At 41.3% G+C, this 115,343-nt stretch carries 126 protein-coding genes and 3 pseudogenes (1 of these 129 cut by a window edge); 101 read left to right on the top strand and 28 right to left on the bottom strand.

Features of this window, described 5'->3' with window-relative positions:
• The first annotated feature begins 14 nt into the window (after positions 1-14).
• On the top strand, positions 15-389 hold the full coding sequence (locus AM506_RS08905) for a nucleotide excision repair endonuclease (RefSeq protein ID WP_060672129.1): 375 nt from the start codon (positions 15-17) through the stop codon (positions 387-389).
• 102 nt (positions 390-491) lie between these two features.
• On the opposite strand, the gene AM506_RS08900 is transcribed toward AM506_RS08905, so the two are convergent.
• Positions 492-926, bottom strand: coding sequence for a hypothetical protein (locus tag AM506_RS08900; RefSeq protein WP_060672128.1), 435 nt, complete (start codon positions 924-926; stop codon positions 492-494).
• Between the two features lie 247 nt (positions 927-1,173).
• Entirely contained in the window at positions 1,174-1,734 is a 561-nt protein-coding gene (locus AM506_RS08895; RefSeq protein WP_060672127.1) for an MEDS domain-containing protein, read from the bottom strand.
• 192 nt (positions 1,735-1,926) lie between these two features.
• Between AM506_RS08895 and AM506_RS08890 the strand changes: the two genes are divergently transcribed.
• Both AM506_RS08890 and AM506_RS08885 read left to right on the top strand, forming a co-directional pair.
• Positions 1,927-2,451, top strand: a complete 525-nt coding sequence (locus tag AM506_RS08890) for a GNAT family N-acetyltransferase (protein ID WP_060672126.1) — start codon at positions 1,927-1,929, stop codon at positions 2,449-2,451.
• Positions 2,452-2,762: 311 nt separating this feature from the next.
• Positions 2,763-3,473, top strand: a complete 711-nt coding sequence (locus tag AM506_RS08885; RefSeq protein WP_060672125.1) for a class I SAM-dependent methyltransferase — start codon at positions 2,763-2,765, stop codon at positions 3,471-3,473.
• Between the two features lie 43 nt (positions 3,474-3,516).
• Here AM506_RS08885 and AM506_RS08880 read toward each other — a convergent pair whose 3' ends face one another.
• Positions 3,517-4,395: a LysR family transcriptional regulator gene (locus tag AM506_RS08880; protein ID WP_060672124.1), complete on the bottom strand. Its 879-nt coding sequence runs from the start codon at positions 4,393-4,395 to the stop codon at positions 3,517-3,519.
• Between the two features lie 115 nt (positions 4,396-4,510).
• On the opposite strand from AM506_RS08880, the gene AM506_RS08875 reads away from it, so the two are divergent.
• Positions 4,511-5,596 (top strand): citrate synthase/methylcitrate synthase, encoded by a 1,086-nt coding sequence (locus tag AM506_RS08875; RefSeq protein ID WP_060672123.1) that lies wholly within the window; start codon positions 4,511-4,513, stop codon positions 5,594-5,596.
• A 248-nt stretch (positions 5,597-5,844) separates the two neighbouring features.
• Positions 5,845-6,357 carry an NUDIX hydrolase gene (locus tag AM506_RS08870; protein ID WP_440480348.1) on the top strand — a complete coding sequence of 171 codons (513 nt, stop codon included), beginning with the start codon at positions 5,845-5,847 and terminating at the stop codon, positions 6,355-6,357.
• Between the two features lie 126 nt (positions 6,358-6,483).
• Here the strand turns inward: AM506_RS08870 and AM506_RS08865 are convergent, their stop codons facing one another.
• Positions 6,484-6,990: a GNAT family N-acetyltransferase gene (locus AM506_RS08865; protein WP_060672122.1), complete on the bottom strand. Its 507-nt coding sequence runs from the start codon at positions 6,988-6,990 to the stop codon at positions 6,484-6,486.
• Positions 6,991-7,238: 248 nt separating this feature from the next.
• Here AM506_RS08865 and AM506_RS08860 point away from each other — a divergent pair, with 248 nt between their 5' ends.
• The 4 genes from AM506_RS08860 (at position 7,239) to AM506_RS08845 (ending at position 10,425) form a co-directional block, all read left to right on the top strand.
• A complete protein-coding gene (locus AM506_RS08860) occupies positions 7,239-7,886 on the top strand; it encodes a pentapeptide repeat-containing protein (protein ID WP_060672121.1) in 648 nt (215 codons plus the stop codon).
• Positions 7,887-8,170: 284 nt separating this feature from the next.
• Complete coding sequence (locus AM506_RS08855) at positions 8,171-9,082, top strand: ABC transporter ATP-binding protein (RefSeq protein WP_060672120.1); 912 nt, start codon at positions 8,171-8,173, stop codon at positions 9,080-9,082.
• Between the two features lie 15 nt (positions 9,083-9,097).
• Positions 9,098-9,841: an ABC transporter permease gene (locus AM506_RS08850; protein ID WP_060672119.1), complete on the top strand. Its 744-nt coding sequence runs from the start codon at positions 9,098-9,100 to the stop codon at positions 9,839-9,841.
• Between the two features lie 125 nt (positions 9,842-9,966).
• A complete protein-coding gene (locus AM506_RS08845; RefSeq protein WP_060672118.1) occupies positions 9,967-10,425 on the top strand; it encodes a GNAT family N-acetyltransferase in 459 nt (152 codons plus the stop codon).
• Positions 10,426-10,519: 94 nt separating this feature from the next.
• On the opposite strand, the gene AM506_RS08840 is transcribed toward AM506_RS08845, so the two are convergent.
• Complete coding sequence (locus AM506_RS08840) at positions 10,520-11,008, bottom strand: sigma-70 family RNA polymerase sigma factor (protein ID WP_060672117.1); 489 nt, start codon at positions 11,006-11,008, stop codon at positions 10,520-10,522.
• A gap of 262 nt (positions 11,009-11,270) precedes the next feature.
• Between AM506_RS08840 and AM506_RS08835 the strand changes: the two genes are divergently transcribed.
• The 10 genes from AM506_RS08835 (at position 11,271) to AM506_RS08785 (ending at position 19,078) form a co-directional block, all read left to right on the top strand.
• Positions 11,271-11,561, top strand: a complete 291-nt coding sequence (locus AM506_RS08835) for a hypothetical protein (protein WP_060672116.1) — start codon at positions 11,271-11,273, stop codon at positions 11,559-11,561.
• 364 nt (positions 11,562-11,925) lie between these two features.
• A complete protein-coding gene (locus AM506_RS08830) occupies positions 11,926-12,378 on the top strand; it encodes an NUDIX domain-containing protein (protein ID WP_060672115.1) in 453 nt (150 codons plus the stop codon).
• 290 nt (positions 12,379-12,668) lie between these two features.
• Positions 12,669-13,163, top strand: a complete 495-nt coding sequence (locus AM506_RS08820) for an NUDIX hydrolase (RefSeq protein WP_060672113.1) — start codon at positions 12,669-12,671, stop codon at positions 13,161-13,163.
• 64 nt (positions 13,164-13,227) lie between these two features.
• A complete protein-coding gene (locus tag AM506_RS08815) occupies positions 13,228-13,890 on the top strand; it encodes an HAD family hydrolase (RefSeq protein WP_060672112.1) in 663 nt (220 codons plus the stop codon).
• Between the two features lie 161 nt (positions 13,891-14,051).
• Positions 14,052-14,279 (top strand): hypothetical protein, encoded by a 228-nt coding sequence (locus AM506_RS22730; RefSeq protein ID WP_034759521.1) that lies wholly within the window; start codon positions 14,052-14,054, stop codon positions 14,277-14,279.
• Between the two features lie 239 nt (positions 14,280-14,518).
• Positions 14,519-14,794, top strand: a complete 276-nt coding sequence (locus AM506_RS08805) for a helix-turn-helix transcriptional regulator (RefSeq protein WP_060672111.1) — start codon at positions 14,519-14,521, stop codon at positions 14,792-14,794.
• Between the two features lie 39 nt (positions 14,795-14,833).
• The gene (locus AM506_RS08800; protein WP_060672110.1) at positions 14,834-16,105 is read left to right on the top strand and encodes an MDR family MFS transporter; all 1,272 of its coding nucleotides are present in this window, start codon (positions 14,834-14,836) and stop codon (positions 16,103-16,105) included.
• A gap of 186 nt (positions 16,106-16,291) precedes the next feature.
• Positions 16,292-16,966, top strand: coding sequence for a serine/threonine protein kinase (locus AM506_RS08795; protein WP_060672179.1), 675 nt, complete (start codon positions 16,292-16,294; stop codon positions 16,964-16,966).
• Positions 16,967-17,116: 150 nt separating this feature from the next.
• Entirely contained in the window at positions 17,117-18,190 is a 1,074-nt protein-coding gene (locus AM506_RS08790) for an NAD(P)H-dependent flavin oxidoreductase (protein ID WP_060672109.1), read from the top strand.
• A gap of 198 nt (positions 18,191-18,388) precedes the next feature.
• A complete protein-coding gene (locus AM506_RS08785) occupies positions 18,389-19,078 on the top strand; it encodes a hypothetical protein (RefSeq protein ID WP_060672108.1) in 690 nt (229 codons plus the stop codon).
• A 35-nt stretch (positions 19,079-19,113) separates the two neighbouring features.
• Here AM506_RS08785 and AM506_RS08780 read toward each other — a convergent pair whose 3' ends face one another.
• Positions 19,114-19,593: a hypothetical protein gene (locus tag AM506_RS08780; RefSeq protein ID WP_060672107.1), complete on the bottom strand. Its 480-nt coding sequence runs from the start codon at positions 19,591-19,593 to the stop codon at positions 19,114-19,116.
• 94 nt (positions 19,594-19,687) lie between these two features.
• Between AM506_RS08780 and AM506_RS08775 the strand changes: the two genes are divergently transcribed.
• The 14 genes from AM506_RS08775 to AM506_RS08700 all read left to right on the top strand — a co-directional run bounded on the left by AM506_RS08775 (position 19,688) and on the right by AM506_RS08700 (position 34,027).
• On the top strand, positions 19,688-20,275 hold the full coding sequence (locus AM506_RS08775; RefSeq protein ID WP_152968556.1) for a vWA domain-containing protein: 588 nt from the start codon (positions 19,688-19,690) through the stop codon (positions 20,273-20,275).
• A gap of 252 nt (positions 20,276-20,527) precedes the next feature.
• Positions 20,528-21,703: a TraB/GumN family protein gene (locus AM506_RS08770; protein WP_060672106.1), complete on the top strand. Its 1,176-nt coding sequence runs from the start codon at positions 20,528-20,530 to the stop codon at positions 21,701-21,703.
• Between the two features lie 97 nt (positions 21,704-21,800).
• A complete protein-coding gene (locus AM506_RS08765) occupies positions 21,801-21,998 on the top strand; it encodes a hypothetical protein (protein WP_060672105.1) in 198 nt (65 codons plus the stop codon).
• Positions 21,999-22,091: 93 nt separating this feature from the next.
• A complete protein-coding gene (locus tag AM506_RS08760) occupies positions 22,092-22,619 on the top strand; it encodes a histidine phosphatase family protein (RefSeq protein ID WP_060672104.1) in 528 nt (175 codons plus the stop codon).
• A gap of 1,140 nt (positions 22,620-23,759) precedes the next feature.
• The gene (locus AM506_RS08745; protein ID WP_060672102.1) at positions 23,760-24,581 is read left to right on the top strand and encodes a M55 family metallopeptidase; all 822 of its coding nucleotides are present in this window, start codon (positions 23,760-23,762) and stop codon (positions 24,579-24,581) included.
• Between the two features lie 15 nt (positions 24,582-24,596).
• A complete protein-coding gene (locus AM506_RS08740; protein WP_060672101.1) occupies positions 24,597-25,529 on the top strand; it encodes an ABC transporter permease in 933 nt (310 codons plus the stop codon).
• A complete protein-coding gene (locus AM506_RS08735; RefSeq protein ID WP_060672100.1) occupies positions 25,529-26,482 on the top strand; it encodes an ABC transporter permease in 954 nt (317 codons plus the stop codon). Before AM506_RS08740 ends, AM506_RS08735 begins: the two co-directional genes overlap by 1 nt.
• A gap of 5 nt (positions 26,483-26,487) precedes the next feature.
• Positions 26,488-27,501: an ABC transporter ATP-binding protein gene (locus AM506_RS08730; protein WP_060672099.1), complete on the top strand. Its 1,014-nt coding sequence runs from the start codon at positions 26,488-26,490 to the stop codon at positions 27,499-27,501.
• A 42-nt stretch (positions 27,502-27,543) separates the two neighbouring features.
• A complete protein-coding gene (locus AM506_RS08725) occupies positions 27,544-29,169 on the top strand; it encodes a peptide ABC transporter substrate-binding protein (protein ID WP_060672098.1) in 1,626 nt (541 codons plus the stop codon).
• Between the two features lie 95 nt (positions 29,170-29,264).
• The gene (locus tag AM506_RS08720) at positions 29,265-30,191 is read left to right on the top strand and encodes a S66 peptidase family protein (RefSeq protein WP_082386289.1); all 927 of its coding nucleotides are present in this window, start codon (positions 29,265-29,267) and stop codon (positions 30,189-30,191) included.
• A 6-nt stretch (positions 30,192-30,197) separates the two neighbouring features.
• The gene (locus tag AM506_RS08715) at positions 30,198-31,277 is read left to right on the top strand and encodes a mandelate racemase/muconate lactonizing enzyme family protein (RefSeq protein ID WP_060672097.1); all 1,080 of its coding nucleotides are present in this window, start codon (positions 30,198-30,200) and stop codon (positions 31,275-31,277) included.
• A 17-nt stretch (positions 31,278-31,294) separates the two neighbouring features.
• The gene (locus tag AM506_RS08710; protein WP_060672176.1) at positions 31,295-32,218 is read left to right on the top strand and encodes a C40 family peptidase; all 924 of its coding nucleotides are present in this window, start codon (positions 31,295-31,297) and stop codon (positions 32,216-32,218) included.
• Positions 32,215-33,219, top strand: a complete 1,005-nt coding sequence (locus tag AM506_RS08705) for an ABC transporter ATP-binding protein (protein ID WP_060672096.1) — start codon at positions 32,215-32,217, stop codon at positions 33,217-33,219. Before AM506_RS08710 ends, AM506_RS08705 begins: the two co-directional genes overlap by 4 nt.
• A gap of 19 nt (positions 33,220-33,238) precedes the next feature.
• Positions 33,239-34,027 (top strand): serine hydrolase, encoded by a 789-nt coding sequence (locus AM506_RS08700; RefSeq protein ID WP_060672095.1) that lies wholly within the window; start codon positions 33,239-33,241, stop codon positions 34,025-34,027.
• Between the two features lie 68 nt (positions 34,028-34,095).
• On the opposite strand, the gene AM506_RS08695 is transcribed toward AM506_RS08700, so the two are convergent.
• Both AM506_RS08695 and AM506_RS08690 read right to left on the bottom strand, forming a co-directional pair.
• Positions 34,096-35,097, bottom strand: a complete 1,002-nt coding sequence (locus AM506_RS08695) for a DUF3231 family protein (protein ID WP_060672094.1) — start codon at positions 35,095-35,097, stop codon at positions 34,096-34,098.
• Between the two features lie 153 nt (positions 35,098-35,250).
• Positions 35,251-36,072: an STAS domain-containing protein gene (locus tag AM506_RS08690; RefSeq protein ID WP_060672093.1), complete on the bottom strand. Its 822-nt coding sequence runs from the start codon at positions 36,070-36,072 to the stop codon at positions 35,251-35,253.
• Positions 36,073-36,374: 302 nt separating this feature from the next.
• Between AM506_RS08690 and AM506_RS08685 the strand changes: the two genes are divergently transcribed.
• Positions 36,375-36,920, top strand: a complete 546-nt coding sequence (locus tag AM506_RS08685; protein ID WP_082386288.1) for a helix-turn-helix domain-containing protein — start codon at positions 36,375-36,377, stop codon at positions 36,918-36,920.
• 81 nt (positions 36,921-37,001) lie between these two features.
• Here the strand turns inward: AM506_RS08685 and AM506_RS08680 are convergent, their stop codons facing one another.
• Positions 37,002-37,301 carry a DUF3889 domain-containing protein gene (locus AM506_RS08680; protein ID WP_060672174.1) on the bottom strand — a complete coding sequence of 100 codons (300 nt, stop codon included), beginning with the start codon at positions 37,299-37,301 and terminating at the stop codon, positions 37,002-37,004.
• A gap of 313 nt (positions 37,302-37,614) precedes the next feature.
• On the opposite strand from AM506_RS08680, the gene AM506_RS08675 reads away from it, so the two are divergent.
• A complete protein-coding gene (locus AM506_RS08675; protein WP_060672092.1) occupies positions 37,615-40,698 on the top strand; it encodes a GNAT family N-acetyltransferase in 3,084 nt (1,027 codons plus the stop codon).
• 177 nt (positions 40,699-40,875) lie between these two features.
• Positions 40,876-41,676, top strand: coding sequence for a class I SAM-dependent methyltransferase (locus tag AM506_RS08670; RefSeq protein ID WP_060672173.1), 801 nt, complete (start codon positions 40,876-40,878; stop codon positions 41,674-41,676).
• Between the two features lie 65 nt (positions 41,677-41,741).
• Here the strand turns inward: AM506_RS08670 and guaC are convergent, their stop codons facing one another.
• Entirely contained in the window at positions 41,742-42,725 is a 984-nt protein-coding gene (gene guaC, locus AM506_RS08665) for a GMP reductase (RefSeq protein WP_060672091.1), read from the bottom strand.
• A gap of 240 nt (positions 42,726-42,965) precedes the next feature.
• Between guaC and AM506_RS08660 the strand changes: the two genes are divergently transcribed.
• Positions 42,966-43,514 carry a 2'-5' RNA ligase family protein gene (locus tag AM506_RS08660; protein WP_060672090.1) on the top strand — a complete coding sequence of 183 codons (549 nt, stop codon included), beginning with the start codon at positions 42,966-42,968 and terminating at the stop codon, positions 43,512-43,514.
• Positions 43,515-43,588: 74 nt separating this feature from the next.
• Here the strand turns inward: AM506_RS08660 and AM506_RS08655 are convergent, their stop codons facing one another.
• Positions 43,589-44,836 carry a cytochrome P450 gene (locus AM506_RS08655; protein ID WP_060672089.1) on the bottom strand — a complete coding sequence of 416 codons (1,248 nt, stop codon included), beginning with the start codon at positions 44,834-44,836 and terminating at the stop codon, positions 43,589-43,591.
• Between the two features lie 169 nt (positions 44,837-45,005).
• On the opposite strand from AM506_RS08655, the gene AM506_RS08650 reads away from it, so the two are divergent.
• The 8 genes from AM506_RS08650 to AM506_RS22725 all read left to right on the top strand — a co-directional run bounded on the left by AM506_RS08650 (position 45,006) and on the right by AM506_RS22725 (position 52,090).
• Positions 45,006-45,392: a MerR family transcriptional regulator gene (locus tag AM506_RS08650; protein ID WP_060672088.1), complete on the top strand. Its 387-nt coding sequence runs from the start codon at positions 45,006-45,008 to the stop codon at positions 45,390-45,392.
• Positions 45,389-46,909 (top strand): class I adenylate-forming enzyme family protein, encoded by a 1,521-nt coding sequence (locus AM506_RS08645; RefSeq protein WP_060672087.1) that lies wholly within the window; start codon positions 45,389-45,391, stop codon positions 46,907-46,909. Before AM506_RS08650 ends, AM506_RS08645 begins: the two co-directional genes overlap by 4 nt.
• Entirely contained in the window at positions 46,906-48,588 is a 1,683-nt protein-coding gene (locus tag AM506_RS08640) for an acyl-CoA dehydrogenase family protein (protein WP_060672086.1), read from the top strand. Before AM506_RS08645 ends, AM506_RS08640 begins: the two co-directional genes overlap by 4 nt.
• 369 nt (positions 48,589-48,957) lie before the next feature.
• Positions 48,958-49,827, top strand: a complete 870-nt coding sequence (locus AM506_RS08635) for a cation diffusion facilitator family transporter (protein WP_060672085.1) — start codon at positions 48,958-48,960, stop codon at positions 49,825-49,827.
• Positions 49,828-49,996: 169 nt separating this feature from the next.
• On the top strand, positions 49,997-50,824 hold the full coding sequence (locus AM506_RS08630; RefSeq protein ID WP_060672172.1) for an alpha/beta fold hydrolase: 828 nt from the start codon (positions 49,997-49,999) through the stop codon (positions 50,822-50,824).
• 19 nt (positions 50,825-50,843) lie between these two features.
• Entirely contained in the window at positions 50,844-51,308 is a 465-nt protein-coding gene (locus AM506_RS08625; protein ID WP_060672084.1) for a GNAT family N-acetyltransferase, read from the top strand.
• A gap of 193 nt (positions 51,309-51,501) precedes the next feature.
• A complete protein-coding gene (locus AM506_RS08620; RefSeq protein ID WP_060672083.1) occupies positions 51,502-51,930 on the top strand; it encodes a GNAT family N-acetyltransferase in 429 nt (142 codons plus the stop codon).
• A gap of 19 nt (positions 51,931-51,949) precedes the next feature.
• Positions 51,950-52,090: a hypothetical protein gene (locus AM506_RS22725; RefSeq protein WP_160316863.1), complete on the top strand. Its 141-nt coding sequence runs from the start codon at positions 51,950-51,952 to the stop codon at positions 52,088-52,090.
• 35 nt (positions 52,091-52,125) lie between these two features.
• On the opposite strand, the gene AM506_RS08615 is transcribed toward AM506_RS22725, so the two are convergent.
• A complete protein-coding gene (locus AM506_RS08615) occupies positions 52,126-52,512 on the bottom strand; it encodes a sporulation protein (RefSeq protein WP_060672082.1) in 387 nt (128 codons plus the stop codon).
• Positions 52,512-52,649, bottom strand: coding sequence for an FbpB family small basic protein (locus tag AM506_RS22480; protein ID WP_152968555.1), 138 nt, complete (start codon positions 52,647-52,649; stop codon positions 52,512-52,514). The genes AM506_RS08615 and AM506_RS22480 overlap by 1 nt, the downstream gene beginning before the upstream one ends.
• Before the next feature lie 348 nt (positions 52,650-52,997).
• Between AM506_RS22480 and AM506_RS08610 the strand changes: the two genes are divergently transcribed.
• The 3 genes from AM506_RS08610 (at position 52,998) to AM506_RS08600 (ending at position 54,554) form a co-directional block, all read left to right on the top strand.
• Positions 52,998-53,423: a DUF1801 domain-containing protein gene (locus AM506_RS08610; RefSeq protein ID WP_060672081.1), complete on the top strand. Its 426-nt coding sequence runs from the start codon at positions 52,998-53,000 to the stop codon at positions 53,421-53,423.
• Positions 53,424-53,621: 198 nt separating this feature from the next.
• On the top strand, positions 53,622-54,257 hold the full coding sequence (locus tag AM506_RS08605) for an FMN-dependent NADH-azoreductase (protein ID WP_060672080.1): 636 nt from the start codon (positions 53,622-53,624) through the stop codon (positions 54,255-54,257).
• Positions 54,258-54,368: 111 nt separating this feature from the next.
• Positions 54,369-54,554, top strand: coding sequence for a hypothetical protein (locus AM506_RS08600; RefSeq protein WP_060672079.1), 186 nt, complete (start codon positions 54,369-54,371; stop codon positions 54,552-54,554).
• Positions 54,555-54,757: 203 nt separating this feature from the next.
• Here AM506_RS08600 and safA read toward each other — a convergent pair whose 3' ends face one another.
• Positions 54,758-55,387 (bottom strand): SafA/ExsA family spore coat assembly protein, encoded by a 630-nt coding sequence (safA, locus tag AM506_RS08595; RefSeq protein ID WP_082386287.1) that lies wholly within the window; start codon positions 55,385-55,387, stop codon positions 54,758-54,760.
• 233 nt (positions 55,388-55,620) lie between these two features.
• Here safA and AM506_RS08590 point away from each other — a divergent pair, with 233 nt between their 5' ends.
• From AM506_RS08590 to AM506_RS08580, 4 genes are read left to right on the top strand one after another with little or no spacing between them, the layout of a single operon-like run.
• Positions 55,621-55,824: a hypothetical protein gene (locus AM506_RS08590; RefSeq protein WP_060672078.1), complete on the top strand. Its 204-nt coding sequence runs from the start codon at positions 55,621-55,623 to the stop codon at positions 55,822-55,824.
• A gap of 15 nt (positions 55,825-55,839) precedes the next feature.
• Positions 55,840-56,010, top strand: a complete 171-nt coding sequence (locus AM506_RS22475) for a tRNA U-34 5-methylaminomethyl-2-thiouridine biosynthesis protein (RefSeq protein WP_106298451.1) — start codon at positions 55,840-55,842, stop codon at positions 56,008-56,010.
• Between the two features lie 53 nt (positions 56,011-56,063).
• Positions 56,064-56,297: an HAD family hydrolase gene (locus tag AM506_RS08585; protein ID WP_060672077.1), complete on the top strand. Its 234-nt coding sequence runs from the start codon at positions 56,064-56,066 to the stop codon at positions 56,295-56,297.
• Complete coding sequence (locus tag AM506_RS08580; protein WP_060672076.1) at positions 56,275-56,985, top strand: nucleotidyltransferase domain-containing protein; 711 nt, start codon at positions 56,275-56,277, stop codon at positions 56,983-56,985. The genes AM506_RS08585 and AM506_RS08580 overlap by 23 nt, the downstream gene beginning before the upstream one ends.
• Positions 56,986-57,033: 48 nt before the next feature.
• Here the strand turns inward: AM506_RS08580 and AM506_RS08575 are convergent, their stop codons facing one another.
• Positions 57,034-57,414 (bottom strand): sporulation protein, encoded by a 381-nt coding sequence (locus tag AM506_RS08575; RefSeq protein WP_060672075.1) that lies wholly within the window; start codon positions 57,412-57,414, stop codon positions 57,034-57,036.
• Positions 57,415-57,795: 381 nt separating this feature from the next.
• On the opposite strand from AM506_RS08575, the gene AM506_RS08570 reads away from it, so the two are divergent.
• The 6 genes from AM506_RS08570 (at position 57,796) to AM506_RS08550 (ending at position 63,435) form a co-directional block, all read left to right on the top strand.
• A complete protein-coding gene (locus AM506_RS08570) occupies positions 57,796-59,928 on the top strand; it encodes a peptidoglycan D,D-transpeptidase FtsI family protein (protein WP_060672170.1) in 2,133 nt (710 codons plus the stop codon).
• Positions 59,929-60,009: 81 nt separating this feature from the next.
• Positions 60,010-60,174: a hypothetical protein gene (locus AM506_RS22720; protein WP_160316862.1), complete on the top strand. Its 165-nt coding sequence runs from the start codon at positions 60,010-60,012 to the stop codon at positions 60,172-60,174.
• A 198-nt stretch (positions 60,175-60,372) separates the two neighbouring features.
• Positions 60,373-60,942 carry a nucleotidyltransferase family protein gene (locus AM506_RS08565; protein ID WP_060672074.1) on the top strand — a complete coding sequence of 190 codons (570 nt, stop codon included), beginning with the start codon at positions 60,373-60,375 and terminating at the stop codon, positions 60,940-60,942.
• A gap of 120 nt (positions 60,943-61,062) precedes the next feature.
• Positions 61,063-61,539: a YjdJ family protein gene (locus AM506_RS08560; protein ID WP_060672073.1), complete on the top strand. Its 477-nt coding sequence runs from the start codon at positions 61,063-61,065 to the stop codon at positions 61,537-61,539.
• 174 nt (positions 61,540-61,713) lie between these two features.
• Positions 61,714-62,124 (top strand): MerR family transcriptional regulator, encoded by a 411-nt coding sequence (locus AM506_RS08555; protein WP_060672072.1) that lies wholly within the window; start codon positions 61,714-61,716, stop codon positions 62,122-62,124.
• Positions 62,125-62,166: 42 nt separating this feature from the next.
• Entirely contained in the window at positions 62,167-63,435 is a 1,269-nt protein-coding gene (locus AM506_RS08550) for a hemolysin family protein (protein WP_060672071.1), read from the top strand.
• 219 nt (positions 63,436-63,654) lie between these two features.
• Here the strand turns inward: AM506_RS08550 and AM506_RS08545 are convergent, their stop codons facing one another.
• The gene (locus AM506_RS08545) at positions 63,655-64,047 is read right to left on the bottom strand and encodes an SET domain-containing protein (protein WP_060672070.1); all 393 of its coding nucleotides are present in this window, start codon (positions 64,045-64,047) and stop codon (positions 63,655-63,657) included.
• 103 nt (positions 64,048-64,150) lie between these two features.
• A complete protein-coding gene (locus AM506_RS08540) occupies positions 64,151-65,464 on the bottom strand; it encodes a D-alanyl-D-alanine carboxypeptidase family protein (RefSeq protein ID WP_060672069.1) in 1,314 nt (437 codons plus the stop codon).
• 260 nt (positions 65,465-65,724) lie between these two features.
• Between AM506_RS08540 and AM506_RS08535 the strand changes: the two genes are divergently transcribed.
• From AM506_RS08535 to AM506_RS08520, 4 genes are all read left to right on the top strand, one after another.
• Positions 65,725-66,738 carry a S66 family peptidase gene (locus AM506_RS08535; RefSeq protein WP_060672068.1) on the top strand — a complete coding sequence of 338 codons (1,014 nt, stop codon included), beginning with the start codon at positions 65,725-65,727 and terminating at the stop codon, positions 66,736-66,738.
• A 164-nt stretch (positions 66,739-66,902) separates the two neighbouring features.
• Entirely contained in the window at positions 66,903-67,448 is a 546-nt protein-coding gene (locus AM506_RS08530) for a GNAT family N-acetyltransferase (RefSeq protein ID WP_060672067.1), read from the top strand.
• Positions 67,433-68,473, top strand: a complete 1,041-nt coding sequence (locus AM506_RS08525; protein WP_060672066.1) for a serine hydrolase domain-containing protein — start codon at positions 67,433-67,435, stop codon at positions 68,471-68,473. The genes AM506_RS08530 and AM506_RS08525 overlap by 16 nt, the downstream gene beginning before the upstream one ends.
• Before the next feature lie 89 nt (positions 68,474-68,562).
• Positions 68,563-69,063, top strand: coding sequence for a CBO0543 family protein (locus AM506_RS08520; RefSeq protein WP_060672065.1), 501 nt, complete (start codon positions 68,563-68,565; stop codon positions 69,061-69,063).
• An 85-nt stretch (positions 69,064-69,148) separates the two neighbouring features.
• On the opposite strand, the gene AM506_RS08515 is transcribed toward AM506_RS08520, so the two are convergent.
• Positions 69,149-69,652 (bottom strand): GNAT family N-acetyltransferase, encoded by a 504-nt coding sequence (locus AM506_RS08515; protein ID WP_060672064.1) that lies wholly within the window; start codon positions 69,650-69,652, stop codon positions 69,149-69,151.
• A gap of 128 nt (positions 69,653-69,780) precedes the next feature.
• Between AM506_RS08515 and AM506_RS08510 the strand changes: the two genes are divergently transcribed.
• The 8 genes from AM506_RS08510 to AM506_RS08475 all read left to right on the top strand — a co-directional run bounded on the left by AM506_RS08510 (position 69,781) and on the right by AM506_RS08475 (position 78,072).
• Positions 69,781-70,212, top strand: coding sequence for an HIT family protein (locus tag AM506_RS08510; RefSeq protein ID WP_060672063.1), 432 nt, complete (start codon positions 69,781-69,783; stop codon positions 70,210-70,212).
• Positions 70,213-70,223: 11 nt separating this feature from the next.
• On the top strand, positions 70,224-71,465 hold the full coding sequence (locus AM506_RS08505) for an aminopeptidase (RefSeq protein ID WP_060672062.1): 1,242 nt from the start codon (positions 70,224-70,226) through the stop codon (positions 71,463-71,465).
• A gap of 154 nt (positions 71,466-71,619) precedes the next feature.
• Complete coding sequence (locus tag AM506_RS08500; RefSeq protein ID WP_060672061.1) at positions 71,620-72,177, top strand: glycerol-3-phosphate responsive antiterminator; 558 nt, start codon at positions 71,620-71,622, stop codon at positions 72,175-72,177.
• A gap of 333 nt (positions 72,178-72,510) precedes the next feature.
• Positions 72,511-73,341, top strand: a complete 831-nt coding sequence (locus AM506_RS08495; protein ID WP_060672060.1) for an MIP/aquaporin family protein — start codon at positions 72,511-72,513, stop codon at positions 73,339-73,341.
• A gap of 18 nt (positions 73,342-73,359) precedes the next feature.
• Entirely contained in the window at positions 73,360-74,850 is a 1,491-nt protein-coding gene (gene glpK, locus AM506_RS08490; RefSeq protein ID WP_060672059.1) for a glycerol kinase GlpK, read from the top strand.
• Positions 74,851-75,023: 173 nt separating this feature from the next.
• Positions 75,024-76,688 (top strand): glycerol-3-phosphate dehydrogenase/oxidase, encoded by a 1,665-nt coding sequence (locus AM506_RS08485; RefSeq protein ID WP_060672058.1) that lies wholly within the window; start codon positions 75,024-75,026, stop codon positions 76,686-76,688.
• A gap of 498 nt (positions 76,689-77,186) precedes the next feature.
• A complete protein-coding gene (locus tag AM506_RS08480; RefSeq protein ID WP_060672057.1) occupies positions 77,187-77,600 on the top strand; it encodes an NUDIX hydrolase in 414 nt (137 codons plus the stop codon).
• A gap of 28 nt (positions 77,601-77,628) precedes the next feature.
• Positions 77,629-78,072 (top strand): DUF4064 domain-containing protein, encoded by a 444-nt coding sequence (locus tag AM506_RS08475; RefSeq protein WP_082386284.1) that lies wholly within the window; start codon positions 77,629-77,631, stop codon positions 78,070-78,072.
• 228 nt (positions 78,073-78,300) lie between these two features.
• On the opposite strand, the gene AM506_RS23130 is transcribed toward AM506_RS08475, so the two are convergent.
• The gene (locus tag AM506_RS23130; protein WP_224940763.1) at positions 78,301-78,396 is read right to left on the bottom strand and encodes a putative holin-like toxin; all 96 of its coding nucleotides are present in this window, start codon (positions 78,394-78,396) and stop codon (positions 78,301-78,303) included.
• A 244-nt stretch (positions 78,397-78,640) separates the two neighbouring features.
• Between AM506_RS23130 and AM506_RS08470 the strand changes: the two genes are divergently transcribed.
• From AM506_RS08470 to AM506_RS08440, 7 genes are all read left to right on the top strand, one after another.
• Positions 78,641-79,738, top strand: coding sequence for a M24 family metallopeptidase (locus tag AM506_RS08470; RefSeq protein ID WP_060672056.1), 1,098 nt, complete (start codon positions 78,641-78,643; stop codon positions 79,736-79,738).
• Between the two features lie 216 nt (positions 79,739-79,954).
• The gene (locus AM506_RS08465) at positions 79,955-82,117 is read left to right on the top strand and encodes a DNA topoisomerase III (RefSeq protein ID WP_060672055.1); all 2,163 of its coding nucleotides are present in this window, start codon (positions 79,955-79,957) and stop codon (positions 82,115-82,117) included.
• A gap of 155 nt (positions 82,118-82,272) precedes the next feature.
• Positions 82,273-82,926 (top strand): type 1 glutamine amidotransferase domain-containing protein, encoded by a 654-nt coding sequence (locus AM506_RS08460; protein WP_235576079.1) that lies wholly within the window; start codon positions 82,273-82,275, stop codon positions 82,924-82,926.
• Between the two features lie 112 nt (positions 82,927-83,038).
• Complete coding sequence (locus AM506_RS08455) at positions 83,039-83,419, top strand: CidA/LrgA family protein (protein WP_060672054.1); 381 nt, start codon at positions 83,039-83,041, stop codon at positions 83,417-83,419.
• Positions 83,403-84,101: an LrgB family protein gene (locus tag AM506_RS08450; RefSeq protein ID WP_060672053.1), complete on the top strand. Its 699-nt coding sequence runs from the start codon at positions 83,403-83,405 to the stop codon at positions 84,099-84,101. Before AM506_RS08455 ends, AM506_RS08450 begins: the two co-directional genes overlap by 17 nt.
• Before the next feature lie 137 nt (positions 84,102-84,238).
• The gene (gene map, locus AM506_RS08445; protein ID WP_060672052.1) at positions 84,239-84,982 is read left to right on the top strand and encodes a type I methionyl aminopeptidase; all 744 of its coding nucleotides are present in this window, start codon (positions 84,239-84,241) and stop codon (positions 84,980-84,982) included.
• Positions 84,983-85,301: 319 nt separating this feature from the next.
• Positions 85,302-86,588 (top strand): globin-coupled sensor protein, encoded by a 1,287-nt coding sequence (locus tag AM506_RS08440; RefSeq protein ID WP_060672051.1) that lies wholly within the window; start codon positions 85,302-85,304, stop codon positions 86,586-86,588.
• Positions 86,589-86,634: 46 nt separating this feature from the next.
• Here AM506_RS08440 and AM506_RS22970 read toward each other — a convergent pair whose 3' ends face one another.
• On the bottom strand, positions 86,635-86,790 hold the full coding sequence (locus tag AM506_RS22970; protein WP_200908428.1) for a hypothetical protein: 156 nt from the start codon (positions 86,788-86,790) through the stop codon (positions 86,635-86,637).
• A 404-nt stretch (positions 86,791-87,194) separates the two neighbouring features.
• Here AM506_RS22970 and AM506_RS08435 point away from each other — a divergent pair, with 404 nt between their 5' ends.
• Both AM506_RS08435 and AM506_RS23395 read left to right on the top strand, forming a co-directional pair.
• The gene (locus AM506_RS08435; protein ID WP_060672050.1) at positions 87,195-88,007 is read left to right on the top strand and encodes a 3D domain-containing protein; all 813 of its coding nucleotides are present in this window, start codon (positions 87,195-87,197) and stop codon (positions 88,005-88,007) included.
• Positions 88,008-88,302: 295 nt separating this feature from the next.
• Complete coding sequence (locus AM506_RS23395; RefSeq protein WP_060672049.1) at positions 88,303-88,875, top strand: 3D domain-containing protein; 573 nt, start codon at positions 88,303-88,305, stop codon at positions 88,873-88,875.
• 55 nt (positions 88,876-88,930) lie between these two features.
• Here the strand turns inward: AM506_RS23395 and AM506_RS23310 are convergent, their stop codons facing one another.
• Entirely contained in the window at positions 88,931-89,053 is a 123-nt protein-coding gene (locus AM506_RS23310) for a hypothetical protein (RefSeq protein ID WP_268788384.1), read from the bottom strand.
• Positions 89,054-89,628: 575 nt separating this feature from the next.
• On the opposite strand from AM506_RS23310, the gene AM506_RS08425 reads away from it, so the two are divergent.
• The 5 genes and pseudogenes from AM506_RS08425 to AM506_RS08405 all read left to right on the top strand — a co-directional run bounded on the left by AM506_RS08425 (position 89,629) and on the right by AM506_RS08405 (position 96,138).
• Positions 89,629-91,158, top strand: a complete 1,530-nt coding sequence (locus tag AM506_RS08425; RefSeq protein WP_060672048.1) for a glycine betaine uptake BCCT transporter — start codon at positions 89,629-89,631, stop codon at positions 91,156-91,158.
• 291 nt (positions 91,159-91,449) lie between these two features.
• Positions 91,450-91,530 (top strand): annotated as a pseudogene (locus AM506_RS23120) (YjcZ family sporulation protein); the annotation flags it as partial.
• A 158-nt stretch (positions 91,531-91,688) separates the two neighbouring features.
• The gene (locus AM506_RS08415) at positions 91,689-92,324 is read left to right on the top strand and encodes a lytic transglycosylase domain-containing protein (RefSeq protein WP_082386283.1); all 636 of its coding nucleotides are present in this window, start codon (positions 91,689-91,691) and stop codon (positions 92,322-92,324) included.
• 130 nt (positions 92,325-92,454) lie between these two features.
• Entirely contained in the window at positions 92,455-93,750 is a 1,296-nt protein-coding gene (locus AM506_RS08410; protein WP_060672046.1) for a globin-coupled sensor protein, read from the top strand.
• Positions 93,751-93,897: 147 nt separating this feature from the next.
• Entirely contained in the window at positions 93,898-96,138 is a 2,241-nt protein-coding gene (locus tag AM506_RS08405) for an AAA domain-containing protein (protein WP_060672045.1), read from the top strand.
• 32 nt (positions 96,139-96,170) lie between these two features.
• Here AM506_RS08405 and selD read toward each other — a convergent pair whose 3' ends face one another.
• On the bottom strand, positions 96,171-97,223 hold the full coding sequence (gene selD, locus AM506_RS08400; RefSeq protein WP_082386281.1) for a selenide, water dikinase SelD: 1,053 nt from the start codon (positions 97,221-97,223) through the stop codon (positions 96,171-96,173).
• A gap of 231 nt (positions 97,224-97,454) precedes the next feature.
• Here selD and AM506_RS23420 point away from each other — a divergent pair.
• Positions 97,455-97,640 (top strand): annotated as a pseudogene (locus AM506_RS23420) (Rdx family protein); the annotation flags it as partial.
• 62 nt (positions 97,641-97,702) lie between these two features.
• On the opposite strand, the gene AM506_RS08395 reads toward AM506_RS23420, so the two are convergent.
• Complete coding sequence (locus AM506_RS08395; RefSeq protein ID WP_060672043.1) at positions 97,703-98,095, bottom strand: Hsp20/alpha crystallin family protein; 393 nt, start codon at positions 98,093-98,095, stop codon at positions 97,703-97,705.
• 70 nt (positions 98,096-98,165) lie between these two features.
• Between AM506_RS08395 and selA the strand changes: the two genes are divergently transcribed.
• Positions 98,166-99,608 (top strand): L-seryl-tRNA(Sec) selenium transferase, encoded by a 1,443-nt coding sequence (selA, locus tag AM506_RS08390; RefSeq protein ID WP_327205527.1) that lies wholly within the window; start codon positions 98,166-98,168, stop codon positions 99,606-99,608.
• 42 nt (positions 99,609-99,650) lie between these two features.
• Here the strand turns inward: selA and AM506_RS08385 are convergent, their stop codons facing one another.
• Positions 99,651-99,788 carry a small acid-soluble spore protein P gene (locus tag AM506_RS08385; RefSeq protein WP_060672042.1) on the bottom strand — a complete coding sequence of 46 codons (138 nt, stop codon included), beginning with the start codon at positions 99,786-99,788 and terminating at the stop codon, positions 99,651-99,653.
• Positions 99,789-99,906: 118 nt separating this feature from the next.
• On the opposite strand from AM506_RS08385, the gene AM506_RS08380 reads away from it, so the two are divergent.
• The gene (locus AM506_RS08380; protein ID WP_060672041.1) at positions 99,907-100,164 is read left to right on the top strand and encodes a hypothetical protein; all 258 of its coding nucleotides are present in this window, start codon (positions 99,907-99,909) and stop codon (positions 100,162-100,164) included.
• Between the two features lie 173 nt (positions 100,165-100,337).
• Here AM506_RS08380 and sspO read toward each other — a convergent pair.
• A pseudogene (sspO, locus tag AM506_RS22050) lies at positions 100,338-100,487 on the bottom strand (small acid-soluble spore protein O).
• 320 nt (positions 100,488-100,807) lie between these two features.
• On the opposite strand from sspO, the gene acnA reads away from it, so the two are divergent.
• From acnA to AM506_RS08350, 7 genes are all read left to right on the top strand, one after another.
• A complete protein-coding gene (gene acnA / locus AM506_RS08375) occupies positions 100,808-103,519 on the top strand; it encodes an aconitate hydratase AcnA (protein ID WP_060672040.1) in 2,712 nt (903 codons plus the stop codon).
• Between the two features lie 144 nt (positions 103,520-103,663).
• On the top strand, positions 103,664-104,251 hold the full coding sequence (locus AM506_RS08370) for a peroxiredoxin family protein (RefSeq protein ID WP_060672039.1): 588 nt from the start codon (positions 103,664-103,666) through the stop codon (positions 104,249-104,251).
• A 144-nt stretch (positions 104,252-104,395) separates the two neighbouring features.
• Complete coding sequence (locus AM506_RS22045) at positions 104,396-104,542, top strand: FbpB family small basic protein (protein WP_082386280.1); 147 nt, start codon at positions 104,396-104,398, stop codon at positions 104,540-104,542.
• 104 nt (positions 104,543-104,646) lie between these two features.
• Positions 104,647-104,790: an acid-soluble spore protein N gene (locus AM506_RS08365; protein ID WP_034759295.1), complete on the top strand. Its 144-nt coding sequence runs from the start codon at positions 104,647-104,649 to the stop codon at positions 104,788-104,790.
• A 76-nt stretch (positions 104,791-104,866) separates the two neighbouring features.
• Positions 104,867-105,094, top strand: a complete 228-nt coding sequence (gene tlp / locus AM506_RS08360) for a small acid-soluble spore protein Tlp (RefSeq protein WP_060672038.1) — start codon at positions 104,867-104,869, stop codon at positions 105,092-105,094.
• A 200-nt stretch (positions 105,095-105,294) separates the two neighbouring features.
• Positions 105,295-105,711 (top strand): acyl-CoA thioesterase, encoded by a 417-nt coding sequence (locus tag AM506_RS08355; RefSeq protein WP_060672037.1) that lies wholly within the window; start codon positions 105,295-105,297, stop codon positions 105,709-105,711.
• 62 nt (positions 105,712-105,773) lie between these two features.
• Positions 105,774-106,079 (top strand): hypothetical protein, encoded by a 306-nt coding sequence (locus tag AM506_RS08350; protein ID WP_060672036.1) that lies wholly within the window; start codon positions 105,774-105,776, stop codon positions 106,077-106,079.
• 47 nt (positions 106,080-106,126) lie between these two features.
• Here the strand turns inward: AM506_RS08350 and AM506_RS08345 are convergent, their stop codons facing one another.
• Positions 106,127-106,417 (bottom strand): HesB/YadR/YfhF family protein, encoded by a 291-nt coding sequence (locus tag AM506_RS08345; RefSeq protein ID WP_060672035.1) that lies wholly within the window; start codon positions 106,415-106,417, stop codon positions 106,127-106,129.
• A 122-nt stretch (positions 106,418-106,539) separates the two neighbouring features.
• Between AM506_RS08345 and AM506_RS08340 the strand changes: the two genes are divergently transcribed.
• Positions 106,540-106,800: a hypothetical protein gene (locus tag AM506_RS08340; RefSeq protein ID WP_060672034.1), complete on the top strand. Its 261-nt coding sequence runs from the start codon at positions 106,540-106,542 to the stop codon at positions 106,798-106,800.
• Between the two features lie 65 nt (positions 106,801-106,865).
• Here the strand turns inward: AM506_RS08340 and AM506_RS08335 are convergent, their stop codons facing one another.
• Positions 106,866-108,023 carry a CapA family protein gene (locus AM506_RS08335; RefSeq protein ID WP_060672033.1) on the bottom strand — a complete coding sequence of 386 codons (1,158 nt, stop codon included), beginning with the start codon at positions 108,021-108,023 and terminating at the stop codon, positions 106,866-106,868.
• A gap of 227 nt (positions 108,024-108,250) precedes the next feature.
• Positions 108,251-108,832, bottom strand: coding sequence for a glycerol-3-phosphate 1-O-acyltransferase PlsY (gene plsY, locus AM506_RS08330; protein WP_060672032.1), 582 nt, complete (start codon positions 108,830-108,832; stop codon positions 108,251-108,253).
• 202 nt (positions 108,833-109,034) lie between these two features.
• Between plsY and AM506_RS08325 the strand changes: the two genes are divergently transcribed.
• The 6 genes from AM506_RS08325 to parE form a co-directional block, all read left to right on the top strand.
• A complete protein-coding gene (locus tag AM506_RS08325) occupies positions 109,035-110,315 on the top strand; it encodes a purine/pyrimidine permease (protein WP_060672031.1) in 1,281 nt (426 codons plus the stop codon).
• Between the two features lie 173 nt (positions 110,316-110,488).
• Positions 110,489-111,472 (top strand): ABC transporter ATP-binding protein, encoded by a 984-nt coding sequence (locus tag AM506_RS08320; protein WP_060672030.1) that lies wholly within the window; start codon positions 110,489-110,491, stop codon positions 111,470-111,472.
• On the top strand, positions 111,469-112,125 hold the full coding sequence (locus tag AM506_RS08315) for an ABC transporter permease (protein WP_235576078.1): 657 nt from the start codon (positions 111,469-111,471) through the stop codon (positions 112,123-112,125). The genes AM506_RS08320 and AM506_RS08315 overlap by 4 nt, the downstream gene beginning before the upstream one ends.
• Before the next feature lie 25 nt (positions 112,126-112,150).
• Positions 112,151-113,050, top strand: coding sequence for an ABC transporter substrate-binding protein (locus AM506_RS08310; protein ID WP_060672029.1), 900 nt, complete (start codon positions 112,151-112,153; stop codon positions 113,048-113,050).
• Between the two features lie 198 nt (positions 113,051-113,248).
• The gene (locus tag AM506_RS08305; RefSeq protein ID WP_060672028.1) at positions 113,249-113,656 is read left to right on the top strand and encodes a CoA-binding protein; all 408 of its coding nucleotides are present in this window, start codon (positions 113,249-113,251) and stop codon (positions 113,654-113,656) included.
• A 290-nt stretch (positions 113,657-113,946) separates the two neighbouring features.
• Positions 113,947-115,343: the 5' portion of a DNA topoisomerase IV subunit B gene (gene parE / locus AM506_RS08300; protein ID WP_327205526.1), read on the top strand. 574 nt of this gene lie beyond the right edge of the window; the window shows 1,397 of its 1,971 coding nt (coding positions 1-1,397); the start codon lies at positions 113,947-113,949; its stop codon lies beyond the right edge, outside the window.

Raw genomic sequence — 115,343 nt, 5'->3', positions numbered from 1 at the left:
GGACGTGACCATTCATGATAAACATTCAAATCCCTCAGGCGGATATTTCCATAACGGAACGAAAGCAGCCAAAAGACTCTGAAGAACCAAAGATCAAAAGCATCCAAGGCTTTATCGATCTTCATGAAATTCCAAGAGACAAGGGCGGCATCATCTTATTTTATAATATCAATGATGAACTTCTTTTCGTTGGGAAAGCTAGAAAGCTGCGACAAAGAGTCAAAAAGCATCTTGAAGATACCGTATCACCACTGCGTAATCACAGAGGCGAAGTCTACCGAATCGACGTAGCTATCGTAGAAGACGCAATGGATCGTGACATTTATGAGACATACATCATCAATAAACTGCAAGCGAAATATAATGTAGACAAAGTGTTCTATAAGTAAGAATTAAAAAGGTACCAGGGTCCCGATAGAGGAGCCTGGTACCTTTTGGTATAAGTGGACTTGTGTGAGGCTTCTTTATATATTCCGTAGCGTTTTCGAGATCTATCGGGCATATGCTGGATTCCATTTAACCAACAACTCTTCCCGCACACCAAAATAAGTTGTATCCGTCCGATCAGTCACTCCGTAAGAAATCTCCGTGCCCTCATCATTCCACTGAATGTTGATCGATACGACGACAGAAGGTCTCTTCACTCCGGCTATCTCAATATCGACCGGTTGATTCAGTTCAAATAACGTTTGATAGCTGATTTCCCGCCTTTGAACCGAAGGCGGGGAGGGAGAATCTTCAATGTTTACATATTTCTTTTTGCCATCAAGGATATCATACGTAATGAAAGATTTACCGGGTTTGATCCAGTACACGATTTGTACAATACGCCCTGGCTTTAAAGAAGTTCCGGTAAATGTTTCAGGAAGAAGATCCTCATATTCAATGATTTCGTTCAGTTTGATGGGATTAATGGTTCCTTTCACAAGAGCCCCTCCTAACTATAAATGTAGAAAGCATTATAGTTATAGTTATTGGGGGGAAGTGGTTCATAGAACCATTCCTTTTTTAAGAGAATCATATAAATAAGGAAACAGATGTGTAAATATATTGAGAATAAAATCGATGATGTAAACATTATTTGATGGACATATGCCCCATACGTAAAGCCCTCCTGAAAAAGGACAAACAAGTTCATAAATAAAAGACCCATTGTAAAGGGGTCTTTAAAGTTTACTTCCTTTTATATAGCATGGATAATCGAAAACCTTCATCAGTCAACACATATTGATGAAGCATTTCCAATGTTTCTGTCATTGTACTTGATAAGCTGTTGCCCTGATATGCGCAAACAGAAAGCATGCCTTCCTGATGAACATAATCATCAGCAATCGATTCAAACTCTTTGATTAAATTTGAGTTTGGTTCTTCCGCGACCCATTCGACATGGCCCCAGGTTCTTATGGAAGAATTCAAGTTCTTAATGACGGAGAGATCTTTCTGGAAAGCTCTGAGAATATGCTGAGTGTTAAAATCTCCATGAAAAAAATAGTAGTCAAAGTTATCAACTAATGAAATGGATGAGAGCTGTTCTTCGGTATACAATCTGTTCATTCTATTCTTGACCTTGGTGATATTTCTCATGCTTTCAACTATCAGCATGTGTTGCTTATTTTCCAAACCACCCCGAATAAATAACATCAAATTTCGTATGTAGGCTTCCTCCTGTTGAAATGGATAAAAAACATGACCTTTTTGTATCGTTCCTAGCTTTACATCATGTAAGACTTCCATATATCCTCACCTCTCGTCCAAAGAAATTCTTCCCTTTACACCAGGTTTCTTTAAGCATAACATAAACGTGTGAGAAGCTATACACATTTATGATTGAATATTCTAACAATTATGCGTTAGAAATAATGATCACCTGTTACATTCTGTGGTCTTTTCACTTTATCTTCTAGAATGAGAAAGAGAGGAAAAGAGATGAATCTTCACATTAAAAAATTAACCCACCCAAACACTACTATCCTTAAAGCTTTAAATCAATGGGATAACGATCCCGATTTAATACCATTCATTCACCCAAATCAAAACAGGGAAGAGCTTGAACAACAGAGCGATATGAATCTTGATGAATTGAAGGATCGATTGGATTCTCACCATACGTTTCTTCTATATCTGGAGAACAAACTTGTGGGAGAAATGAATTACATGATCGATCCCGGTCATCTATATAAAAAAGTGAGGGGAACTGCCTGGGTAGGGATTACGATTGGAGATCCCGGGGCACGTGGAAGGGGAATAGGGTATAAAGCCATTCGTCATTTGGAAATGGAAATTAAAAAACACGGGCTAAATAGAATCGAACTTGGTGTTTTTGAGTTTAACACCCAGGCTTATAAGTTATACAGGCAAATGGGCTATCAGGAAATAGCCAGGATCCCTGACTTTACTTATTGGAATGATAAAATGTGGTCAGATATCCGCATGGAAAAAGTATTGGCTTGAGTCTTTATATCTATCGCTTATTTATTACAATAATGTAACAAATGTAACAAAAACATATGGTTAGCTGATCGTCACTACACTCTTCAGTGTGTTCAGATTCTTCTCGGTCAAACTTTAACTAGTTTACATACACATTACCTTTAAAGACATTTAAATCCTTTAAAATGGGTTTTCTGGGGTCGTTAAATCGCATATATGGCTCTTTCTTACCCTTTAATCAAACCATTAAATAATATATTTGTAAAATCGTGGTAACCTTTCATTCACTGTAATAAAGTAAGATGAAATCAGTTGATTAAGGAGGGAACCATATGGAAGAAAAAATTCATACTTACGATGATATACTTACGATGCTAGATTCATACTTACGGGAGCCTGAACCATTTTGGGATGAGTTTTTTTCTGATCGAGAGAAATCAATACCTATCTTTGTTAATGCACCTGACGAGAATTTAGTGTCTTATGTTGAACGCGGTACTGTCAGCCCAGGAAAAGTACTTGAATTTGGCTGCGGCCCGGGCAGGAATGCCATTTACCTTGCAGAAAGGGGATTTGAGGTTGATGCAGTCGATGTATCCAAAACGTCCCTCGAGTGGGCCAAGGAAAGAGCTGACGGAAGAAATCTAACCATAAACTTTCTTCATCAAAATATATTTGATTGTGACCTAAACATCGGGAAGTACGACTTCATATACGATTCAGGATGTTTTCACCATATTGCTCCTCATAGAAGGATAAGTTACATAAATCTTATTGAAAGAACGTTAAAGCATGAAGGACACTTTGGCATAACGTGCTTTTATAAAGGCGGGGAATTAGGAGGTTCTGATATATCCGATTGGGAAGTATATAAAAAAGGCTCACTGATGGGAGGATTGGGGTATACAGAAGAACGATTAAGGAGGGTTTTCCATTCATTAAAGCCCATTGAAATCAGAAAAATGATCGATAAAAAAGATACAGAGAACCAATTCGGCGTCTCTGACCTACTGACTGGACTTTTTCAAAAAGATCATATGTAAAGCGGATGCCCTGTTCACTGTAACATGAACAGGGCATCTTTCTTCATACTCTGAAGCGAGAAAGGAATCGTAAAAATTCCTTCTGTGTTTTATGCAGATATTTTGTTATCGCGTAGGTATTAGCTTGTGGCATGGGAAAAGCACTTGTATGGACCTCCAAAAGCCTCCCTTCCAAAAGTTCTCTCCTGACTGACGAGGAGGGTAGATAGGATACGCCGAGTCCTTCTGCGATGAATCGCTTCGTAATATGTGTCTGCGAAACTCTCATCATCCTTGTTTTCGGATAAAATTGTTTGATGGTATAACAAAGTTCATCCCAATAGGAAGGATGATTATGGGTCAATAAGTAATTCGATGCCAGTAACTCCTCTTCTTCCAGGGGCGGTGCAGATTCAAAATCCCTTCCATCATGAGGAGCCACCAAAATGACTTTATCAGTAAATAAAAGAGTCTGTTCAAGTTCAGGACTAAAAGAGGGGAGACAGGAAAGTCCGATATCCACCCTTTCTTCCAAAACTGCCTTTTCTATTTCCGTAGATTCAATGATTTCAACCGATATTTCAACTTGGGGATGTTTCTCCAGATATTGTTTTAAAACAAAAGGTAATACATTATCAGCAATCAAAGGGGAAATGGCCATTTTGAGTGTGGTCGTGTATCCCTGACTAAAGGATTGAATGTCGGTTATGCCTTCCTCATAAACCTCGATCAATCTCTTAGCATTTTGTAAATAAGATCTCCCCGCTTCTGTCAGTTTGATTTTCTTGCCTTCTCTTTCGAAAAGGGCTACTCCGAGTTCCTTTTCAAGTTGTTTAATATGTACCGTCACGGTCGGCTGTGAGATATATAATCGCTCGGCAGCTTTTCTGAAATGATTGATCTCAGCCGCGATAATAAACGTTTTAATGATATTCAAATCCACTGGATCCACCTCATCTTTATTATAAATTGTAATCAATTCAATTAAATATATTTAATTTTCTTAATTATAAATCCATTATACAATAATTGTAATAAAGGAAAAGGGGTTGTTTTGCATGTTTAGTGAAGGATTAAAAGGGATAGTAGCCGCTCAAACGTCGATCAGTCACATTTATGGAAAGGAAGGTATCCTTATCTATAGGGGATATGAAATCGGGGAAATCAGTCATCTGTCATTTGAAGAAGCGGCTTTCTTGTTGTGGTATGGTTATCTTCCAACAGAGGAGGATGCAGAGGAAATCAAGAATAGATTGAACACTAATCGAAAACTGACACCTGGAATGAAGGATATCCTTCATTCTCTACCAGAAGAAATGGACATCATGAGTGCATTAAGGACGGTTATTTCCTCTCTAGGAGTACCAGAATACAATTGGAAGCCGACTATAGAGCAATCCTTGCGATTGACAGCCGTCATTCCTACCATCATAGCATACCGATTCAATCTGGTGATGGATCGACCTCTATTCGAACCAGTTACCGAGCTAAGCCATGTGGAGAATTATCTATACATGTTAACAGGAAAAAGTCCGTCTAAAGCGGTTGCGGATGCACTTGAAACGTATATGGTCCTTACCCTGGAACACGGGATGAATGCTTCTGCCTTCTCTGCAAGAGTCACGGCCTCAACGGAGTCTGATCTCGTTTCGGCCATCACTTCAGCAATCGGGACAATGAAAGGTCCCCTTCACGGTGGGGCACCGTCCGGGGTCATTGACCTATTGAACGAAATCGGTGTGGCAGAAAAAGCGGAAAGTGTCATCAGAGGGAAAGTACTGAAAGGTGAGAAGCTGATGGGGTTTGGTCATCGCGTCTATAAGACTCATGATCCAAGAGCCATCGCTTTAAGAAAGAAGCTGTTAGAAAATCAGGGCGATGATCCCTCTTTGGATTTGGCACTATTTGTTGAGAAGAAAGCCATCGAACTTTTAGCTGAAATGAAACCAGGGAGGTCCCTATACACCAATGTGGAATTTTATGCTGCCGCCATCATGAAATCGATTAATCTGCCATCAGATTTATTCACACCTACATTTACAGCCTCTCGCATCGTGGGTTGGACAGCGCATGTATTGGAGCAGGCTGAAAACAATATTATATTCAGACCGCAATCCGAATATATTGGAATAAGGAAAGCCTAAAATGAATAACCTGCGTGTTCTTCTTATGGGGGTAAATGGTGAAACGCTTAGTTCTTAAGCGTTTTTCTTTTTTAGTGAATGTTCATTCACCTGAAGGAGATTAGGGAATTTTGTCGAATTCTATTTAATGGTACGTATTTGTATAAGTCATTTCGGCTCCATTATTAAATTGGAAGAAGTGATTGTCTTTTCAAATCAAGTCGTTGAACTATCTATTATTCTATACTATTCGAGGGAAAGGAGAGACAGTGTTGTTTGAAACCGTATTGGGAAAACCAAAAAGTGAGATCATGGAATACAATATGAAATATAGAACCGCAGTGAAAGCAGTGATCATACAAGATGGTAAAATCCTTCTCATGCATTCCAATAGGGGAGATTATAAATTTCCGGGAGGCGGGGTCGAAGAAGGTGAAAGTCTGTCTGCTGCCCTCATAAGGGAAGTGGCTGAAGAAACCGGCTACATACATTGCATGGTAAAAGAGCCTGTTGGTATCGTGACACAAAGATATATGGACATGTATGAAGCGGGTACATTATTCGAAATGACTTCCCACTACTTTCATTGCGAACTTTCAGACGGGGATAGAATACCACAACAATTAGAAGAATATGAGTCGGAGCTTGAGATGACTCCCCGATGGGTTACAATGGATGAGGCCATTGAAGGGAATGAAATGCTGATGGACAAGTACGAGAACAATCGGTGGATTAAAAGGGAAAACTATGTTTTGGAAGAATTAAAGAAATTATATGAATAGGATATAAACGCTTACCTGAAATAGGTTAGGCGTTTTCTTATTAATAGAGGTTAAGGAAAAGAGCTGTCCGTATATGCCCCAGCTCTTTTCGATATGAGAAACCTTGTGTTTAAATTCCCCTTTTAGTTAGATTGTCAATCCGTATTTTTTCAGTTCTTCTGTATCATCAGGCAGTGTCACATATCCTTCAAACTTCATATCCAATTTTTCAAGAAGTCTAGAGGAAGATTCATTATCTTTTGTCGTAATCGCCACCAGACGTTTAATCCCCTGCTCTTTAGCAAACTCCACCGTAGCGCATGCTGCTTCATATGCATATCCTTGAGATTGATAGTCAGATAAAAAGGCAAAGCCAATATCAACATCCTCGAGACCGTCTCGCTTAATCAGGCCACATAAACCGATCGGTGCACGATCATCCTTACGTTCTGCCAAGAACAATCCAAACCCTTCACGTTCATACATGGCTCGGGGACCATTCTCAATATAATTCTTCGCATCATCTATAGTGCGAATCCCTTTATCTCCAATGTAGTTCAGCCATCCAGGTTCATTTAACAATGTTTTAATAAATTCTGCATCAGTTATCTCCACCCATCGCAGGGTAAGGCGTGATGTTTCTGTTACATTCATGTGGAACACCTCACTTAATCATTTCCATCTTATTTTAACCCGAAATATCAAATAGTGAAATCATTCCTTGCCATAATCAAATCGGGTAAAGGGTGTAAGTTAGTTATAAACAATTGCAGCTAAAAGGGGTAGGGGTCCACCACTCTCATCATGCGAGACACACACCTGAAAAAAATCCAAGACTACTATTCAATTTTCTTCATGTTATAGTTTCTTTATACAAAAATGAACATAATCGAGGTGTACTCATGGTGAATAAATTTAAAATAGAGGGTCCAAAAATCCCTGCTCGTATAGAGACAGCTAATTTCCAAGATGTCTATTATGAGGAAGATCCATTCCTATCGAATTGTATGATTGATAATGCGAGACTGGACCAGGAAGAGATCAATCAGCTCGTGATCTCAAAAGTAATATTCAGAAATGTTTCGTTTACCGGCGCATCTTTCCCTCGAATCGACATGACAGATGTCGTATTTGAGAACTGTGACCTGTCGAATGCAAAATTCAATGATGGAATCATACATCGGGTCATCTTTAAAGAATGTAAATTATTGGGAGTGAATTTTTCCAGTGCCCATTTAGGAAATGTCCGCTTTGAAGAGTGCCTGGCGAATATGAGTGACTTTGTTGAAGCAAGATTAAAACAAGTGATATTTAATCAGACCTTTTTACAAAATGCCAATTATTCTGACTGTGAACTTCTTAAGGTCAACTTTCACCAATGCAATCTTAATGATATCGACTTCACTCAGACTGACCTCAAGGGTATTGACATCAGTACCTGCAAGTTTACACGCATCAACGTGGCTCTTGAAAATCTTTCTGGTTGTGAAGTTTCACCTGATCAGGCGATCGGTTTCGCAAGCTTATTAGGATTGAAAGTGAAGGAGTAGACTTGAGACTTAATAGACTGTCAGCTTGTTTATATACCATCCAATCATAAACCCTTAATTCAAAAAAATGCATGAATCCATTCAAACCGGCATATCCATGTATCAGGGTCCACCTGCTTTCAATTCGAAGAGGTAACGTTAAATTTTCATTAAACGATATGGAACATACAAAAGGAGTGGAAGACAATCCCACTCCTTTTTCTTTCGTTTTTGTGCAAATGAAACTTTTACCAATCATGATTCGTACATTTTATTATGAGTGACTGTTTAAAGGAGGTTCATTTATGATCACGGTTGATCACGTAAGCAAGCGGTATGATTCACTTCAAGCGCTTAATGAGGTTCATTTAACGATTCAAGAAGGGTCTTGCTTTGGACTTGTAGGTCCCAATGGGGCAGGAAAATCCACACTAATGAAGATACTCTCTGGAGTTTTACAAAATTTTGACGGGGATATCATTGTACAAGGGATATCTATCAAGAAAGAAAGGGTAAAAGTTAAAAAGCTCATCGGCTATATACCACAAGATATTTGTTTGGAAGAAACACTGACTGCAAAAGATAATTTACTGTACTTCGGAAGCCTTTATGGGCTGAAAGGCAAGGACCTTCAAGATCGCACCGGGAAAGTGTTACAGCAAATCGGTTTAGAAGAACGGGGGAAAGACAAAGTCATCACTTTTTCCGGGGGTATGAAGCGCCGGTTGAATATCGGATGTGCCATTCTCCATGATCCCTCCATTATCATCATGGACGAACCGACAGTGGGAATTGATCCACAATCAAGAAACTCGATTTTTTCCATCATACAGGAGCTAAAGGAAAAGGGGAGTACGATCATATATTCAAGTCACTATATGGAGGAAGTAGAGCAGTTATGCGACAGCATCGGACTGATCGACAAGGGTGCCCTAGTCGAATGTGGGACTATGGCTGAGCTGCAGCAAAAATATAATAAACCGTCATTGTTTATCTCAGGAGAAGGTTTGGATGAAGTGGATCTAACCACACATGGAGAGGTAGAAGCGAAAGGAAATGGATTTCTTCTGCAAAGTGATGATCCATTGATGACGCTGGAAAAATTGATTGCCGAGTTTCGCATCCAAAACATTTTGCCAAGAAGGCTCGAGTTATATCAACCGAAACTGGAGGATATCTTTTTCAAATTAACGGGAACTCAACTTCGGGATTCATAGAAAGGGGAGAATGCTATGTGGGCGATTGCCAAAATGGAGTTAAAGAAAAATATACAGGATAAAGGCTTGTGGTTTTGGACGTTTATCTTACCGATTGTCTTCATTATTGCCTTTGTATCCATTTTTTCAGGTGATGAAAATACAAGTTACAAGGAAGTCGTCACTCAAATCATTCCAGGTTATACAATCATGTTTGCTTTTTATATTATGATTTCCATGGTCATCGGGCTGGTGAAGGATAGGGACAAAGGAATGGTTGCAAGGATCGCGAGTACCCCACTTCCGATCAAGAACTATTTTATAGGGAAATGGATCCCTTTCATGGTGATCGTTTTGATTCAGATTGCTGTACTATTTGGTTTTGGCGTCGTTGTGTATGACCTTCCTTTAGGGGATCCCCTTGGACTGATACTTTTATCACTTTCGTTGGCATTTATAGTAACCGGCTGGGGCATGGCACTTGCCGTACTCGTGAAAACGGAGAATATGGGTATTGCACTTACCCAGATCATAGCCCTTGGTGGCGCAATGCTTGGAGGATTGTGGCTACCTGTTGATCTTATGCCGGATTTTATGCAAACGATCAGTAAGTTATTGCCTCAATATTGGGCAATTGAAGGGTATAAGGAGATTATTCTAAAGGGAGCCACCACTTTAGATGTTTTATTCAATATATTGATTATGGTCATTGCCGGAATAGCTGGTGGGTTGATTGCCATTGCTGCGTATCCTCGGTTTCTCAGGTCATCCAAAAGTTAAAAAAATAAAATGAATGTTTTCTTTGTTTTTGAAAAATTAAAATAGATTCTCCGCCATCTAGTAATATATGCTATGATTCAATGGTCTTAGATATAAGAACATCCCAGATTGAAAGGGGAACAAGTGTGAGTAATAGTAATGTGAAAATCGCAGAAGTTAACGCCGAAAACTGGTACGAATGTTGTCAGCTCGAACTATCCCGTGAGCAACAGGAATTTATTGAGCCCAACGCCATATCAATCGCTCAATCGAAATTCGAACCGACGTTAAGACCATTTGCCATTTATTATGAAGATAAAGTAGTTGGATTATTAATGTTCAATTCTGAACGTGAAGAATTGGATGCTAATTGGGTTTACCGGATTATGGTGGATAAAAACTTTCAAGGCAAAGGAATCGGAAAAGCCGCAACAGATCTGATGATAAATGAAATGATGGAAACCTATGATATTAATAGAATCGTTGTAGGATATCATCCCGAAAATCAGGGTGCTCACCGTTTATATGAGAGTTTGGGATTTGTCGATCATGGTGACCGATTTGGCAGGGAAATGGCTGTAGTGAAAGAAGTGACGTGTAACTAGCTATTTCAAAAGGGCCAAAAATGCTTGGCCCTTTTGAATTGAAGTTGCATTTGAAGCTGAAAGTACCTATTATCTTTAACGGAAGCATTATCATTTACCCGTTTATGTCCAATATCCCCCGAACCCTTTCCTTTGCTCCCTTCCGCCATTTTTTTACAGCGGATAAGGAAACATTCTCAACCTCTGCAATTTCACTGACTGTCAACATATGCAGACAAGTATACACGACCCATTTTCTCTGGTTCGCAGTTAAGTCCCCGCAGTAACTGTACAGCAATTCTTCAGCCAGCCCTTCATTTACATGCTCATCCTCGATCATGTCAAAAAACTCCGTCTCTTTGAAAACACTTTTTTCTTCATTGCGATTTTCATTTGTCAATTGAGAAAGTATTCTGCCACGTACATATGAGTAGGCATAAGCAGGAAATGCCCCTTTATCCGGATCGAACTTTTGATGAGCCTCCCAAAGAGCGATGAGACCGGTCTGATAATATTCTGGTTTGTTTTTGTAAATGTGTAAAGAATGAATGATCTTATGAATCATCCTGTCATATTCCATATGAAGCTCTTCAAATTTCTCCAAATTAGTATCCTTTTGACCGGCGCGCCGTTCTTTGTATTCCCAGGTAGCTTAACCTTACAAAGGAACAGGGCTTGAGACAAAAAGGGGTAGTACAAGTTTTCAAAGGAGAAACTGGGCCTTCTCAAAGGTCATCATCATGCTTTAGTGCTCAGGAATTCATCGTTTTGCTAAAATTCTATGGGAGTGTTGTAAACGGTAAGTGTTTAACAACATTCACCATTAGCAATACTAAAAGGACCATCCACAAAAAGGAGGTCATAATATGCCTAAGAAAAACGAAGAACACTCCGATGTCCTTCTTAGGAAAAATGAAGAGATTGAAAAGCTCGAACATATGTTAGCCGCCGTCCTTCACTACTTATCAGATGATGAAATTGAAGAAATCGATATCGAATACCTGCTTTCGAATACGGATAATCTACGGGACTGGTGGGGTGGCTATCGGGAGAAAAACAAAAAGAAGGTAGAAGATGAGATCAAAAAATCCCTAAACAGGTTATCTCTTGAGGAATTAGAAAATATCCGGGAACAAATAAAGAATAAAGATGGATAACATCTAGCCTATTTCAAATAGCTAAAAGTAAAAATATACCGTAATAATATTATGTGAATTAAGTTATGTCTCAAAGAGAAGTTCAGGAAGAGACACCCTTGTGGAGAAGGGTGTTTCTCCCTGAACACATACTATTAAAAACCTCTAACACCTGATGCATATATGTTGGATTAATAAAGATATGCGCCATGTGGAGTCACTTTATAACATTAGCAGGATTTATGATGTTAAATATTGAAAAGAGTATATTTAGAAGACTTTTTATTGCACTATAAAAGAATGTTAAAAATCTATTAAATAATTTCAGTGTCATAGAATGGTTTATTCAAAGAGAAATGAAGAGAAATTGAAGGAGAATTGCCATATGCGAATTCGTAACTCAGCAAAAGCCATCATTATCAAAGACAATAGGATTCTTCTGACGAAAAACATAGACGAAGAAAGTATTTTTTACCTCTTCCCCGGGGGTGGACAGGAACATGGTGAAACACTTCATGAAGCTTTAAAAAGAGAATGTTTCGAGGAAATTGGATGCGAAGTGTCGGTAGGAGAATTAATCCATGTAAGAGAATATATTGGTAAGAATCATGAACATGCATCATTTGATTCCGACGTGCATCAAATGGAGCTTTATTTTACGTGTACCCTTGTCCACGAATGGAACACTGATCAAACTCCATCTAACCCCGATAGCCATCAAGTCGGTGTAGAGTGGATTGATTTAAATAAACTGAAAGACTATAGATTCTATCCTAAAGAAATAGAATCATATATAGTCAATAGAACGTCCAGGGTATATCTCGGCGACATTAACTAGAACTACCCAGTACACTTTAAAAAGGGAGGGAAAATTGTTGCGAATAAGTACGTTTTTGACGGGCATAATGGCAGGCATTTATTCTAGCGTGTTAGATGGTTTTGAGCAGGACTACAGTTTGAATTCTTTCTTCAGTGCTTTCATCTTAGCGCTGTTAACAATAGGGACGGGGCTTCTATTGCACAGGCTCCCCTTAAAAGAAAAATCGAGTGAATTCTGATCATGCTCTTTTATGGCTCAGATGCTGAACTGAATATACATAATAGTCTATCGTTAACGGAGTGATAATGATGAATTCTACATATGTACGTTGGGGGAATGCCAAAGTGAAATTGACATGGCGTCAAGACTCTATCCTTCCTGACACAACCCGAGTCACCAGTGTGCATGGCTTCTGTTTTAAAAATGGAAAGCTGTTGCTCGTGCATCTCCATAAGAGAGGTTGGGATTTTCCAGGTGGGCACCTGGAAAAGGGGGAGTCCCCTATAGAATGCTTAAAAAGGGAAGTGAAGGAGGAAGCTTATGTATCAGGCACTTCCCACTTATTAGGGTACCTGATAGTGGATCATCATGATAATCCACACTGGAATGAACAAAGCGCTTATCCCAAAGTAGGTTTTCAAGTTTTTTATGCCATGAACGTGGAAGTAATAGATGCATTCAGAGCAGAATTTGAATCAGCTGAAAGACGTTGGATCGATCCAGATCATGTGGCTGATTATTACTCTGAATGGAACGGTGTGTACGGAGAGATTCTTTCTCACGCGCGTACAGTAATTTTGTGAGATTTTATTTTAAAAGGCAATTCAACATTGATTATATAATGCAGAGAGGAGGAGAGGGGCATTTATGATTAAAGCTGTCCTATTCGACCTCGACGGAACACTTCTAAACAGGGATGCGTCTGTCCAAGTATTCATCACACATCAATATGATCGACTCTTCCATTGGCTCCATCATATTCCGAAAGATTTATATACATCCAGATTCATTGAATTGGATCAGAGGGGTTATGTGTGGAAAGACAGGGTTTATAAGCAGCTGATCGAGGAGTTTTCAATAAAAGAATTAACGTGGGAAGAACTGCTTGACGATTATATCAGTCAATTTAAACATAGCTGTGTACCGTTTCCTCATTTACTTACTATGCTAGATGAATTACAAGCGGGTGGTATAAAATTGGGGATGATCACGAATGGCTTAGGCGAATTTCAAATGGACAATATCCTGGCTCTTGGAATTGAACCTTACTATCTGGAGATTCTTGTCTCTGAATGGGAAGGGTTGAGGAAGCCAGATCCTGAAATCTTTAAGAGGGCGATAAAAAAATTACATGTAGAACCGGAAGAATGCGTCTTTGTCGGAGACCATCCCGAGTATGATGTATACGGTGCCCAAAGAGTAGGCATGAAGGGGATTTGGAAAAGAGACTTTCATTGGCCAGGTGCACAGCATGCTGATGCTGAGATTGATAACTTATCCGATCTTCCACGCTGCATAAGGAACTTTTAATGTAATATTTGGCCTTTTGAAGACGGGAATCCCCCATTTAACATATTATACTAGACAAAGCTACCACTATTAAATTGTTGGAATTTCTAGTATAATAGTCTTCTTGATACTACATATTCAGTGTTGCTCACTGGAATTGAATCAAATCAGGAGGGTCTAAATTGTTAGAATTCAGTAAATTATTAACAGAACCAGTAAAAACAGTTGCCATCAATATAGCTATTGTTTCAATAGTCACCATATCGCTTACCACACTTATATATACGGTACTTAAATTCATTAAATTACCAGAAAAGTTCATCGAAAATATCATCGGCCTGATTGTAGTGTTCGTAGGAATCGGCACCGTTTATTATTCACTTAGATGGGATTTATTCCTCGCATTATAAATTCCTATAAAACCAGCAAAAAGCATCTTACGTGGTGCTTTTTTCTTTTGTAAAAAAATTCCTTTCCATTTCCTCACTTCATCCTAAAGTCTTATATCCTTTCATCTAAAAAGACCATGTTATGTTCCCGTCAATTCCATATAGTATAAATAGAAAGGACTTATCCCCCCTTGATAATATGGAGAACTTTCTTTATATTTAGTGAATACCGTTTTACCAAATGTTGGAGGTAACTATCTATGAATGACATGAAGAAATTTTGTAACTCCATTAACACCTGTTTCACCAAAGAAAATTCGACTTTTGACAAGCTTAATATGGGGGATATTATATCCTTACTGCGTTTAAAGTCTCAAATGACTCAAGAAGAGCTGGCTAAAAAAGCAAATGTCTCTACCCAAACCATTAAAAGACTTGAAGGAGGTAAGAAAAATGTAAGTGATATCACTTGTCGAGTAATTTTAGAAGCATTGGGGGTAAATATTTCAAAACTGACAAAGCTTCTAGACGACTGAAACGAAGGACCGTCCAATCGAAAGAGAGAAGGAATACATATGAGATTTAGAGATTTTCATAAAAATATTAAAATACGTATCATTGAAACATTTATGAGCCGCTTTATTGGTAGCATGATCTTTCCATTTATGTCGATCTACCTGGCCGTTCATTTTGGAGCAAGGGTAGCCGGGTTATTACTTTTGATCAATGTATTTGTAGGAATAGGAATCAATTTTCTTGGAGGGTATTTTGCCGATCAATTTGGCCGGAAGAAAATTATGTTATTCGCAGAATCGCTCAGGTTTCTGGCTTTCCTCACCATGATGGTTTGTAACTCACCCTGGTTTGAATCCGCCACTGTCACATTCGCCATGATGACGGTCAACAGCATTTGCTGGGGCCTTGCAGGACCTGCCAATCAGGCTATGATGATCGACGTCAGTACACCTCCACAGCGAAAGCTCATGTACTCGATCACCTATTGGGCAAACAATCTGTCCATCGCAATCGGAGGAATCATAGGGGCTTTCTTATTCAAGGCTTACCTTTTCGAGCTCTTTCTGGCACTGAGTGTTGCATCCGCCATTACCGCAACCTTGGTGGCGTTCTTCATTGATGAGAGCTATACGCCGTCGGAAACCGAGTTGACAGTCCCTCAGCACGTTAAACATCTTATATCAAACTACGGAAAGGTCATGCATGACAAGCTGTTTGTTCTGTTTACCATTGCGGGGGTGCTTATTCTTTCCATGGAGTTCCAGCTCACAAATTACATAGGCATTCGACTAAGTGAAGAAATGCCTTCGCAACCGTTTCTTTTCTGGGACATAAACGGCGTCCAAACAATGGGGATCCTTCGAAGTGAAAATACGATTCTGGTCGTCTTCCTCATGCTTTTTGTCACAAGGATTCCACATTCATTCAAAGACAGGAACGTACTTGTGTGGAGTTGTTTCTTCTTTTCGATAGGGTATGCGGCACTTGCTTATTCAAATAACCTGTACATTTTGTTCTTGATGATGGCGTTACTCACGATAGGAGAAGTGTTCCGCGTGCCCGTAGAGCAGTCGTATATGGCAGCCATTCCCCCTGATGATGCCCGCAGTTCCTATATGGCATTTAACGGGCTGAAGTTTAACCTATCCATGTTGATCGCATCCGTCACCGTCACACTCGGAGCGATTCTACCATCAAACATCATGGCCGGGATCATCCTCACCATTGGACTTTCTGGTACGATTATTTTAAAAATGATTTCTCCAGAATTGGATAGGCGAAAAGAAGGAGCGGAATTGAAGCAGAATCATGACGTTGTTAAAGCAGTTTAGAATATTCGTTGGAAATAGATAAGGCATACTTATAGAAGTGGTTCATTCAGGGATTGTTTAAAATTACTAAGAAGATGAGAAGGCTTTGAGTTGAAATTTGAAATGGGCGGATGCTATATTATCCTGAATAAGGTACGAATCCCTTTCATACCTTTAATAGTGTGCAATCGGACGAAGGGAGAGCCTATGGATAATAAATGGGAAGTCGCACTACCTTCTTTATCTCAAATGACTGTGTCTTCAAATGCAAATAACGAGCCTGTCACAATCCATGGCAGTGATGAAACTTTACGATGCATTGGCGTGGGGACCGACGCGGCTGTCTTTCAATCCATTTATGCACCAGACTTCGCATTCAAATTGTATGCTGAAGATAAAAGATCTAAAATAAAAAGTGAAGAAAAAGTCTATCAAACCATCGGGGAATCCTCATATTTCTCCACCTGCTATGCAGCCTATGATACATTGCTGGTGCTAAGTTTTGAAAAAGGATCTACCCTTTTTGATTGTTTGCTGCAGGGGATCAAAATTCCTGAACAAGTGGTTGAAGACGTTGAAAATGCAAGACAATATGTGCGTGATCGAGGAATGAATCCACGTGATATTCATCTTAAAAACATTTTATTGCAAAATGGAAGAGCAAAAATTATTGATGTATCCGAATATATTCAGCCTGGAAATGATTTCAGATGGGAACATTTAAAGAAAGCTTACGAAGATCATTACCATCTTATAGAAGGCCGGGCAGTACCATTTTGGTTATTGGAGACCATACGAAAATGGTATAACTCATGGAATAAGCATTATAGTTCATATGAGGAGTTCATGAAAAGAGTATCAAATTTTACTTCCTTTAAATAACTCTTTAAAGCGTTCAAGGCATCTCTTGCTTTGAACGCTTTTTTGACGAAGTAGAGTCATAAATGAACTCAAATGAGTTGTAGAACACGCTTTCATTTGACATAATTTAATATAGAAAACCTTATATATGAATGAAACAGGAGGGAGAATATGTGGTATCAAAACGATGTTTCAAAGAATCTGGGAACAAAATATCCTATCATCCAAGCAGGAATGGCTGGAGGGGTCACAACCCCTAAACTGGTTGCTTCTGTATCAAATTCCGGGGGTCTCGGGACGATTGGAGCGGGGTATATGTCTGTTTCGGACCTTACTGAATCGATCAAACAAGTAAAAAAGCAAACGAATCTTCCTTTTGGGGTGAATCTTTTCATTCCCGAGTCACCGGAATATAGTGAAGAACAGTTAAACCAAATGCAAAGATTGCTGAAACCTTTTATGAAAGAGTTGAATCTATTCAATGATGAACCATTCAGTTTAAAACAAATTGATCTTGAAAGACAGATCGAAACGATCATAAAGGAACGAGTGCCTGTCTGCAGCTTTACATTTGGGATTCCCTCAAAGGAGATTATGAAAGAACTGAAAAAAGAAGGCATTACAGTGATTGGAACTGCGACGACGGTGGAAGAAGCGTTGATCAATCAAGAATGTGGAGTCGATTTGATCGTTGCACAGGGAAGCGAAGCTGGTGGACACAGGGGTACATTTCTTGGTACATACGAAGAATCGATGATTGGGACGTTCTCACTTATTCCACAAGTAGTGGATGCTGTAGAAGTACCGGTTATTGCTGCTGGGGGAGTAATGGATGGAAGAGGCGTGATAGCCGCACTTGCTCTGGGTGCAAAAGGTGTTCAGATGGGCACAGCTTTTCTTACAAATAAAGAAAGCGGAGCAAAAGACATACACAAAAAAGCTATTTTACAAGGGGAAGAGACAAGTACAACCATCACATCTGCATTCAGCGGAAAACCGGCAAGGGGCATGACAAACTCATTCACAAACATAATGAAAGAGTATGATAATCGAATCCTTCCTTACCCTGTGCAAAACGCGTTGACAAAAGAAATGAGAAGGGAAGCAGGCAACCAACATAACTCTGGACTCATGTCACTATGGTCCGGTCAAAGCCCGCGGCTCAGTAGAGACATTTATGTGCATGAACTGATTGATTCCCTGGTAACAGAAGTGGAAAAAGAATTACATAGATTGACTAGATAATGACGGTAATAGTCGGTTTCTACACCGCTTACTCATCTTTAGTCCCATTATCCCAAATCCTGTTTTCCCATTATTTAACCTTGTAATACTTTCTAGCAAAGGTATAATTTTGATATAAGGAAAGCGCGTTTTTATTTAATATAAATTTTCATAATAATTAAAATTCATTTTTCGAAGTGCATTTTCTAGGAGGTTCACATGAGAGAAATTTTACCGGGATCCATATTGTCTCACGTTCAATACGGATATCAAAAAGTTCCTAAGAAAGTTAAAAGTCAGTGTCCAAACTGCTCTAAGACCAGTGAATTTGTGCTGAAAGCCAATTTCTATCAAGTGAATAAGACAGGATTATTCGCAGAGGCAAACTGCTCGGAGTGTAGGAAACCCGCTGTTTTCGTCATCATGTTGAATGATGATTCGATTCATCTCAGGGAGGAAGCGGCTCTATATATTTATGATCCACTTGCTACAAACGGGCCTTTAGACCAGATCCAGGGGAATAAACGGATTCCCCAGGACCTTGTCCGTTCGTACCGTTCTGCATTGAATGTAAGCCAATCCAAGGATAACTCCGCAACCGCCGTGATGTCAAAACGTGTCTTAGAGAGTGTTCTGAAGAATTTCAATGGTGATAAATCAGCAGGGCAATCCTTGTCTGAGCAATTCGATCAGCTCCCTAAAAATGTTGATCTGTCAAAACCGATCCAGGCGCTCAGCCATCTTGTTCATCCAAATTCAGCATTTTACGAAATGTTGGAATTGGAACGGGAAATCGACGATGAAACTGCCGGTTTGCTCATAGAGTTATTGGAAGGCTTGATCGAATATCTTTATGTACTTCCAGAAAAAATTGAAACGTTACAAGAGAGAATTGAAAAGAAATATTAGGGGAGTAGAGTGCCGTTTCTAGCACTCTACTTTTTTTATAAAGGTTTTAACCCGATAGAATACAATGCTTGATTCACGTCATCGATGTCATAAATTTTCTTTTCTAAACAAAATTGAATCACGAGATCGAATCGGTCACTGTCTGAAAGGGAGAAACCGGCTGCATTCAATAGTTCCCCTGTGTCTTCCTCAGACAATTGCAGAGATAGACACAGTGCCACCACCGTCCGTTTGCCCGGTTTATAATCAGGAAGCGACCTTATTTTGGAAAAATGCTTTCGGTCTACTCCTGCTTTTTTGTATACGGAAGCATCTGTCATACCCAATCCATCGATATGCTGAAATAACCTTTCCGAAAAAGACGCTGAATGGTGCATCTCAATAAATTCTTCCAGCTCACTGGAGTAAATTTCATCCCCTAAGAGGGGTTCTGATTTATGTATATCATATATTCGGAATTCCCTGTTTGCCTCCACAAATTCAAGAAGTTCCTGCAAAATATGTTCATTAAGCACGCTCTCACCTCCAATTGTCGCTTTCTAAGCGACCCATCCCATACCCTTAGTGTTTATGATTATATCAGAAACAATAAAGAGAGGATGAGTAAAATTGAAAAGTAATTACACAGAAATCATTTTCTTATTAGACAGAAGCGGATCGATGAGTGGACTTGAACATGAAACGATTGGGGGTTATAACTCTTTTATTGATAAGCAGAGTAAATTAACTGGTCAAACTCTTGTTACTACCGTTCTTTTTGATGATAAGGTCGAGCAGTTATGGAGTGGGGTGGAGGCATGTAAAGTAAGGCTTACGAAGGAGGATTATTTTGTAAGGGGGAGTACTTCTTTAATGGATGCGGTCGGAAAAACAATCCTTGATGTAGGTCATCGCTTATCGAGGAGGGAGGAAAGGGAACGACCTGATAAAGTCATCTTTGTTATCACAACCGATGGGATGGAGAACTCGAGTGTGGAGTTCTCAGCAAGCCAGGTGAAGGATCTTATCAGTCATCAGCAGGAACGGTATATGTGGGAATTCATCTTTCTCGGAGCGAATATCAATGCTGCAGATGAAGCAATGAATATCGGTATCGATATCGGGAATGCGTATCAATTTGAGGCTTCTTCTAAAGGGGTTGAAGAGATGTATGATGTGGTCAGTGAAGCTGTGCTTGAAAAGAGAATTAAATGGTAATCATGATGTTGGGGTCCCGTCTATTGGATGGGGCTTTTTCGTTATGAAAATTCAGCCGATAAATCAGACAGATAGCATTCAACACATCCAAAACCCTGCCTATCATCACCCCAATCCACATTAGCCTAGCATCAGAATCAAGATCTTTCACGTTTCTGATCAGAATTTATTTAAATTTTGCCAAAACTAGTTTATCATAGTGAGGTAGATTCAATTTATTCGGAAGTCAACGGAATTAAAGGAAGGTACACGATGATAACAGAAAACGAAAAGAATATTACGAGAATACATATGGATGGGAAGGAATTCATTCTCATCGGAACCGCTCATGTGTCACGTCAGAGTGCTGAGCAGGTAAAAGAAGTAATAGAAGCTGAACGCCCGGACACGGTTTGTGTAGAGCTGGACGAACCGAGGTATCAATCCATTGTCGAAGGAGATAAGTGGAGGGACACCGACATATTTCAGGTGATTAAGGATAAGAAAGCCACATTACTGCTCATGAACCTTGCCATTGGATCCTTCCAGCGAAGAATGGCCAAACAGTTCGGCATCAAACCCGGACAGGAAATGATTCAGGGCATCGAATCTGCGAAAGATTTAGCCGCAGAACTTGTCCTTGCTGACCGTAACATCCAGGTGACATTTTCCCGGATATGGAACAGCGTAGGTTTCAGCGGGAAAGCCAAGCTATTGACCCAGATCATATACAGTATTTTCAGCACTGATACGATTACCGAGGAAGAACTTGAAAAAATCAAATCACAGGATATGCTTGATTCGATGTTAAATGAATTCACCCAAGTATTTCCTAAACTGAAAACACCTCTGATTGATGAACGTGACCAATACCTGGCACAAAAAATCAAGGAAGCACCTGGTAAGAAAATCGTAGCTGTCCTTGGTGCTGCGCACGTTCCTGGTATCACGCAAGAAATCCATAAGGAACATAACTTAGAAAAGCTCAATGAACGGCCAACGAAATCAAAATGGCCAAAAATCATCGGGTGGACGATCCCTGTCATGATCCTCGCCGTCATTGCCTACACGTTCATTTCAAATCCAGATGCAGGCATACAGCAGGGAATCAGTTGGATATTGTGGAATGGGGGATTCTCTGCCCTGGGGGTAGCCATTGGCATGGGCCATCCATTAGCCATATTAACTGCATTCGTCGCAGCGCCTATCACTTCACTGAATCCGCTACTCGCTGCGGGTTGGTTTGCAGGGTTCGTTCAAGCCTATTTCCGCAGACCCAATGTCGGTGACTTTGACTCTCTTCCTGAAGATGTTCTGAGCATAAAAGGATTCTGGAGAAATAAAGTAACCCGCGTCCTTCTCATTGTCGTACTTGCGAATTTAGGAAGTACACTGGGAACGGTCATTGGAGGAGCAGACGTCGTAAGACTATTTTTGGAAAATATTTAGAAACAAAGTGAGTCATCCTGCTGGATGGCTTATTTTTTTCGGGGTAATTTTTGGGATATTATGTTAAAATGGGTATACAAAAGCTGTGGAGGGGATTATGATAACTGAATTCATCAATCGATACGCCCATTGGCTCCTTCTTCTCATCACAGGATTGAGTGTAGGGATGGGATTTACAATTCTTACATCTTCGGTCCAAGGAATCATTGCAGGCATATTCGGATTAGTAGGATTCTTGGGTATTACATATCTGGTCATTCATATGGAAGTGCAGAAGAGAAAGAAGGGAAAATAATAAAATTGATAACATCAGACTTAGTAAGTCAAAAGAACAGTTTGAGCAGTTGAGTTTTCAATTGAATAATGTCCAAATGCAAGGAGGGGTTACATGATATACGTTATAAGACACGGCCAAACGGATTTGAATAAAGAAGGAAGATTGCAAGGAAGAAGAGGACTTCCTTTAAATAAAGTAGGCGTCAGACAAGCCGAAAGTTTAATAAAACAATTAAGTCATATTACCTTCGACTACGTTTTTTCATCTCCACAGAAAAGAGCACAACAGACGGCTGAAATTGCTACAGGGATGTCATGCATCACAGACTCCAGGTTGGATGTATATGATTTAGGGGAGGCAGACGGACTTTTGAAAAGTGAGGTAAAAATGGCTGGACCATTGCCTGATTCATCTTACTATAATGGTGTGGAGACTCCTAAGGAGTTCGTGAAAAGGATACAACACTTTATGACAGAACTAGAAACACTCTATGGAAAAGAAAATAGAAACATTTTAATTTCCGGCCATAGATGTACAACAGGTGCAATAGGTGCTTTTTTCAAAGGAATTCCGGAGGATCAAAATATTTTGAAACTCTCATCCGATAATGGAAAATATAAACAGTATGAATTCGTATAAATCAAGATGTTCAAAAACAAATAGTTTTCCAAAAGATGCGAATGACCGAGTTGAAAGCAAGAGACCTAAAATTGTTAGTATCACCTACGTTTTCAAAAAAGATCTTTGGGTAAATAGTAGTTAACCTTTACCCGCAACCTTGTAAGGAGAGAATAATAGGGGCTGTGAATATCATTGCTCAATATACATGACAGATACTCCATCGTTTTGTATCAAACTTATATAGCAAAAAAACAGGCATCCCGTCATTCTCAGAAGGTTACAATTCAAATACTTTCTCAATATACAGGGTTCTCTGAGGAGATCATTCTCGAAGCACTCGAATTCGGAAAGGTATCACCTGATTATCTTTTAAGATAATCACCTACGTGTAAAGGTCTAAGAAAATTATTTTCTCCTCCAAGGTTGACTTATCATTGATTTATTCATTTTTGTTACATAATTAAATTTTGAAGAATATATTGAAAAAACAAGCTTATATTTATTATAATAACAGAAAGGATTTATAGAGGAGGATCTAATGGACACCCACAGGAGTAAAAGAATCTCAAAGTTATACAGAAAGTTAATTACTTCTGATGCAACGCAAGCTTTCCTTATTTATAAAGGCCTAGATGAGACAACGAAAGCAGAATTACTTGATTTAGTGGCAGAGATGGGCTCTCAACACTCAGAAAAATTGATGAATAAAATAAGCTAACATACATGTACCGAGTTTAAGACCTGGAGAGATGAGTACTCCAGGTCTTTTTCTTATGGAAGTCTTAATATGATCGACGTTTATCAGCGAAATAAATAATATATCAATAAAATATAGCTAAGTCTAATGTCCTCCACCTGATACTTTTCTTCAATGATATTTGACATATACACAGAAAAAGAGTGCGGTGTGATTTCGATTAGGAAATCCATCGTAATTTTTCATTCCCAACCGATTTCATGATTCCATTCTACTACTTTGTCTTCCTTTAAGGAGAGAGATCCAGTTGGAAAATATACGTTTATAGTTCATAATTCCTTTTTTTATGAAAACAGGAATATATTCCTTTTTATTCAAAAAATTATTGTAATTAAATGCTATAATAATTATAATATTAAGAAAATTTAATAAATATTTCCTGAGAAAGGAGGGCCTACTTTATGAACGTCTATGTGTCGGTTGATATGGAGGGAATAACAGGCCTGGTGGATCACACCCATGTGTCATCAGATAAGCATAATTATGAACGCGGAAGGATCATTATGACAGAAGAGGCGAATGCCGTTGTGACTGCTGCCTTTGATTCAGGCTGCAAGGAAGTGTTGGTGAATGACAGTCATTCACAAATGAACAATCTGTTAATAGAAAAATTGCACCCTGAAACGAAACTGATATCTGGTGGAGTGAAACCATATTCCATGGTTGAAGGACTGGATGATACGTTTGATGGGGCTTTTTTTGTTGGTTATCACGCCAGGGCTTCCATGAAGGGCGTGTTGTCACATTCCATGATCTTTGGGGTGCGAAACATGTTCATCAATGATGTAGCCGTTGGTGAACTGGGATTCAATGCATATGTTGCAGGTTACTACGGTGTTCCTGTATTAATGGTTGCCGGGGATGATCAGGCTGCACAGGAGGCAGAAGCATTAATTCCCAATGTAATAACTGCCGTGGTGAAGGACACGATTTCCCGTTCTGTTGCGAAGAGCCTTACCCCTGAGAAATCAAAACAATTATTAAAAAAGAAAACAGAAGAAGCAATACATAATAAAAACGTACAACCACTCACGCCACCGAAACATCCATCTTTACGTATTGAGTTTGCAAATTACGGACAGGCGGAGTGGGCAAGTCTCATGCCGGGAACCATTCATGAAGTAGATTCAACGATTGTGAGATTTGAGGCCAGAGATATCCTTGAAGCATATAGAGCCATGCTGGTCATGACTGAACTCGCGATGAGAACAACATTCTGTTAGGAAGTGTGAGATTTAATGAGTACATATTTGTTGAAACGACTACTGGCCATGGTCATTACCCTCTGGCTGATTGTGACGTTAACGTTTTTCCTGATGCATACCATTCCCGGGTCCCCTTTCAATGAAGAAAGGAATACGAGTGAAATGGTACAACAAAATTTAGAAGCTCATTATCATTTGAACGAGCCGTTGATGGTGCAATATCTCTTATATTTAAAGTCGCTTATCTCATTGGACTTTGGTCCATCTATCACTCAGCCATCGCAAACGGTGAACGATTTGCTTGGGAGGGGATTTCCGATTTCATTTGAACTCGGGATGACAACTCTCATCATCGCTGTGCTTTCAGGAATTATCCTCGGGGTTCTGGCAGCCCTTAGACATAATGGAATCATTGACTATATGGCGATGACATTTGCCGTACTTGGAATTTCGATCCCGAATTTCGTCATGGCGACTTTATTGATTCAACAAGTGGCTGTAACTTGGGGAATCCTTCCCGTCGCCACATGGACAAGCTGGCGACATATGATTCTACCGACCCTTGCATTAGCCACAGGACCGATGGCCATCATCGCCCGACTTACCCGATCAAGTATGCTGGAAGTACTGACGCAGGATTATATACGGACAGCACGCGCTAAGGGATTGTCACCATTCAAGATTGTTATTAAGCATGCGTTAAGAAATGCATTGCTACCGGTGGTCACTGTCCTGGGTACACTTGCTGCTGGAATCTTGACAGGAACCTTCGTTATTGAACAGATCTTTGCCATTCCGGGTATGGGAAAATACTTTGTCGAAAGTATCAATCAACGTGATTATCCCGTCATTATGGGAACAACGGTCTTTTATAGTGCCTTTCTTATTGTCATGTTATTTTTAGTTGATTTGGCATATGGTTTCCTTGATCCGCGGATTAAGTTACATAAGAAGGAGGCGAAATAATGGGGGTTCCAAAACAACAAGAGCCACTCGTGACTCCAGACGTCAGGGATGAATGGTTCACACCCAAAAAGAGGAATAAAGAGGATGCAGAAGCAGTGGTGAGACCGAGTCTTTCCTATTGGCAGGATGCCTGGAAGCGCCTCATGAAAAATAAACTGGCCATGCTTGGGTTAGTATTCCTAACTGCATTAATCATAATGGCAGTCGTCGGGCCGCTTATTTCTCCACACGACGTCACTAAGCAAACACTGTCAAATCAAAATCTGCCGCCTTCTGGTCAACACTGGTTTGGTACGGACGATATGGGAAGAGATGTATTTACCCGTACATGGTTTGGAGCACGGATTTCGTTGTTCGTAGGTTTCATGGCAGCGCTTATCGATTTTGTAATCGGGATTGTATACGGTGGGATTTCCGGTTATAAAGGGGGAAAAACGGATAATGTCATGATGCGCATTGTTGAAATACTATACGGCTTACCTTATCTGCTTGTCGTTATTCTATTGATGGTAGTAATGGGGCCGGGTCTCTTGACGATCATCGTTGCCTTAACGGTGACCGGGTGGATCGGGATGGCCAGGATCGTAAGGGGACAGGTGCTTCAGATTAAGAACTATGAATTTATTTTAGCTTCAAAAACATTCGGGACAAAAACCGCAAGAATCATCAGAAAGAATCTGCTTCCCAATACGATGGGACCGATTATTGTACAAATGACATTGACGATACCTAGCGCGATCTTTGCTGAAGCTTTCTTAAGCTTCCTTGGACTCGGCATTCAAGCGCCCTATGCAAGCTGGGGCGTGATGGCCAATGACGGGTTATCTACAATCCTCTCAGGATACTGGTGGCGTTTATTCTTTCCTGCACTATTCATTTCATTGACTATGTTTTCATTCAATGTGTTGGGAGACGGGTTACAGGATGCACTGGATCCAAAATTAAGGAGGTAATCACCATGAGTGAAGTTTTATCTGTACAAGATCTCCACGTCTCCTTTACAACCTATGGCGGAGAGGTCAAGGCGGTCAGGGGAGTAAGCTTTGATTTACATAAGGGGGAGACGTTGGCGATTGTAGGCGAGTCGGGCTGTGGAAAGAGTGTGACTTCACAGAGCGTTATGAGGCTGATCCCAAATCCACCCGGAAAAGTGACCGGGGGCAGGATCCTGTTTAAGGGAAGAGACCTTTTAAAGATAACCGAACCTCAAATGAGGAAAGTTCGGGGAGCCGATATTTCCATGATCTTTCAGGATCCCATGACGGCACTCAATCCCACTTTGACCATTGGTGAACAAATCATGGAAGGGATTTTGCAACACAACGATGTGTCCAAGAAAAAGGCGAAACAAAAAGCGATTGACATGCTGCAACTGGTGAGTATTCCAAATCCGACCGAGAGACTAAAGCAGTATCCTCACCAATTCAGTGGAGGAATGCGGCAGCGAATTGTGATTGCCATGTCACTTGTATGTGAACCTGATGTCTTAATTGCGGATGAACCGACAACAGCTCTTGATGTTACCATACAAGCCCAAATACTTGAATTGTTTAAAGAGATTCAGAAGAAGAAGGGTGTGTCCATTATTTTAATCACGCATGATTTAGGGGTCGTGGCTCAAGTAGCTGATCGAATTGCCGTCATGTATGCAGGGAAAATAGTAGAAAAAGGAAACAGGAGAGAAATTTTCTATCGCCCACAACATCCGTATACCCAAGGGCTACTGAGATCTGTCCCAAGACTTGATCTTGATGGGGAAGATCTGATACCGATTCCAGGTTCTCCGCCTGATCTATTTTCTCCGCCTGTTGGGTGCCCATTTGTTCCACGTTGTGAGAAAGCGATGGAGGTATGCGACCGTGTGTATCCCGTAAAGACACAATTATCGAATGAACACCATGTCGACTGCTGGCTTCAGGATAAACGAGCCAACAAAGTCAAGCTCTCATCGGTCAGCTTAACCATTCGTTAAAATGATCGTTTGATAGAAAAATAGGGTAAGAGGGGGAAAATCATGAAAAAGCTATTATCAGTCTTTCTAGTGGGGATGCTCCTGTTCATGCTGGCAGCTTGTACGGCCACCAAGGATGCAGGCAGTGAGTCAAGCAGTGGGGACAATAAGAAAGAAGACGCAGGAAAGGTCCTTCACCTGAATAATGGAGCGGAACCAACGTCGTTCGATCCACCAATCGGTTTTGATTCCTATTCCTGGACAGCATTGAACAACTTAATGGAAGGGATGACCCGTCTAAATGCCGATCATGAACCTGAAGCTGCCATGGCTGAAAAATGGGATGTCTCGGAAGATGGGAAAGTATATACCTTTCACATTAGGGACAACGCCAAATGGTCTAACGGTGATAATGTCTCTGCCGGAGATTTTGTATTCGCATGGAAACGCCTATTAAATCCAGACACAGGTTCACCAGCAGCTTTCCTAGGATATTTCATTGAAGGTGGAGAGGCCTTCAACACTGGTAAGGGTTCAGCGGATGATGTAAAAGTGGCGGCGAAGGATGAGAAAACATTCGAGGTCACACTGACAAGTCCACAAGCCTATTTCTTGAGCGTCATTGCAAATCCAGCATTCTTCCCGATCAATGAAAAGGTTGCTACTGAGAATCCTGAATGGTTTGCAGAAGCGGATACTTTCGTTGCCAACGGGCCGTTCAAACTGACGGAATGGGAACATGACAGCCATTTCGTCATGGAAAAGAATGATCAATATTGGGATAAAGATTCAGTGAAATTGGATAAAGTTCACTGGGCAATGGTAAACGATACAAATACGGACTACCAATTATACAAAACGGGTGAACTGGATACAGCGGACGTACCGGCGGATTTAAGCAAACAGTTATTCGAGGAAGGCAAGGTAAACGTTGAAGACCAGGCCGGAACGTACTTCTATCGTTTCAATTTAGAAAAAGAGCCTTTTCAAAATCAAAACATCCGTAAAGCATTCGCCATGGCTGTCGACCAACAGCAAATGGTTGACTTTGTAACAAAGAATAAAGAAAAACCAGCTTACGGATTCGTTTCAAAAGGATTTAAAGATCCATCTGGCAAGGACTTTCGTGAAGCAAACGGAGACTTGGTGACAACTGATGTGGAAGAAGCGAAAGCCCTCTTGAAAAAGGGGATGGAAGAAGAGGGATACGACAAACTACCGGAAGTCACTTTAACATACAGCACAAGTGATACTCATCAAAAAATTGCTGAAGCTCTTCAACAAATGTTCAAGGAAAACTTAGATGTCGATGTGAAATTAGCCAATATGGAATGGAACGTATTCCAGGATGAACAAAAGGCTTTAAAATTCCAATTATCACGGAGTTCATTCTTAGCAGACTATGCAGATCCGATTAACTTCCTGGAAAACTTCCAGACAGGACACTCCATGAACCGTACGGGCTGGGGTAATGAGAATTATGACAAGCTGATCCAACAAGCAAAGAATGAAGCGGATGAAGGAAAACGATTTGAAATGATGTATGAAGCAGAGAAAATTCTAATGGATGAAATGCCGATCATCCCGATTCATTTCTACAATCATGTGTATCTGCAAAATGAGGATGTGACAGGCATCGTTCGTCACCCGGTCGGCTACATGGAATTAAAATGGGCTGATAAAAAATAAGGATATGAAAAAAGGATGAGTGGAGGGACGCGTCGGCGCACTTTATGGCCATGCGTCCACTCCCTCTTTTTCTACGAAAGGGGTCTGGAACGTATATGATGAAACCTTCTAAACTGAAAAAAGGGGATATTGTAGGAGTCATAGCTCCTGCCAGCCCTCCCAAAACGGAACCGTTAAAAAAAGGGATCCGTTTCCTTGAAGAATTAGGATTAGATGTAAGGGTAGGGGAATCGGTACATAAGAAATATGGGTACTTAGCAGGTAAGGACACGGAAAGGATAGAAGATATCCATAGGATGTTTGAAGATCAGGATGTGAAAGCCATTTTCTGTGCATGTGGAGGTTTTGGAACGGGACGTATCGTTTCCAGATTGGATTTCGAACTGATCCGTCAAAACCCTAAAATTTTTTGGGGGTATAGTGATATTACCTTTTTACATACGGCCATTCATCAACAAACGGGGCTCGTGACCTTCCATGGACCGATGCTAAGTTCAGATATCGGACTCGAGGACGTTCATGAAGCCTCAAAGGAATCGTTCCGACAGTTGTTTCAAACGGAAGATATTGACTATACGTATGACAAACCCAAACTGGAAACGGTTGTGGAAGGCGTAGCGACCGGCCCCGTGATCGGTGGGAATCTCACGCTGCTTGTAAGCACATTAGGGACTCCTTTCGAAGTGAACACCAAAGGAAAGATCCTTTTTATTGAAGATATTGATGAGGAGCCATATCAAGTCGACCGAATGGTGAATCAATTGAAGATGGCCAATAAATTCAAAGATTCTTCCGGAATCATCATTGGTGACTTTAAGAACTGCGAGCCTAAGAAACGCGAACGTTCCCTGACTCTTGATGAGGTTCTGACAGAACATGTCACAAGTGCCGGAAAGCCTGCATTAAAAGGATTTAATATCGGACATTCTTCGCCGAATATTGCGATTCCGGTGGGCAGCATCGGAACAATGAATACAATTGATCATTCATTTAAAATCGATTCAGGTATAAGCGGGGGGTGAGAGACCATGAAGATCCAACAACTTGAAACGTTCAGAGCAGCCGTCCCATTACATAGCCCTTTTAAGACCGCTTTACGTACGGTGAAAGTGGCGGAAGCTATCATTGTCAAACTGACTTGTGAAAACGGGATTATCGGCTGGGGGGAAGCACCGCCGACCGTAGTGATCACCGGAGAAAGTTTATCCAGTATTGAATATAGCATCCAACAAGTAATTAAACCCTCAATAGTAGGCAAAAACCTATTAAAGCATGAAAATCTTTTTCAACAGCTGCATTCGTTACTTATCCGGAATACAAGCGCGAAGGCAGCTGTTGACATGGCAATTTATGATTGCCTTGCTCAACATTGTCATTTGCCACTCTATCAATTTCTGGGAGGGTACAGAGAAGAACTTGAGACAGATTACACTGTGAGTGTGAACAGCCCGAAGGAGATGGGTGAGGATGCAGCAGCATATGTGAATAATGGCTTTGATGTACTGAAAGTGAAAGTCGGCAAGGATGAAATCGAAACGGACATAAAAAGAATTCATGAAATTCGCCAACGGATCGGGTATGATATTCAAATCCGCCTGGATGCCAATCAGGGATGGGAATCAAAAGCCGCAATTAGAGCCATTCGCAAGATGGAGGACCTTGACCTGAAGATAGAATTAGTTGAGCAGCCAGTTCCTGCACATGACATTGAAGGGTTGAAAAGAGTCACGGATGGGGTCGAAACCCTTATCATGGCTGATGAAAGTGTATTCACTCCATACCAAGCCTTTGAAGTACTAAAGACCCGTAGTGCAGACCTGATCAATATTAAACTCATGAAAGCGGGGGGAATCTACCAGGCTCAGAAAATAAATGATCTAGCTGAAATTTGCGGGGTCGAATGTATGGTCGGCAGCATGATTGAAACCAGACTGGGAATAACGGCTGCCGCCCACTTTGCTGCAAGCAGGAAAAACGTCACTCGATTTGATTTCGATGCACCGCTTATGCTGGCTGAAGATATTGTAGTCGGAGGAATCCAATATAACGGTCGGAAGATTACTATGCCAACCAAACCGGGTCTTGGGATAGAGAGAGTAAAAGTATGAATATTGGGGGAAATCAAATGCTGACAAAGGCGCAAATAGCAGTACCTGTAGCAACTTTATGGACGAATCGGGATTCTGCACGTGACTTGGATACACCGGCTATAAGCAATCCTGTTCACATTACACATTGGTTGAACTCCTTAAATTATGATACACGTTTAGCCCTTTGCGACGAGAACCGCATACAATCGCAAGCCTTATTCGGTCAGGAAGTATTCGTAGTGGAAGAGAGGAACGGTTGGTCCCACGTCCTCTTACCTGATCAATCATCTTCAAAAGACGATCGCGGATACCCCGGCTGGATCCCAAGTGCTCAGCTTTTACCTGGAGAGCCATCCCCAGCGGACACATATGCCATTGTAACAAGTAAATTCACCGACTTAATCAATAAAAAGAATGAAACTGAATTTGAACTCAGCTTTCAAACCACTTTACCTATTGTCAAAGAGCATGATGATTTAATAGAAGTGGAGACTCCTTTTGGGACAAGGTTTTTAAGGCAGACAGATATTATCATCTCTAGATCGAAAGTGAATGATCGAAAGGGAAGTGGCAGGGATATTGTCTCTTCCGGAGAATTATTTCTTGATCTTCCATATTTATGGGGCGGGATGTCAAGCTTCGGGTTTGATTGCTCTGGATTCAGCTACACGATGTACAAAACTCAGGGATACATGATTCCACGGGATGCAAATGATCAGGCGAAGGAAGGAAGAGAGGTACCATTGGATCAATTATTGCCTGGAGACCTCTTGTTCTTTGCGTACGATGAAGGAAAAGGCAGCATTCATCACGTTGCCATCTATTATGGTGAGGGGAAGATGATACACTCCCCCAACACTGGTAAAACGATTGAAATTCTGTCATTGAAAGGAACTTATTATGAAAAAGAGTTATGTGCTGCCAGACGCTACTGGGAAGAAACGGAGGGATCTCCATGACAACTCATAAGTTACTAGAAGTCAAAGAATTAAAAAAATACTTCCACCTGGAAAAAGGAAAGACACTAAAAGCAGTGGATGGTATTTCATTTGATATATTCAAGGGGGAGACCTTCGGATTAGTAGGAGAATCCGGTTGTGGAAAGTCCACCACCGGTCGCACCATTATCGGATTGTACGACCGGACAGAAGGAGAGGTCTTATATGATGGTAAAAACGTCCACGAGCTTTCGGAAAAGGAAAAAAAATCATTTTACCGGAATATGCAGATGATCTTCCAAGATCCATATGCTTCTCTGAACCCCCGCTCAACCGTAAGGGAAATCATAGCTGAACCTATGGAGGCACACGGCTTATTCAAGGATAAAAGAAAGCAGATGGAACGCATCTATCAACTTTTAGAGGATGTAGGGCTGAATCGTGATCATGCCAATCGGTATCCCCACGAATTCAGCGGGGGCCAGCGTCAGCGTATTGGCATAGCAAGGGCACTTGCCCTTGATCCGGATTTCATTATTGCAGATGAGCCGATTTCTGCACTTGATGTATCTGTACAGGCACAAATTGTAAACTTATTAACGAAATTGCAAAAAGAAAAGGGATTGACCTTTCTCTTTATTGCACATGACCTTTCGATGGTCAAACATATCAGTAACTGCATCGGTGTGATGTATCTAGGTCATATTGTAGAACTTACCGAGAGCAAAGAGTTATATAAGAAGCCTCTTCATCCGTACACTCAGGCTTTACTTTCAGCGATTCCGATTCCCGATCCGGATGTGGAGGATTCACGGGAAAGGATGATCATACAAGGGGAAATCCCAAGTCCGATCAATCCCCCGACTGGCTGTGTGTTCAGAACCCGCTGCCCGGCAGCCATGGATGCTTGTGCCACCCATAAACCTAAATGGAAGGAAGTAGAGGAAAAGCATTATGTAGCTTGTCACCTTTACGACAAGGAAATGACAGGGGAACATGACGAAGTAGCAGTCACTAAGTAAAGGGAATGAAGAAAATAAAATGGAAAATGTACTAGAAAATAAAATCAGAGAAATAGTGATTCGTTGTACCGGAAGGGTGAGTGTTGCAGTGGAGCTTCCATCTCACTCCTTCCACATCAACGGAGACAGCACTTATTCCGCTGCCAGCTTAATTAAGATTCCGATTTTACTCGAAGGTTTCCGTCAAGCTCAGGAAGGGAAAATATCCCTTAGTGATAGGGTTACGATCCCTAAAGAGGGGAGAGTTGGCGGGGCAGGAGTACTGGTGTCACTTTCTGATCATCTTACCCTTACTGTAGAGGATCTCCTTACCCTTATGATCATCGTTTCAGATAATACAGCCTCAAATCTTCTTATAGAACGACTTGGTTCGATTGCCATACAAGACCTTTGCGATACTTTACAATTAAAACAAACAATGCTTCGTAGGAAATTAATGGATTTTGAAGCGGTGGAACAGGGTTTGAATAACTATACCTCTGCACTTGATATCATTTCCTGTTTGAAGGTATTGGACATTGGGACGGAATATAGTCCAACGAGCCGGAAAAAAATGCTGCATATTTTACATCAACAACAATTTGATACCAAACTCCCATCCCGGATGGACAGGGGATCTGTGTATATTGCGAATAAGACAGGGGAGCTGCCCGGGGTTGAGCATGATTCCGCCATTATAAAGTTCCGGGAGAAAACTGCCTATATAGCCGTACTTATCGATGAACTTGGACAAAACGAACCTGGGAAAGACACCATTGCTCAGATTGGAAAATTGATGAGCGATTTTTTAATCAAAGATAACAGTTGAAAAAGCAGATGAGCCATATGAATGATGGCACATCTGCTTTTATCTGTTGTTAAGAAAAAAAATTCAGGCTATTTAAACAGCTTATTTCGATCCTCCATACTTGGAGGCTGTTCCATCCAACCGTTCTTTGCCATTATTTTACCCCCGTCATGCCCATAAGATAAGATGTCCTTTGCAGTTGAAGCTAGCTTGACAGGAAGGTCGCTGCGTAGGCTGAAAGCAGTTCCCAGGGCATTGCTCCCTAAACCGAAATTAGTGAAAAGGGAAGTACAATACATCATGATCTTATCTGAAAAAGGTGCAATCGTTGAATCGGTTGCTTTCGCTCCGGATGTCGAAGGAGCTTGAATATCACTTTCCAGCAGCACTTTAGAATAGTCACTTACGATTGTCTTGGATAATTCTTTTCCTTTGATGAAGTATTTCTTCACTTCCGATTCATTTGCCACTTGAGCAAAGCCCGTCATCATCTGCATTCCCAATGTATTTGATTCGATCCCGAAATATAGATAGGCAACTTCTACCGTATTCAATGCCCTTTTATCAGAAAAAATATTAAAGCCTGCCATGTAATTAGGGCTTTGAGCGAATTCAATCGTTCGGGGAAGGGTCACCGCGGGTGGTCCTGGTAACACATCCTTTTTGCGTATGTAATCCATGCACTTTTCATAAACGGACTGAGTAAATCCGGTCAACTCTTTATATAGGAGAATGAGATCTTTCCGGTAAGACATATTGACGTGTAACGTATGTAAGCCCATACCAATGGCTGTAAGTTGCCTTAGAAACATGATATCGAAATGGTGATCGAATAGTTTAGGAACCCCCGGATATACATCCTCACTGGTAAAACCGGCAGGAATGACACACCCCTCCTCTTCGAATAAAGAGGTGAGCACTCCAACGTATTCTTTCACATTTTTATGTGCGTCAACCAGGATGCGTTTTGCTTCCTCGTCATCCGCATTTTCAATGAAATATTCAAGCATGCGCTGAATCATTGTCTTTTCTTGATATGTCATCCATAAAGTAGCAATCTCACTTGAATTTAACGCTTTCTTTTCAGTCATGCACACCCATCCTTTTTTTCTTTCATTTCATTCCGAGGCCCGGAAAATTCATATACTCATTTTGCCTCTTGAATTGAAAATTATTCCCTATTGAATAAAATTGAGAAGTCGAATTTGAGCTGCTATGAAGCATAAAGAAGAAAGAGCATCCTACTATTTATGGATGCTCTTTCTTTTTTGCAGATGAATGAGGGCTGTGTGCAGACTGGCGAATGTTGGGATATGCGTAATGACAATTCCCAGGTTGACCATGGTTTGAGCAATTTCCGGTCGAATACCTGTCAAAACTGCCTGAATCCCGGCTAATTTAAGAGCCGCCACCACTTTAAATAACTGATCTGCCACCATCGTATCAACCAGCGTAACACCTGATAGATCAATGATCAGATAGTGTAAACCCAATTCAGACCCTTTTGTGAGAGCTCTTTCCATTAAATCCTTCGATCGTGAGGCATCGATATCCCCAATAAGAGGCAGAATGGCAATCGAATTGGTCACCTTGACAATCGGTATGGACAGTTCGGCACTGATAGAAGCCGAATGGGGGTGCGAATAAGCGATTGTCATTCGATGAATGGCCCGGTCCACCCCTGTGTGAAAGAGAGAAAGTAAGTCAGAGAAAGTTGAAAGCGAGAGCTCTTTAACGATCGCCTCTGCTCCTATCACTTCTCCGATCATATTGCGAAAGTAATGGAGATCGTTTATCGCTACTTCAAGAGAAACATCCAGCTGCCTGAATAGCGTAACGGAAGAACATGCCCACTTTTCGATGTTTTCCGGATGATTAGCCATTCGCAATGAATCAGCCAGTACCTCGATGGAATCGCCTCTCCATTTTCTAAGGGAAACTTTGACAATATTCGAATAGGAAGAGTCTATATTCGCTCTTTCCTGAATCAGCCCTGATTTTGATTCGATTACACGATTAATGAAATCTAGATATTTATCTTCGTGCTGAACGGCCTTCATCGGCATATAATAACCTCCTATTATTAATCAACTTTGAGGGTTGTCTAAATATGTAAATATATTTGGAAAAAAGAATAGAGGTAACGTAGGATTCTATGTTATGATTTTTAAGAAAGAGTACAAATATATTTTTATTTATTGAGGACGAACGGTGTCTCATTAAAGAAGTGAAGGAATTGTGATTGATAGATTCCTTCAATTTTATTATACAGAAGATTAACACGTGAAAAAGTGTCTGTTCAGACACTTTCTAACATGTAGTATACAGTTGCTTTTCTGTCATTATGGTTCAGAAGGGGGATTGAGGGTTGAATAAAAGAACTTGGCTCACTAAGTTGCGAAAAAGGAAAAAGATGACACAGCAGGAAGTAGCTGCAAAAGCCTTTATTGAAAGATCCTATTATGCCCAAATTGAAAATGGAATCCGCAAACCCAGTGCTGAAGTGACGATCAAGTTAGGTCAAGTGCTAGATTTCCATGCATCAAGTTTTAACCTGGAGGAGAATCCATTCTCCATCGCCTTACAAAGTGCTCCTGTCATCCTGGCTCATTGCGATACGCAATTACGGTATACATGGATTTTCAATACTCCTGATATTATACCAATCGATCATATAGGGAAAACAGATGTGGAGCTGGAGGACAATGAAGGGAATCGTGCCCTGATGAAGTTAAAGAAAGAGGTTTTAACTGAAAAGGGGCCAGTCAGTCGAGTCATTACGATTCCATTATCATCTGGGGATATCTCATACAATGTTTATGCCCATCCCCTTTTAAATGAGGATGGTGCCATTATTGGAGTTGCCACTGCTTCCACCGAAATACATAGAAACAGACCAAGCGAAGAGCAATAAGGTACAAAAGGAAAAACGATTCTGGTGAAGATAATAAAGAGATCGAAGGATAATAAATCCTCCGATCTCTTTTTTTGAAAGCTATCGATTCGTTTCCCTGAATTTAATATCAAGGAGTTTTTCACTATCAGTTTCAAACTGGATATCAATAAACACTCCGAATTCTTTACCATCCTGCCTTAGCCAAAGCTTAAATTTTTCGGTTGAAATCTTCGTTCCATATTCTTTTCCAATGTGAAGATAATCCACGATCGCTGCATCAGGATACCTTTCTTTCGTTTTTCTTACAGCAAGACTTCCCCATTTGGCATAGGACGGAATTTCCTGTTGTGCATGGAGAACCTGAGTGCCGTCATCAATTGTCAAATTCGTTAAAAACATCAAGCAAAGAACAGTTGAAACAAGGCGGATCCATTTCAAAAGTATTACCCTCTTTTTATCTTGTAGGGTTGTCTTGTCTGTCAGAATTTATTCCCTTTTTACAATTCCAATCCATTCTCAGGACAGGTGAATATTTTTTTAAGTTAGAATATTCTTTACTTAATCCGCATAAAATCTTAAACTGTGGATGTGGGAAGAAAATCTTTCCAACACAATGAAAGGAGGCGATGACGATGATTCCAATCGTCGATGCAAGTTTAAAAATCAATGAATATGAGGTTCTTTCAATTAAAACATAGCCTGGGAGGTTATTATGAAGACAACGCTTCAGCAAGTAAAAATCGTAGAATATCATGAAGGTTTAGCAAAAGGAATCGCGAAGATGTGGAATGAAAGCCGTGAAAATTGGGGCGGGGATTCCACCGTTACAACAGAACAGGATGTGAAGGACAAGGAAGCCAATTCCACCAATCTTCATCTATTTTTAGCCATGATAGGCGATGAGGTCGCAGGGTACTGTGGACTTTCCGAATATCGTGAAGATGAAGGGGCTTTGTACATTCCGTTACTAAATGTACACCCTAAGTATCAAGGGTTGAAAATCGGCAAACAGCTTGTGTTAAAAGCGATCGAGAAGACGGTGGAATTACAGTGGCCAAGACTTGACCTGTTTACCTGGCCGGGAAACACAAAAGCTGTGCCACTTTATAAAAAATGCGGATTTTTCTGGGAAGACCGTGATGATACGGTCCATTTAATGAATTTCATCCCAATGGTGCTTCAAATCGAGATGCTGAAGCCTTTTTTCGAGAAACATGATTGGTATGAAACCAGTCAGCGCTTGATTGAAATTAAACCGGATGCTTTAAAGGTGAATGACCATACGTATTATGAATATAAGTGGGAAGCAGGCGAAGAATTTGTCCGTATTCAATTTGAACGAACGGGACGGGGTATTCGTTTAATTGAAACCCAGGACTATTTAGTTCAAATGATTCTGCCTGAATTCAAACTTCTGGAGAATGAAGACCACTATGTAAGCTATCATGTTGAGAACCGCAGCAAGGAACCTATTGAAGTTTCGTTAAAAGGGGTCTCGTCACCGATAGCAGAACATAATTTCGAAGATACCTTTCTGGTCGAAAACAAATGGATGAGAGATTATCCTGTAAAGATTTCAATGCCGGAAAGTAAACCGGGTCCATGGAAAACCCACCCCACGATCGGGGCTGATTTCAAACTGAATAAGCAAGATCTTTCGCTGAAAATGGGTGTATACCCCAAGCAGGCAGGCAAAGTGAACCTAGGGTCTGTGAAAAAGAATTGGAGACCCCATAGTAAGGGAACCGTCTATCTCGACCTTGAAAGTCAGGTTGGTGAAGATTCCACTTGGACAGTGAAACTGCCTGAAAATAAAGTAATATGCTGGGAAAAATCTGACGTGATCGAACGGATCAGCGCCAAAGGGAGAACTTCCATCCCAATCCCTGCTCAACTATTGAAAAATGGGTTCTTATCAGAAGAAATTGTTATAGAGGTCGAATGGGAAAACGGACACCAAACCTCCTTTACGACTACACTGAGATGTGCATTTCCAGGATTCGGGGCTAAATTCGGCGGAGAAACAGACGAGCACTGGTTTGGATATAATGGACCACACTTTGTTGAAATCGAAAAAAGAAACCATATGGTGAAAATAGGTTCAACTGCATTCTCCAGGGATCCAATTTCTTTATTTACTCCTAAATTCGGTAAACCATACAGTGAAGAATTTTCAAAAAAAGAAGCATCTTGTATTGAATTCATCGAGTTACCAGAAGCATTGGTTATTAAAACATCACTCGTATCAGAAGCCTTTCCTTCCATTTTACTCAATTCATATTTCAAGTTGTATGGAGAAGGTTTGGTGGAAGTTAAGCATGAGGTTGTGAATAAAGGAATTGATGATAAGAAAAGGCTTTCTTTGATACAGCCCGTGTTCACAAATTTTGAAGGGCTGGCTGTCCCTCAAAACAATGGGGTCTTAATTGGAAATGAGTCTCTCGTTCCATTTGTTGAATATATCGATGACAGAGCTATCTCAGAGAGATGGATGTTTATAGGAACAGCAAAAGGAGACACGATCGGTTTAGCATGGCCGGAAAATGCGACAGTCAGAAAAGATGATTGGCGGATGGCTTTGGAATATGAAATGGACTTGCTTCAAGCCCAAGAGGAGCTATGTTTAGGTCCGATACAGGTAGGCATCAACGTTTCTAATCACTGGTCGAATTGGCGCGAATTCATTACAGGGGAAGACGTGGAATTGAAGGAGCTTCCACTATTTGCTTTCGAAAAAGCAAAGGGAGACGTTGTCTCTACCTTAGGTGTTAAAGAGGACTATTCATTCAAATCCATGATGACTCCTTATATCCATGGAAGATTAACCGTTCAGCACGAAGATGAGACCCTGGTGAAAGAGGTGCTGAAAGACGAAAGCGTGACTCATGTGAACGTTCAACTTGAACATTGTTCTCCTGGAGTAAGATGGGTATCAGGTGAATTCATTGCAAAGAGTCAAACGGCAAGGATGGACTCCTTGCAATTCGTTAAAGGAAACAGAGATGTGAAGATCGGACAAAATGATGATATTTGGTCTGTTGACAATGGGGTTATTTCGTTTAAGGTCTCTTCGGATTACCATCCGGGAATTTATTCATTAAGTTTAAGTGGAAACGAAGCACTTGATCATCAATACCCAACGCCGGGCCCGCGCGCCTGGTGGAACCCATGGGGCGGTGGGATTGCATATTCTTTCCGAAATGTCAGTGCTTACTCTATGCTGAAAGAAAAAACAACGATTGAATCAGTGACGAAAGTGGATCATAATGGTCACCATTGGTCCGGTCTCAGTTTAACAACAGAGTTTAAGCAGCACGAGACGATGAAAGGCGTCATTCTACGTCAATTCGCCTTGACCCTGCCGGAAGTACCGGTGCTTGCCGTTTATGCGGAAATTCATCAACATTCAGGGCAAACGATCGACAAAGAAATACTGGACCTGGATGCTTTCTTCAAGCTGGGAGAGACGTTACAATCCAGTTACATTTCACTTCCTACAGAAGGAATCTTCCATAAATACTACGCGGGGTCGGAAGAATTCGTATTAAGAGATACACCATTCGTTAAGTTGGGATCTGACGAGCGGAAAGAGATGATGACGTTTGTTCATCCTGCTGATAGAAAGATGTCAGAAGCGTATATTAATCAAGATGCACTTTTAGTAGCTTCATCGAAAGAGTGGTCGGCTTCCACCGGAGAAATCATAAAAATTGACCCAAGTATCCTCTTCTACGGAGAACTGAAGGACACCGACACCCAAAGCCTTAAAACATTGCAAAACATCAAATTTAGTTAATTTAGCGCGAACCTGCCTGCCATGCAGGTTCGCGTTTTTTGTTTAGAGAAGAGGGACGGACCTCAAAAAGGTGTTACTTATCCTGGGAAGACCCTGATTGTATAAGGATCTGGGAGGATAAGTGGAGTGTTTTTTGAGGTCCGTCCCTCTACCATTTATTCTGGAGGTGACGAGATTTTGAGGCAAAGTGAGTTTAGTAGTATTAATAGGGCAGGATGGAATGATGGTGCTTATCAAGCTTGGGTGAATCGTCATGGATTACCACAAGATTATGCTCTTACGCTTATAAAGAGCCCCCAACAAAAGATATTGAAGTATTTAAACCATATGGGTGATATCAGAGGGAAACGAATTGCAAATTTACTAGGGTCAAAGGGGAATAAGGCAGTGTCCTTTGCCTTATTGGGTGCAGAGGTTACTGTAGTGGATATTTCGAAAGAAAATAGCATGTACGCGATGGAATTGGCAGAAGCCGCTGGTGTCGACATTCATTATATCGTTTCTGATTTATTAGAAATCCCCGGTGAAGAGAAAGAAGAGGATTATGATTTTGTCATTATGGAACTTGGGGTTCTACATTATTTTGTGGATTTAGTGCCGGTTTTTACTATCGTCAGAAAGATGTTAAAAAAAGGAGGGACGTTCATCTTGAGGGATTTCCATCCTGTACTTACTAAACTACTAACGGTTGAGGGGGCGAGAATGGTGGCAGCAGGGGATTACTTTGGGACCTGTGAAGTTGAAGTAGATGTTGCATTCCGGAAATTATTAAAGACTGATTTACTGCACCCATCCACTAAGAATAGAATACGCAGGTGGACACTGGGTGATATCATCACATCAATTGCCACTACCGGCTTGACCATTACTCAATTAGAGGAGGAGGCCGGGATAAGATGGGCATTCCCACGCAATGCTCCATTGGGGATTGAAAATAACATACCAGGTTTGTTTACAATCATTGCAGAGAAAAAATAGTTGAAACCTAATATGACCATTAAAAAAAGGTGAGCAAACACTGCCCACCTTTCACCTTTTTAAGATTAATATACCTTATCCCCATTAAAGATCGAATTCTTCACCACAACGTAATCTACTGTACGGATGGATTCAAGTTTCGTTCCTCCTGCATAGGAGATTGAAGATTGAAGATCTTGTTCCATTTCAATCAGAGTATGTTCTAGTGACCCTTTATGTTCAACGTACATTTTCTTTCCTTCAACGTTTTTCTTCTCACCCTTTTGAAATTCGGAAGCTGATCCAAAGTACTCTTTGAAAAGCTTTCCTTCTTTCTCAATCGTTTCTCCAGGAGATTCTTCGTGACCGGCAAATAGTGATCCGATCATTACCATAGAGGCACCAAAGCGGATGGATTTTGCCACATCCCCATGAGTCCGGATGCCTCCATCAGCAATGATTGGTTTAGTAGCCGCTTTAGCGCACCATCTCAACGCAGCCAGCTGCCATCCACCAGTACCAAACCCTGTTTTGATCTTGGTAATACAAACTTTCCCCGGCCCGATTCCAACCTTGGTAGCATCTGCCCCCGCATGTTCTAATTCTCTTACGGCCTCAGGGGTACCAACGTTCCCGGCAATCACAAAGCTTTCAGGTACATGTTTTTTAATATGTTGAATCATGTTGATGACAGCATTGGAATGCCCGTGTGCAATATCGATTGTAATGAATTCCGGTACAAGCTTTTCTTCAGCCAGCTGCCGGACAAACGTGTATTCCTCTTCCTTTACACCTACTGAAATAGAAGAAATTAATCCACGTGATTTCATATCTTTAATGAATGACACGCGTTTTTCTGGTTCAAAACGATGCATGATATAGAAATAATTATTTTCAGCTAAATAGACAGCAATTTTTTCATCAATTATGGTTTGCATATTGGCTGGAACTACAGGCAGTTTAAACGAATGGCCACCCAGGGTTACACTCGTATCACACTCAGATCGGCTGTTAACCACACATTTTGCAGGAATTAATTGAATATCTTCATAATCAAATACATTTTCCATCATTACACCCCTAAACACGAATATTAAAGTTTGTTTATTTTATAAATGTTCGTCCATAAGGTAATTTACATCATTTTCTTATCGATGTCAAAGATTTTCATCAAATTATTTAATGATATAGAAAGTATTCACTCTGCCAATCATTAAGCGTTTACATCCGATTCATCTTGAGTGAGACTGTGTTAGAGTATAAATATACGGGACATGTTAAATCCGTATGTTAAGAAAGGTGGTTCGCCTATGTACTGGGTCATCGCTCTATTCGATGATAAAACGGAAGAGCTTATTAAAGGAATTTGGAAGGAACTAGCGGTTAAGAACATTTCTTATTATGAAGAAGAGATCAATGATGCCCGTCCTCATATTACATTAGGCAGTTACACAGAATTAGACAAAGAGGCATACATAGAATCTTTAGACACATTTTATGAACATATGGTATCTTTCAGCATCACATTTAATACTGTAGGATCTTTTTTGAACTTCGGCACACTTTTTCTTTCCCCGACAGTTACGAGGGAGCTTCTGGACTTTCACTCATCACATTACGATCATTTTCATTCTTTTAATCATCAGGCTAATCCACTTTATCTTCCAGGCAATTGGATTCCACACTGCACTTTGGCTAATAAACTTTCCCCTGAAAAATTGGCTGAGGGGTTCGAGCATTGTTTAGGTAGGGGAGACACGATAAAAGCGGAGATAACGGATATAGCCATTATTGAATTAATTGACGATTCAGAGGATTGTATGGAGGCACCTATCATTTTTACTAAATCATTAGGATAGTCATAAAACACAGAGAGGCGGGAACATAACCCGCCTTTCTGTGTTTTATCTTATAGATTACAAATGCACCAACGTTATATATAGCATACCTTCTTCATCACGAATCCACTTTTGGGGAGGGATGGAATCTCCCGAAGGCTATAGCTCATATCCTGCTTCGGCAGTCGATATTTAAGATGCTTACTCATGAAGGAGAAGCTGGCTTTCAAAACTTCAATGGTCGGCCATTCCCCTGGGCAGCGGTGACCCGTATCATAATCCCCACCGCCTTGTGGGACCAGTTCATAAATACTGCCTTTGTAGTTACTGAACCGTCCGGGTTCGAAATGATCAGGATTCTCCCAGATCCGGGGATCGTGATTCGTACCATATAAATCAAGCATGACCATTTGACCTTGTTTAAAACGATATTGCTGCCATACGAAATCTTTGGTAGTCAGTGCAGCCAGAAATGGGAAAAAGGGGTAGTAGCGACGCACTTCCTGAATGAAGCAACGCAGGTCTTCATCATTTGACATGATCTTTTCTTTCCACTCAGGCTGCTCTGTAAGTGCAACGGCACCAAACACCAGATAGCGTGATATGGCTACTAAAGGGCGAATGATATTTAATAATTCGACTGCAGCCACTTGTCTATCAAGAAGGTCCCCATTGAGGTCTTGATGGAAAGCCATTTCATACAGGGCAGACCCTTTTCTTGTTTCATGCTCTCCTTGACGCACCATAAGGATAACGCTTTCAATCCATTTTTCTAATCGATTCCTTGCCCGCAGGCTTGCAAGATACTGGGGACCGACTTTCGATGCTCCTTCAATTAATTTGTTTAAATCTTTGGAGCGTTTCGGAATTTCTTTCTCTTTTATCGGAATACCAGCCCATTCACACCCGACCTTTGTAAGTAATTCCAGGGACTCATCGAAAAGGTTAACTTTGCTTTTCTTTTCCCACTTACGTGTATATTCATCCCACTTTTTTGTCGTTATTTTATGCAATTCCTCGAGGCCTTCAGGTGTCATCAAAGACATAAACAAACGTTTACGGTGCACATGAGACTTTCCATCTAACGTCTGTACCCCGCCTTTACCAAAAAGTGTGTTCAGTATGTGGGGAGGCATCGCTCCATTCCGCTTCATCTTTTCATTATCATAGAAAAGTTTCACACCTTCTTCACCGCTGAGAAGAGCGACCTTCTTACCAAGAACTTTTGTTTCATATACATCCAGATGATGCTTCTGAGTACGTTTTTGAATAAATTCATAGCCATCTTTAAAGATCGACAATGTGCGGTCAATCCCCTTATCTTTCGGTACCTGAACTGGCATTATGTATTCACATTCCCTTCTATTGGATTATTTTGTACTTTCCCACTTTTCTTATGAAAATAAACACCACATCAAAAAAGTAGACATTTTGTAAAAACCAGTTGAACTTTACGTCAACGTCAATGATACAATGAAAATATCAAAATTTTCCAACAAAGAGCTGATCAGTATGTCTTATACCATTTCACAATTAGCAAAGGAATTCAAAGTAACGACACGTACGATCCGGTATTATGAAGAACTTCATCTATTACAACCTGAAAGGAGTGAATCAGGAAGAAGACTTTACTCCAAGAGTGATGTCACCAGACTTAAATTAATTTTCCGCGGAAAACGTTTCGGATTCACTTTGGAAGAGATCAAGGAAATGATTCACCTGTTTGATCAAGATCGAAGTGGAAGGAAGCAATTGGAACGCACAGTTGAATATGGGAACATGAAAATAGAGGAGATAACCACCTTCATTCATGAACTGGAAACGATGAGAGCTGAAATGGAAGAACTAAGGGATGACTTCCTCAAAAAATTAAATGAGTCAGGGGAGAAGCGAGAATGAATATCTCAGAATTATTGTCTCGAAATTCCAGGAAATATCCAACACGCCAAGCGATTGTTACCGAGGATGAAGAGATGACTTACCGGGAGTTGAATGAAAAAGTCAATCAGTTGGCCAGCAGCTTGAAAATGCGGGGTATAGCTGTCGGGGATAAAGTGATGCTGTTCATGCCGAACACGAAGGAATTTATCATCAGTTATTTCGCAGTCCTACGGTTGGGTGCAATCATTGTCCCGGTTAATGCAAAGCTTACTTCTGATGAATTGACATTTATTGTACACCACAGCGATGCCCGTGCCATCCTTGCACATGAGCGGGTTTGGGAAACGGTAGAGAGCATTGACCCCGGTACTCTATTATGTGTTAAGACAGGGAAGACACAAGGGGCTTGGAAATCATTCGATGACATTCTGAATGAAGGGAGTAAAGAAGAAATCGACTGCACCATGAGTGAAGAGGATGACGCTACCATCCTTTATACATCCGGTACGACAGGTCAGCCAAAAGGAGTTCTATTCACGTACCGAAATATCCTAACCGTTTCCACCATGATGTGTGTAGAATTTGAGATGAAACCCGAGAGCAGGATCCTCCATATGATGCCTCTAAGTCATTCTGCGCCACTTCATCTATTCCTTATAGCAGGTACTTATGTAGGAAGCACCCATGTTTTATCACCGACCTTCACCCCTGAGAATCTACTTAAGATGGTACAGCAAGAACGGATCACACACTTTTTCGGTGCACCGGTCGCCTACCTATTCACTTCCAAACTGCCAAACATTCAAACATATAATCTTACTTCAATGAAATATTGGGTCTATGGCGGAGCACCTGTTTCCACAACAGAAATTGCTTATATTAAAGAACGGTTAGGGACGGACCTCCTTCATTGTGTTTACGGTCTGACAGAAGCTGGACCCAGCGGAACCCTTCTATCTGCAGATGAACACCACGAGAAAGGAGGGAGTATCGGGAAGAGAGGGGCACTCGGAACAGAAATAAAGATTGTTAATGAAGCGGGGAATCCAGTTGACACGAATGAGGTGGGAGAAATTCTCCTATACGGTGAAGGAAATATGAAAGGATACTATAAAGACCATGAGAAGACCAATGAAGCCTTTATCAATGGATGGCTAAAAACTGGAGATCTTGCCAGAATGGATGAACAAGGATATATATGGGTGGTGGACCGCAAAAAGGATATGATCATTTCCGGCGGGGTGAACGTATTTCCTAAAGAAATCGAAGAACTGCTTCTCGAACATCCGGCCATTTCCGAGGTGGCAGTCGTTGGAGTCCCGCATCCCGAGTGGGGGGAAACTGTTAAAGCGTATGTCGTCAGTTCGCTTAAGGTGAATGAACTCTCGCCGGTATGTAATGAATTCCTAAAGGGGAAACTCGCAAGTTATAAAATTCCAAAACTGTATGAAACCTTGCATGCCCTACCGCGTAATGCCACAGGTAAAATACTGAAACAGGCTTTACGGGATATGATTCAGGAGGTGAATTCATGAGAAAGATTGAGAATTTTTATCATGAAGACCCTCATTTAAAAGAAATCCTCGAGGTTTATCTTGATTCAGATTTTTTCTCATGGGCCGATCTGGAGCTGAACACTTTCGGCGAGCTATGTGCAGGAGAAATTGATGAACGGGCCGTCCACACAGATCGCGAGGGACAGCCTAAGCTTATTAAATACGACCGATTTGGAGAAGAAATTTCTGAAATATGGGTAAATGAAGGATACAAGAAAACAGTTGAACAAACTTACAATAAAGGAATTGTCGGGTATATTCATAAAGAAATACACGAGCTTGGGACTAAAGGGAATTATATGTATTCCTATGCCCAGGGATATCTATTGTCTCAAACCGAGCCAGGTTTCTATTGCCCAGTCACCCTTTCCATGGCAACGGCCCTCCTTCTTGAAAGGTATGCGTCTCGTGAGGTGAAAGCAATGTTCCTTCCCCACGTCCTTTCAACAGGAGAAGTCGAATTATTTGAGGGAGCGACCTTTTTAACCGAGAGGCAGGGAGGGTCTGATGTCGGCGCAAATGATACAAAGGCTGTTCAAGATGGTAAATCCTATCAGCTATGGGGAGAAAAATATTTCGCCTCCAATTCCGGCATGTGCGGAGTGACCATGGTTCTCGCCCGGATAGAAGGATCCGGTAAGGGAACAAAGGGACTTAGCTTATTCGCTGTTCCGTGGAGAAACGATGATGGTTCCCTTAATGGTATCCACATTCGAAGATTGAAGGACAAGTTGGGTGTCAGGGCAGTGCCTTCAGCAGAGGTGGAGTTCAAAGGTGCAAACGCCTATCTTGTTGGAGAGCCGAATAGGGGCATCTACTATATGATGGAAGCACTGAATCTTTCACGGATTTGTAATGCCGTTGCTTCGATCGGCATTATGAGAAGAGCCTATCTGGAAGCGAAAAATTACGCTTTCCATCGTGAAGCATTCGGACAGCCTCTGGCTCATTTTCCGATGATTAAAGAAACCTTGACCCGCCTTGCAGCTAAACAGGAAGTGGAAACCAGTGCCGTTTTCCATCTCGTTCACTTGTTTGATCGAGTCGATTCTGATGAAATTCCCTCAACAGAGGAAGAATCTGTCCTGAATCGGCTGCTTATTGCCATCCTGAAGAAAGAATCAGCGGAGCAGGCGATTCACTTCTCACATGAAGCAATCGAGCTTCATGGTGGAAATGGTTATATTGAAGATTTCGTTCTTCCCCGTTTACTCCGGGACGCCCAGGTATTAACAGTGTGGGAAGGTACAGCCAATATTTTAGGACTCGAAGTTCTGAGATTAATGAATAAACACCGGGCTCACGAATACTTTTTAGCCAAAATGAAAGAAGAGCTATCCCTTGTTCCTGAAGAATTCACACTTTTAACGATCCCCGTAACGGAAGGGATTTTAAAACTTGAGCAACTATTGGAATTGGTAACTACGTCTAATCATGATACACAGACCTATCATGCGAAAAGAATAGCAGAACTGATGGTCAAAATTTTTGAAAGTGTGATTGCCCTTAAAGATGCATCTACGTTTGGCGGAAAAAGAAAACGCATGATTGCAGATGTTTTTATCGAGCAAACATGGAAAAGAACGGAATGGATCGATGATGAAATGAAATCTGTTCAATACTTCGACGAAATAGTCGGGGTGAACGTAAGGGTTTAAATAAAAAAAATAAATCCCGGGATTTTACAACGCCCAGGGATTTCTTTTTATTTTTCACAGCAGCAGGGACAATCACATTCTTTTTTCGTCTTGCATGTACAGCGTTCACAAGGACATTCTTTCGTGACCAAATATGGCACCTCCCATTATATTTTCGTTAGTATTCATCGTAACCAAAATAATTGAACTCATACATACGAGGACTGTATATGCAGTTCTATTTTTATTGCCTTTATAAAAGTTTGCTCTCGGAAACACTTTTCACCCCTTCATATTAAGATTGCTTCACTAAAGAAGGTTGCTATAGACCCACATAGGAAGGGGTTGCTATGATATTCAGGTACATATAAAATCTGGAGGATAATGATAGTGAATCAAGAAAAATATGATCAGTTGAAATTAGGAGAGCGTGGTGCAGTTATTAGCATCATTGCCTATATTATATTATCACTCATTAAATTCCTCATTGGCACAACAGCCGGTTCAGAAGCATTACGTGCAGACGGGTTGAACAATGCAACTGATATCGTGGCTTCCGTTGCGGTATTTATCGGACTAAGGTATTCGAGGAAGCCAGCCGATCAAGATCATCCATATGGCCATTGGAAAGCGGAAAGTGTAGCCTCTTTACTGGCATCTTTTATCATGATGGTGGTAGGGATACAAGTTCTATACAATGCTATCCAATCGGTATTTGACGGAAAAACCGAGGCACCGGACCTTATTTCCGCATGGACTGGTATTGGGGCTGCAATGGTCATGTACTTTGTCTATAGATACAACAAAAAATTAGCAAAGAAAATCAATAGTCAATCCCTTATGGCTGCGGCAAAAGATAATCTTTCCGATGCATGGGTAAGCATCGGTACGGTGATTGGAATCATTGGTGCTCAATTTTATCTGCCCTGGCTGGATCCCCTTACGGCTGTCATTGTCGGCGTACTTATATGTAAAACAGCGTGGGGCATTTTCATAGAAGCTTCCCATTACTTAACGGATGGATTCGATGAAGAGCTTATAGAATCTTACGAAAAGACTGTCCTCAATCTCCCCGGAGTTAAAGGTGTTAAAGATATTCGCGCAAGAAATTATGGAAATAACACCGTTGTCGATGTTGTGATTCTTGTAAGGTCAACCCTCGATATAAAACAGGCACATGATATTTCAAGTGAAGTAGAAGAAGAATTGATGGATAAGCATGAGGTGTATGATGTGCATGTTCATGTGGAACCGAATTAAAAACCCTCCACTAAAATAAAGCGCTTCACTTCGAAAGGCTCTGCTTAGGGCCTTTTTGTGGTTTAAATCCATATCAACACTTTTTTCAAAACTTAGCAAGAATATGTTGGATGATAATGGTAAAATAAAAGAATAAGAGAAGGAAAGATATACATAGGAGATGAACACTATAAAACGTTATTTTATTCAAAAACAACTCCAGCGAATACGCATTACGGAATGGGGCAACCCTGAGAAACCCGTGATCTTTTGTCTTCATGGCTTAGGGAGTACAGGCCTCAGTTTTATTGAAATAGCGCACGATTTAAAGGAAGACTATAGAATCATTTCCATTGATGCACCTGGTCATGGAAAGACTGCCCCATTTGAACGCGGGGAAGAATATGAAATGAATAACATGGCCGAATGGCTTAATGAAGTGATTGAACTCCTTGAAGTCGATTCATTTTATTTCCTGTCTCATTCATGGGGTAGCTTTGTCGCTCTTTTTTATGCAGCCGAATACCCCGATAAGCTCAGAGAATTAATGTTGATCGATGGGGGTTATCAGGGAAAACGTCATTCGATTCAAACCGTAGAAGAAGAAGTCGCTTATTATGAAGAAGACTTTGAGCAGGCTTGGGACACATGGGAGGACTTCCTCGCCCTCGTTAAGAGTGAAACTTTAAGCTGGTCTTCATTAAAGATGGAGGCGGCTCAAGATCTTTTCCTTTATCATAACCATCAATATTATTGGCATGCCCGCGGAGAAACAGCTGGTCACATCATCCGTGCCATGCACAAAGATGAGGTTGAGGATATTTATCACAAAATTAAAAACCCCGTTTTATTATTAAGGGCGTCTCTTCCAGAAAGCCTTTCCGAAACCCGTAAAAAGACAGCCGACCTTTTTAGTAAGACCAAGGGAGAAGTAAAGTGCATTCCGGGAACGACCCACCTTCTTCATTGGGACCGTCCTGAAATTGTAGTAAGGGAAATAAGACAGCGCTGGAAATAAGTAAAGGAGGAATCACTTTATGATTCTATTAAAAACCATGACAGAGAACGAATATAATGAGTGGATAGAAGAGTCCATCAAGGAATATGCAGAAGAAAAAACAAAGGCAGGTAACTTCAAGAAAGAAACGTCCCTGGATCAAGCAAAGGAAGAATTTAATAAACTTTTACCTGAGGGCAGGGAAACAAAAGATCATTATTTATTCTCTTTGGTTCATGAAGAGAGCAAAGAAATCGTAGGTAACTTATGGGTTCATTTAAATGATGAAGCCCGGGAAATATTTATATATGATATTAAGATCCATGAGAGCAAAAGGGGATCAGGATATGGGAAGGCAGCTTTAGCGTCACTGGACTCCTTTGCAAGGGAAAAAGGTATCCCAAAAATATCACTGCATGTATTCGGTCATAACAAAACAGCTATATCTTTGTATCAAAAAACAGGTTATGAAGTAACAAATGTATTAATGTCCAAATCGCTTTAAAACCAAAGGGCGCCTGTTCATTCGGTGTCCTTTTCTACATAGAGGAGGATCATCCACCATGACGACTGTAAAAGAAACATACCGTTTTGACGACAGTTATTTCTTTATTGGAGATGCAGGGAAACTGATTGTAACTCTCATCTTTGTCTTAGTATTTCTTTACATAATTTTAAGGAAAAGAAGGTAGTGAGTCATGAGAGAAATGAAATACGCTCAATTATCAGATCTGGAAGCGATTGTTGAGATTGATCAACAAGTCATCGGGCAGGCAAACAGAAGGGGAGAAATCCAAAGAGCGATAATGGAGCAGGGATGTCTAGTAGTCAAAAGGGAAGGAAAGGCTACTGGCTTCCTCCTATTCAATACCCGGTTTTTTGAGAACGCATTTGTCTCTCTAATCATCATTGCTCCTGAGGAGAGGAGAAATGGGTATGCGTCTTCCCTTTTGAATTATTTTGAGAAGATTTCCCCAACAGAAAAAATCTTTTCATCTACTAATCAGTCAAACATCGAGATGCAAAAGGTTTTCAAGAAAAATGGCTACACTCCAAGCGGAATGATTGAAAACCTGGACCCTGGCGATCCCGAGCTGATTTATATTAAATATAAAGAGAATCCATAAGATTGGGGGGGGAGCGAAATTGATGATCATATTTTTAGCTGTGTTTCTTCTTATCTTCTCGTTTGATTTCACGAAATTCAGGAAGCAAAATCAGACGATGATCGAGCAGAATGAAAAGATCATTTCACTACTTGAGGACATTAAGAAAGAAAATACATGATAAAAATGGCTCGCAGAAGATTGCGAGCCATTCTTCTATACAATTGAAATATAGTCCTCATCCACGCTTTCAACACCCTGATCAAACGTCAGCTTAGTCTTGAACAAGTAACGGACACCCTCTTGAGAACAAGGAACTCCCAAAGGGATTCGGTAGGTAAATGACAGTTTATTACGTTCATCTGCCTGGATAATATCCGATTGTATTACAGTGGTGGAATCAATGAGTTTCTCTTCTTTTCCATTCTTATCAATCATAACCAAATCACATTCAACCCGCCTCAGCTTTTGTTCAATGATGCCACCCTCTAAAAAGAAGTAACCATGCAAGAGTTCTCCTTGTTTAAATGAAGTTTTAGGCAGCACAAGATCAATCTTCGCAGACCCCACACCGAAGAGGGACATGTATTTACGCAGTATCATTAGGCATGCTCCTTTTTCGCCGTAGTATATTTCTTATCGATTTTTTCTTCGATTCTGTCCATCTCCCGTCGATTTCTTATCATTTCTTCTTTGTTATCTTCTATTAATCGAGAGAGGTTTGATTTTAACTTTTTCATTGTCCATTACTTCCTTTCAAAGTGAAATAATAAAGAAAAGACCTTTACCAATGGTGGTAAAGGTCTTTTTTGGACATATATTAGCCTTCACCAACTGGTAAAGGTCTCGCTAACAACATGGTTGTCAATAAAGCCGAGAGCATACACTCTGTAATGACGACTTTATTGTTACAGCTACTCCCCTTTAGGAGAATATTAAATTATGAAACCATCATAATCGATACGGTCATAGATGTCAAAGAAAATGAGGTACTTGAATCATTTCATAATATCAGACTCCATGCAGGAATCAGCAGGATTTAAAGAGAAATAGTGGGTTAGGAAGAAAAGGAAAAAGGAGCTGGTCATATGTATGAATTGAAAACAAAACAAAATGATGCGAGCGTCATTGAATTTATTGAGGGAGTGGAAGATCCTAAAAAAAAGGAGGATGCTTATAGGTTACTGGATATTTTCAGTGAAGCAACCGGCCATGAAGCAAAAATGTGGGGACCAAGTATTATCGGATTCGGTTCTTATCATTATAAATATAAAACGGGTCACGAGGGAGACGCTCCATTAGTAGGGTTTTCACCCAGAAAAGCCAAGATAAGCTTATACTTTGCCACAGGTGACTCCGAAAGAGAAAAACTCCTGGAGTCATTCGGGAAGCATACATCCGGTAAAGCGTGTGTGTACATAAATAAAGTAGCAGACATTGACGAAACGGTGTTAAAGCAATTGATTCACCAGTCTGTGACCTTTTTACAAAGAACATATCCTGACAATGACTAAGTTTTTTATAGGGAATCAGTCTCGTTCATGCGACTAATTCCTTATTTTTTTTGACTGGAAGCTTTTCATTTGTGTTTCAGGGTAATATCTTATATTATTAATCTTGAATTAAGACTATCATGGTTCGAGATACATGATTTCAAATCATTTCTAAACCTTGATAAGGATCATTTCACATACAGAAAGGGACGATTCAACATGACAAAGGTATTATATATTACAGCACATCCACACGACGATACACAATCTTACAGCATGGCTGTAGGGAAGGCATTCATTGATACGTATAAAGAAGCAAACCCGGGTCACGAAGTGGTTGCTTTGGACTTATACAAGGAAAATATCCCACAAATCGATGCTGACGTATTCAGCGGCTGGGGTAAATTGCAATCCGGGAAAGGATTCGAAGAACTCTCTCAAGAAGAGCAAGCAAAAGTTGGCCGACTTGGTGAATTATCCGATCAGTTTGTCGAAGCAGATAAATATATTTTCGTTACACCATTTTGGAACTTCTCATTCCCTCCAGTAATGAAAGCATATATTGACTCTGTATCAGTGGCAGGTAAAGCTTTCAAATATACGGAGCAGGGGCCGGTTGGACTTCTAACAGATAAAAAAGCTCTTCACATTCAAGCACGTGGAGGAATTTACTCAGAGGGTCCGGCAGCCGGAATGGAAATGGGACACCGCTACCTGGAAGTAATGATGCAATTCTATGGCGTTCCTTCATTCGAAGGATTATTTGTAGAAGGACATGCAGCAATGCCTGATAAAGCAGCGGAAATCAAAGAGAATGCAATTGCAAGAGCAAAAGATTTAGCACACACATTTTAATAATAGAGGGAGTCAACCTTGTGTTGGCTCTTTTTCTTGGCAACTTTTTCAATTAATACGAAACTCCAGCCCCGTTTCATTCGTATAGAGAGAAGAAAAGGAGTTGAGAAAATGAAGGATCAAGAGTTTATTGATATTGAATTAGGAGAAGGTGAATCACTCGCAGCCCTGTTACAAACAATCGTGACCCAAAAGAGGGAAGAATTAGGAACCCATGCCGTATATGTTCAAGAAATTGTTTCTACATATGACAACCATTTTACGATAATTATTGATATCAACCGCAGCACTTATTAGATGAAAGAGGGGAGACCTCTATGGAAATGATGCCTCCCCTCTTCATTGTGTCAGCCGGAAGTAGCAGCGCACTGAAACTTTCATGATGATCCTTACTACCGTGCACTACTCCTTGTTGAATAAAGCGAGCCTTAATTGAACCGTTTTTATCGAGGTATAAAAAGAGACCCTGGTACAGTACCAGAGTCATAAGCACTTATTTTTTACCTTTTAATGAACATTTGAGTCCAATAATGACCGTACGATCCACCCTTCACATATCCTACTCCAATTTCTGTATACGTTGGGGAAAGGATATTTTTTCTATGACCTTCGCTGTTCATCCACGCCTCTACAACTTCAGCCGGAGTCCTTTGACCTGCAGCGATATTTTCACCCGCTGCCTGGTAGGATATGCCGAAGTCCTTCATCATTTGAAATGGAGATCCGTATGTTGGAGATGTATGGCTGAAATAGTTTTTCGCGATCATGTCTTCCGACTTATAGCGAGCGACACGGGATAACTCCCAATTTTCCTTCAATGGGGGTAAACCCACTTTTGAACGCTCGATGTTCACGAGTTTCACTACTTCGTATGTATAACTTTCAGCAGTGGCATTTACTCCTGGGATATTTATGCTTTGACCAGGATAAATCACATTCGGGTTGCTGATTCCGGGGTTTGCTGAAATCAACTCAGATACACCCACCTGATGTTTCACGGCGATTTTCCACATCGTATCCCCGTAAGAGACCTTATAGGTACCTGCAGCGGCAACCTTGGAAGAATGGCCAAATCCAATGACAAAAGTGACAGACAACAATAAGATAGATAAAAGTTTTAAAGTTTTCATAGTTCTATTGAAATATAATTCTGTTAATTTTAAAACAGGTAGTTGTTACCACTGATTAACGAAGCCTGTAAAATCAACACCTAGTAAATTTTACTAGGTTAATTTTCCGGTTACTTTATAATCATAACAGAACAAATAAATCCCATATTATGGTCGTCCTTTGATATACTTATGATTAAAGACGTTGTACTGATGTATAGATAGGCGAGATACATACTAAAGGAGTGTATTGAATGAATTGGTTGAATTGGAACGACTTTTTAGCCCCGTCCAATCCATATGCGGCTGTTTTCTTCGGAATCATTCTCACCATAGTAGTTGCCTTCAGTATTTGGCTTGAAACGCGACAAATACGAACCCTTTTTATCGCAATCGTCTCAGGTGGATTGACCACCATCATTGGAGTCGGACTCCTCACGATGGTCGGATTCTATTAGGAAGGAGGAAATGATATGAAATCCCTTTTCTTAGTCATATTTGGGGCCATCCTGGGATGGGGAATCACGGGTTTTTTCACGGAAGGTTTTGAAACAGACTATCTGTTTATCCTGATCATAGGAATCGTAATCGGACACAGTTTAGGGAGGAGGAAGGAAAAAGAAGAATTCACAGAGTCAATCTGAAAGGAATGACCAGCATTTTTGATTTTTGAAAGTGAAAAGGAAGTATACTTACATTGAATGTTTTTAAAGCCGAGCCAGCGAGGACCCTTTTTATAGGTGACAACTATTTTACTGATATTATAGGGGCTAATTCGATCGGAATGGATACTTTGTGGATTAATAAATATGACCATGAGTTCCCGGGAGAGGTTCACCCGGACTATATGACGGAACACGTGCTGGATCTGGAAAAATTAATCATCAGAGGAGAAAGGAAATCATCCGATGATAAGAGCATCAGCAATTGAAACAGCCAAACAATTCATCCACGAAAAATTCCCCACCTGTCAAGCGGCACTTCTCGGGGGAAGCGTCGTGAGAGGAGAAGAGACAGTCACATCGGATCTAGACATTGTGGTCCTCGATGAACGACTGCAAACTGAATACCGGGAATCACTTATTTACTACGGATGGCCAATAGAAGTATTTGTACACAATTTGAAAACCCTCCGTCACTACTTCCAATCGGACGCCAATCGGGCTCGCCCCTCCCTACCAAGGATGGTGTCAGAAGGAATTCCACTCACCGACCACACAATCATCGACAAAATTAAACAAGAAGCGAATACCATTTTGAGGGACGGACCTCCAGAGTGGTCAGCGGAGACCATTCGGATGAAAAGGTATTTTCTTACAGACACCCTTGAGGATTTTATCGGCTCGACGAATAGAGGGGAAAGTATCTTCATTGCGAACTCCATAGGGGAATCACTTCATGAGTTTGTGCTGAGGACGAATCATCATTGGATAGGCTCTTCAAAATGGATCGTCCGTGCATTAAAAGAGTACGATCAGAAATTTGCCGAGGATTATGTCAATGCTTTCGAAGAATTTTATCGGAAAGATGATAAGAAGGATATTGTGAGACTGGTCGATTCTGTTCTCCAGACACACGGTGGAAGATTATTTGACGGGTTTTCAATAGGAAAGAGATAACCACATTAAAAAAGCCCTTCCGAAAAAGAAGGGCTCACATTCATATCATTATACTAAAATCTGAAATTCATCATGATCGACGCTGTTGACACCATCGTCAAAGACGAGTCGGGTGACGAACTTATATGAAACTTTTTCACTGCTTGGTGGAAATGCATCTGAAAGTCTGCACGAAAAGTGAATGGTGCGTTGTTCGTTTGCTTTCATCGTTGAAGAGCTTAAGATGGTATTCTGATGAAGAACAGAAGAACGATTATCCTCGTACTGTAAAAGATCTGTCTCAATTCTTTTTAACTTCTGCTCTACACGACCGCCGGTTAGTTCATATTCACCCTTGATGACATCCCCTGGTCGAAACTCCTTCTTATTTAATACCAAATCAATCTTTGTTGCCCCAATACCGAACCTGCACATCAGTTTACTAAACATAACAGCCTTCAACCTCTCAATCATCTAGTTACCAATTCTACGCAATAAGGAAAGCTTTGGTTTCATTTTTATCGCTTTGAATACGACTATATTCTAAAAGAAACGGAACCACTTTGTCTATACTCCTCTTTCGACATTTTTCGCAGTTGCATAAATCCCCATATATATACCTACTATCCCTATATTCCATTCATTTTTCACCATCAAAACCCAATGAAGTAAGATTAATGGTATTAATTCCATATAGAGGTAGAAATATAGTCGAAATTTCTATAAAATAGGACTAGAACATTATCATATTTTGGTAAAATACAAGCTTAAAAGGGGTTATTCAAATTGAAGGAAAAGAAGAAAAAGAAAAAAACCCATGTCCCATTGAGAATGAATTTACTGTTTATATCGGTCTTTTTTCTATTTTCAGTTCTGATTCTTCGTCTTGGAATTGTACAAATCGTGCAGGGAAACCACTATGAAGCAGAAGTTGCAAGAACAGAAAATGTGAAATCCCATAATGGAACACCTCCCAGAGGGAAAATTTATGACCGTTACCGAAATGTCATCGTTGACAACGTGCCGCTCAATGCCATTACGTACACGCGAACACAAACGACGAAGCCTAAAGAGATGCTGAAGGTTGCTGAGAAACTAGCTGAATTGATTGATATGGATACAAAGAAAATTACAGATCGTGATAAGCAGGACTTTTGGCTTCTCACTCATCCTGATCAAGCGGAAAAGCTTGTTTCAAAAGAAGAAATCAAGAAGCTCGAAGATGATGAAGAACTGGCTGAGGATGAGAGGAACAAGAAGATTTACGAAATGCAGCTTGAGAGAATCACCGAAGCAGATATCAACTCTTTTTCCAAAAAGGAAATGGAAGTCCTGGCTATCTTTCGTGAGTTCAATACGGGATATGCCTTAAGTCCACAGATCATCAAAAATAAAGATGTCTCGACGGAGGAAATGGCCAGAGTGAGTGAACGTTTATCGGAAATGCCTGGGGTAAACGTGACTACAGATTGGGAACGAAAATATGTTAATGATAGTACACTGAGAACCATCTTGGGCAAAGTTTCTACTTCGCAACAGGGTTTACCTAGTGAAATAGCCGACCAATTCATTGCAGAAGGTTATTCACGGAACGACAGGGTAGGAACCAGTTATTTTGAATCACAATATGAAGATGTGTTGAAAGGACAAAAAGAAAAAATTGAGTATATCACCAAAAACGGCAGTGTCCTCGACAGTCAGGTTGTATCTGATGGGCATAGTGGAAAAGATGTTGTATTGACCATCGACTTGAACCTACAAAAGGAATTAGAAAAGATCGTAGAAGAGGAACTTAGTAAGCAAGCAGCAAAATATTGGGAATCACCATTTTTAGATCGTGCTTTTGTCGTCATGATGGATCCAAATACTGGTGAAATACTTTCTATGGTAGGAAAAAAATATGGAAAAAATGAAGATGGGCAGACAGAATTACAAGACTATGCGCTAGGCACATACACGTCGGAATATGGTGTTGGATCTACCGTAAAAGGTGCTACAGTATTAACTGGATATATGACCGGCAAATTAAATATTGGTGAGACTCTTTACGATGAAGCCATACAAATCAAAGATTCCCCTATAAAAAGATCATGGTTTAACCAATCATGGGGACCAATGTATCTAACTGACAAAAAAGCGCTTGAAGTCTCTTCTAACGCATACATGTGGAAAACAGCTTTTAAGGTTGCGGGGGTTACTTATCATAAAGGGCAACCTATGGATATTAAGAAAGAAACATTCAGTACATTCCGAAATCATTTTAATCAATTCGGACTTGGCGTCAAAACAGGTATCGACCTTCCTGGTGAAGTAGACGGTTTACAAGGAAAAGGGTATCTGCCAGGTAACTTGATGGACTTTGCAATAGGACAATATGATTTATACACCCCGATGCAGCTGGTTCAATATGCTTCGACGATTGCAAATGGTGGGTATCGCATGCAGCCACATATTATGAAAGAGATACGGGAACCGAGCGGTGAAACTGGTAAAGTTGGTCCTGTATTAAGTGAATATGAGCCAAATGTTCTGAATAGAATTGATGCTTCAGATAGGCAAATTGAGCAGGTTCAACAAGGATTTTATCAGGTTGCCCATGCCAGACAAGGGACAGCCAATATTTTCAGTAGTGCTCCATATAATGCAGCAGCTAAATCTGGTACTGCAGAAGCATTTTATTATAGTCCTGAGAAGAAAAGACAGTTTGACACCTTTAACACAACTTTAATCGGATACGCACCTTATGATGATCCGGAAGTTGCCTTTTCAGTGGTCTTGCCATATTCACATCAAGTCAAAGATCCATATGTAAACAAAACCATCGCCAAACGGATCATGGACAAATACTTCGAACTAAAAAAACAATATGAAAAAGAAGGATACTACAACTCCTCAACAGAAGAGAAAGTCCGGAATGCCGATCAGCTTGAAAACACAGAAAATCTGGAAACAACCGAAGAATAATATTTGCCAAAGATGAAACCTACTCCTTCTTCAAACGTAAGTATATAAAAGGAAACTATTCCTAATGGAGGTGTTGTGCACATGCTATGGTGGATTACAGGCATTGCCGTTATTTTCGGTATAATAAGTGGTCTTCTAAGACGGAAATTCTCTCAGAATACATTTGAAGCAGGCAATCAACACGAAAAACAATTACAGGAAGAAGAACGTGTGAAAGCGAACAGCTGGTTTACCGGTGGACAGTGAATGGAAAATGTCAGGAAAAACTTCCTGGCATTTTTTAGTGGGATTCAAACTCCACAGGTCGAACAATCGAGAGGAAGCAGGAATGAATCCATTAAACGCTGTGTTTTATGGTAAAATAAGTTAAAAATGCTTAATTTAAATATGGGAGAAATCCCTGTATATTTCATCGATTGAACACAGTATGAACAAGGAGGGGAGATCGTGATCAAATCCGAAGAGGACATATTGAATTTAATAACTAATGATTCTTGGATGATGAACATCCTTAAAACCGCACAAACCCTTCATCTGCCCGACTGGTGGATTTGTGCAGGGTTTGTAAGGACGAAAGTGTGGGATACACTGCATGGGTATTCCAATAAAACGAACTTGCCGGATATTGATGTCGTGTACTTTGATGCTTCAAATACAGATGAACAATTTGAAAAACACTTAGAATCTAAATTGAAGGGAAAAGCTCCTGCCGAACCGTGGTCTGTGAAAAACCAGGCAAGGATGCATATTATTAATGGAGAAGAGCCGTATACCTCTACGATTGATGCCGTTTCTCGTTTTCCGGAAACTGCTACCTCCATAGCTCTAAAGCTGAACGAGAAAAATGAACTTATATTAGCTGCACCATGGGGGATAAAAGACTTGCTCTCTCTCCAAATAAAGCCGACCCCACCATTTAAAGAAAAAGGGGCACTGTCTTCCATATATGAAAAAAGGGTGCATGAAAAGCAATGGGATAAGAAGTGGCCAAAGGTGAAAGTTCAAGGTATCTAAATTGAGGGACGGACCTCAATTTGACACCTTATTTCAGGGTGGATGCCTTGATATAAAACGACTTCACTCACAAAATAAAGCAATTATTGAGGTCCGTCCCTCATAGGAAAGGAGTAGGTTATGTCTATTAAATATTGGGCACAAGTAGGTATTGGATTACTTGTACTCGTTTTTTCGACTTTGGTTTCTTGGTATGAGGGGAGTGCATTGCTGGATCACTCCTGGGAATGGGGGTATTCGGCTCCATTTAGTGAGATGGTTCATGGAAGTGTAACCGGTTCGAGTGATATTGTAGCCCTTGATTTCTTTGTTTATGCGGCTAAGTTCTCGCCACTCTATCCTGGGATGATGATAATCAGCGCCAGTTATCTATTAATACTGTTTGGATTTAGAGTATTTAAACAAGCGGGATTCCGGATTTTCCTCGCATTAATTGGCGTGATCTACCTTGCGTTAAGTTTACTTATTTCCTCTTCACCAACTACCGGGGGGAACGCTTTATTTTGGTTGTTGCTATCTGTGGGAATATTGATGATAGTAGCAGCGAGTGGCATTCAAGTAGTTCCATTCTTACGGTTAAAAAGACCTTTCAATTAAAAGTAGAGGGACGGACCTCAAAACATAGCAATATTTCAGGGTAAATCCCTTGATAGTGGGCATTTGAACCCTTAAAGCAGATAGATTTTTGAGGTCCGTCCCTAAACCGTAACGTTTAACTGTACGCTTTTATTAAAATGCAGTATACTACTCTAGAGGTGATCACTTGGGAAGTTGTATCGAATAGGCGAGCTATCGAAGTTAAGTAAAGTATCCAAGCGCACCATTGATTATTACACGAAAATGGGATTATTGAAGTGCGACCGGTCCCGCAATAATTATCGATACTATCATGAAGAGGCATTAGCTGACTTGAAACTGATTGAACAATGTCAGCAAATGAAAATGACCTTACATGAAATCAAAGATCGTATGATTTTATTGAAATCCAATCAGGTCGATCAATCCGTGCTTGAAAAGCAGGTAAATCATATAAGAAATGAAATGAAGCATTTGCATAATGAATTACATGAAGTCCTGCAGGCATTGGATACACTAGGGGATGAAGACCGCAACCGCATGTTGAAGCAGGTTTCCCCACAGGCATTAGCCTTATTCCAAACATTAATGGTTTTTTCTGGTTAATCCAGCATAATAGATAAGCAATTACAGGAGAGTGACTTTTTTTTGGACGATATACCACTGAATTCATTAGTATTACTAGGAGCATTAATCCTATTATCTGCCTTTTTCTCATCGGCGGAAACGGCTTACTCAAGCGTGAATAAGATCAGACTTAAGAATTTCGTAAGTGAAGGAAGAAAAGGAAGCATTAAAGCGCATTATATTGCCGAGAATTTTGATAAAGCCCTGTCTACGATATTAGTCGGAAACAATATCGTAAACATAGCGGCAGCAAGTATTTCAGCAAAGCTTGCGACAGATATTTTTGGAGGGAACACTGGTCTTATCATCAGTACGTTTGTCATGACGCTGTTAATTTTGATTTTTGGAGAAATCCTCCCGAAATCATTGGCTAAAGAAAACGCAGAAACATATTCCCTGACCATATCCGGCGTGCTATTTTTCTTAATCAAGGTCCTTACACCGGTCAACTTCTTCTTTATTAAATTAAAGGAGTTGGTATCGAAATTCTTCTCGAAAGATCACGAGATGCCGTCTGTCACAGAGGAAGAATTAAAGGTGATGCTTGATATTAGTGAAGAAGAAGGAGTCATTGATAGAGAAGAAAGGGAGTTGATTCACCGCTCCATGGACTTTGATGATATCCTTGCTACCGAGGTTTTGACTCCCCGTATCGATGTCAAGGCCGTTGAAGTGAATCAACCGATTGAAGAAATCAAAGAAATGTTCTTTGAAGAACGTTTTTCTCGGATTCCTGTATATGAAGATCATATTGATAACATTATCGGAATTTTATCTGAAAAAGAGTTCTTCACTCACTTGATTAAGTTCGGTGAAGTGAACATTCGGGAATTGATTCGTGAACCGATGTTTGTATTTGAATCTGTTAAAATCTCTTCACTTCTTACCAAGCTTCAAAAGAACAATGTGCATATGGCCATTGTAGTGGATGAATTTGGTGGAACTACCGGAATCATCACCCTTGAAGATATATTGGAAGAGATTGTAGGGGAAATCTGGGATGAGCAAGATGAGAAAACTCATTCCATGAGGAAAATCAGCGATAAAGAATATAGATTCGATTCACAATATCAATTGGATGAATTTACAGAGTTACTCGACGTACCAGAGCCTGAAAGCTCTTATCATACACTTGGGGGATGGGTCGTTGAAAGCTTTGAAGACCTCCCATCAGAAGGTGACAGCTTTGATTATGAAAACCTAAAGGTGAGCGTCGAAGAAGTGGATAATCGCCGGGTACGCACAATTAAAGTTGAGATCCTAGATGGAAAAACCGGAGACTTGGTTTAAATACGTTTGAAAAACAGGCTTAGATGCCTGTTTTTTTATTTTAGATCACATGATATACCGGAAGTGGGAAGAGGGACGGACCTCGAATTAGCATACTATTTTCATAAGGAATTCAGGTTTTACGCGGATTCTTAATCCTATCTAGAGCATTAGTTGAGGTCCGTCCCTCTAACCAACGTAAAAAGGGACTTCCAAATTAATTTGGAAGTCCCTTTTTCATTATTCATCTTCGTTCTTATCTTTATTAAACCAAAGCGGCTCATCATTATCCACTTCGCCATTATAGTTAATAAGCAGTTCTTCTCCGGCTTGAATATCTTTATAAGCATAAAAGTCGAAGGTATGATTATCAAAATTGATTTCGTAAATCGTATTGGGTGTATATGAATGGTTGAACAACATTCCGTATCCTAATAGAAGTGCTGTATGGTTGATTCCGTATTCAAATACATAATCCGCCAGGAACGTCTTCTCAATATGCTCATGTTCTTCGTTTGGGTATGGGATGACTGGTGCTTCATGTACCAGTTCTCCTTTAGCTATATCTCTTTTTGCAAAAACACCACGATTAAGATCTCCGTCGCTAAGAGACGATAGTTTTACTTCGATCATTATGCCACCTGCTTTCTAAATCCTTGACTAAATAAGTTTGACACGAACGGGATAGAAAAGCAAACACTAAATCTAAACCAATCATTAACGATGCATCTATCACTTAGAAGAGATTACCGAAAAAATCCTGGATTCCACGCGCACTTCTGACAATCCAACTCGCTTTCTTTACGGATTCTGCAGCATAGACATCCACCTTATATGCTGAAGACTTTTTGTCAAAGATATATTCTTCTTTATCATTTATATCGATTACCATTTCCCCGATTTTTTCTCCTTTTTCAATAGGAGCCTGAAGGGACCCATCCTCGTTGACTTTTTTTTCATCGAGATTCAGTTTGGTTTTCACCTTGTCTTTTTCCTCATCCGTTAAGCGGATAGAGAGGGGTTTGTCGACCTTAATTGTCACTTCCTGCTCTTTCCCATTCGGAACAGGTATGGTATGCTTCTTTTTCTTTTCGATGCTATCCAAGTCATATGTTACAGTCTTAAATTCATTAAAACCGTAATCGAGGAGTTCTCTTGCTTGAATAAATCGCTCTGCACTGCTTGGCTGTCCGTATTTATCCTTTGCGTCAAGAATGACAGTAATGTAACGAACCCCATTTCTTTTTGCCGTCCCGGTAAAGGTTGAGCCGGCGAAGGGAGTCGTGCCGGTCTTCAGACCATCTGCACCCTTATAATGATAGGATTTCCCCTTTAATAGACCATTTGTGTTTTTCATGACCAGTTCTTCACTTGTCCCGGGTTTGAATACTTTTGAAGTGAGACTTGATGTTTCCAATACTTCAGGGAAATCATGAATGAGGTAATAGGCAAGTGTTGCCATATCTTCAGCTGATACCACATTTTCATCATTCACATCGGTTCCTTCAGGATACATCCCCAGCATATCGTAGTTACTGAGCCCAGAGGAATTGACGAATTGATAATGTTCAAAGCCAAGTTCCTTCGCCTTGGCATTCATCATCTTCACAAATTTCCCTTCAGAACCTGCGACCACCTCAGAAAGGGCAATCGCCGCACCATTACCGGACTTGATGACCATGGCATCGTACAATTCCCTTACCGTATATTCTTCATCTGCTCTCAGTGGAACATTGCTTAATCCGGGAGCATTGGCTAATTGATATACCTTATCGCTTACTTTATATGTTTGATCCCATTTTATTTTTCCTTTTTCAATCGCTTCTAACACAAGGTACTCCGTCATCATTTTCGTCATGCTGGCAATACCGAGTGCCTTGTCTTCATGTTCACTATAAACAATCTTACCTGTATCTGCTTCTACTAATATAGCAGCATCTGCATTGATCTCTACTGTTGATTTACCATGCGCCGTCTGCTGAAAAGGCGTCATCGCCATAAATGATATCATCAAAACCGCCAGGCTCTGTTTCACCGTCTTCTTTTCCAAAATAGTACCTCCATAAAACCAATTTTACGCAACCAAATCATTCTACCATACAAACCTCCCAAACACTCCAAATCCCATGAACCTTTTCAAATCGTTCAAATTATTGTAAATAATTGTTGTACTCAGGGACGGACCTTCATCTATTAATCTGGGTTTACCATAATATGTTGGGAGAAGGTCCGTCCCTCCAAATGGAAAATAATTCTTGTCCCTACTCTACCAATCTGGTAAAATCGGGTAAACCACTGGAGGGGATAGAGATGATTACATATCCATTACTTAAGAAACATTCTACTGTGGGCTTGACCGCACCTTCTTCTGGCGTGCCACATGAACTCCACGATTCACTGAAGAAAGCGATAGCTAAAATGGAAGAAAAGGGTTACATCATAGAGTGTGGTGATACCGTTTGGAAGCAACACAAAGCAAAGTCTGCCCCCGCAACGGAAAGAGCAGCCGAATTAAATCGAATGCTTCAGGATGATTCGATTTCACTCATCACCCCGCCATGGGGAGGAGAGCTTCTCATAGAAGTCCTTGAATTAATCGATTATGAGCAGATCAAGCCTAAATGGGTGCTTGGATATTCCGATATTAGTGCCCTCTTACTTGCAATAACATTAAAGACAGGGATGGCCACGGCACATGGGACCAACCTCATTGACCTAAGAGGAGAGGTTACTGATCCAACGACTAAACAATGGAAAAATGTCCTTTCCGCAGAAAAAGGCTCTTCGGTAACTCAATTTTCATCCCAAAAGTATCAAAAAGAATGGAATCATGAAGAGCCTTCACCCCATGTATTTCATTTAACGGAGCCCACGGTCTGGAAAACCATCGGAGACAGGAAGGTAGAAATGGAAGGCCGATTCCTCGGAGGCTGTATCGATGTGATCAGAAACCTTATAGGCACACCATTCGGGGATGTGGCTTCTTTCAGGAAGAAACATATAGTCGGTGAAACAATCATTTGGTATTTTGAAAACTGTGAGATAAATACAGCAGATTTACGCCGTACACTCGTACAAATGAGACTCGCAGGATGGTTAGACCATTCTTCAGGTCTTCTTTTCGGGAGAAGTGCCGCTAACATTCCAGTGGATGGCTATTCAGCAGAAGATGTGTATTATGAAATCGCCAAGGAATTACAAATCCCGGTGGCATATGATATCGACTGTGGTCATCAGCCTCCACAGATTACCTTCATTAATGGGGCATACGGAAAAGTAGAAGTCCATGATGGAAAAGGGAAAATAACGCAAACCTTCCGATAATCATTCCATTCGAGGGACGGACCTTCATGGAGCAGTAGCAGTTTACCATAATGACACGTATGAAGGTCCGTCCCTCTAAAAAGCGGCCACACTCCGCATTACGAGTGGTGATGAATTTCATAAATACCCATAATCTCACAAATCAAAGATAAGGAGCAATGTAAATGTTTACATATCAATTAAACGACAAATTGGAATTAAGACTGCTTGATCTACAAGACGCAGAAAGATTATTCGAACTGACAGATGGATCCCGCTCTTATTTAAGGGAATGGCTCCCTTGGGTGGACTACTCTAAAACACTGGAAGATTCAAAGGAGTTCATTAAGGCGACCCGCTTAGGTTTTGCTAATAATAAGAGTTTGACGACTGCAATCGTTTATCAAAATGAAATTGTAGGTATTGCGGGCTTCAATGAACTGAATTGGTCTAATAAAGTCGCCTATATTGGCTATTGGCTGGGTGAGGGCTATCAAGGGAAAGGCATCATGACGACCGTGGCAAAAGGGTTGACGAGCTACGCCTTTGATTATTATAAAATGAATAAAGTCGAGATAACCGCTGCTGAATTTAATCATCGGAGCCGCAGTATCCCCGAAAGGCTCGGATTTGTAGAAGAAGGGAAGCTCCGCCAAAGAGAATGGCTCTACGATCACTATGTAGATCATGTGGTTTATGGGATGTTAGCCGAGGAATGGGTAAAAGAGTGAAACAAGTGCCGTACCTTGCAGAGGAACTGATTTCCTGGGTGGAAGATATCAAAGATAAAAATGGAAGCTCTGCTGGCGCGCTCTATATCCTTAAAGATAATGATGTAGTGGTAGAACATTATAGTGGACGTCACTCCCATGAGGAGAATGCGAGAAATGTCCAAGCCGATTCACAATTCAATGTGGCCTCTGCCCGAAAAAGCTATTTAGGACTTGCCGTTTCCTTTGCATTATATGACAAATACATTGAGAGTCTTGACGATCCTATTTCTGAGTACATGCCTGAATTGGACCCTGAAATAGTGATGGGTACAACCATCCGGCACCTTGTCACTCATTCCCACGGACTTCATATCGATGAGAAAGGTAACTGGTTCAGAGAATTCAAGGCAGGAACCGGCTGGGCTTATCGAAACATCGGAGTGGAGATCTTGACCGAATTGATTCAGCGGCTTTACGGAAAAGGGTTTCCACAGCTATTGGAAGAACGGATATTCTCACGTATCGGATTAAAAGAAACGGGCTGGCGGACAGAACCTGACGAAAGCCTTGTGAACATTATCGGAGAAGTAACGGAACCGGCTCTTTCAGGACTGGGAACGACCAATGATGGTACAGAAAAAAATCTTTTCGTTTCCGTAAAGGAGTTTGCCCTATGGGGACAACTGCACCTGCAAAAGGGCAGGATGAACGGTGAACAGATTGTTCCATCCCAAGTGATCGAGTTATCCACCTCGATCCAAAATGGTCCCTATTATGACTCATCTCTTCCTGATAACGGTCTTTTCTGGTATGTACAGGGAGATGCGCGTTTGAGAAGTGAAATGGGGGAACGGGTACCCCGGGATTCGTATCAAATACTTGGAGTAACAGGACCGACACTGCTGGTCATCCCGTCATTAAACGTTGTAGTAGCAAAGATGTATAATAAGCGCTATAACTACGGTGGGGAGGACTATCTTCATTATTTAAGAGAGTTCAGTAACAAAGTAGCGGATTTATTTATTGACTGCCAGCAGCCATGACAATAATGGAATACCAAATATGGGAATGAATTTCCATATAGACGGGTACACTATGACCAATCATTTGTATCATACTATGGGGGGATCCCATGTTTCACATTGTCGTGATTGTATTGGTTGTTCTTAGTTCCTTGAAATGGGGATCTTGGAGTAGGTGGAGGGAATTTCTTCCCACCATCTACTATTTTAGTTTTTTCAATATGTTTTATCAGTATATCAGCTATACAGTGAAGGCCGTGTGGGAATTAGACGGATTTTTTGTCAATATGTTTGTAACAGATACGCTTTATACAATGGTTGCTTACCCTTGCCTTGTCGTTCTGTTCTTGAGCCATTATCCGGAAGAATGGAGAATCAAGGTCGTCTATTATCTGAAATATATCGGTGTTGCAACGTTGACTGAATGGGCTGCGGGGAAAACCGATTCCATAGAATATTTTGAAGGATGGAATCTATGGTGGACGATACTTTTTTATTGCATTATGTTCCCAATGCTACGTCTTCACTACCTCAATCCTGTAAAAGCCTTTATTGCATCCATTTTTGTGGTAAGTTTCCTATTGTTCAGCTTTGATTATCATGTATTATGAAAAACGGTGAATCTCTCGTTTGAGACTCACCGTTTTTTAAGTTGATGAAATTATGACTCCCTGCACACATTCAATCAAAGGAGCACTATAAAAACAAAACCATTAACTCTTCATCGTAGTATTCCTCATTATATTTCATTGCTCTCTTTTCAGTTCCATATGGTTTGAAACCACATGAGTGATAGAGTCCTTTTGCTGTTTCATTTGTAGTTACGACTGTGATCATCAGTTGTTCAATGCCGTCTGTTTCCTTTGCAAGATCTATGGCCGCTTCCAGCAGTCGCCTCGCCAATCCTTTCCCCCTTTGTGTCGGTGTCACATACATAGCAAAGATGGAAGCTTTATGGTTCATTTTCACTGACGCTTCACGGACCATCGTAACAGCCCCTGCCAGTCTTTCCTCGACAAAGCAGCCAAACGTGAAACTGTCATCGCTTGAAAGCCTCTTTTCAGTCATTTCAATTGGATTTGGACGCTCGAGTGCCTCTTCATAGCTGCTGCCAAAACTTGAAGGACTCTGTTTCAGCATCTCTAACCTAAGGTTCCAATAATCTTCAGCGTGTGACTCATTAAGCAATCTAATTTCCATTATTTTCTGATATCCTTTCCATTACGTGATATGATGATAGGAGAAACGCTTTGATTTCGTCTATGCAACAATGTTCGACACATTTTTAAAAAACCCTTTAAAATCCACTTTTTATCGGAGGTTTTACAATGAAAAATTGCCTCGGCTGCCGACTTGCCAATGATGAAGAGAATGTTTATATCATTTATGAGAACGAACATGTCACATGCTTACTGGATCATGATCCCCATCATGCAGGTCACACACTGATCCTTCCAAAGAAACATAAGGAGGAAGTGACTGAACTTGACGAAGAGGAAAGTCTCTCCGTAATGAGGGCCTCACAACTGGTTGCACGTACGATCCATGCATTATTTGAACCGAATGGAGTGACAATTTGCCAAAATGGTGGAATCTATAATGAATTGACTCATTATCACATGCATGTCATTCCACGTAATGAAGAATCAGATCAGTTTGGTGCCATGTTCTATGGACATGCCCAGGTAGATGAACCCTCCGAATCGTTGGAGGAAACACACGAAAAAATGAAGACCTACATCACTAGACTACTGGAATAGGAGAAATGAGAATGACTATACATAAACAATTTCAAGAAAAAGTAAAACAATATGCAGAACTGGCCGTTAAGGTCGGGGTGAATATACAAGAAGATCAACCACTTTGGATCTCAGCACCGCTCGGAACAGAAGACTTTGTTCGCATTGTCGTGAAGGAAGCCTATCTTGCAGGCGCAAGAATTGTTCATGTTCAATGGTATGATGAAGAAATGTTGAGAATGCATTATGAAATGGCACCGGATGATGTGTTCTATGAATATCCGAGCTGGCTCGCCGCTGCGCATGAATGGGTCGTGGATGTTAAAGGTGCGTTCCTGCAAATAGAGGCCAATGATCCGGATCTTCTGAAAGGTATCGATCCAGAGAGGATACTCAATTATGAGAAAGCGAGCGGGGATGCACTTGATCGGTTCTATGAAGCGATAGAAAAGGATGAGATCAGCTGGTCCATCGTCGCCATACCCTCACAGAGTTGGGCGGATAAAGTGTTTCATGAACTCCCGACATCAGAAAGAGTCGCCAGTCTATGGGAACGGATTTTCACTTCGGTCCGCATCGATCAACCAGACCCTGTCTCCGCATGGAAATCCCATATCCAAACCTTGACCGATAAAGCCAACCAACTCAATTCACTAAATCTCGAAAGCCTTCACTACAGCGCGACAGGGACGGACCTTTCAATTGAACTGCATGAAGATCATCTCTGGCTTACCGGTGCAAGCAAGACCCCACAGGGTACCAACTTCATTGCCAATATGCCGACAGAAGAGGTATATACAGTCCCTATAAAAACAGGAGTGAACGGGACAGTGAGGAGTACTAAGCCCCTTGCTTACAAGGGAAATGTGATAGACGGCTTCACCCTCACATTTGTTAATGGAGAAATTAAGGATGTGTCCGCTGCAGAAGGGGAAGAAATCTTAAAAAAATTAATCGAAACCGATGAAGGAGCAGCTTATCTAGGTGAAGTGGCACTTGTTCCACACCATTCACCCCTTTCAGACTCCGGAGTCCTATTTTTTAATACACTGTTTGATGAAAATGCATCAAATCATTTAGCGATCGGTTCCTCGTATCCGACTTGTATCAAAGATGGGAACATCTTATCCGACGAAGAGCGTGAAGAAAAGGGACTCAATGAAAGTGTCGTGCATGAAGATTTCATGATCGGTTCTGCTGCTATGAATATTGATGGAGTTTGTCGCGATGGAAAAAAGATTGCCATTTTCCGTAATGGGAATTGGGCGATATGAATGGATTTTCGTTATGGGACTAGTTTGAAAAACAAGACCTGTAAGAACGATTGACAGCTCTCAATGGAAATGAAGAGTAGAAAAGAATAAAACAAACTATGGTATAATTTCTCCTTGTATAAACTTGCATATACCTATTAAGGAGTGAAAGACATTGAGTTTTGAAGGTCAAAACATATTACCAGCCATAAGGTCAATGAAGGACTTTGATAAAATGCTTGAAACCTCTTTCCAATACGGTGTATTCCTCGACCTTCATGTAGGGATGCTGAAAAGTGTTTTTGAATATGCCCGTAAAGAGAATCGAAAGATGTTTTTGCACTTGGATCTCATTCATGGTTTAGCGAGTGATGAATACGCAGCAGAATATGTCTGCCAGGAAATCAAACCTTATGGCATTATATCTACTAAAGGAAACGTCATAAAAAAGGCGAGGCAAAAGGGAGTGTATGCCACCCAGCGAATGTTTGTCATCGATTCGAGTGCCATGAACCGCAGTATTGAATTAATCCAAAAGACGGATCCCGATTTCATTGAGGTTCTTCCCGGTGTCGTTCCGAAAATCATTAAGGAAATAGGCACCAAGACAGGCAAGCCCATCTTTGCCGGTGGACTGATTGATACAGTGGATGAAGTGGAGGCGGCACTTGAGGCAGGAGCGACGGCGATTACAACTTCTGATCGAGTCCTATGGAAACATTTTGACAGATAAAAAATAATGAAAACCCATTGACACCGCTTTCATAGTGGAGTAATATGAATGACAAGTTAATACGTTGTGAAAGAGATGAAGAGACTCACGTGAAGTGCCTGCAATTGATGGGCATATTACGTGAGTCTCTTTATTTTTTTTCGGCGGGCTCTGATAACATGGTGACGCTGGACTGATAGGATTATCACATGCAATTATGGGGTAAACGAGCTAAAAAGCCCCATAAAAGCCTGAAAATCGATGGTGCTGCAAGCTCTACATGTATGGAAAACGATTGATGATATCAGCTCATAGTGATTCAGAGCAAAATCTAATTGAAATGAGGGATGATGCATGAATGCATTTATAGGAGAAGTGGTAGGTACAGCATTACTCATTATTTTCGGTGCGGGGGTTTGCGCCAATGTAAATCTCAAGAAGTCATTTGCATATAATGCCGGCTGGATCGTCATTACATTTGGCTGGGGATTGGGTGTTGCGATGAGTGTTTACGCAGTAGGACAGTTTAGTGGTGCACATTTAAATCCTGCTGTTACATTGGGACTTGCGTTCAATGGTGATTTCCCGTGGAGCGATGTACCTGAGTATATCCTCGCACAAATGATCGGGGCAATCATCGGGGCAACAATCACATATTTACACTTTTTACCCCATTGGCACGCAACAAAGGATCCAGGTGTGAAATTAGGAGTCTTTGCTACTGGTCCAGCCATTCCACATTATTTTTCAAATTTATTGAGTGAAATCATTGGAACTTTTGTATTAGTAGTAGGATTATTATCCATAGGGGCGAATACCTTTACAGACGGATTAAATCCATTTATCGTCGGATTCCTTATCATCGCGATCGGGATTTCTCTCGGTGGTACAACCGGATATGCGATTAACCCGGCCCGGGACCTTGGACCGCGTATCGCTCACTTCATACTTCCGATTCCAGGAAAGGGACCATCCAACTGGGGATATTCATGGGTTCCAGTAGTAGGACCGGTATTAGGGGGATCTTTTGGAGGCGTCTTTTATAAAGCTGTTTTCATTGGACAAGTTACGACAAGCTTCTGGGTGGTTCTTGTGATACTTCTTGCCGTGCTTGGACTTGCCTACGCAAGTGACAGAAAGACCAGTTTAGCTAAAAAAGTACATCAATTATCTACTGAAAATTAATCTTTGGAGGGGTTATCAATGGAAAAGTACATTTTATCTTTGGATCAAGGAACAACAAGCTCAAGAGCCATCCTTTTTAATAAAAAAGGGGAAATCGTTCATACGGCACAAAAAGAGTTTACTCAGCATTTTCCTAAACCGGGCTGGGTGGAACACAGTGCGAATGAAATTTGGGGATCTGTCCTTGCCGTCATTGCAAGCGTTTTATCGGAATCAAGTGTGAAACCCGATCAGATCGAAGGAATCGGGATCACAAATCAACGTGAAACAACAGTGGTATGGGATAAAGAGACCGGTGACCCGGTTTATAATGCGATCGTGTGGCAATCCCGTCAAACCGCAGGGATCTGTGAGGAATTAAAGTCACAAGGACTAAACGATACCTTCCGTGATAAAACCGGTTTGCTGATTGATGCCTATTTCTCAGGTACGAAAGTAAAATGGATCCTTGATAATGTCGAAGGTGTAAAGCAAAAGGCGGAAGATGGAAAGCTTCTGTTCGGAACGATCGATACTTGGCTGATTTGGAAAATGTCAGGTGGAACGACTCACGTAACAGACTACTCCAACGCTTCACGTACACTTATGTACAATATACATGACTTGAAATGGGACCAAGAGCTCCTTGATATTCTCGGTGTGCCTGCGAGTATGCTTCCAGAGGTCCGTCCCTCATCAGAAGTGTATGGGAAAACGGTTCCGTATCATTTCTTTGGACGGGAAATCCCGATTGCAGGTGCAGCGGGAGATCAACAGGCTGCATTATTCGGCCAGGCATGCTATGAGAAAGGCATGGCTAAGAATACGTACGGGACAGGCTGCTTTATGCTGATGAATACAGGTGAAAAAGCGGTGAAGTCTAATAATGGTCTATTAACGACCCTTGCCTGGGGAATCGACGGAAAGGTGGAATATGCCCTAGAAGGCAGCATTTTCGTTGCAGGATCTGCCATTCAGTGGCTTCGCGACGGCCTCCGCATGCTGAAAGATGCAAAGGATAGCGAGGATTATGCAAAGGGAGTGGACTCAACGGATGGTGTATATGTTGTCCCTGCATTTGTAGGGCTGGGAACTCCATATTGGGACAGTGACGTTCGAGGTGCTGTATTCGGGTTGACACGAGGCACATCGAAGGAACATTTTGTAAGAGCCACTCTGGAATCCCTTGCTTATCAGACAAAGGATGTATTGACTGCAATGGAAGCGGACTCCGGGATTTCCCTTAAGAAGCTGAGAGTCGATGGAGGAGCAGTCAAGAATGATTTCTTAATGCAGTTCCAAAGTGATTTGCTATCGGTACCCGTCGAGCGTCCGGTGGTCAATGAAACCACTGCATTAGGTGCTGCCTACCTTGCAGGACTTGCTGTCGGTTTCTGGAAAGATCGCGAAGAAATCTCCAAACAATGGAATAAAGACAAACAATTCGAACCGGAAATGGCTGGGGAAACACAGGAAGAATTATATAATGGCTGGAAAAAGGCTGTAAAAGCAGCTATGGCTTTTAAATAAGAGAAACATATGATATAATGAATCCAAGTTAATAAAACGGTTAGAGACCAAGAGAGACCAAACTTGCATTATGGCACATTTAGACCATGATGTTAGTTTCGGTCTCTTTTTTTATGGTTAAACAGTAGAGTAAGAGCAGAAATCATTTCTTTAATTCTTAGGAGGAACCAACTATGACATTTTCAAGTACTGCAAGAAGAGAAGTAAAACATACACTGTCTTCCGACCAATTCGACCTGATTGTAATTGGGGGAGGTATTACCGGTGCAGGAATTGCCCTTGATGCATCCAAACGGGGAATGAAAGTGGCCCTGGTGGAAATGCAGGATTTCGCCGCAGGTACATCCAGCCGTTCCACAAAATTGGTCCACGGGGGACTGCGTTACTTAAAACAATTTGAAGTCAAGATGGTGGCCGAGGTAGGAAAAGAACGAGAAATCGTATACGAAAACGGGCCTCATGTCACAACTCCTGAATGGATGCTGTTACCCCTTCATAAAGGAGGAACATTTGGTAAATTCAGCACATCGATCGGGTTGAAGGTCTATGACTACCTTGCGGGTGTCAAGAGAAGTGAAAGGCGATCCATGCTTTCGGTATCGGAAACGTTAACGAAAGAGCCCCTTGTTAAAAAAGATGGGTTGAAGGGCGGAGGTTACTATGTAGAATATCGGACCGACGATGCCCGTTTAACCATCGAAGTCATGAAGGAAGCAGTTGCTCATGGGGCAACGGTTCTAAACTATATGAAATCACAGCGATTCCTCTATGACAACAAGAAAGTAGTCGGAATCGAAGCAGAAGACCTGATGACAGGGGAAACGATTGAAATTCGCGGATCTAAGATTGTGAATGCCGCAGGTCCTTGGGTAGATGATGTCCGTGGGAAGGATTACAGTACGAATAATAAACAGCTGCGCCTGACCAAGGGAGTACACCTTGTGATCGATCAAAGCAAGTTCCCTCTGCAACAAGCGGTCTATTTTGATACACCGGATGGCCGCATGGTATTTGCGATTCCGCGTGACGGGAAAGCGTATGTAGGGACAACGGACACTTTCTTTGATTCTGAGAAAGCATCCCCTCATATGACATCAGAAGACAGGGATTATATCTTGAATGCGATTCACTTCATGTTCCCTGATGTGTCAGTGGGGAAAGAGGATGTGGAATCCAGCTGGGCAGGCGTTCGTCCACTGATATTTGAAAAAGGGAAGGATCCTTCTGAAATTTCCCGTAAAGATGAAGTGTGGGAAGCGGAAAGCGGACTGATCACCATTGCAGGCGGTAAACTGACAGGGTACCGCAAAATGGGGGAACATGTCGTTGACCTTGTATCTACACGTCTGAAAGAAGAACACAAGCAGAAGTTCCCTGCATCTTCGACAAAGCATATGCCGATTTCCGGTGGTCATGTCGGAGGATCGAAGAATTTCCAATCATTCATCGACCAAAAGGCAGGAGAAGCCACTCAATATGGTTTAACAGAGTCTGAGGGACGAAAGCTTGCCGGAATGTATGGCTCCAATGTGGATCAGCTGTTCAAGCTTGCTCATGCTTACAGTGGATCCACGGATGAAAGGTCCGTCCCTCCTTACTTGTACGCCCAGCTGATTTATGCGATTCAGGAAGAGATGGCTGCGACACCGGTGGATTTCTTCATTCGACGCACAGGCGCTTTGTTCTTTGACCGTGAATGGGTAGAGAAGTGGAAGGAACCAGTCATTGAGATGATGTCTAAATTGTTGAATTGGACGAGTGAACAAAAAGACAAATACACCTCGGATTTAAATAATGAATTGAAAAATGCAGTGGTACCGGTAGATTTACAGTCATAATGAAAAAACGGCAGAATGAATTTTCTGCCGTTTTTTTCATTCATTGCTCCAATATACTTTTCTCAAAACATGCATGATGAATTATGCTTACAATTATATAAATATATGAAATGAAGCTGAAACCGCCTAAACCGTGCATTTCATTTATTGAGAGAACTTTATATCCCTTCTGAGGGAAGTTGAGAGACCAGGGTCATTGAGGTAGAGTAAGAATAGAAATTGACACGACTCCTCGTTAAAAGGTTGGCTTCAATGGGATGAAGCCAGCCCTTTTTTTGTTTTCTTACCTATATAATATTCAGGAGAAGATGTTGATATTGCTATATTAGTAAAAGAGATGAGGCAATTATATCTCATCTTGAAAAGGAAACGATAGAAGTCTGAAAATAAAGAATTTCATTCTATTGAAGGAGAATTTTGTCAAAAGAGCGAATATGCTCCTAGGGGATGACATTTGAAAAAGGGAAAGTTGAAATCAACCAGAAGTGAGGTGAATGAATGTACGATTGGAAAGGGGCATCTGCCCTTTGTATGAATGAAGGGCGTTTATTAATGGTTTTACAGGGAAAAGAAGAGGAAGAGAAACGATGGTCGGTCCCTTCAGGTGGTCTTGAAATAGGGGAAACCCTCAGCGAGTGTTGTGAGAGGGAAGTGTGGGAAGAAACCGGTTATAGGGTGAATGCAGGAAAACATCTTTACACTAAATGGGGGTGTGAAGGGGATATTTCCACTACCATCCAATATTACGAAGTTCAACTTCTTGGAGGAAAAGCAACACTTCAAGATCCCGATGGGTTAATACATAAGATTGAATGGATCTCATTCGGAGAGTTAAATGATCTGCCCCTTTGCTTTCCTGAGGATCAATCTATCCTCGAGGCCTATATGAGTAAGAAACACAATATACTATAGAGAATACAACTATTAAGGAGAGATTAGAATGGTAAAGCGTACTGGAGAAGTCATTATGGGAGTGATCGGAATTGTCTTATCCGCATTATTTTCCATCATTGGAATCGTACTGAACATGGGCATGAACAGCCCGGAAGTGATGTCCCAAATCGAGGAAGGAATGGAAAGTGACCCGAATCTGCAGGAATCCGGGATGACAGCAGGGGATATGAGTGCCATCATGGAAACAGCTGAATCGATGGGTTCTTATCTCGTGATCTTGGGCATAGTCGCATCAATCCTTGGAATCATCGCTGTTATGACCATTGTCAAAAATAAAAAGCCTGTCCTATCCGGTATCATGTTTATCATAGCCGCGCTTGTGATTGGACTTGGAACAATCGGATTCGGCTTCATTCCTGGACTATTATTCTTAATCGCCGGCATCATGGCTTTTGTTCGTAAACCAAAAAGAACCGAAACAGTTTATTGATCTGTAGGGCTTAGAGAATTTCCTATAGGCTTTCTTTTTTTGCTCGGCCACATCTTGCGTTCCGCTGGAAAATATACTATCTTAAAAGGAGAGCATAATAAAAAACAAGAGACACTGGCGGCAACCAATGTCTCTTGCTACACAGCAAACTGCAAGGAAAGCAGTGGCCCAATAGAGAAAGGAACATAACTCTACCCTTCAAAGTTTAGGCGCTTCATGAGGGTGGGGTTATTTCTTTTTGTCATTTGAAATAACTATGGCAATGATGGAGACAATTAAAGAGCCAAAGGTAATCATTAGCGTTAACGCCTCATACGTTGTCACTATAAGCACCACCTCCTTCTATAAGGAAGTGGCCACTCCCACCCTACATTCACTGTATACTCCAGATTATATCACAAACGCACTCCATCCTTTATAGGCAGGAGGTAGGAAAAGCCTGCCTTGTCAAACACACAGAGCTAACCCCATACTACAATTATTTTAAACTTCCCTTGAAATATGTTAGCATAGATATGCTCATATTAAACGATTACATAACATCATGATACTCTGGGAGGAATACTCGATGAAGCAACGCATGGAAATGTTAAAAAATTGGTTAAAAGAAGAGAAAATTGATGCAGCATTTATCAATTCAACTGAAAACGTATTTTACTTAACGAATTTCCACACAGATCCACATGAACGATTAATGGGACTGTTCGTATTTCCGGATGCCGAACCATTTGTAGTCGTTCCAGGAATGGAAGCGAGACAAGTGAAGGATGCCGGCTGGGGCAACGAAGTGATCGGCTACTCAGACCATGAAAATCCTTGGGACTTTATTAAAGACGCTATTCTGTCAAGAAAAATTGATGGAAACAGGGTGGCCTTTGAAAATGAAGTCGTAACCTATGGACGCAGTCAGGCGTTTTTAAACATTTTCGACTCCCCTAATGTGGTGAACGTTGAAGATAAATTAAATGAAATGCGTGTCGTCAAGGATGACGGTGAGATTGCGATCATGCGCCGAGCAGCTGAAATGGCTGACTTTGGGGTTGAAGTAGGTGTAAGTGCACTTCAGGAAGGCATTACCGAAATGGAGGTCCTTGCGAAGATTGAATATGAATTAAAGAAAAAAGGAATTCGTGAAATGTCATTCTCTACAATGGTACTTTTCGGAGAAAAAGCTGGAGATCCACACGGTAATCCGGGAGACCGCAAACTGAAAGCAGGAGATTTCGTCCTGTTTGATCTAGGGGTTGTCCTTGAAGGCTATACTTCTGATATTACCCGTACATTTGCATATAAGTCGGTATCAGAGAAACAAAAGGAAATCTACAATACGGTCCTTAAAGCGGAGCTCGCTTCCTTAGAAGCAAGCAAGCCAGGCAATCGTATAGGCGATCTGGATCAAATCGCACGTGACATCATCACAGATGCAGGATACGGTGACTACTTCCCACATCGAATCGGGCATGGATTAGGTATCAACGTCCATGAATTCCCTTCCATGAGTCATTTAAATGATGGCATATTAAAGGAAGGTATGACATACACAATAGAGCCTGGTATTTACCTCCCTGAAATCGGTGGTGTAAGGATTGAAGATGACGTCCTCATCACCAAGGATGGGTACACCACGTTAACCAATTATCCAAAAGAACTTCAAATTATTGAATAAAAGCCAAAACAAGGCTGATGTTTGTTCATCGGCCTTATTTTTGTGTTACATGCTTTCCATTCCCTGTTTACTCTCCTTCTTTTTTTACCCATATACCCCTCATATACACGAATCATCTCATGGATCCAAGACAGGTCCGATTCCTTATTTTAATAGAACAACAGTTCTTGAAAATGATATAATGATAAAATCAACAAAAATGAAAAGGAGAATGTTATGAAAGTCGTAATAGCTGAAAAACCGGACCAGGGAGCGACCCTTGCCAAGCCTTTTTCCCATAGGAAACGTCAAGGATATATCGAGATTCACCCAAACGACGTATTCCCTAAAGGTGCTTTTATTACGTGGGCAGTTGGACATCTTTTTCAGCTTCAAGCCCCTGAGAAGTATGAAAGCAAATGGAAGAAATGGTCATTGGACGACCTTCCGATCATTCCCCTAAGATTTCAGTATGAGTTACAGAGAGCTAAAGCAAAACAATTCTCTGTCATTAAAGACCTTCTTGAAAAAAATGAAGTCACAGAAATTATTCATGCAGGTGATGCAGGACGTGAAGGAGAGTTAATCATTCGGAATATTATCTCCATGTCCAAGGTTCAGAAACCGATGAAAAGACTGTGGATATCCTCCCTGACCGAGAAAGCCATCGTTCAAGGATTTGAGAGTCTGCGCGAAGAAGCAGAAATGAGAAGCCTCTATTTTGAAGCCTATTCCAGAGCGTGTGCCGATTGGCTTGTAGGTATGAATGCTTCAAGGGTGTACAGCATCCTCCTGAAAGAGCAGGGTATGTCCGATGTATTTTCTGCAGGCAGGGTTCAAACACCGACTCTTGCCCTGATCGTGAGAAGGGACGAAGAGATTGAACGATTTAAGAGCGAACCCTTTTGGGAAGTGAAAGCAACCTTTCACATAGGCGATCACACTTATGAAGGGATATGGCAAAAAGATGGTGAGAGCCGAATTGATTCCCTCGAGCTTGCCGATAAAATTGCTTCTTTTTGTCAAAACAAACCTGCAACTGTTAGCAAATTGAACACAGAGAGGAAGGAATTCGCACCACCCTTACTATTCAATCTTTCAGCCCTGCAGGCAACAATTAATAAAATGTATAAGTTCTCCCCTAAAAAAACATTGGATGTGCTTCAGAAACTGTACCAAAAAGGGATCGTCTCTTATCCAAGATCTGATTCACAATATGTCACGAAAGGTGAAGCTGAAAGCTTTCCTGAAATACTGAACAAACTGAAAGAATTCACCCCTTACAATCAGTGGATACCGACTCCTCATTCAAGCTTGCTGAACAATAAACGTTTCGTGAATGAAGCAAAGGTATCGGATCACTACGCAATTATCCCAACTGAACAAGTAACAGATCCCCATTCCCTATCAGAAGATGAAAGGAAAATCTATGATGTCGTCGTGAAACGCTTTATTGCGGCACACCATGATAAAGCGATCATAAATTATACGACCATCTCGACGGTTGTGGATGAAAGGGCAGAGTTTGTTTCTAAAGGAAAGCAGATCTTACAGGAAGGCTGGCGTAAGGTTCTCATGCAAAACGAAAAAGAAGAAGAACCTCTTCTGCCGCCTGTACAAGAACAGGATAAAGGTATCGTAAAGAAGGTTGCTACAAAAGAAGGGAAAACACAGCCCCCTAAACGATATACAGAAGGACAACTGATCACCTTGATGAAGACTGCAGGTAAATATATGGACAATGATGAACTTGAAAAAGTATTGAAACAAACAGAGGGCCTTGGAACAGAAGCGACCCGTGCAGGTATCATCACAATGCTCAAAGACCGCAAGTACATTGATATTCAAAAAAATATTGTCTTTCCCACTGATAAAGCAAAGGTGTTAATTCGTGCCATAGGGGATAATGTGTTGGCTTCTGCAGAAATGACGGCTAAATGGGAGCAGCGACTGCAGGAGATAGGAAAAGGCCACGCATCCGCACCTGAATTTATGGAGCAAGTAAAAAAATTAAGTGAGCGTCTTGTTCAAAACGCCCTTCAAGAATCCACCCAATGGAAGTTTGAGGATTTGGATACAGATTCTATCCAGAGGACAAAGGGAAGAAACGGAAAAAGAGCTGCCAAAACAAGTATCGGCAACTGTTTGAAATGTGGCGGAAAAGTGATTGATAAAGGGAAATTCTATGGTTGTTCCAATTATCAACGTACAAAATGCAGCTTTACTATTTCTAAAACCATCTTATCAAAGAGAATAACACAGAAAATCGTCAAAAAGGTATTAACCGAAGGCAAGTCCGACCGAATTGACGGATTTAAAAAAGGCGAAAAAGAATTCTCCGCTTATCTGAGCTGGGATGCCAATCAGAAAAAAATTCAATTCCAATTTGATCTAAACTAACGTAAATGCTAAAACGACTCCTTCCCTGAAGGGGTCGTTTTCTTATATCAGACCACTGAAACGTGAACGTATGCTTAAAAAGAAGTTTATTTTTATGTGAAATGGATAAAACAATAGAGTGATAAGAAATCAGAGAAAACAATGGAGGGTATACATTGAAAAAGATATTAATGGTCTTAACAAACGAAAGTAAGATTGATGATGAACACGAAACTGGTCTGTGGTTATCTGAGTTCGCAGAACCATATGAAGAATTTAAGAATCAAGGGTTTGGAGTAGATGTAGCAAGTTTGAAAGGCGGTCGCATCCCGTTGGATCCGAATAGCCTTGATGATGAACAAGTAGAGAAGTGGAAAGGGATCACTAAAGAACTGGATCAAACGCTGGTCCTTTCCCAATTAAATGTAAATGAATATGTCGGTATCTTCTTACCAGGTGGACATGGGACGATGTTTGACCTACCTGAAAGTCCTGAACTACAGCAGGCGTTAGTCCATTTTGCCGAAAACGATAAAGCGATCGGTTCCGTCTGCCACGGTCCCGCCGGATTTGTCGGAACGAAGTTATCTAATGGTAAATGGCTGGTTGAAGGAAAAAGCTTAACGGCCTTCACAAACGAAGAAGAACAGCAAACCGGTCTGGATTCACTGATGCCTTTCTTATTAGAAACAAAATTGAGGGAGCAGGGAGCTCAATTCGAAAAATCAGATGCATGGAGCGATCACGTCATCACCGATGGGAAATTTGTGACTGGACAAAATCCACAATCAAGTCAAGCAGCGGCAGAAGCGTTCGTAAAGGTTTTATAATACTGTACTATTCTTAGAGCATGGACCATGTCCATGCTCTTTTCTATTACTCTCAAACTCATCATCAAATGTGATAAAATCGGGAGAAGAGTATAGTTGAGGGGAGAAGCACATGCAGGCTGTTCGGATCATTATACAAATGGCGATTCTTTGTTTATTTTATGAAATCGGAAAATGGTGTACCTCATTCTTTCATTTGCCAATCCCTGGAAGTATTATCGGGATGCTGCTATTATTTCTTTTATTATTAACGGGGGTACTAAATGAGCGTTTACTGTTGGATGGTTCGGGATTCTATCTAAGACACTTTTCCTTCTTTTTCCTACCCTTATCTGTCAGCGCCATTGTTCTCGGTCCTTATTTTATCAAATATGGCTGGAAGCTGGTTATCGTCCTTATTGTCAGCGGTGTGATTGGATTTTTGGCGACTTCGATTTCAGCAGAAGGGTTCATCAGATGGAAGGAGAAAAGGAAATATGACCGGTCTTATTAAGTCTCTACTTACAATAGGCGTCACTCTTCTATATTTTTCAATGGGTGTCAAGATTCATAAACGTTGGCCCAATCCGTTAACGATTCCGATTTTCTTAAGTACAATTGCGATAATTGCCACATTACTCACTATGGATATCTCCTATTCAACATTTGCACATGACACTTCACTCATCACTTATTTACTTGGACCTGCGACAGTATCCCTTGCGTATCCACTTTATCAGCACCGACAACTGCTTTCGAGAAACTTCCAGCCGATCTTAGTGGGCATCCTGTTTGGAAGCGGCTTGTCCATGCTTGCATCCTATACACTCAGCCTCTGGTTGGGGATTCCGGATGAGTGGAACCGTTCATTACTGATCAAGACCATTACGACGCCTGTTGCAGTTAACATCGGAAGCGTAATCGGGGCAAAGATCGAGGTCATTCCAACGGTCGTCATCGTCACAGGAATGATAGGGGCAATGATCATTCCGTCGCTCCTGAAGAGGATGGGAATTAAGCATCCTATTGCCAGGGGACTTCCATTCGGGGTCATATCCCACGGGGTTGGCACGGCACAAGCCATCAAAGAAGGAGAAAAAGAAGGGGCTGTGAGTGGTGCTGCCATGGCGTTAACAGCAACCATCATGTCATTTGTCATTCCCGTACTCTTTCTGTTGATTAAATCATTTGACTAAAGGGAAGCTAACTAAATGAAGGAATTTGGGCTGACCATGAAGTGTTACATATAATATAGACAGGGGCTTTCCCTTTAAAAATGGATTAGGTTTATGTATAGTAAGGGAAGGAAATTCAAAAAGAGAAGGAAGATATTATGATAGTCAAAACTGATGAAGATTTACAGGCATTAAAAGAAATTGGCCGTATTGTCGCAATGATCCGCGATGAATTGCGCTCTCAAACAAAACCAGGCGTTACGACGAAGGAACTTGATGATATCGCAGGAAAAATGTTTGAAGAAAATGGCGCGATTTCAGGTCCTAAAGGAGAATATGACTTCCCGGGGTATACATGTATCAGTGTTAATGAAGAAGTGGCCCACGGGATTCCCGGAGAAAGAGTGATAAACGAAGGGGATCTTGTCAATATAGACGTTTCAGGATCAAAAAATGGATATTATGCAGATACTGGCATTTCATTTGTTGTCGGAACGGGTGATCCCAAGCTGGAGGATTTATGTGACGCTGCATTAAAGTCATTCCAAGCAGGATTTCAAAGGGCAAAAGCCGGTTCTAAACAAAACGGGATTGGAAAAGCCGTGAATAATGAAGCTAGAAAAAATGGTTATACGGTCATCATGAACTTGACTGGTCACGGTATAGGGCGTTCCCTGCACGAGAAGCCGGATCATATCCTGAATTACTTCGACCCATGGGATAATGCACTCTTGAAGGAGGGAATGGTCATCGCTTTTGAACCATTCATCTCCACCAATGCCCAAAACGTAGTGGAAAAAGGTGACGGTTGGACGTACATCACACCAGACAACAGCCTTGTCGCCCAAATCGAACACACCATCATCATCACACAAAACGAACCAATCATCATTACAGAGTAATGTTAGGAGGGACGGACCTCGATTCCTAGGAGCAGCTCCTAGGAGTCAAGGTCCGTCCCTCTTTTTGTATATGTTTTGTATAACCGTTCGTTCATTCGTGATGTAAGGGAAAAGTCCTGCCCACAGAAATTCCCGGGGATCTCATGGAAGGTTCCTCTGTTGAAAATGATCAGCTGCATCAGACATAGAAATATTTGAAAATTTACAAACAAAATGATTGTCATAGGAAAAAAGTTGGGGTAAAGTAAAGATATTGAGGTTGTACAAAATTTATACATAACGACCAATAAATAACATTCTTATCGGAGGCACCCCCATAATGGCTGTATTATTTTCAAGAAAACCGAAAACTGAACCTGTAGTGGTACCCCAATCAAATGTGATTGTCCTAAACGATCAGAAACTGAATGAAAGGCTCCATTACATGCAGTTTCAGGAGCACCATTTACAGGAATTAAAAGAAATCCTACCCGTATACGATCAAATTTCTGATTCTCTGCTCGATACTGTACTCGATCACTTATACAAGCATCCAAGTTTAGTGGAGATTGCCGAGAACCATTCAAGCAGAGAGCGACTAAAAGCCGTTTTCAACGATTACTTCCGTTCTTTATTTTCAGGAGAGCTGAATGACGAGTATTTTTCCATGAGGGAGCGGATGGGGAAAACCCATAACCGGAATGGCGTTACAATCGATTGGTTTATATCGACGTACACCACTATCCAACATTTACTGATCCCGAAGATTGTGGAACTGTTCCAAAACGAACCTTCCAAGCTTGCATCTGTACTTGTAGCGATCGATCATGGTATCCATTTGGATGCAAGCATCGTTTCAGAATACTATATTCAGAGCAGGATGGATGAGCTTGAAACACTGCATGAGGAAAATCAGGCACTGCAACTGGAAATGCTCAATATGAATACCGAACTGGGTTCATCTCTCAGTCAAACGGAACAAAGCCTGAATGAGACTGCCCAAAAAGCTGAAAGCATACGGGCTGAATCGGAAAATACAGAGAAAAGCAGCAAAAATCTTCTTCAACTCTCAAAAATGAATAAAGACCAAACGGATCACATGATAGAAAGCTTTGGTGTCATTACAGAGCAAATCAACACGCTCCTAAATGAGATTCAGGGCGTTAAGAACATTGCAGAGCAAATCACGCCTCTCTCCAACTCAATCCAGCAAATCGCCGAGCAGACAAATCTGCTGGCATTGAATGCATCCATTGAAGCAGCTCGTGCAGGTAATGAAGGCAGGGGATTTGCAGTCGTTGCATCGGAGGTAAGGAAGCTTGCCGAAGACTCCAAAGAACTCAGTACATCCATTCATCAGTTGGTGAATGAAAGCAATAAGCAAATCGGAGTTGTCTCAAATCGAGTTCGCAACATGACAGACCTGACCGAAAACTCACGGAAGGAAATCGGGGATGTTCAAAGCGGGATCATGACGGTCCAGATGGAAATGGAAAACTACATGGATATGTTTAAACGAAACCAATCAGAATTAAATCATATCGTAGAGGCAATTAAGAAGATCAATCATACAACAGACGAGTTGGTTCAATTTGCTTCCACGATCATTCAGAAAATAAACAAATAGAAAGAAAAGGGAAACCGGATTCAACCGGTTTCCCTTTTCTTTCCCGCTATACGATTTTGGTTTTCCCGCATTCCTGGCACTTACGATAAAACTTCCCATCCAGTACCCTTGATTTGAAAATATTATTTCCACACTCGCAACGACCACTATGCTCGTCGGGATCATCTTTATAAAGGACTACATTCTCTTCTTGATTTTCCATTCCAATATACCTCCAATACAAAGCATTCTTCTTTTTATAGTATAGAGGGAACAGACAAGCTTGTTAAGGAAAAATCGTCACAATCCGCTAATAAATGCGTTTTCTTCAATTATATTCTGACGCTAAGTGGCCTTGTCTGTCCAAAAAGTCATTTAACCAAGGGCGAATACCCACCATCTATTAATCCCATATATATCCTCTATATCTATATTATTCTAATCTTTTTTCCATAGTATTCCTCTACATGATAGTTTATACAGGAAATCGCTTTCTATTACAGTAGTGAAATATTCTTGACGCACGATGTTAAAGTTCCTGTTATTGAATTGAGATTTTACTATGTTAGTATTTTCCCTGTTAGCAAAAATAAATAAACCGCTAGCTACATAAGGAGGAATTTTTCAATGAAACTAAAAAAATCGATTATTTCTGTGGCTGCATTTACAACTCTAGCAGTGTCTGGTGGAGCTAGCGCTTCAGCACAAGACATAGAAGTAAAAAAAGGCGACACTTTATGGGGACTTGCAAAAGAATACGGAACATCTGTTGATCAACTCATGACATGGAACAACTTAGGTTCATCCATCATTTATCCTGATCAGGAATTACAGGTTTCTTCAAAGGAATACTATACAGTTAAAAAAGGTGACACTCTTTGGGGGATTTCTTCCCTATATGGCATTTCAGTCGACAGCTTAGTAGGATGGAACGCACTTGAAAGTGACCTGATTGTCCCTGGACAAGAATTAGTCATCAACTTAGACGATAAAGCACCTTCAGCTACTGCACATACTTCTGAGAAGGCAGAAGCGCCTGCTCCAGAACAAAAAGCAGAAGTAGCTCCAGAAGCTGAAGCACCTGCAGCGGAAACAGCGGAAGCAAAACCTGCACAAGCTGAACCTGCTGCCGAAGAAAAAGCAGTGAATGAAATTACAGTGGAAGCAACTGCCTATACAGCCGATTGTGAAGGTTGTTCAGGTACAACAGCTACTGGTGTGAATCTAAAAGAAAACCCGGATGCTAAAGTAATTGCAGTAGATCCTAATGTCATCCCACTTGGATCAAAAGTATATGTTGAAGGCTACGGCTACGCTACTGCAGCAGACACTGGCGGAGCAATCAAAGGAAACCGAATTGATGTTTTCATTCCATCAAAGGACCAAGCCGTTGATTTTGGCAGAAAAACAGTAAACGTAAAAATTCTAGAAACAAAATAATAGATTCTAAACCACTGAGACTTGCTTCTCAGTGGTTTTTTTGTTTTATCGCCGGATAGCGCTTCATCATCAAACTCCCAATTCATATTTTCCCCCTCATTATTTTTCAATTTTTCCCTTTACAAGAAATACATAGGATTAAGTACACCCCAGTCGACTGAATAGAAGAAATATTACATGATTGTCATCTAATTGTTATTGGTTTATAAACAGTTTGTTATGTTTCTGAGGTAAGTCTATGTTACTATTTCAACTGTTGGTCAATGACCAAACACAAAAGGAGGAATTTGACAAGATGAAAAAAGGTTTATTTTCCATTATTTCCTTCGCAGTTTTTCTTTCAATCGGACTTGCCTCTGCTTCTGCAGAGAGTAATGATACTGCTATCAATGATTATCATAATATAGAAGAAGGCGATATCCTCTGGGAAATTGCCAATCGATATCATGTTTCCGTCGACGAGGTCGGCACACGCAATCAATTGTTAGAAGAAGGGTATTCTGCGAATAAGGATTCAGAAGAGAAGCAAGAAGTGAAGGCAGCAAAGACCACTGATCAAGAAGCTGATAACGTTGTGAAAGAAATAGATATCAAAGCAACTGCTTATACTGCTCATTGTGAAGGTTGTATCGGTATTACGAAGACAGGGGTAGACCTGATTGAGAACCCTGATGCGAGAGTCATCGCTGTCGATCCAAAGGTCATTCCTCTAGGATCCAAGGTATATATTGAAGGGTACGGTTATGCCCGTGCAGAAGATACCGGTGGAGCCATCAAAGGTAACCGCATCGATATCTATATGGAAAAAGAAAAAGATGCCCTCCAATATGGGGTAAGAGATGTGAAAGTTAAAATCATCAAAGAATAGATGATGAAAAGGGCGCCGGTAAAGGCGTCCTTTTTTCATCTATTGACTTATTCCTTTAGTTTTTTCCTTTTTTTCTTGCGGATGGAGCAATGGATTTCAATTCGATTTCTTCACCCATCTGTTGTTGTGCCAATTTTTTTGCAGCTTCATGCTGTGATTGATTATTTTTATTTTTCATTGGAATGCCTCCTTATCATGATTCGTTATTATATTCCCCCACTAATTACACTTCACCATGCGAAAATCATCCAAAACTTCCAATTCATCCTTTTTGATATCACTTTTAAAATTCAACTGTAAATACATGTTCCTTCTATATTTAAACTAGCAGGGACATTTCCACAGGACCATCAAGCAACCCGTTTTCACAACGCTTTTATTTCCAAATCTTTTTCATTAAAAAGTTCTTTGTGAAAGGAGAAATCCTTAAAAAAGAATTGGAATGAAAACGCTAAAATGACAAAGACTAATAAAAATATTGATGGTTATCACTTGCAAAGTTAAACTTCTTTCTGATAGGGTAACAAATGTTGGTTTTATATGAGAGTGACAAGGGAATAGGTAATAAGTAATCATTCCCTCATCCTCAGAATGCACATTTTCCCATTTGCATTAACTGAGACTCTTTCAACATGAAGGGGGCTTTCAGTAGGTGTACATACGTTTGATCAACACCTCGAATCCCACTGTTGTTCCCCTCCATTCAGAAAAAGAGTTGAAACAAACAAAACAGAATATGGAAAGGAGAATTTTATGAAGAGAATATCAAATGTTTTCTGGATTACCGTCATTTTGGTTATTGCTTCCGTTGCTTATGGAGCAATCGCACCAAAATCATTTGAAAACGTAACAGCAAAAATGCAAACATTTATCACTTCAACTTTTGGTTGGTATTATCTTATTTTAGTTACAGTGATTGTCATCTTCTGTGTGTTCTTAATCTTTAGTCCCATGGGAACGATTCGATTAGGAAAACCGGATGAAAAGCCTGAATATACAAGAGGAACATGGTTTGCCATGTTGTTTAGTGCAGGAATGGGAATTGGTTTAGTATTCTGGGGGGCAGCAGAACCGCTGTCTCACTATATGACCCCGCCAACGGCAGAAGGGGGAACTGACCTTGCGATCAAGGAATCGATGCGTTATACGTTCTTCCACTGGGGGATTCACGCATGGGGGATCTATGCGATCGTCGCTTTAGCACTTGCATACTCTAAATTCCGTAAAGATGAACCGGGTTTAATCTCAGCGACATTGAAACCGATTTTCGGCGATAAGATGAATGGCCCACTCGGAACAATCATCGATGTCCTGGCTGTATTCGCAACGGTAGTTGGGGTGGCAACAACCCTTGGGTTCGGAGCGGCACAGATTAATGGAGGACTATCTTATCTGCTCGATATTCCAAATAACTTCACAGTCCAGGCAATCATCATCGGGATCGTAACCGTCCTGTTCATGATTTCTGCATGGTCAGGGTTGAGCAAAGGGATCAAATACTTATCCAATACAAATATGGTACTCGCTGTATTACTTCTCGTACTTGTATTCTTTATTGGACCTACTTTATTAATCCTTAATATGTTCACTGATACCATTGGGGCTTATATTCAAAATATCGCCGCAATGAGCTTCAGGATCGCTCCATTAAATGAAGAGCACCGCTCATGGATCAATGGTTGGACCATTTTCTACTGGGCATGGTGGATTTCCTGGTCACCATTCGTTGGTATCTTCATCGCACGTGTCTCCAGAGGAAGAACGATTCGTGAATTCCTGATCGGGGTATTGCTGTTACCTGCTCTTGTCAGCTTCTTTTGGTTCGCTGTCTTTGGTACTTCAGCGATTGAAGTGCAACAGGCCGGTGCTGCTTTATCAGATTTGAAAACGGAAGAGGTTCTGTTTGCTGTCTTTAACGGATTTGAATGGTCAACGATTCTTTCGGTGATTGCCATCACACTGATTGGAACGTTCTTTATTACATCTGCTGACTCAGCTACATTCGTATTGGGGATGCAAACGACCTATGGTTCATTAACCCCGCCAAACTATGTAAAATTAACATGGGGACTTGCACAGTCTACAGTGGCATTAATTTTACTATACAGCGGAGGGTTACAGGCTTTACAGAATGCATTGATCGTCGCAGCATTGCCATTCTCGGTGATCATGGCACTCATGATGATTTCACTGTACAAGTCACTGAATCAGGAGAAAAAGGAACTTGGCTTATACATTAAACCTAAGCCGAGAAAAACGAAAGAACCTAGAGAACATATGTAAACGACTTAAAAGCGCCTGGAGGTTTCCAGGCGCTTTATTTATGACTTAATAAGGTTCGACTAGACTTTTTACTCATTTTTTCTTTCATTTATTTTTTAGAATGCCTTTATTCATGCGAAATTCAAGCCGTTTACAGAACCAGGATAGAAAGTACCTGATGATTTTAATTAACCTACATTTTGTCCACTACATACATTAATATCGTAGTAAGATAACTGGAGGTGACTGATGATGTATGGATATGGATACCCTGGATACGGCTACGGTGGTGGCTGCGGTGGTGGCTACGGTGGTGGCTACGCTGGTGGATTTGCGTTAATCGTAGTTCTGTTCATCCTATTAATTATCGTTGGAGCAGCGTTTGTTTGTTAACATTAAATAGATAATGGATAGATGTCCCTTAAAAGCAGAGAGCCTTCTGCTTAGGGGCATCTTTTTTATATATTTTAATACATAATGGATTGTCATAATTGAATTCTCATATTAGAATACAAGGTGCAGCCATAACCTTGTAAAGGATCTCGACTACAATGACAAAAAAACAGGCAAGAAAAAAGCAGTCCAGTAAAAGAAAGCCATCATCACCCTTAAGAATGCTTCTCATCCCCATCATCATTTTAGCTATTTATTATGCCCTCAATTATGATGACCCACCATTTAACCTCTCATCCATTGGAAAAGATGAGATCCCCTCTGAATATATCCCCATCTATAAGGCAGCTGAAGCAGAATACGGAGTACCCTGGTATCTTCTAGCTGCCCACCACAGGGTTGAAACGAAATTCTCCACCATGAAGTCTCTCGTCTCTCCAGCGGGGGCAGAGGGCCACATGCAGTTTATGCCCTGTACCTTTGTGGGCTGGTCCCACCCAAGTTGTTCGGGATTCGGAAAAGGGGATATCCCTTCAGAAGAAAAAACGGACCCTGCCGTCATTGAGAAATATGGCGGATATGGCGTTGATGCAAACGGGGATGGAAAAGCCGATCCTTTTCAGATTGAGGACGCCATATTCAGTGCCGCCAACTATCTGGCTCATAACGGAGCTGCTGAAGGAAACCTCGAACAAGCCGTATTTGCATACAACCACAGCGAACAATATGTAGAAGATGTCCTCTATTATGCTGACCGATTCGTGGAAGAGAGCGAAGAAAGTAAACCTATGTAATTCTTATTTCTGTCACATTTTTCTATAAACACCCATACTCATGAGGGTGTTTTTTTGTTATAGTATGTACGCAAGATTTCCATAAAAGGATTTTTATTCTAATTATTGATTATGATGAGGAGTACACATATTGCTATTAAAAAATAGGTTAAAACACAAAGAAAATAACAGACTAAATGAAGAATCAATGTTATCGGAAGTAAGAATCGAAGTTTCACAAGATGTAATAAGACAATTAAGTATGATTCAGTTGTCCAATGAGGATTTAGCTGTATTATCTTCCACCAAATCTTATCTAGTGGAGAATATTAAAGAAATTATTGATGGCTTTTATAATCCAATTGAAAATAACCCCACTTTATTGGAGATTATTGAAAAATACAGCTCTATTGATCGTTTAAAACATACACTGTCAATCCATGTCATTGAATTGACAAACGGTATCATCGATCAACCATTCATTGAAAAACGCAGAAAAATCGCTAAGATGCATATACATATAGGACTTCCCACAAAATGGTACATTGCTTCTTTTCAAAACCTTCAAACCACCATTTTTAGAGTGATGTACCGTCACTTTACGCATATAGATGATTACAACAAAGTGATTAATGCCTTCACTAAGATATTAAACTTGGAGCAGCAATTGGTTTTAGAAGCATATGAAGATGAAATCGAAGGTGTCAGAGCAGAATCTCAACGTTTAAAAGAAAAGATGAATGATAATGTCCGTGAAGCGACTACCGGTTTAACGGCTATATCAGAAGAATCAATGGCTTCTTTAGATTCAATAAATGCAAAAATGAGTGAGGTTAGCTTATTGTCGTTCCAAGGAACTCAATCAATTGAAAAAATTAGTCATTTTTCAATCGAAGGAAAGGATAATATGGACGTTCAGAAAGACCATATGAGTAAAATTCTTTCTGACATGAGAGAAATGCTGAAGGAAATCGATCAATTACAACATATTTCGAACCAAATATTCGATATCGTGTCCATCGTACAAACCATTGCAGAGCAAACGAATTTACTTTCTCTAAATGCCAGTATAGAAGCGGCCCGTGCAGGGGAACATGGGAAAGGGTTTGCTGTAGTAGCCGAAGAAGTACGAAAACTTTCCGAGCAGACAAAAAAATCCGTCACCAATGTCTCCAGTCTAATCAACGGGACGAAATCACAGGTGGATAAAATTTCTGATTATATTATTTCAGTTGAAGAGACTGCTAAAAAGGGGATGGACTCTACAAGTAGAGCTCATATTTTCTTTCATGAAATAGTAGAATCCATTGATTCCTCGAAGAGCCAAAGCGAGAAAGTAGAGAAAGAGATGAAAGAGATTTCCCTATCAGTGGAAGAGATTTCTAACGCCATTTCCCATTTATCAATTTCTGCAGATCAATTGAGTCAATTAACAGCAGAATTGTAATAAGGAGACGAACCGATTCAGTGAATCGGTTCTTTTTTTACAGAATGTTTCAAAAAGGTTCTTTCACGGTAATATCCATGTACACCTCTCACATTAATTGTTATGATAAAGGTCTTGAATTTTTATCGTATGGCAAAGGTGATTGAAATGAAAACAACAGACATGATAGAAGAGTGGAAATCTGCGTTGGATATGGAGATCCTGCAGTTGAAAAAACGGGAAACGAATGGGATCCTCATCGAAGAGGGTAGATGCATCCGAAAAGAAGAAGGCGCCTATATTTATTGGTTCACTCTTTACTATCCCGCTTCGCTACCTGAAGGGGGAAGCGTCATATTTAAACGGAAGCATTCTTCAACCCAAGGGATCGTGATTAATTCAGAAGAACGGGAATGTATCATAGAGCTTGATCAGTTCCTTGGGGATACAGTCCCATACGGACAGATCCTTTACGAGCCATGGGATATCCTTGAGAAGCTGATGGAACGGTTGGATGAAGCGGGGGAACGCCATGGGAAAACCAAGCGCATTCAGGAGGTGATGTTTCCGGAAATGCCTCAAAGACATCCTGAATACGAATACAAAACACCATTGCATGAAGTTTATGTGAGAAGTAAGTATAATCCCGTTACGTACCTGTGGGGACCACCAGGAACAGGAAAGACTTATACCTTGGCAAGAGCGGCAGCTTATCATTATTCAGAAGGGAAGAGAGTACTGCTTCTCTCCCATAGTAATGCAGCAGTGGATGTATTAATCGAAGAAATGCATTATTTTCTAAGCAGCCATGACCGTTGGATTCCTGGAGAGGTGATCCGGTATGGTACAAGCAGGAAAACCTATAGCGAAGACGTATCGGATTTAAGCGCTCTTCAATTACTGGAACAACAGGACCCGGCTCTTTCAGAGGAAAAAGGGAAGGTAGAAAAGTACAGAAGAAGGTTAAAAAACAAACTGTCGAGAGCCTATTCTTCCTACGATTCAGAGAGACTGTCCCATCTTGAAGTCCACTATCAAAAAATCAAGGAAACGTTCAAGAGAAGGGAAGGTGAGCTGATCTCAGAGGCTAAGGTGATCGGGACAACCCTTTCAAAGGCGGCCATTGACCGACTTTTGTATGAACAGGAGTTCGACTTAGTGATTGTTGACGAGGCAAGCATGGCCTATATACCTCAAGTGGCCTTCGCTGCGTCCCTCGGGAAGAAAATCATTATATGTGGCGATTTCAAACAGCTTCCACCCATTTCAACTTCCTTTCATCCCCTGGCAGCCAAGTGGCTGAAGGAAGACATCTTTCATGCAGCGGGAGTGGCAGGAGCCGTCGAGAAAGGGGTGGATCATCCCCATCTCTTATTACTTCCGGAACAACGGAGGATGCACCCGAGCATTTCGGCATTCACCAATCGATACATCTACCATTCAAGGGTGGGGGACCATCATACGGTCCAGACGATTCGGGAAGTCATCACAAATAAAAAACCTTTTCCGTCCCATGGAGCGGTACTATTTTCCCTGAGAGAAGGGACGGAGTGGGCGGAAACCCAAAAAGGATCAAGGTGGAATCTGTTGTCAAGCTTAGTCACGATCCAGCTGACTCTTCAGTCCATACGCGATGGGTTACTTTCGATTGGAATCGTGACCCCGTACCGTGCCCAAGCCAAATGGTATAACCTCTTACTGGATGAACTGGTAAAGGGTATTTCTCCTTCAGCCAACCTATACGCCGCCACGGTCCATGGCTTTCAAGGGTCGGAAAATGATATGATTCTGTTTGATTTAGTCGATGGGGAATCCCATGGAGGCCCTGGTACGTTGATTACCCGGAAAGGCAGCGAGAGGCTGATCAACGTAGCCGTCACCCGCGCCAAGGGGAAGTTTATTTTAGTGGGGAATGATCATTTCATACGGGAAAAGACTCATCCTTCTAAACCTGTCCATCAATTCATTTCTCATCTTCAGCAGGAAGCCCATAGCGAAACGAGCGCTTCACTCGCTCCAACTTCTACAAAGAAAATGAAGTGGTTCAGAATCGATGACCATCTTAAGCTGGATAAAGATATAGCAGCTGCCAAATCTCAAATCATGGTGAACGTCCAGGATTTAAAAGAGATCCCAAACGATATGATGTGCGCCTTACAAATCGCAGCAGAGGATAAACAGGTGACGATTTTCAGTCAAACAGGCAGTGTTTCACAGTCCTCTTCAATGGTCAAAATGAAAAAATCCACCACCTCGATACCCTTCATCGCATTCGATGAAAAAATAATCTGGTTCAATTCATTTACAAAGAAATCAAATCGATTTCCTTTCCAGGTAAGAATCTTATCCAAAAAAATTACCCGCCAATTCTTCAAAATGATTGAAGAACAAAAAACGGTGTCCCTTTAAGCTGCTTAGTTGCTCAAAGGGATCACCGTTTTTTATTTTTCTACATTTATACTCCATGTTTGCTGTGGTCGGACATGACCAATGATTTTTGCCGGGATGGAGTGGCGCTGAAGTTCTTCTACATATTTTTGCCCCTCGGAAAGAGGCAGACTGACGAGCAAGCCTCCGGAAGTGATGGCATCTGAGAGGATCCAACGGTCTTCCTGGGTAAGACACTCATCATAATGCACCATGTCTTGAAGCCAAGTAGCGTTCGCTTTCGATCCCCCAGGAATCACTCCCTGATCTGCTAATTCTTTCGTCCCTTCTAAAAGAGGGATGGAGGAATAAGAGAATTCAATTGATACGTGACTGCCTTTAGCCATTTCAAATGCATGTCCCATCAATCCAAACCCTGTCACATCGGTCACAGCATTCGGATGAAATTTCATCAGCGATTCAGCGGCCGTTTTATTCAGCATGCTCATAACCTCGATTACAGCCGCTTCCTGTGCAGGAGTCACAGCCTTTCGTTTGATACCGGTTGTCAGGATCCCTACACCCAACGGTTTTGTCAATACAATGACGTCCCGTTCTTGTGCACCGGTATTGGTCCAATACTTTTTCGGATGAACGATTCCGGTCACACTAAGACCGAATTTAGGTTCTTGATCGTCAATGGAATGACCTCCCACGGTCACGGCACCGGCTTCGATCACTTTGCTTTGTGCTCCTTTAAGGATAGCGGCAAGCATCTCGCTTCCAAGCTTTTTAATGGGGAAGCCTACAATGTTTAAAACCGTTTTCGGCGTTCCACCCATCGCATACACATCACTTAGAGCATTTGCTGCAGCAATTTGACCGAATTGGTAAGGGTCGTCCACAATCGGCGTGAAATAGTCAACCGTTTGTACCATGGCAAGGTCATCAGTCAGCTGATAGATGCCGCCGTCATCGGATGATTCATTCCCTACTAATAATTCTTTCGTAAATGGTTGAGGAGGTAGTTGACGCAAAACTTGCGTCAAGTCACTAGGACTAAGTTTACAGCCTCAGCCAGCTTTAGAAGAAAGTTCTGTTAAGCGGATGATCTCTTCCTTGCTCATTCTTTTCACCTCTTTATGTATGAATAAATCCATTGTACAGGATAAAAATACAATCGAGCAAAGGAGAAGTAAGGAGAAATAGAAATGTAGGAGAGAACTGAATATTTGCACAAGTATTTTCCCTATAATAAAATGAACATACAAGTAGAAAACGATCTGTGGAGGGGGATGATTTTGATGAAAGAAGTTAAGATGACGATTGAATTCTGTATGATGTGAAACTATGCACCTAAAGCCGCGAGTTTCGCGGAACAGTTATTCAACCATTTCAGATCCGATTTGAAGGAACTGACGTTAATACCGTCCTCTGGAGGGGCATTCGAAATTACAATGGACGGGAAAAAGATTTACTCCAAACTCGATAAGGGTGTTTTTCCTGATATCAAAGAGACCATTTCGATCATTGAATCTCAATAAAACCCGTAGAAAAGGTCATCAGCACATGCTGATGACCTTTTCTTCTATTTAAAGAATGACGGTTATTCATTCGATAATCCCTGAACTCGAATCACGATGGATGAGGGGGTGGAACATTCCTTTTTAGGCACATTGATTTCAATTGTATGATGCTCAATGGAATAGGTGATGGCACGCTGTTTTAAGCAGAAAGGAAAACGAATGGAGCGTTTTCTGATTTTACTTTCGTCTTTCAGCATGATCAATACCAACAATTGAGTATCCTTCTTCTTAATAATCAATTCTTCGGGACAAATATTTTCTGTCTCGATCTCCACTATGAACGATTCCGTCGTATCAAGAAAATCCACACGAAATTCTTGTTCATCCAATTGAACCGTTGCAGGATCCAATAACCAATCCTTCATACTCTCCTCCCAATTCTCTAAATAGAAATCCTCCTTATCCTTACTCATTTACACCTGACCCCCAACAACATCTTTTACATATTGTATTCTCTCTACTATAAATGGTGAGGGTGTTATAATGAGGGAAAAGAAAGAAGGGGCAAACATCATGAACCATCTTGTCAGGCACATTCCATCCATACACGAACTGCAGCAAACCAACCAATTCCATACTTTCCTCCATCATCACCACCTTTCAATGGAAAGAGGGACGGACCTCTTGAAACAGGTGATCTCGATTTGCAGGGCGTCCATACTGAATGAAGACTGGGACGGACCTCATCCATCTTCAACAGATTTCATTGATGAGGTGGTTGGTCAAACTGACGTATTGACTCGCAAATTCCATTCCCTGTCTCTCAGGAGGATCATAAACGCAACGGGAACCATCTTACATACGAACCTGGGGCGGGCACGGTTAGGTCAGGAAACGATGAACCATGTCATGGCTGCATCTTGTCATTACAACAATCTGGAATATGACATCGATGAAGGTGTCAGGGGTTCGAGGCATAGTCATGCAGAGAGGCTCATTTGTGAATTGACCGGGGCGGAAGCAGCCATGGTTGTCAATAATAATGCAGCAGCCGTTTTTCTTATCCTTACTGCTCTTGCCAAGCAAAAAGAAGTGATTGTTTCAAGGGGAGAACTGGTGGAGATCGGCGGATCATTTCGGATCTCTTCTATCATGGAAGAAAGCGGCGCTCTCCTTCATGAGGTAGGCACAACAAACAAGACCCATTTAAAAGACTATGACGAAGCGGTGAACGATGAAACAAGGATGATCATGAAGGTTCATCAAAGTAATTTTGTCATAAAAGGATTTACTGCTACTGTACAGACGGAAGAACTTGCTGAATTATCCCGCATGCATTCCAATGTCCATTATTATGAAGATTTAGGAAGCGGCGCTCTTTACGATTTCACCCGACTGGGAATCGTAAATGAGCCTATGGTTAAGTCAGTGCTTGATAAAGGGGCAGACATCGTCTCATTCAGTGGAGACAAATTATTAGGGGGACCTCAGGCCGGAATCATTGCAGGACAAAAGGGTTTGATCGATCAATTAAAGAAGCATCAGCTTGCCCGGGTCCTCAGGGTCGATAAGATGACACTGGCAGCGCTGGAAATGACTCTATTACAATACATAAAAGGGGAGGAACAAGAGAAGAATCCAACCATCAGAGCCATCACCCGGCCCAAAGAAGAAATCCTGCATCAGTCCCGGAAGTTCGTGGAGGATGTCCAGGGACTCGGGATCGGTTACACCTCATCCATCATTGAAGGACAAAGTCAGATCGGGGGAGGAACGATGCCGGATGTTGAATTAGGCACTTACCTTGTCGCAGTCTCACATCCTCTTTTTTCATCACAGGACGTTCATGAAAAGCTCAGAAAGGGAAAGCCTTCCATACTTACAAGGATTCAGGACAATGTCGCCCTTTTAGATCTAAGGACCGTTTCCATGGACGAACAGATGGAAATCCTCCACGCTTTAAAGAACATACAGGGAACAGACTGAAAGGGAGTGCAGGCATAAAGCGCCGGCACTCCCTCAAATCTCTTACATATCATGGTGACTATTATTTTTTTGACGGGTATGATTACGATTCTTCACTTTATGTGAACCACTTAAAGGCTCCTGTTGTCCTGATTGTTTCGGAGCATTTTTACGCATATCCTTGCCATCATTTTTGTTCATGTATCATCCCTCCTAATCTTTAGCATGCTAAGTTGATGGATCGTTTATTCATAGGTATAGGTTCTTCATGTTTTGGTTAAACTAAAGAAGCTAATTTCTGAATAAGGAGAGATCATCAATGCCATACAATAAAAATAAACAACAAGCCTTCCAAGCTGCTGAACAAAGCGTGACGGAAGTACAGCATTCCATTAACGAACTGGTACTGGATGGAGCAAGCTACGGCTCTCAACTCGCTCATCTCAAAAATGAAGTGAATGAGGCTTATCAACAAATAGAAAATGCACTTGAAGTGGCATCGGATACTCAACGGGCACAACTTCAACAATTCAAATCCGACTTATCATCCATTGTGAATGAAGTGAATGAACAATAACGGAATCAACGTTTTGACTTTGCGTAAATATAAAACCCACCCTGCTGAAAAATAAGCAGGGTGGGTTTTATATTTGAACGAAGAGGGTAGGGGAAAATAGATGAAAATAGTTCCAGGGAGGGAAGGTGACCATATCTACAAATTTTTTTGCAGAATAGCCACCCTTTTACTTTTTACTGATTTGTTTTTCTTTTTTTATTGAACTGACGTTGTGCTGCAGTCAATGGTTCATTCGAATATTCTTCATTGTAACCGGCACCCTGGCCTTGTCCTTATGCTGCATTCATTCCATTTATTACATGGTTTGCTTTACGTTTTGCCAATGTAGAACACCTCCATAAGGATAGAATGCCACCATCTGTGACGATATATGAAAGGGAATCGCTAACAGATTCATTTTTTCAAAATAATGTTTTATACGAGCTGACACGATTTGACAAGGCCATAAATGTTGTTATACCAATCTTTTTCTAGAAACCTTAAGGGGTTTAATCATTTAGATAAGTAAAACTTATCAAAAACAATAACTTTATTGTTATTTACTTATGTAATCGCTTGTATTAAGATGTAAATGTGAGAAAAGTTCGTTTAGAACGAAAACTTTTCGACTTATTGTTTGATGCAGTTTAGAGGGGGAATCGAAATGGCAAAGAACGATGTATTTAATGCACGATCTTCTTTCGAACTAGAAGGAAAACGTTATCATTATTATCGTTTAAAAGCGCTTGAAGAAGCAGGAGTAACAAAAATTAACCGCTTACCTTATAGTGTAAAGGTACTCTTGGAATCTGTACTTCGTCAATTTGACGGACGTGTGATTAACAAAGACCATGTTGAAAACCTGGCAAACTGGGGATCAACTGAAGTAAAGGATGCAGAAGTTCCTTTCAAACCTTCACGTGTCATCCTTCAAGATTTCACCGGTGTGCCGGCTGTAGTTGATTTAGCGTCTCTACGTAAAGCAATGGCAGATATCGGTGGAGATCCTCAAAAGATCAATCCTGAAATTCCGGTTGACCTTGTAATCGACCACTCTGTGCAGGTTGATAAATATGGTACTGCTAACGCACTGCAGGCCAATATGGACCTTGAATTTGAACGAAACGCTGAACGTTATCAGTTCCTTAGCTGGGCTCAAAAAGCATTTGAAAACTATCGTGCTGTGCCACCGGCAACAGGGATCGTTCACCAGGTAAACTTAGAATATTTAGCAAATGTCGTTCATGCTGTTGAAACAACAGAAGGCGATTTTGAAGCATATCCTGATACATTGGTTGGTACTGACTCTCACACGACCATGATCAACGGTATCGGTGTACTTGGATGGGGGGTCGGCGGTATTGAAGCAGAAGCTGGAATGCTTGGTCAGCCTTCATACTTCCCGATTCCTGAAGTTATCGGGGTCAAAATGACAGGGGAGCTTCCTAATGGAGCTACCGCTACAGACTTAGCCCTTAAAGTAACACAAGTACTGCGTCAAAAAGGTGTAGTAGGGAAATTTGTCGAGTACTTCGGTACAGGTGTAGCAACTCTTCCACTTGCCGACCGCGCAACGATTGCCAACATGGCTCCTGAATACGGCGCGACTTGCGGCTTCTTCCCAGTGGATTCAGAATCATTGGATTATCTGCGTCTGACTGGCCGTGACGAAACACATATCAAAATGGTTGAAGAATATTTAAAGAAAAATGAAATGTTCTTCACTCCGGAAAAAGAAGAACCAACATACACAGATGTAGTGGAAATCGATCTTTCAGCAGTGGAACCAAATCTTTCAGGACCAAAACGTCCACAGGATTTAATTCCTCTTTCTGATATGAAAGAAGCTTTCCATAAGTCCATCACGGCTAAAGAAGGCGTTCAAGGCTTTGGTCTGGATGCATCTGAAATCAACAAAACGGCTAAATATACAACAGAAGATGGTAAAGATGTTGAGATGCCGACTGGTGCGATCGGAATCGCTGCCATCACATCTTGTACAAACACATCAAATCCATATGTTATGTTAGGTGCCGGTTTAGTTGCGAAAAAAGCAGTGGAACTTGGAATGAATGTTCCTGATTATGTCAAAACATCTCTAGCACCAGGTTCTAAAGTTGTAACTGGTTACTTGAGAGATTCAGGTCTTTTATCTTATCTTGAAGATATCGGATTCAACCTTGTCGGATATGGTTGTACGACTTGTATCGGTAACTCCGGTCCTCTTCGCCCTGAAATCGAAAAGGCTGTATCGGATGCAGATTTATTATTAACATCCGTCCTATCAGGTAACCGTAACTTTGAAGGCCGTATCCATCCACTTGTGAAAGCAAACTACCTTGCTTCACCACCACTTGTTGTTGCTTATGCACTGGCAGGTACTGTGGACATCGATCTTCAAAAAGATTCTCTAGGTAAGGACAAAGATGGAAATGATGTATTCTTCAAAGATATCTGGCCGTCACAGGATGAAGTGAAGGATGCTGTGAAATCAACCGTTACTCCTGAATTATTCCGTAGAGAATATGAGCACGTTTTCTCTGAAAACGAGCGCTGGAATGAAATCAAAACAAGTAACGAGCCACTTTACAGCTTCGATGAAAATTCGACTTACATCCAAAATCCAACGTTCTTTACAGGACTTGCGACAACACCTGAAGACATCCAAGGCTTGAACGGACTTCGCGTTGTCGGTAAATTTGGAGATTCCGTCACGACGGACCATATTTCACCAGCAGGTGCAATCGGTAAAGATACACCGGCAGGTAAATATCTTCGTGCGAATAACGTTGAGCCACGTGACTTTAACTCTTACGGTTCCCGTCGCGGTAACCATGAAGTGATGATGCGCGGTACATTTGCAAATATCCGTATCCGTAACCAAATTGCTCCTGGTACTGAAGGTGGATTCACCACTTACTGGCCAGAAGATAAAGTGATGCCAATGTATGATGCATGCATGAAGTATCAACAAGATGGAACTGGATTGGTTGTTCTTGCAGGAAAAGATTACGGTATGGGATCTTCCCGTGACTGGGCAGCAAAAGGAACAAACCTGCTTGGTATCAAGACTGTCATCGCTGAAAGCTATGAGCGTATCCACCGTTCGAACCTTGTGATGATGGGAGTTCTTCCACTTCAATTCAAGAAGGGCGACAGCGCTGAGTCATTAGGATTGACTGGTAGAGAAACGATTTCTGTTAACGTAACAAACGATGTAAAGCCTCGTGATATCCTAACAGTGACAGCTGTGGCTGAAGACGGTTCTACTACTGAATTCGAAGTACTGGCACGTTTTGATTCCGATGTAGAAGTAGACTACTATCGTCATGGCGGTATCCTACAAATGGTTCTTCGTAATAAATTAAAAGCCTAATATATGATCAAAGCCCCGGGGGATTTCCCCGGGGCTTTCTTAATAATTCCTCCTAAATGAAATTCGAAAAAATCCATGACTAAAGAGAGACAAGCCTACATATGATGATAGTAAAATCATTTCCTTTGAGAGGAGAGCACTCCTTTGAAATCCGTATTTGGCGTTTTACTTGTCACCTTATTAGTCTTTTCATTCTATATGGAGAATCAATCCGATCCATCTTCCTTTTCGGAGAGCGCATTTCAACAAGCCGATGCTTACGACCAATTAATCGATATAGAAGAAGGGGAGGTCTCTGAAGCCACTCCGGTGGAGAATTTACCCGGACCGAATGTCGGTGACCGGGCCATTGATTTTAAACTAGATACCCTCGATGGCAAATCCATTACATTATCTGAACTAAAAGGAAAGAAAGTGATAGTAAACTTCTGGGCTACGTGGTGCCCTCCCTGCAAAGAAGAAATGCCTGTCATGCAGGAGTTTTACACGAAATACGGGAAAGATGTAGAAGTACTCGCCATCAACATCGATCCACAGTACAACGTCAAGGAATACCAAAAATCACTGGGACTCTCATTCCCGATCCTATTGGACACTGACGACAAAATAAATAACGCCTATGACATCCTCACCGTCCCCACCACATTCGTCATCAACGAACAAGGCATCATCACCCACAAACAAATAGGAGCGATCACCAATTTGGATTCCCTCAAGACACTGGTTAAGTGAGGGACGGACCTCAAAGAAAAGAGATCTGCATATCTCATGACAGTCCCAAATCACTCCCCCTCTTCAATTGTGACCTTTGTTTAAAATATCTGACATTTGGATATACTATTTATACAAATCACAATAGAGAGCGAGGGGATTAAATTGCGGAGACCACGGAAAAAATCATTTGCAGACCTGGTGAAAGAAAACAAACAACAGCTTCTGTTGGATCAAGATGCCATTGACGAAATAGAAGAGCGAATTGATGCAAGACTTGAAATAAAACGTCCAGTAAGTAAAGCCGAGTAAGAAATTACGAGGCTTATTTTTTTTGCCCTGAAAATATTACTGCCAATTATTACGCCTATTCTTCCTTGTCATATTGGTAATCATACTAGTAAGGGGGGATATTTATGAGTAACTCAAAGGGAAGTCCGAATCACTTCGCACCAAACCATATCGGGACACAATCGAGATCCGCAGGAGGCAACAAAGGGAAACAAATGCAGGATAAATCAGGCAAGCACGCTCAAGTGATCCAAACCAAAGGTGAATAATTTTTCACTAACCGTCTGATGAGGGACCGGCCAGAGAGTTCCGTCCCTCAAATTATTGACACAGGAGGAATGCAGGATGGCATGGGATAAACCGAATCCGGATGATCGCAGTGATAATGTAGAGAAGCTTCAAGGTATGGTTCAACATACGATTGAGAATATGGACCGGGCCGAGGAGTCGATGGCGTGCACGGACAGTGAAGAGCAGCTTCAGTCCATCCAGGCAAAGAATGAACGCCGTCGGGAGAGTCTACAGGCTTTCCGCAATGAAATAAAAGATGAAGCGAACCAGACAAAGCAATAAAGGCTAATGAATTCAATGACCCGGACAAAAAGGTTCTTAAATATAAGCCTTTCTGTTCGGGTCATGATGTTAAGGGGACCTTTATCCTCTCTCTAAGGAAGAAATCCTAACTAGTGTCAGTTCAAGCCGATTAATTCTATGCCTGATGCTTGTATGATAAGATGGGAGAGGATACTGATAAGATGAAGAGGGTGTAAGGGATGCAAATTGCAGAAAAAACGATTGAAGTGCGTTACGCAGAGACAGATCAAATGGGGGTAGTTTATCATGCAAACTACTTGGTTTGGATGGAGCTTGGTCGTACACAATTAATAGAAGATCTTGGCTTCAGATATGCTGATATCGAAAAAGAAGGAATTCTTTCCCCGGTCATTGACCTGAATGTAAGCTATAAATCACCTGTTCGCTACGGCGAAAAAGCATTTATTAAAACATGGGTTGAAGAATATGATGGACTCCGGATTACATATGCTTACGAAATTTATAACGGCCAGAACCAGTTGGCCATTACCGGGCAGTCGAAACATGTGTGCGTCAAGCAAGAGAACTTCCGTCCGATTTCAATCCGAAAGATGTTTCCCGATTGGCACAATGCCTATGAGAAGGCAAAAAAATAATCCTTACATAGGGGTTTTCCCGAGAACTTTTTTTAAAAAGGGGATTGGAAAGGAAGAGGCTCATGGCATTCGGATTAACCAAACAAGAGCTAAACGGGTGGAAACAGAAGGTGAGGAATGGGCAGATCGCCTTCCTCACCCACTACTGGCTGGATGACCGCTTTCCAGATGTTCGCTCTGTAACGAAAGTGGGCTGCTGTAACATTGATGCACTATCCCGTTGGGGAGAGAAGTATGGCTTGAAAAAGGAATGGATCCATCAAAGGGAAGACGGCTTTCCTCATTTTGATTTGTTAGGGGATATCCAGTATGAAATCCTGATGAAAGAAGGCCTTCAGGAGCATATTTCCCGTTTTGTAAGAAAGTAAGGGGCAACATAAAAGTAGAAAGGCTGGCATACGCCAGCCTGAAATCATTATTTCTTGTACTCATATGATGGTTCCTGAAGCTTTTCATCAAACTCAACAAATAAATCATGACCATCAAAGAACCATAAATCTCCCTCTTCAATAAAAAATTCCCGTTTGTCGATTTCGATCCGTTCACCAGCATCGACCGGTTCGTCTTTGTTCACTCCTAATGAAAAACCATCGTGCAAAGGACTGGAACCTCCGTACCGCACATAAAAACGAACTTGTTCACCTTCCTCTACAAGCATTTCGTCTTTAAACCACGTTAGAGCTTTTTCTGAAATATGTATGTTCATTGGTGAGACTCCTTTCTCTACTTGGTATTTTCCAGAGTGATTCTGGACAAAGAAAGTTTCATTTCATATTATATACATAGTGAAGTCTGAACATCTACTAATACGCATAAAGGGTGAGAGTGATGAAAACGCAAGTATTATTATATTACATAGGTGCCTTCATCTTTGCCGGGTTAAGTATATTGACTCTATTACAATTGCATGAAGCCAAATACCAGATCGAAGCAGGGAGCTTCATTGTAATAGCAGCAGTGATATATTATGGAATGGTCACTCTATATTTTAAGGGAACCCGTAAAACGTTCTTGTTGGCCAATACCTTTTTGGCTATTGTAGCTCTAGCAGGCATATTCTTCAATTCAATGATATTCGGGGGACATTAAAAGAACGAGCTTTCCTTATTAGGAAGCTCGTTCTTTTAATGTAGGTTCTACGATAACCATGCTATCTATTCCGGTACCCCGTTCACCATATGGGAAACCATCTCTTCTTCCGTGTATGCAATCATGCCATTCTTACTGGCAAAATCGAGAGGGTAGATCCGATAGTTTTTGTAATGATTCTCAGAGACAAAAGTCGGCTGAAATCCAATGGTTGGGAAGCTGATTTTGGAACCTGCCGGATTCATCGTTTTTTCGACCTGAACCGTAACCATGCCACCGATATCCTTGAAATCATCCTTCTGACCGGAAAGGAAATTCCCAAGTGAATAAATGACAACGGCTTCCCGTCCATCACTCGTTTTGTAGGTCTGAATCGGCTGCAGGACATGTGGATGATGTCCGAAAATGATGTCGACCCCATTATTCGTCAACACCTTTGCAAGTCTCTGCTGTTCCTCAGTAGGAAAACGCTGATATTCATTTCCCCAATGTAGGCTCATGATCACCAAATCAACGTCCATATTTTTGGCTTTCTGGATTTCCCTGATCATTTTTTGTTCATCTATTACATTAACTAAATACTCTTTTCCTTCAGGGACAGGAATTCCATTTGTACCATAGGTATAAGAAAGAAGGGCAAATTCGATTCCATTCACATTAAAGGTACGGATCCGGCTTTGGTCTTCCCGGCTTTGAAATGCCCCTACATACGGCATGGAAATCTTCCCATAATAATCAATGGCATTCAACAGACCTTCCTCGCCCTGATCCAACGAATGATTATTGGCAGTCGTCACCGCATCCACTCCAACCTCCTGCAGTGTTTTAACCACGTCTTGCGGACTGTTGAATAGAGGATAGCTCGAAACGCCCAGCTCCACACCACCCGGGGTTGATTCCTGGTTGGCAATCAGAAAATCGGGTGCAGAAAGCATATCCTTCACGGGAGAGAACATTGGTGTAAAATCATATCCATTTTGGTTTTTTGCATCGTTATAAACGGTATCATGAATGAGGATATCCCCGATTGCAGCAATGGAGGCACTGGCTTTGATCGATTTGCCCGATGCCTGCACCTCCCTGGTCGTATGGAGGAGAGAATTTAGTTCAACTCCTTTGGAAGAGGTGTTCCAGTCGTCATACTGCCTGTTTAGTAAAAATCCTATCACCAATAGGAACGGGGTACAGAGAATGATCCCTGTTATTATTCGCTTATTAATCATATTCATCATCCTTTATTATGCACTACTTCCATTTTACAAAAAAAGAAGCAGAAACGGGGAGAAATTTAGAGAATTCTGAAGAATATTATCATTTTATCGGACCATGTTTTATATCCATCATCTTTCTCAAATGAAAGAAGCCCTATACCCGGATGCGTCCAATAAAAAAAGCCACTTATGCGAAGGTATCCCAGAGTCGGGTACCAAGTGCATAGGTCGCTTTTACACTAAAGCCATTTAATTTTGGGTTCTGTTTTATTTTTGATCCGGACAATATTAGCTCTGTGTCTGTAAATGACAAAAATAGTCAGAATGCCAACTACAATGATGAGTGGAATATCCCTGGTGAAGATCGAGTAGATAAAGGCAAGTACCGCTGCAATCATAGAAGAAAGGGACACATACTTCGTTGCGTACAGGCAAATAAAAAAGACAGCCAGTAAAATTAAGAATAAGATGTAATTGTACCCCAGAAGGACACCAGCTGAGGTTGCCACTGCCTTTCCTCCCCTGAAGTTTGCGAAAACGGGATACATATGACCGATTACGGCAAATACCCCTGCAAGCAGCATATGAACGTCACTAGCAAACAACAAAGGCAGCAAGGTAGCCACGGTTCCTTTTAGAATATCCATGATCGTCACAATCATTCCGGCTTTCACACCAAGGGTTCTGAACGTGTTCGTTCCCCCGAGGTTTCCGCTCCCATGTTCACGGATATCTTTACCGTAAAACGTCTTACCGATCAGTAAACCTGATGGAATGGAACCCAGTAAATAAGAAAGTATGAGTATAAGGGCAAAAATCATCATCACTGCTCCTTTGAAAATAACTAATCCGTTCTTTATTTTAACATGTTTTCCCTCTAATGGGGAGAAAATAAGCGAAAAAATTAGTACCTGTTCATAAAAGTAGATATTATAACATGAAATTCCACCTTCTCCGTCCTCTGGTGAATGAAATATGTTAAAATGAACACACTTTACATAGTTGAAATGAAGGTGTACACAAATGCAAATACTTTTAGCAGCTTTTCAATGGGTGGCCTTCATGGTGGCAGGATCCATTGCCGCACCCATTGCGATTGCAGACTTGTTCCAGTTGTCCCCGGCTGATACAGCCGGTTTCATTCAGCGGACGATATTCGTTTTGGGGGTGGCGAGTCTTATCCAAGCCCTGTTTGGTCATAAACTTCCGATCAATGAAGGACCGGCAGGACTGTGGTGGGGCGTTTTTGCCATTTATGCAGGGTTTTCCGGAACTCTTTATAGCAGTCACGAAGAAGTCCTTTCCGTACTACAGGGAGGCATGATTGTCAGTGGAGTGATTTTTTTCATTTTGTCTTCCACAGGGCTCCTAAAGAAGTTATCTTCTTTATTCACGCCAACCATCACGTTCATTTATTTGATGCTGTTAATTCTGCAATTAAGCGGATCCTTTATTAAAGGGATGTTCGGAATCCAGCATGAAGGACAATCCATGGAGCCGCTTGTCCTGCTGGGGAGTATTCTGACGATCCTTGCAGCATTATACTTTTCAAGCCATAAGGTTAAGTGGATTCAGCAATATTCCATCATCCTTGCCCTGCTCGCCGGATGGCTCATATTCATCATCATGGGGCTTTCTGAGAGTACTTCCGTTTCAAACAGCTGGTTTTCTTTACCTCATGTATTCGTATTCGGAGCACCCGTGTTTGATACGGGAGTCATCGTGACCTCCATATTCATCACTTTCCTGTTAACGACCAACATGATCGCTTCCATACGGGTGATGGAAGAAGTGATGAGAGCAAAAGGTGAGCCTACGTATGAACGGTATACGAAGAGCGGCTTCGCCTCAGGACTGAATCAGTTGTTCGGGGGAGTGTTTTCTGCCATTGGCTCAGTACCCATTTCAGGCTCTGCAGGGTTTGTTGCTGCCACAGGAATGTATTCCATCATCCCGTTTATCATAGGCAGCGTGATCATCATGATCATCAGCCTGATCCCAAAAATCATGAATCTATTCGCAAGTCTTCCTGCGCCTGTCGGGTATGCAGTGACGACGGTCATCTTCATCAAAATGGTCGGACTCGCACTATCCGAATATCGTAAAGAGGAAGACGTAGAAAGAATTCACTTTGTTGCGGGGATCTCCCTCATTGTCGGGGTCGGAGCCATGTTTGTTCCTGCCGCTGCCTTTAAGGACATGCCGGTCGTCGTTGCTTCGATTTTGAATAATGGATTGATACTGGGAACGATAACAGCAATCATAGTGGAACAGTATATAATCAAAAAGACCAGCAACCAGTAGTGTGCTGGTCTTTTTATCTGTCGAAAAAGGAAGTAAACTGTATGCCCACCCCTCATTCATCATAAACTAAGGCAACAAAGGCATTTTCTTTTACAACATGTTTACCTTTTGTATAATGAGGGTATCCCTTCTATGTTTAGTAAAATTTCTCAGTACATAAAGCAGGTGTAAAAATGATTGAATTCCAAAATGTAACGAAAGTCTACGAAGACGGGACAGAAGCCATAAAGGGTATCAACCTAACGATCCCAAAAGGAAAGCTTGTTGCCTTGATCGGTCCCAGCGGATGCGGGAAAACGACAACGATGAAGATGATCAATAAACTAATCGCTCCATCAGGGGGAACCATCCTGATTGATGGCAAAGACATTTCCGAAACGGATGAAGTGGAGCTCAGGCGAAACATCGGATATGTCATTCAGCGGATCGGGCTTCTCCCTCATATGACGATTGAAGAAAACATCAGTCTCATTCCCCGTCTAAAAGGATGGAAAAAGGAAAAATATGAGGGACGGGTCGATGAGCTTCTTAATCTTGTCGGACTGGAACCGGACGTATACAAGAAAAGGTATCCACTCGAATTGAGCGGCGGACAGCAGCAACGGGTCGGGGTGATACGTGCCCTTGCAGCGGAACCACCGATCATCCTGATGGACGAACCGTTCAGCGCCCTTGACCCGATCAGCAGGGAACAGCTTCAGGATGAACTGAAAAGTATCCAAAATTCGATACATAAGACCATTGTGTTTGTCACTCATGACATTGATGAAGCATTAAAGATCGCGGATGTGATCGCAGTGATGCGTGACGGTGAAATCGAACAGATTGCAGCACCTGCTGACCTTCTATCAGAACCCGCCAATGAATTTGTCCGTGCCTTCATCGGTGAAAATCGACTGACTGTTCATACGCGCCCCAAGCAGGTAGCAGACATCATGAGGGATGACGGGAACGATTTTCACCTCCTGCTTGAAGAACAGGAATACTCATTGATACCATTTGATGCATCCATCCACGCAGCGGCAAGCATGCTCCTGTCATCGGGCAAACCTTACCTTATGGTGACGAAAGACGACAGGAAGATCGGGATCGTCACATCAAGTGATATCCTTAAGACGGTAGCCTCAGAAGGGGATAAGGAGGCGAGTTCTGTATGAATACATTTTCCATCATGTTCATCCAAACCATCTCAAACCGGTCCGATGCCATCTTAACGGGATTATTTGAACATCTTTATTTATCTTTTGTATCCATTTTCATTGCGATTGCGATTTCCCTGCCATTAGGTATATACATATCACGAAAGAAGCAATCGGCCGAATTTTTCATCGGGATCACAGCCGTCTTTCAAACGATACCAAGTCTGGCCCTATTCGGATTTCTTATTCCCCTTTTGGGTACAGGCAGCATTACGGCTATCATTGCCCTGACGGTATACGCACTTCTTCCGATCCTAAGGAACACTTACACAGGTATAATCGGAGTGGATGAAGGCGTTATCGAAGCGGGAAGGGGTATGGGAATGACCAACTCACAGCTATTATTCAAAGTGGAGCTGCCGCTGGCCCTGCCGTTCATCATGGCGGGGATCCGGACCGCTACAGTGCTGACAGTAGGTGTGGCCACACTTGCCACCTTTGTAGGAGCAGGAGGACTTGGTGATCTCATCTACCGGGGATTATCCACATGGAATAATGCCCTGGTCCTTGCCGGGGCCATTCCCGCAGCACTACTCGCATTAAGTTTTGATTTCTTATTAAAGATCCTGGAGAAACTGACCACACCTAAAGGGCTGAAAGCAAGAAAATAAAAGTAAAATCCAAAGGAGAGTAAGAATGAAAAAGAAATTACAAGGTTTTATCATACTCACTGTATTATCCATCCTGATCGCAGGTTGCGGAAATGGCGGGGATAAAGATACCATAACCGTTTCAGGAAAGATGTGGACGGAGCAATTCATCCTTACACAAATGATGGCTGAACTTCTAAAAGAAAAGACAGACCTTGATGTAAAAGTCGAGGAAGGATTGGGGGAAGTATCCATCCTCACACCCGCTCTTGAAAAAGGCGACATCGATGTCTATGTAGAATATACAGGAACAGGCCTTGAAGCGGTCTTGAAAGAACAAGCTAAAGAAGGGGCTTCAGCAGATGAAATCCTTTCACAAGTGCGTAAAGGCTATGAGAAAAAGTTCGATGTCACCTGGTTGAAGCCACTTGGCTTTGAAAATACGTATACGCTTGCCTATACCCAGGATCAGGACTTTGATGCAAAGACTTTTTCAGACATTGTGCCACTATCCAAAGACTTGAGCTTCGGTGCACCCCACCAGTTCTATGAACGGGAAGGGGACGGATACGATGCCTTCAGTGAAGCTTATGGATTCAAATTCAAAGACAAGAAAAGCTTTGACCCGAATATTATGTATGAAGCCGTTAAGAACGGGGATGTAGATATTATTCCTGCTTTTACAACAGATGGACGGATCCAGCGTTACAATTTGAAAACGACAAAGGATGACAAGGGATTCTTCCCACCATACGATGCTGCACCGGTCATTCGTCAAGAAGTAGTGAAAGAGCATCCTGAAGTAAAGAAAGTGTTGAATGAATTAGCAGGCAAAATCTCGGAAGAAGAAATGAGCGAATTGAATGCTAAAGTCGATATGGATAAAGAAGATCCCAAAGATGTCGCACGTGAATTCCTTATATCTAAAGGGTTGATCAAAAAGTAAGTATGGAGGGAGTGTCAACGGGAAGGGGGGCAGCGGAATGCAAGAACGCTCCCTGACTTTTCTTTTGACACTTCCTTTCATTTAGATAATTTTATGAAATTTTGAAAAATTAAAGGGAAATATGGTATAAAAGAAGAATAGGACTTAAGAAACAGTTCAAGACTTTATCGAGGATCATTGAAGGAGTGGTAAACAGCCATGGAAAATCCATCACGACAAGAAATCGGAAACATTCTTAAACATTCAAAACGCATTGCAGTGATTGGTTTGAGTGATAATCCTGAACGGACATCCTATATGGTGTCTAAGGCCATGCAGGACCAGGGGTATGACATCATCCCTGTAAACCCTACCATCGAGTCGGCATTAGGAGTAAAGGCTGTATCCTCCCTGCAGGAGATAGAGGGACCGGTTGATATCGTCAATGTATTCCGCCGCTCAGAATTTTTACCTCAAATTGCGGAAGAATTTGATCAGATCGATTCAAGCGTATTTTGGGCGCAGCTTGGTGTAATGAATGAAGAGGCTTATCGCTTTCTAAAGGAACGTGGGTATACAGTCATTATGGATCGCTGTATTAAGGTTGAACATGCTTTAACCAAATAATCCTCACTCGTAACAAGCGGCTCTGACCGCTTGTTTTTTTCGTACAGACCTCACGTAAACAGTTGGAATAATCCTGGGGACAACAGGGCATATTTTAAGAGGTTCACGGAAATTCCATTTGCGAAAATGAAATAAAACGCTACAATAAGCAATAGTGGTTTACCTTAACAAATGATCTAAACAGGTAAACGAACAAACGTTCTTGTGTTATAGTTAATAGAGACATAACCAATAATAGCTTACAAGAACAACACTATTACGGTTAGAGAAGTTTTGAAAGGGGAATGTTCGTGGCCAACCAGAATAAGACCATGGATTACAATGATGATGCCATACAAGTATTAGAAGGCTTAGAAGCCGTCCGTAAGAGACCTGGGATGTATATAGGCTCTACCGATTCAAGAGGGTTGCATCATTTAGTATACGAAATTGTCGATAACTCAGTTGATGAAGCATTATCAGGCTTTGGAAAAGAGATTATTGTTACGATACATAAAGATAATAGCATTTCAGTCCAAGATAAAGGCCGGGGTATGCCGACCGGAATGCATAAGCTCGGGAAACCGACTCCTGAAGTCATCCTTACGGTTCTTCATGCAGGAGGGAAATTTGGCCAGGGAGGGTATAAAACAAGCGGTGGACTCCATGGTGTAGGAGCATCTGTTGTAAACGCCCTGTCCGAATGGCTTGTCGTCACGATTGAACGGGATGGCATGAAATATGAACAGCGTTTCACCAATGGTGGTAAGCCCGCAACCACCCTCGAAAAGATTGGTAAGACAAAAAAATCAGGGACATGTATCCATTTCAAACCCGATCCGGCAATTTTCAGTAATATCACCTATAATTATGAAACTCTTTGTGAGCGTCTTAGAGAATCTGCCTTCCTGCTTAAAGGGTTAAAGATTGAAATCATTGATGAACGACATGATCAAAAAGAAATCTTTCACTTCGAAAGCGGTATACAGGCCTTCGTACAATACTTGAACGAAGAAAAAGACGTCCTTCATAACGTAGCCTTCTTTGAAGGGGAACATCATACGATTGAAGTTGAATTTTCTTTTCAATTTAATGATGGATTTTCAGAGAACATATTATCCTTTGTAAACAATGTCCGTACAAAAGACGGCGGAACCCATGAAGCCGGAGCGAAGACGGCCATGACCCGTGTCTTTAATGAGTACGCCCGTAAAGCAGGGATTCTAAAAGACAGGGATAAAAATCTTGAAGGGACCGATATTCGTGAAGGACTGGCGAGTATCGTTTCTGTACGTATACCGGAACACCTTCTTCAGTTTGAAGGGCAAACAAAAGGGAAACTCGGGACAAGCGAAGCACGATCGGCCGTTGATGCTGTCGTTTCTGAACATCTTCTCTATTTCTTAGAAGAGAATCCTGAAACGAGTTCCCTTCTTATCAAGAAATCCATCAAAGCGGCCCAAGCCCGAGAAGCAGCACGTAAAGCACGGGAAGATGCACGTAATGGAAAGAAGCGTAAGCGTTCTGAAACCGTCCTATCCGGGAAGTTAACACCGGCTCAATCAAGAAACCCCCAGCGTAACGAGCTATATCTGGTGGAGGGAGATTCAGCAGGAGGTTCTGCGAAACAAGGCCGCGACCGCAAATTCCAGGCGATTCTTCCACTTCGGGGTAAAGTCATCAATACGGAAAAAGCCAAACTTCAGGA

This window comes from Rossellomorea vietnamensis, assembly GCF_001305855.1.
In the GTDB taxonomy this organism is placed as follows: domain Bacteria; phylum Bacillota; class Bacilli; order Bacillales; family Bacillaceae_B; genus Rossellomorea; species Rossellomorea vietnamensis_A.
This window is presented reverse-complemented; position numbering and strand designations above follow the sequence as displayed.

Bases quoted from the DNA above. Each gene is read 5' to 3' on its own strand.
- AM506_RS08905 (WP_060672129.1), top strand. From the start codon at position 15: ATGATAAACATTCAAATCCCTCAGGCGGATATTTCCATAACGGAACGA.
- AM506_RS08895 (WP_060672127.1), bottom strand. From the start codon at position 1,734: ATGGAAGTCTTACATGATGTAAAGCTAGGAACGATACAAAAAGGTCAT.
- AM506_RS08890 (WP_060672126.1), top strand. From the start codon at position 1,927: ATGAATCTTCACATTAAAAAATTAACCCACCCAAACACTACTATCCTT.
- AM506_RS08885 (WP_060672125.1), top strand. From the start codon at position 2,763: ATGGAAGAAAAAATTCATACTTACGATGATATACTTACGATGCTAGAT.
- AM506_RS08875 (WP_060672123.1), top strand. From the start codon at position 4,511: ATGTTTAGTGAAGGATTAAAAGGGATAGTAGCCGCTCAAACGTCGATC.
- AM506_RS08865 (WP_060672122.1), bottom strand. From the start codon at position 6,990: ATGAATGTAACAGAAACATCACGCCTTACCCTGCGATGGGTGGAGATA.
- AM506_RS08860 (WP_060672121.1), top strand. From the start codon at position 7,239: ATGGTGAATAAATTTAAAATAGAGGGTCCAAAAATCCCTGCTCGTATA.
- AM506_RS08855 (WP_060672120.1), top strand. From the start codon at position 8,171: ATGATCACGGTTGATCACGTAAGCAAGCGGTATGATTCACTTCAAGCG.
- AM506_RS08850 (WP_060672119.1), top strand. From the start codon at position 9,098: ATGTGGGCGATTGCCAAAATGGAGTTAAAGAAAAATATACAGGATAAA.
- AM506_RS08835 (WP_060672116.1), top strand. From the start codon at position 11,271: ATGCCTAAGAAAAACGAAGAACACTCCGATGTCCTTCTTAGGAAAAAT.
- AM506_RS08830 (WP_060672115.1), top strand. From the start codon at position 11,926: ATGCGAATTCGTAACTCAGCAAAAGCCATCATTATCAAAGACAATAGG.
- AM506_RS08820 (WP_060672113.1), top strand. From the start codon at position 12,669: ATGAATTCTACATATGTACGTTGGGGGAATGCCAAAGTGAAATTGACA.
- AM506_RS08815 (WP_060672112.1), top strand. From the start codon at position 13,228: ATGATTAAAGCTGTCCTATTCGACCTCGACGGAACACTTCTAAACAGG.
- AM506_RS08805 (WP_060672111.1), top strand. From the start codon at position 14,519: ATGAATGACATGAAGAAATTTTGTAACTCCATTAACACCTGTTTCACC.
- AM506_RS08800 (WP_060672110.1), top strand. From the start codon at position 14,834: ATGAGATTTAGAGATTTTCATAAAAATATTAAAATACGTATCATTGAA.
- AM506_RS08795 (WP_060672179.1), top strand. From the start codon at position 16,292: ATGGATAATAAATGGGAAGTCGCACTACCTTCTTTATCTCAAATGACT.
- AM506_RS08790 (WP_060672109.1), top strand. From the start codon at position 17,117: ATGTGGTATCAAAACGATGTTTCAAAGAATCTGGGAACAAAATATCCT.
- AM506_RS08785 (WP_060672108.1), top strand. From the start codon at position 18,389: ATGAGAGAAATTTTACCGGGATCCATATTGTCTCACGTTCAATACGGA.
- AM506_RS08770 (WP_060672106.1), top strand. From the start codon at position 20,528: ATGATAACAGAAAACGAAAAGAATATTACGAGAATACATATGGATGGG.
- AM506_RS08765 (WP_060672105.1), top strand. From the start codon at position 21,801: ATGATAACTGAATTCATCAATCGATACGCCCATTGGCTCCTTCTTCTC.
- AM506_RS08760 (WP_060672104.1), top strand. From the start codon at position 22,092: ATGATATACGTTATAAGACACGGCCAAACGGATTTGAATAAAGAAGGA.
- AM506_RS08745 (WP_060672102.1), top strand. From the start codon at position 23,760: ATGAACGTCTATGTGTCGGTTGATATGGAGGGAATAACAGGCCTGGTG.
- AM506_RS08740 (WP_060672101.1), top strand. From the start codon at position 24,597: ATGAGTACATATTTGTTGAAACGACTACTGGCCATGGTCATTACCCTC.
- AM506_RS08735 (WP_060672100.1), top strand. From the start codon at position 25,529: ATGGGGGTTCCAAAACAACAAGAGCCACTCGTGACTCCAGACGTCAGG.
- AM506_RS08730 (WP_060672099.1), top strand. From the start codon at position 26,488: ATGAGTGAAGTTTTATCTGTACAAGATCTCCACGTCTCCTTTACAACC.
- AM506_RS08725 (WP_060672098.1), top strand. From the start codon at position 27,544: ATGAAAAAGCTATTATCAGTCTTTCTAGTGGGGATGCTCCTGTTCATG.
- AM506_RS08720 (WP_082386289.1), top strand. From the start codon at position 29,265: ATGATGAAACCTTCTAAACTGAAAAAAGGGGATATTGTAGGAGTCATA.
- AM506_RS08715 (WP_060672097.1), top strand. From the start codon at position 30,198: ATGAAGATCCAACAACTTGAAACGTTCAGAGCAGCCGTCCCATTACAT.
- AM506_RS08710 (WP_060672176.1), top strand. From the start codon at position 31,295: ATGCTGACAAAGGCGCAAATAGCAGTACCTGTAGCAACTTTATGGACG.
- AM506_RS08705 (WP_060672096.1), top strand. From the start codon at position 32,215: ATGACAACTCATAAGTTACTAGAAGTCAAAGAATTAAAAAAATACTTC.
- AM506_RS08700 (WP_060672095.1), top strand. From the start codon at position 33,239: ATGGAAAATGTACTAGAAAATAAAATCAGAGAAATAGTGATTCGTTGT.
- AM506_RS08695 (WP_060672094.1), bottom strand. From the start codon at position 35,097: ATGACTGAAAAGAAAGCGTTAAATTCAAGTGAGATTGCTACTTTATGG.
- AM506_RS08690 (WP_060672093.1), bottom strand. From the start codon at position 36,072: ATGCCGATGAAGGCCGTTCAGCACGAAGATAAATATCTAGATTTCATT.
- AM506_RS08680 (WP_060672174.1), bottom strand. From the start codon at position 37,301: ATGTTTTTAACGAATTTGACAATTGATGACGGCACTCAGGTTCTCCAT.
- AM506_RS08675 (WP_060672092.1), top strand. From the start codon at position 37,615: ATGAAGACAACGCTTCAGCAAGTAAAAATCGTAGAATATCATGAAGGT.
- guaC (WP_060672091.1), bottom strand. From the start codon at position 42,725: ATGGAAAATGTATTTGATTATGAAGATATTCAATTAATTCCTGCAAAA.
- AM506_RS08660 (WP_060672090.1), top strand. From the start codon at position 42,966: ATGTACTGGGTCATCGCTCTATTCGATGATAAAACGGAAGAGCTTATT.
- AM506_RS08655 (WP_060672089.1), bottom strand. From the start codon at position 44,836: ATGCCAGTTCAGGTACCGAAAGATAAGGGGATTGACCGCACATTGTCG.
- AM506_RS08650 (WP_060672088.1), top strand. From the start codon at position 45,006: ATGTCTTATACCATTTCACAATTAGCAAAGGAATTCAAAGTAACGACA.
- AM506_RS08645 (WP_060672087.1), top strand. From the start codon at position 45,389: ATGAATATCTCAGAATTATTGTCTCGAAATTCCAGGAAATATCCAACA.
- AM506_RS08640 (WP_060672086.1), top strand. From the start codon at position 46,906: ATGAGAAAGATTGAGAATTTTTATCATGAAGACCCTCATTTAAAAGAA.
- AM506_RS08625 (WP_060672084.1), top strand. From the start codon at position 50,844: ATGATTCTATTAAAAACCATGACAGAGAACGAATATAATGAGTGGATA.
- AM506_RS08620 (WP_060672083.1), top strand. From the start codon at position 51,502: ATGAGAGAAATGAAATACGCTCAATTATCAGATCTGGAAGCGATTGTT.
- AM506_RS08615 (WP_060672082.1), bottom strand. From the start codon at position 52,512: ATGATACTGCGTAAATACATGTCCCTCTTCGGTGTGGGGTCTGCGAAG.
- AM506_RS22480 (WP_152968555.1), bottom strand. From the start codon at position 52,649: ATGAAAAAGTTAAAATCAAACCTCTCTCGATTAATAGAAGATAACAAA.
- AM506_RS08610 (WP_060672081.1), top strand. From the start codon at position 52,998: ATGTATGAATTGAAAACAAAACAAAATGATGCGAGCGTCATTGAATTT.
- AM506_RS08605 (WP_060672080.1), top strand. From the start codon at position 53,622: ATGACAAAGGTATTATATATTACAGCACATCCACACGACGATACACAA.
- AM506_RS08600 (WP_060672079.1), top strand. From the start codon at position 54,369: ATGAAGGATCAAGAGTTTATTGATATTGAATTAGGAGAAGGTGAATCA.
- safA (WP_082386287.1), bottom strand. From the start codon at position 55,387: ATGAAAACTTTAAAACTTTTATCTATCTTATTGTTGTCTGTCACTTTT.
- AM506_RS08590 (WP_060672078.1), top strand. From the start codon at position 55,621: ATGAATTGGTTGAATTGGAACGACTTTTTAGCCCCGTCCAATCCATAT.
- AM506_RS22475 (WP_106298451.1), top strand. From the start codon at position 55,840: ATGAAATCCCTTTTCTTAGTCATATTTGGGGCCATCCTGGGATGGGGA.
- AM506_RS08580 (WP_060672076.1), top strand. From the start codon at position 56,275: ATGATAAGAGCATCAGCAATTGAAACAGCCAAACAATTCATCCACGAA.
- AM506_RS08575 (WP_060672075.1), bottom strand. From the start codon at position 57,414: ATGTTTAGTAAACTGATGTGCAGGTTCGGTATTGGGGCAACAAAGATT.
- AM506_RS08570 (WP_060672170.1), top strand. From the start codon at position 57,796: ATGAATTTACTGTTTATATCGGTCTTTTTTCTATTTTCAGTTCTGATT.
- AM506_RS22720 (WP_160316862.1), top strand. From the start codon at position 60,010: ATGCTATGGTGGATTACAGGCATTGCCGTTATTTTCGGTATAATAAGT.
- AM506_RS08560 (WP_060672073.1), top strand. From the start codon at position 61,063: ATGTCTATTAAATATTGGGCACAAGTAGGTATTGGATTACTTGTACTC.
- AM506_RS08545 (WP_060672070.1), bottom strand. From the start codon at position 64,047: ATGATCGAAGTAAAACTATCGTCTCTTAGCGACGGAGATCTTAATCGT.
- AM506_RS08535 (WP_060672068.1), top strand. From the start codon at position 65,725: ATGATTACATATCCATTACTTAAGAAACATTCTACTGTGGGCTTGACC.
- AM506_RS08530 (WP_060672067.1), top strand. From the start codon at position 66,903: ATGTTTACATATCAATTAAACGACAAATTGGAATTAAGACTGCTTGAT.
- AM506_RS08525 (WP_060672066.1), top strand. From the start codon at position 67,433: ATGGGTAAAAGAGTGAAACAAGTGCCGTACCTTGCAGAGGAACTGATT.
- AM506_RS08520 (WP_060672065.1), top strand. From the start codon at position 68,563: ATGTTTCACATTGTCGTGATTGTATTGGTTGTTCTTAGTTCCTTGAAA.
- AM506_RS08515 (WP_060672064.1), bottom strand. From the start codon at position 69,652: ATGGAAATTAGATTGCTTAATGAGTCACACGCTGAAGATTATTGGAAC.
- AM506_RS08510 (WP_060672063.1), top strand. From the start codon at position 69,781: ATGAAAAATTGCCTCGGCTGCCGACTTGCCAATGATGAAGAGAATGTT.
- AM506_RS08505 (WP_060672062.1), top strand. From the start codon at position 70,224: ATGACTATACATAAACAATTTCAAGAAAAAGTAAAACAATATGCAGAA.
- AM506_RS08495 (WP_060672060.1), top strand. From the start codon at position 72,511: ATGAATGCATTTATAGGAGAAGTGGTAGGTACAGCATTACTCATTATT.
- glpK (WP_060672059.1), top strand. From the start codon at position 73,360: ATGGAAAAGTACATTTTATCTTTGGATCAAGGAACAACAAGCTCAAGA.
- AM506_RS08485 (WP_060672058.1), top strand. From the start codon at position 75,024: ATGACATTTTCAAGTACTGCAAGAAGAGAAGTAAAACATACACTGTCT.
- AM506_RS08480 (WP_060672057.1), top strand. From the start codon at position 77,187: ATGTACGATTGGAAAGGGGCATCTGCCCTTTGTATGAATGAAGGGCGT.
- AM506_RS08475 (WP_082386284.1), top strand. From the start codon at position 77,629: ATGGTAAAGCGTACTGGAGAAGTCATTATGGGAGTGATCGGAATTGTC.
- AM506_RS08470 (WP_060672056.1), top strand. From the start codon at position 78,641: ATGAAGCAACGCATGGAAATGTTAAAAAATTGGTTAAAAGAAGAGAAA.
- AM506_RS08465 (WP_060672055.1), top strand. From the start codon at position 79,955: ATGAAAGTCGTAATAGCTGAAAAACCGGACCAGGGAGCGACCCTTGCC.
- AM506_RS08455 (WP_060672054.1), top strand. From the start codon at position 83,039: ATGCAGGCTGTTCGGATCATTATACAAATGGCGATTCTTTGTTTATTT.
- AM506_RS08450 (WP_060672053.1), top strand. From the start codon at position 83,403: ATGACCGGTCTTATTAAGTCTCTACTTACAATAGGCGTCACTCTTCTA.
- map (WP_060672052.1), top strand. From the start codon at position 84,239: ATGATAGTCAAAACTGATGAAGATTTACAGGCATTAAAAGAAATTGGC.
- AM506_RS08440 (WP_060672051.1), top strand. From the start codon at position 85,302: ATGGCTGTATTATTTTCAAGAAAACCGAAAACTGAACCTGTAGTGGTA.
- AM506_RS22970 (WP_200908428.1), bottom strand. From the start codon at position 86,790: ATGGAAAATCAAGAAGAGAATGTAGTCCTTTATAAAGATGATCCCGAC.
- AM506_RS08435 (WP_060672050.1), top strand. From the start codon at position 87,195: ATGAAACTAAAAAAATCGATTATTTCTGTGGCTGCATTTACAACTCTA.
- AM506_RS23395 (WP_060672049.1), top strand. From the start codon at position 88,303: ATGAAAAAAGGTTTATTTTCCATTATTTCCTTCGCAGTTTTTCTTTCA.
- AM506_RS23310 (WP_268788384.1), bottom strand. From the start codon at position 89,053: ATGAAAAATAAAAATAATCAATCACAGCATGAAGCTGCAAAAAAATTG.
- AM506_RS08425 (WP_060672048.1), top strand. From the start codon at position 89,629: ATGAAGAGAATATCAAATGTTTTCTGGATTACCGTCATTTTGGTTATT.
- AM506_RS08415 (WP_082386283.1), top strand. From the start codon at position 91,689: ATGACAAAAAAACAGGCAAGAAAAAAGCAGTCCAGTAAAAGAAAGCCA.
- AM506_RS08405 (WP_060672045.1), top strand. From the start codon at position 93,898: ATGAAAACAACAGACATGATAGAAGAGTGGAAATCTGCGTTGGATATG.
- AM506_RS08395 (WP_060672043.1), bottom strand. From the start codon at position 98,095: ATGAGTAAGGATAAGGAGGATTTCTATTTAGAGAATTGGGAGGAGAGT.
- selA (WP_327205527.1), top strand. From the start codon at position 98,166: ATGAGGGAAAAGAAAGAAGGGGCAAACATCATGAACCATCTTGTCAGG.
- AM506_RS08385 (WP_060672042.1), bottom strand. From the start codon at position 99,788: ATGAACAAAAATGATGGCAAGGATATGCGTAAAAATGCTCCGAAACAA.
- AM506_RS08380 (WP_060672041.1), top strand. From the start codon at position 99,907: ATGCCATACAATAAAAATAAACAACAAGCCTTCCAAGCTGCTGAACAA.
- acnA (WP_060672040.1), top strand. From the start codon at position 100,808: ATGGCAAAGAACGATGTATTTAATGCACGATCTTCTTTCGAACTAGAA.
- AM506_RS08365 (WP_034759295.1), top strand. From the start codon at position 104,647: ATGAGTAACTCAAAGGGAAGTCCGAATCACTTCGCACCAAACCATATC.
- tlp (WP_060672038.1), top strand. From the start codon at position 104,867: ATGGCATGGGATAAACCGAATCCGGATGATCGCAGTGATAATGTAGAG.
- AM506_RS08355 (WP_060672037.1), top strand. From the start codon at position 105,295: ATGCAAATTGCAGAAAAAACGATTGAAGTGCGTTACGCAGAGACAGAT.
- AM506_RS08350 (WP_060672036.1), top strand. From the start codon at position 105,774: ATGGCATTCGGATTAACCAAACAAGAGCTAAACGGGTGGAAACAGAAG.
- AM506_RS08345 (WP_060672035.1), bottom strand. From the start codon at position 106,417: ATGAACATACATATTTCAGAAAAAGCTCTAACGTGGTTTAAAGACGAA.
- AM506_RS08340 (WP_060672034.1), top strand. From the start codon at position 106,540: ATGAAAACGCAAGTATTATTATATTACATAGGTGCCTTCATCTTTGCC.
- AM506_RS08335 (WP_060672033.1), bottom strand. From the start codon at position 108,023: ATGATTAATAAGCGAATAATAACAGGGATCATTCTCTGTACCCCGTTC.
- plsY (WP_060672032.1), bottom strand. From the start codon at position 108,832: ATGATTTTTGCCCTTATACTCATACTTTCTTATTTACTGGGTTCCATT.
- AM506_RS08325 (WP_060672031.1), top strand. From the start codon at position 109,035: ATGCAAATACTTTTAGCAGCTTTTCAATGGGTGGCCTTCATGGTGGCA.
- AM506_RS08320 (WP_060672030.1), top strand. From the start codon at position 110,489: ATGATTGAATTCCAAAATGTAACGAAAGTCTACGAAGACGGGACAGAA.
- AM506_RS08315 (WP_235576078.1), top strand. From the start codon at position 111,469: ATGAATACATTTTCCATCATGTTCATCCAAACCATCTCAAACCGGTCC.
- AM506_RS08310 (WP_060672029.1), top strand. From the start codon at position 112,151: ATGAAAAAGAAATTACAAGGTTTTATCATACTCACTGTATTATCCATC.
- AM506_RS08305 (WP_060672028.1), top strand. From the start codon at position 113,249: ATGGAAAATCCATCACGACAAGAAATCGGAAACATTCTTAAACATTCA.